Source organism: Candidatus Defluviilinea proxima (assembly GCA_016721115.1).
Lineage (GTDB): Bacteria > Chloroflexota > Anaerolineae > Anaerolineales > Villigracilaceae > Defluviilinea > Defluviilinea proxima.
Window position 1 is genome coordinate 4,286,364 of record JADKIW010000001.1, and the last position, 114,608, is coordinate 4,400,971.

The 114,608-nt window shown below is 48.5% G+C and carries 124 protein-coding genes and 2 tRNA genes (2 of these 126 cut by a window edge); 72 read left to right on the forward strand and 54 right to left on the reverse strand.

The genetic code is table 11. The features are described 5' to 3' along the window. From IPP66_19775 to IPP66_19795, 5 genes are all read left to right on the forward strand, one after another. Positions 1-647, forward strand: partial view of a glycosyltransferase gene (locus IPP66_19775; GenBank protein ID MBK9927515.1) — the 3' portion only. The gene continues 517 nt to the left of window position 1, outside the view; 647 of the gene's 1,164 nt are visible here — the last part of the coding sequence; its start codon lies beyond the left edge, outside the window; its stop codon occupies positions 645-647. 156 nt (positions 648-803) lie between these two features. After that, the gene (gene nrfH / locus IPP66_19780; GenBank protein ID MBK9927516.1) at positions 804-1,292 is read left to right on the forward strand and encodes a cytochrome c nitrite reductase small subunit; all 489 of its coding nucleotides are present in this window, start codon (positions 804-806) and stop codon (positions 1,290-1,292) included. Positions 1,293-1,388: 96 nt separating this feature from the next. Further along, positions 1,389-2,741, forward strand: coding sequence for an ammonia-forming cytochrome c nitrite reductase subunit c552 (locus IPP66_19785; protein ID MBK9927517.1), 1,353 nt, complete (start codon positions 1,389-1,391; stop codon positions 2,739-2,741). Between the two features lie 119 nt (positions 2,742-2,860). Continuing rightward, positions 2,861-3,310, forward strand: a complete 450-nt coding sequence (locus IPP66_19790; protein ID MBK9927518.1) for a copper chaperone PCu(A)C — start codon at positions 2,861-2,863, stop codon at positions 3,308-3,310. Between the two features lie 49 nt (positions 3,311-3,359). Further along, a complete protein-coding gene (locus IPP66_19795) occupies positions 3,360-3,806 on the forward strand; it encodes a hypothetical protein (GenBank protein ID MBK9927519.1) in 447 nt (148 codons plus the stop codon). Between the two features lie 128 nt (positions 3,807-3,934). Here IPP66_19795 and IPP66_19800 read toward each other — a convergent pair whose 3' ends face one another. From IPP66_19800 to priA, 4 genes are all read right to left on the reverse strand, one after another. Next, a complete protein-coding gene (locus IPP66_19800) occupies positions 3,935-4,621 on the reverse strand; it encodes a Crp/Fnr family transcriptional regulator (protein ID MBK9927520.1) in 687 nt (228 codons plus the stop codon). Position 4,622: 1 nt separating this feature from the next. After that, on the reverse strand, positions 4,623-5,138 hold the full coding sequence (locus IPP66_19805) for a phosphoribosyltransferase (protein ID MBK9927521.1): 516 nt from the start codon (positions 5,136-5,138) through the stop codon (positions 4,623-4,625). Positions 5,139-5,204: 66 nt separating this feature from the next. Then, positions 5,205-6,101: a hypothetical protein gene (locus IPP66_19810; GenBank protein MBK9927522.1), complete on the reverse strand. Its 897-nt coding sequence runs from the start codon at positions 6,099-6,101 to the stop codon at positions 5,205-5,207. An 86-nt stretch (positions 6,102-6,187) separates the two neighbouring features. Further along, on the reverse strand, positions 6,188-8,662 hold the full coding sequence (priA, locus tag IPP66_19815; GenBank protein MBK9927523.1) for a primosomal protein N': 2,475 nt from the start codon (positions 8,660-8,662) through the stop codon (positions 6,188-6,190). 107 nt (positions 8,663-8,769) lie between these two features. Here priA and IPP66_19820 point away from each other — a divergent pair, with 107 nt between their 5' ends. Beyond that, positions 8,770-9,198, forward strand: a complete 429-nt coding sequence (locus IPP66_19820) for a hypothetical protein (GenBank protein MBK9927524.1) — start codon at positions 8,770-8,772, stop codon at positions 9,196-9,198. Between the two features lie 52 nt (positions 9,199-9,250). Continuing rightward, positions 9,251-9,613 (forward strand): hypothetical protein, encoded by a 363-nt coding sequence (locus IPP66_19825; protein ID MBK9927525.1) that lies wholly within the window; start codon positions 9,251-9,253, stop codon positions 9,611-9,613. On the opposite strand, the gene IPP66_19830 is transcribed toward IPP66_19825, so the two are convergent. The 12 genes from IPP66_19830 to IPP66_19885 all read right to left on the reverse strand — a co-directional run bounded on the left by IPP66_19830 (position 9,601) and on the right by IPP66_19885 (position 18,554). Further along, positions 9,601-10,272, reverse strand: a complete 672-nt coding sequence (locus IPP66_19830; protein ID MBK9927526.1) for a DUF3592 domain-containing protein — start codon at positions 10,270-10,272, stop codon at positions 9,601-9,603. The two genes, IPP66_19825 and IPP66_19830, sit on opposite strands and share 13 nt — an antisense overlap. Before the next feature lie 69 nt (positions 10,273-10,341). After that, positions 10,342-11,184 (reverse strand): AmmeMemoRadiSam system protein B, encoded by an 843-nt coding sequence (amrB, locus tag IPP66_19835; protein MBK9927527.1) that lies wholly within the window; start codon positions 11,182-11,184, stop codon positions 10,342-10,344. Between the two features lie 4 nt (positions 11,185-11,188). Beyond that, positions 11,189-11,881 (reverse strand): hypothetical protein, encoded by a 693-nt coding sequence (locus IPP66_19840; protein MBK9927528.1) that lies wholly within the window; start codon positions 11,879-11,881, stop codon positions 11,189-11,191. Further along, complete coding sequence (locus tag IPP66_19845; protein ID MBK9927529.1) at positions 11,878-12,555, reverse strand: hypothetical protein; 678 nt, start codon at positions 12,553-12,555, stop codon at positions 11,878-11,880. Before IPP66_19845 ends, IPP66_19840 begins: the two co-directional genes overlap by 4 nt. Positions 12,556-12,617: 62 nt before the next feature. After that, the gene (locus tag IPP66_19850; protein ID MBK9927530.1) at positions 12,618-13,148 is read right to left on the reverse strand and encodes an NUDIX hydrolase; all 531 of its coding nucleotides are present in this window, start codon (positions 13,146-13,148) and stop codon (positions 12,618-12,620) included. Positions 13,149-13,154: 6 nt separating this feature from the next. Then, positions 13,155-13,910, reverse strand: a complete 756-nt coding sequence (locus IPP66_19855) for a hypothetical protein (GenBank protein ID MBK9927531.1) — start codon at positions 13,908-13,910, stop codon at positions 13,155-13,157. Next, positions 13,907-14,518: a sigma-70 family RNA polymerase sigma factor gene (locus IPP66_19860; protein MBK9927532.1), complete on the reverse strand. Its 612-nt coding sequence runs from the start codon at positions 14,516-14,518 to the stop codon at positions 13,907-13,909. The genes IPP66_19855 and IPP66_19860 overlap by 4 nt, the downstream gene beginning before the upstream one ends. Before the next feature lie 146 nt (positions 14,519-14,664). Next, positions 14,665-15,042: a DUF3054 domain-containing protein gene (locus tag IPP66_19865; GenBank protein MBK9927533.1), complete on the reverse strand. Its 378-nt coding sequence runs from the start codon at positions 15,040-15,042 to the stop codon at positions 14,665-14,667. Positions 15,043-15,044: 2 nt separating this feature from the next. Further along, positions 15,045-15,539 (reverse strand): ribosomal protein L7/L12, encoded by a 495-nt coding sequence (locus IPP66_19870; protein ID MBK9927534.1) that lies wholly within the window; start codon positions 15,537-15,539, stop codon positions 15,045-15,047. Between the two features lie 52 nt (positions 15,540-15,591). Then, on the reverse strand, positions 15,592-17,109 hold the full coding sequence (lysS, locus tag IPP66_19875) for a lysine--tRNA ligase (protein ID MBK9927535.1): 1,518 nt from the start codon (positions 17,107-17,109) through the stop codon (positions 15,592-15,594). Between the two features lie 112 nt (positions 17,110-17,221). Next, positions 17,222-17,692, reverse strand: coding sequence for a transcription elongation factor GreA (gene greA / locus IPP66_19880; protein MBK9927536.1), 471 nt, complete (start codon positions 17,690-17,692; stop codon positions 17,222-17,224). 127 nt (positions 17,693-17,819) lie between these two features. Continuing rightward, positions 17,820-18,554 (reverse strand): PIG-L family deacetylase, encoded by a 735-nt coding sequence (locus IPP66_19885; protein MBK9927537.1) that lies wholly within the window; start codon positions 18,552-18,554, stop codon positions 17,820-17,822. A 137-nt stretch (positions 18,555-18,691) separates the two neighbouring features. Between IPP66_19885 and IPP66_19890 the strand changes: the two genes are divergently transcribed. Both IPP66_19890 and IPP66_19895 read left to right on the forward strand, forming a co-directional pair. Continuing rightward, positions 18,692-19,087, forward strand: coding sequence for a PilZ domain-containing protein (locus IPP66_19890; protein ID MBK9927538.1), 396 nt, complete (start codon positions 18,692-18,694; stop codon positions 19,085-19,087). A gap of 122 nt (positions 19,088-19,209) precedes the next feature. Beyond that, entirely contained in the window at positions 19,210-20,700 is a 1,491-nt protein-coding gene (locus IPP66_19895) for a TIR domain-containing protein (GenBank protein MBK9927539.1), read from the forward strand. On the opposite strand, the gene IPP66_19900 is transcribed toward IPP66_19895, so the two are convergent. From IPP66_19900 to IPP66_19915, 4 genes are all read right to left on the reverse strand, one after another. Further along, on the reverse strand, positions 20,701-21,492 hold the full coding sequence (locus IPP66_19900) for a transglutaminase family protein (protein MBK9927540.1): 792 nt from the start codon (positions 21,490-21,492) through the stop codon (positions 20,701-20,703). Between the two features lie 17 nt (positions 21,493-21,509). Next, entirely contained in the window at positions 21,510-22,502 is a 993-nt protein-coding gene (locus tag IPP66_19905; protein ID MBK9927541.1) for an alpha-E domain-containing protein, read from the reverse strand. Continuing rightward, complete coding sequence (locus tag IPP66_19910) at positions 22,503-23,894, reverse strand: circularly permuted type 2 ATP-grasp protein (protein ID MBK9927542.1); 1,392 nt, start codon at positions 23,892-23,894, stop codon at positions 22,503-22,505. A 197-nt stretch (positions 23,895-24,091) separates the two neighbouring features. After that, positions 24,092-26,827: an alpha-amylase gene (locus IPP66_19915; protein MBK9927543.1), complete on the reverse strand. Its 2,736-nt coding sequence runs from the start codon at positions 26,825-26,827 to the stop codon at positions 24,092-24,094. Between the two features lie 185 nt (positions 26,828-27,012). Here IPP66_19915 and IPP66_19920 point away from each other — a divergent pair, with 185 nt between their 5' ends. Further along, entirely contained in the window at positions 27,013-29,250 is a 2,238-nt protein-coding gene (locus tag IPP66_19920) for a GAF domain-containing protein (protein ID MBK9927544.1), read from the forward strand. A 17-nt stretch (positions 29,251-29,267) separates the two neighbouring features. Here the strand turns inward: IPP66_19920 and IPP66_19925 are convergent, their stop codons facing one another. Then, positions 29,268-29,795, reverse strand: a complete 528-nt coding sequence (locus tag IPP66_19925) for a hypothetical protein (GenBank protein MBK9927545.1) — start codon at positions 29,793-29,795, stop codon at positions 29,268-29,270. A gap of 1 nt (position 29,796) precedes the next feature. Beyond that, positions 29,797-30,927 carry a hypothetical protein gene (locus IPP66_19930; GenBank protein MBK9927546.1) on the reverse strand — a complete coding sequence of 377 codons (1,131 nt, stop codon included), beginning with the start codon at positions 30,925-30,927 and terminating at the stop codon, positions 29,797-29,799. A gap of 97 nt (positions 30,928-31,024) precedes the next feature. On the opposite strand from IPP66_19930, the gene IPP66_19935 reads away from it, so the two are divergent. From IPP66_19935 to IPP66_19980, 10 genes are all read left to right on the forward strand, one after another. Further along, the gene (locus tag IPP66_19935) at positions 31,025-32,290 is read left to right on the forward strand and encodes an aminopeptidase (protein MBK9927547.1); all 1,266 of its coding nucleotides are present in this window, start codon (positions 31,025-31,027) and stop codon (positions 32,288-32,290) included. Between the two features lie 64 nt (positions 32,291-32,354). Continuing rightward, entirely contained in the window at positions 32,355-33,596 is a 1,242-nt protein-coding gene (locus IPP66_19940) for an aminopeptidase (GenBank protein ID MBK9927548.1), read from the forward strand. 92 nt (positions 33,597-33,688) lie between these two features. Further along, positions 33,689-34,282 carry a hypothetical protein gene (locus IPP66_19945; protein MBK9927549.1) on the forward strand — a complete coding sequence of 198 codons (594 nt, stop codon included), beginning with the start codon at positions 33,689-33,691 and terminating at the stop codon, positions 34,280-34,282. Next, positions 34,272-34,847, forward strand: a complete 576-nt coding sequence (locus IPP66_19950; GenBank protein MBK9927550.1) for a pyridoxamine 5'-phosphate oxidase family protein — start codon at positions 34,272-34,274, stop codon at positions 34,845-34,847. The genes IPP66_19945 and IPP66_19950 overlap by 11 nt, the downstream gene beginning before the upstream one ends. 58 nt (positions 34,848-34,905) lie before the next feature. After that, positions 34,906-35,160: a DUF4342 domain-containing protein gene (locus IPP66_19955; protein MBK9927551.1), complete on the forward strand. Its 255-nt coding sequence runs from the start codon at positions 34,906-34,908 to the stop codon at positions 35,158-35,160. Position 35,161: 1 nt separating this feature from the next. Next, a complete protein-coding gene (locus tag IPP66_19960) occupies positions 35,162-35,743 on the forward strand; it encodes an isoprenylcysteine carboxylmethyltransferase family protein (protein MBK9927552.1) in 582 nt (193 codons plus the stop codon). 80 nt (positions 35,744-35,823) lie between these two features. Continuing rightward, positions 35,824-36,234: a hypothetical protein gene (locus IPP66_19965; protein MBK9927553.1), complete on the forward strand. Its 411-nt coding sequence runs from the start codon at positions 35,824-35,826 to the stop codon at positions 36,232-36,234. Between the two features lie 118 nt (positions 36,235-36,352). Then, positions 36,353-36,772 (forward strand): YjbQ family protein, encoded by a 420-nt coding sequence (locus IPP66_19970; protein ID MBK9927554.1) that lies wholly within the window; start codon positions 36,353-36,355, stop codon positions 36,770-36,772. A gap of 1 nt (position 36,773) precedes the next feature. Beyond that, positions 36,774-37,004 carry a hypothetical protein gene (locus tag IPP66_19975; protein MBK9927555.1) on the forward strand — a complete coding sequence of 77 codons (231 nt, stop codon included), beginning with the start codon at positions 36,774-36,776 and terminating at the stop codon, positions 37,002-37,004. Positions 37,005-37,017: 13 nt separating this feature from the next. Beyond that, positions 37,018-37,872 (forward strand): aldo/keto reductase, encoded by an 855-nt coding sequence (locus tag IPP66_19980; protein MBK9927556.1) that lies wholly within the window; start codon positions 37,018-37,020, stop codon positions 37,870-37,872. 55 nt (positions 37,873-37,927) lie between these two features. Here IPP66_19980 and IPP66_19985 read toward each other — a convergent pair whose 3' ends face one another. Then, positions 37,928-38,581, reverse strand: a complete 654-nt coding sequence (locus IPP66_19985) for a hypothetical protein (protein ID MBK9927557.1) — start codon at positions 38,579-38,581, stop codon at positions 37,928-37,930. Between the two features lie 161 nt (positions 38,582-38,742). Here IPP66_19985 and IPP66_19990 point away from each other — a divergent pair, with 161 nt between their 5' ends. The 16 genes from IPP66_19990 (at position 38,743) to IPP66_20065 (ending at position 53,143) form a co-directional block, all read left to right on the forward strand. Beyond that, positions 38,743-40,686: a TIGR03960 family B12-binding radical SAM protein gene (locus tag IPP66_19990; GenBank protein ID MBK9927558.1), complete on the forward strand. Its 1,944-nt coding sequence runs from the start codon at positions 38,743-38,745 to the stop codon at positions 40,684-40,686. A gap of 108 nt (positions 40,687-40,794) precedes the next feature. Continuing rightward, positions 40,795-41,319: a DinB family protein gene (locus IPP66_19995; GenBank protein ID MBK9927559.1), complete on the forward strand. Its 525-nt coding sequence runs from the start codon at positions 40,795-40,797 to the stop codon at positions 41,317-41,319. After that, on the forward strand, positions 41,320-41,937 hold the full coding sequence (locus IPP66_20000; protein MBK9927560.1) for a DUF2344 domain-containing protein: 618 nt from the start codon (positions 41,320-41,322) through the stop codon (positions 41,935-41,937). 13 nt (positions 41,938-41,950) lie between these two features. Next, positions 41,951-42,937: a PrsW family intramembrane metalloprotease gene (locus IPP66_20005; GenBank protein MBK9927561.1), complete on the forward strand. Its 987-nt coding sequence runs from the start codon at positions 41,951-41,953 to the stop codon at positions 42,935-42,937. Positions 42,938-43,035: 98 nt separating this feature from the next. Continuing rightward, positions 43,036-43,110, forward strand: a tRNA-Arg gene (locus tag IPP66_20010). 38 nt (positions 43,111-43,148) lie between these two features. Continuing rightward, a complete protein-coding gene (locus IPP66_20015) occupies positions 43,149-44,702 on the forward strand; it encodes a glycosyltransferase family 39 protein (GenBank protein MBK9927562.1) in 1,554 nt (517 codons plus the stop codon). A gap of 43 nt (positions 44,703-44,745) precedes the next feature. Continuing rightward, a complete protein-coding gene (locus IPP66_20020; protein ID MBK9927563.1) occupies positions 44,746-45,840 on the forward strand; it encodes an SH3 domain-containing protein in 1,095 nt (364 codons plus the stop codon). Between the two features lie 3 nt (positions 45,841-45,843). Beyond that, entirely contained in the window at positions 45,844-46,698 is an 855-nt protein-coding gene (locus tag IPP66_20025) for a hypothetical protein (GenBank protein MBK9927564.1), read from the forward strand. A gap of 147 nt (positions 46,699-46,845) precedes the next feature. Further along, positions 46,846-47,463, forward strand: a complete 618-nt coding sequence (locus IPP66_20030; GenBank protein ID MBK9927565.1) for a redox-sensing transcriptional repressor Rex — start codon at positions 46,846-46,848, stop codon at positions 47,461-47,463. Positions 47,464-47,692: 229 nt separating this feature from the next. After that, the gene (locus IPP66_20035) at positions 47,693-48,334 is read left to right on the forward strand and encodes a dihydrofolate reductase family protein (GenBank protein ID MBK9927566.1); all 642 of its coding nucleotides are present in this window, start codon (positions 47,693-47,695) and stop codon (positions 48,332-48,334) included. A gap of 248 nt (positions 48,335-48,582) precedes the next feature. Further along, positions 48,583-49,356, forward strand: a complete 774-nt coding sequence (locus tag IPP66_20040; protein MBK9927567.1) for a radical SAM protein — start codon at positions 48,583-48,585, stop codon at positions 49,354-49,356. 12 nt (positions 49,357-49,368) lie between these two features. Next, positions 49,369-49,509, forward strand: coding sequence for a hypothetical protein (locus IPP66_20045; protein ID MBK9927568.1), 141 nt, complete (start codon positions 49,369-49,371; stop codon positions 49,507-49,509). 154 nt (positions 49,510-49,663) lie between these two features. Continuing rightward, a complete protein-coding gene (locus IPP66_20050; protein ID MBK9927569.1) occupies positions 49,664-50,872 on the forward strand; it encodes a cation:proton antiporter in 1,209 nt (402 codons plus the stop codon). 115 nt (positions 50,873-50,987) lie between these two features. Continuing rightward, entirely contained in the window at positions 50,988-51,587 is a 600-nt protein-coding gene (locus IPP66_20055) for a dihydrofolate reductase family protein (protein ID MBK9927570.1), read from the forward strand. 51 nt (positions 51,588-51,638) lie between these two features. Further along, positions 51,639-52,547 carry a nucleoside hydrolase gene (locus IPP66_20060; protein MBK9927571.1) on the forward strand — a complete coding sequence of 303 codons (909 nt, stop codon included), beginning with the start codon at positions 51,639-51,641 and terminating at the stop codon, positions 52,545-52,547. A 17-nt stretch (positions 52,548-52,564) separates the two neighbouring features. After that, positions 52,565-53,143: a DUF4367 domain-containing protein gene (locus IPP66_20065; GenBank protein ID MBK9927572.1), complete on the forward strand. Its 579-nt coding sequence runs from the start codon at positions 52,565-52,567 to the stop codon at positions 53,141-53,143. A 94-nt stretch (positions 53,144-53,237) separates the two neighbouring features. Here the strand turns inward: IPP66_20065 and IPP66_20070 are convergent, their stop codons facing one another. From IPP66_20070 to IPP66_20090, 5 genes are all read right to left on the reverse strand, one after another. After that, complete coding sequence (locus tag IPP66_20070; protein MBK9927573.1) at positions 53,238-54,239, reverse strand: rod shape-determining protein; 1,002 nt, start codon at positions 54,237-54,239, stop codon at positions 53,238-53,240. A 12-nt stretch (positions 54,240-54,251) separates the two neighbouring features. Beyond that, the gene (gene atpC, locus IPP66_20075) at positions 54,252-54,692 is read right to left on the reverse strand and encodes an ATP synthase F1 subunit epsilon (GenBank protein ID MBK9927574.1); all 441 of its coding nucleotides are present in this window, start codon (positions 54,690-54,692) and stop codon (positions 54,252-54,254) included. A 117-nt stretch (positions 54,693-54,809) separates the two neighbouring features. Next, positions 54,810-56,204, reverse strand: a complete 1,395-nt coding sequence (atpD, locus tag IPP66_20080; protein ID MBK9927575.1) for a F0F1 ATP synthase subunit beta — start codon at positions 56,202-56,204, stop codon at positions 54,810-54,812. Positions 56,205-56,216: 12 nt separating this feature from the next. Then, a complete protein-coding gene (atpG, locus tag IPP66_20085; protein MBK9927576.1) occupies positions 56,217-57,107 on the reverse strand; it encodes an ATP synthase F1 subunit gamma in 891 nt (296 codons plus the stop codon). Between the two features lie 3 nt (positions 57,108-57,110). After that, complete coding sequence (locus IPP66_20090; GenBank protein MBK9927577.1) at positions 57,111-58,775, reverse strand: F0F1 ATP synthase subunit alpha; 1,665 nt, start codon at positions 58,773-58,775, stop codon at positions 57,111-57,113. A 233-nt stretch (positions 58,776-59,008) separates the two neighbouring features. Between IPP66_20090 and IPP66_20095 the strand changes: the two genes are divergently transcribed. From IPP66_20095 to IPP66_20140, 10 genes are all read left to right on the forward strand, one after another. Beyond that, a complete protein-coding gene (locus IPP66_20095; protein MBK9927578.1) occupies positions 59,009-60,142 on the forward strand; it encodes a hypothetical protein in 1,134 nt (377 codons plus the stop codon). 211 nt (positions 60,143-60,353) lie between these two features. Continuing rightward, positions 60,354-61,814: an efflux RND transporter periplasmic adaptor subunit gene (locus IPP66_20100; GenBank protein ID MBK9927579.1), complete on the forward strand. Its 1,461-nt coding sequence runs from the start codon at positions 60,354-60,356 to the stop codon at positions 61,812-61,814. A gap of 5 nt (positions 61,815-61,819) precedes the next feature. Beyond that, positions 61,820-63,271, forward strand: coding sequence for an efflux RND transporter periplasmic adaptor subunit (locus IPP66_20105; protein ID MBK9927580.1), 1,452 nt, complete (start codon positions 61,820-61,822; stop codon positions 63,269-63,271). Positions 63,272-63,275: 4 nt separating this feature from the next. Continuing rightward, positions 63,276-64,790, forward strand: a complete 1,515-nt coding sequence (locus IPP66_20110) for an efflux RND transporter periplasmic adaptor subunit (protein MBK9927581.1) — start codon at positions 63,276-63,278, stop codon at positions 64,788-64,790. 28 nt (positions 64,791-64,818) lie between these two features. Next, complete coding sequence (locus tag IPP66_20115) at positions 64,819-66,276, forward strand: efflux RND transporter periplasmic adaptor subunit (protein MBK9927582.1); 1,458 nt, start codon at positions 64,819-64,821, stop codon at positions 66,274-66,276. Continuing rightward, positions 66,276-66,992, forward strand: a complete 717-nt coding sequence (locus IPP66_20120) for an ABC transporter ATP-binding protein (GenBank protein MBK9927583.1) — start codon at positions 66,276-66,278, stop codon at positions 66,990-66,992. Before IPP66_20115 ends, IPP66_20120 begins: the two co-directional genes overlap by 1 nt. Continuing rightward, positions 66,989-68,218, forward strand: a complete 1,230-nt coding sequence (locus tag IPP66_20125) for an ABC transporter permease (GenBank protein MBK9927584.1) — start codon at positions 66,989-66,991, stop codon at positions 68,216-68,218. The genes IPP66_20120 and IPP66_20125 overlap by 4 nt, the downstream gene beginning before the upstream one ends. Positions 68,219-68,272: 54 nt before the next feature. After that, positions 68,273-68,953 (forward strand): hypothetical protein, encoded by a 681-nt coding sequence (locus tag IPP66_20130; GenBank protein ID MBK9927585.1) that lies wholly within the window; start codon positions 68,273-68,275, stop codon positions 68,951-68,953. 39 nt (positions 68,954-68,992) lie between these two features. After that, the gene (locus tag IPP66_20135) at positions 68,993-69,676 is read left to right on the forward strand and encodes a response regulator transcription factor (GenBank protein ID MBK9927586.1); all 684 of its coding nucleotides are present in this window, start codon (positions 68,993-68,995) and stop codon (positions 69,674-69,676) included. Positions 69,677-69,681: 5 nt separating this feature from the next. Next, positions 69,682-71,058 (forward strand): HAMP domain-containing protein, encoded by a 1,377-nt coding sequence (locus tag IPP66_20140; protein ID MBK9927587.1) that lies wholly within the window; start codon positions 69,682-69,684, stop codon positions 71,056-71,058. A gap of 52 nt (positions 71,059-71,110) precedes the next feature. Here IPP66_20140 and IPP66_20145 read toward each other — a convergent pair whose 3' ends face one another. Continuing rightward, a complete protein-coding gene (locus IPP66_20145) occupies positions 71,111-71,416 on the reverse strand; it encodes a hypothetical protein (GenBank protein ID MBK9927588.1) in 306 nt (101 codons plus the stop codon). Then, complete coding sequence (locus tag IPP66_20150) at positions 71,413-71,922, reverse strand: DUF4405 domain-containing protein (GenBank protein ID MBK9927589.1); 510 nt, start codon at positions 71,920-71,922, stop codon at positions 71,413-71,415. The genes IPP66_20145 and IPP66_20150 overlap by 4 nt, the downstream gene beginning before the upstream one ends. 194 nt (positions 71,923-72,116) lie before the next feature. Here IPP66_20150 and IPP66_20155 point away from each other — a divergent pair, with 194 nt between their 5' ends. From IPP66_20155 to IPP66_20170, 4 genes are all read left to right on the forward strand, one after another. Then, positions 72,117-72,518, forward strand: a complete 402-nt coding sequence (locus IPP66_20155; protein MBK9927590.1) for a hypothetical protein — start codon at positions 72,117-72,119, stop codon at positions 72,516-72,518. Positions 72,519-72,602: 84 nt separating this feature from the next. Further along, complete coding sequence (locus IPP66_20160) at positions 72,603-73,040, forward strand: hypothetical protein (GenBank protein MBK9927591.1); 438 nt, start codon at positions 72,603-72,605, stop codon at positions 73,038-73,040. A gap of 12 nt (positions 73,041-73,052) precedes the next feature. Beyond that, positions 73,053-73,544: a hypothetical protein gene (locus IPP66_20165; GenBank protein MBK9927592.1), complete on the forward strand. Its 492-nt coding sequence runs from the start codon at positions 73,053-73,055 to the stop codon at positions 73,542-73,544. Between the two features lie 74 nt (positions 73,545-73,618). Then, positions 73,619-73,704, forward strand: a tRNA-Ser gene (locus tag IPP66_20170). Positions 73,705-73,834: 130 nt separating this feature from the next. Here IPP66_20170 and IPP66_20175 read toward each other — a convergent pair. The 7 genes from IPP66_20175 to IPP66_20205 are packed head-to-tail and all read right to left on the reverse strand — an operon-like array spanning position 73,835 to position 80,535. Continuing rightward, a complete protein-coding gene (locus tag IPP66_20175; protein ID MBK9927593.1) occupies positions 73,835-74,464 on the reverse strand; it encodes a hypothetical protein in 630 nt (209 codons plus the stop codon). A 15-nt stretch (positions 74,465-74,479) separates the two neighbouring features. After that, complete coding sequence (locus IPP66_20180; GenBank protein MBK9927594.1) at positions 74,480-74,989, reverse strand: c-type cytochrome; 510 nt, start codon at positions 74,987-74,989, stop codon at positions 74,480-74,482. After that, positions 74,986-75,507, reverse strand: coding sequence for a DUF3341 domain-containing protein (locus IPP66_20185; protein MBK9927595.1), 522 nt, complete (start codon positions 75,505-75,507; stop codon positions 74,986-74,988). Before IPP66_20185 ends, IPP66_20180 begins: the two co-directional genes overlap by 4 nt. Before the next feature lie 12 nt (positions 75,508-75,519). Continuing rightward, positions 75,520-76,968, reverse strand: coding sequence for a polysulfide reductase NrfD (gene nrfD / locus IPP66_20190; protein MBK9927596.1), 1,449 nt, complete (start codon positions 76,966-76,968; stop codon positions 75,520-75,522). A 6-nt stretch (positions 76,969-76,974) separates the two neighbouring features. Further along, a complete protein-coding gene (locus tag IPP66_20195) occupies positions 76,975-77,733 on the reverse strand; it encodes a 4Fe-4S dicluster domain-containing protein (GenBank protein MBK9927597.1) in 759 nt (252 codons plus the stop codon). Between the two features lie 11 nt (positions 77,734-77,744). Beyond that, a complete protein-coding gene (locus IPP66_20200; protein MBK9927598.1) occupies positions 77,745-79,910 on the reverse strand; it encodes a molybdopterin-dependent oxidoreductase in 2,166 nt (721 codons plus the stop codon). A gap of 22 nt (positions 79,911-79,932) precedes the next feature. Then, the gene (locus tag IPP66_20205) at positions 79,933-80,535 is read right to left on the reverse strand and encodes a cytochrome c3 family protein (protein MBK9927599.1); all 603 of its coding nucleotides are present in this window, start codon (positions 80,533-80,535) and stop codon (positions 79,933-79,935) included. Positions 80,536-80,950: 415 nt separating this feature from the next. On the opposite strand from IPP66_20205, the gene IPP66_20210 reads away from it, so the two are divergent. After that, a complete protein-coding gene (locus tag IPP66_20210) occupies positions 80,951-81,220 on the forward strand; it encodes a hypothetical protein (protein MBK9927600.1) in 270 nt (89 codons plus the stop codon). Positions 81,221-81,222: 2 nt separating this feature from the next. On the opposite strand, the gene IPP66_20215 is transcribed toward IPP66_20210, so the two are convergent. The 9 genes from IPP66_20215 to IPP66_20255 form a co-directional block, all read right to left on the reverse strand. Beyond that, entirely contained in the window at positions 81,223-82,356 is a 1,134-nt protein-coding gene (locus IPP66_20215; GenBank protein MBK9927601.1) for a M48 family metallopeptidase, read from the reverse strand. A gap of 76 nt (positions 82,357-82,432) precedes the next feature. Beyond that, a complete protein-coding gene (locus IPP66_20220) occupies positions 82,433-82,996 on the reverse strand; it encodes a cysteine hydrolase (GenBank protein MBK9927602.1) in 564 nt (187 codons plus the stop codon). 53 nt (positions 82,997-83,049) lie between these two features. Then, positions 83,050-84,612, reverse strand: a complete 1,563-nt coding sequence (locus IPP66_20225) for a M50 family metallopeptidase (GenBank protein ID MBK9927603.1) — start codon at positions 84,610-84,612, stop codon at positions 83,050-83,052. Between the two features lie 16 nt (positions 84,613-84,628). Further along, a complete protein-coding gene (locus tag IPP66_20230) occupies positions 84,629-85,252 on the reverse strand; it encodes a ribonuclease H family protein (GenBank protein MBK9927604.1) in 624 nt (207 codons plus the stop codon). Between the two features lie 6 nt (positions 85,253-85,258). Next, a complete protein-coding gene (locus tag IPP66_20235; GenBank protein ID MBK9927605.1) occupies positions 85,259-86,239 on the reverse strand; it encodes a hypothetical protein in 981 nt (326 codons plus the stop codon). Beyond that, entirely contained in the window at positions 86,218-87,405 is a 1,188-nt protein-coding gene (locus IPP66_20240) for a hypothetical protein (GenBank protein MBK9927606.1), read from the reverse strand. The genes IPP66_20235 and IPP66_20240 overlap by 22 nt, the downstream gene beginning before the upstream one ends. A 49-nt stretch (positions 87,406-87,454) precedes the next feature. Next, positions 87,455-88,516 (reverse strand): hypothetical protein, encoded by a 1,062-nt coding sequence (locus IPP66_20245; protein MBK9927607.1) that lies wholly within the window; start codon positions 88,514-88,516, stop codon positions 87,455-87,457. Between the two features lie 69 nt (positions 88,517-88,585). Next, positions 88,586-89,794 (reverse strand): acetyl-CoA C-acyltransferase, encoded by a 1,209-nt coding sequence (locus tag IPP66_20250; GenBank protein MBK9927608.1) that lies wholly within the window; start codon positions 89,792-89,794, stop codon positions 88,586-88,588. 17 nt (positions 89,795-89,811) lie between these two features. Then, complete coding sequence (locus tag IPP66_20255) at positions 89,812-90,021, reverse strand: hypothetical protein (GenBank protein ID MBK9927609.1); 210 nt, start codon at positions 90,019-90,021, stop codon at positions 89,812-89,814. A gap of 159 nt (positions 90,022-90,180) precedes the next feature. On the opposite strand from IPP66_20255, the gene IPP66_20260 reads away from it, so the two are divergent. From IPP66_20260 to IPP66_20295, 8 genes are all read left to right on the forward strand, one after another. Next, on the forward strand, positions 90,181-90,732 hold the full coding sequence (locus tag IPP66_20260) for a PadR family transcriptional regulator (GenBank protein MBK9927610.1): 552 nt from the start codon (positions 90,181-90,183) through the stop codon (positions 90,730-90,732). An 8-nt stretch (positions 90,733-90,740) separates the two neighbouring features. Further along, positions 90,741-91,592: a CPBP family intramembrane metalloprotease gene (locus IPP66_20265; protein ID MBK9927611.1), complete on the forward strand. Its 852-nt coding sequence runs from the start codon at positions 90,741-90,743 to the stop codon at positions 91,590-91,592. A 120-nt stretch (positions 91,593-91,712) separates the two neighbouring features. Continuing rightward, complete coding sequence (locus IPP66_20270) at positions 91,713-91,961, forward strand: 4Fe-4S dicluster domain-containing protein (protein MBK9927612.1); 249 nt, start codon at positions 91,713-91,715, stop codon at positions 91,959-91,961. 127 nt (positions 91,962-92,088) lie between these two features. Next, positions 92,089-93,204 (forward strand): 3-methyl-2-oxobutanoate dehydrogenase subunit VorB, encoded by a 1,116-nt coding sequence (gene vorB, locus IPP66_20275; protein MBK9927613.1) that lies wholly within the window; start codon positions 92,089-92,091, stop codon positions 93,202-93,204. 4 nt (positions 93,205-93,208) lie between these two features. Next, a complete protein-coding gene (locus IPP66_20280) occupies positions 93,209-93,985 on the forward strand; it encodes a 2-oxoglutarate oxidoreductase (protein ID MBK9927614.1) in 777 nt (258 codons plus the stop codon). Positions 93,986-94,075: 90 nt separating this feature from the next. Next, positions 94,076-94,624, forward strand: a complete 549-nt coding sequence (locus IPP66_20285) for a 2-oxoacid:acceptor oxidoreductase family protein (protein ID MBK9927615.1) — start codon at positions 94,076-94,078, stop codon at positions 94,622-94,624. A gap of 200 nt (positions 94,625-94,824) precedes the next feature. After that, positions 94,825-95,034, forward strand: a complete 210-nt coding sequence (locus tag IPP66_20290; protein MBK9927616.1) for a hypothetical protein — start codon at positions 94,825-94,827, stop codon at positions 95,032-95,034. An 87-nt stretch (positions 95,035-95,121) separates the two neighbouring features. After that, on the forward strand, positions 95,122-95,610 hold the full coding sequence (locus tag IPP66_20295) for an HIT family hydrolase (GenBank protein ID MBK9927617.1): 489 nt from the start codon (positions 95,122-95,124) through the stop codon (positions 95,608-95,610). Here the strand turns inward: IPP66_20295 and IPP66_20300 are convergent. Both IPP66_20300 and IPP66_20305 read right to left on the reverse strand, forming a co-directional pair. Beyond that, positions 95,607-97,280: an AarF/ABC1/UbiB kinase family protein gene (locus IPP66_20300; protein MBK9927618.1), complete on the reverse strand. Its 1,674-nt coding sequence runs from the start codon at positions 97,278-97,280 to the stop codon at positions 95,607-95,609. The genes IPP66_20295 and IPP66_20300 overlap by 4 nt on opposite strands. A 96-nt stretch (positions 97,281-97,376) precedes the next feature. Continuing rightward, complete coding sequence (locus IPP66_20305) at positions 97,377-97,637, reverse strand: DUF4404 family protein (protein ID MBK9927619.1); 261 nt, start codon at positions 97,635-97,637, stop codon at positions 97,377-97,379. A 163-nt stretch (positions 97,638-97,800) separates the two neighbouring features. Here IPP66_20305 and IPP66_20310 point away from each other — a divergent pair, with 163 nt between their 5' ends. Together IPP66_20310 and IPP66_20315 are read left to right on the forward strand one after the other, a co-directional pair. Further along, entirely contained in the window at positions 97,801-98,811 is a 1,011-nt protein-coding gene (locus tag IPP66_20310) for a LacI family DNA-binding transcriptional regulator (GenBank protein MBK9927620.1), read from the forward strand. Positions 98,812-98,890: 79 nt separating this feature from the next. After that, positions 98,891-99,412, forward strand: a complete 522-nt coding sequence (locus IPP66_20315) for a ParB-like nuclease domain-containing protein (protein ID MBK9927621.1) — start codon at positions 98,891-98,893, stop codon at positions 99,410-99,412. A 256-nt stretch (positions 99,413-99,668) separates the two neighbouring features. Here IPP66_20315 and IPP66_20320 read toward each other — a convergent pair whose 3' ends face one another. Further along, positions 99,669-99,929 (reverse strand): hypothetical protein, encoded by a 261-nt coding sequence (locus tag IPP66_20320; protein MBK9927622.1) that lies wholly within the window; start codon positions 99,927-99,929, stop codon positions 99,669-99,671. 280 nt (positions 99,930-100,209) lie between these two features. Here IPP66_20320 and IPP66_20325 point away from each other — a divergent pair, with 280 nt between their 5' ends. Beyond that, entirely contained in the window at positions 100,210-100,449 is a 240-nt protein-coding gene (locus IPP66_20325; protein ID MBK9927623.1) for a hypothetical protein, read from the forward strand. A 260-nt stretch (positions 100,450-100,709) separates the two neighbouring features. On the opposite strand, the gene IPP66_20330 is transcribed toward IPP66_20325, so the two are convergent. Next, positions 100,710-100,928, reverse strand: a complete 219-nt coding sequence (locus IPP66_20330; protein MBK9927624.1) for a hypothetical protein — start codon at positions 100,926-100,928, stop codon at positions 100,710-100,712. Between the two features lie 600 nt (positions 100,929-101,528). Here IPP66_20330 and IPP66_20335 point away from each other — a divergent pair. After that, positions 101,529-103,685, forward strand: a complete 2,157-nt coding sequence (locus IPP66_20335) for a PAS domain S-box protein (protein ID MBK9927625.1) — start codon at positions 101,529-101,531, stop codon at positions 103,683-103,685. A 17-nt stretch (positions 103,686-103,702) separates the two neighbouring features. Next, complete coding sequence (locus IPP66_20340) at positions 103,703-104,080, forward strand: response regulator (protein ID MBK9927626.1); 378 nt, start codon at positions 103,703-103,705, stop codon at positions 104,078-104,080. Between the two features lie 60 nt (positions 104,081-104,140). Here IPP66_20340 and IPP66_20345 read toward each other — a convergent pair whose 3' ends face one another. Further along, positions 104,141-104,818, reverse strand: a complete 678-nt coding sequence (locus tag IPP66_20345; GenBank protein ID MBK9927627.1) for a noncanonical pyrimidine nucleotidase, YjjG family — start codon at positions 104,816-104,818, stop codon at positions 104,141-104,143. A 192-nt stretch (positions 104,819-105,010) separates the two neighbouring features. Here IPP66_20345 and IPP66_20350 point away from each other — a divergent pair, with 192 nt between their 5' ends. From IPP66_20350 to IPP66_20370, 5 genes are all read left to right on the forward strand, one after another. Beyond that, positions 105,011-105,457, forward strand: a complete 447-nt coding sequence (locus IPP66_20350) for a C_GCAxxG_C_C family protein (GenBank protein MBK9927628.1) — start codon at positions 105,011-105,013, stop codon at positions 105,455-105,457. A 34-nt stretch (positions 105,458-105,491) separates the two neighbouring features. After that, positions 105,492-106,331, forward strand: a complete 840-nt coding sequence (locus IPP66_20355; GenBank protein MBK9927629.1) for a ChbG/HpnK family deacetylase — start codon at positions 105,492-105,494, stop codon at positions 106,329-106,331. Positions 106,332-106,403: 72 nt separating this feature from the next. Then, complete coding sequence (locus tag IPP66_20360; GenBank protein ID MBK9927630.1) at positions 106,404-107,096, forward strand: aspartate/glutamate racemase family protein; 693 nt, start codon at positions 106,404-106,406, stop codon at positions 107,094-107,096. Between the two features lie 142 nt (positions 107,097-107,238). Next, the gene (locus tag IPP66_20365) at positions 107,239-107,823 is read left to right on the forward strand and encodes a hypothetical protein (GenBank protein ID MBK9927631.1); all 585 of its coding nucleotides are present in this window, start codon (positions 107,239-107,241) and stop codon (positions 107,821-107,823) included. A 192-nt stretch (positions 107,824-108,015) separates the two neighbouring features. Next, on the forward strand, positions 108,016-108,489 hold the full coding sequence (locus IPP66_20370) for an effector binding domain-containing protein (GenBank protein MBK9927632.1): 474 nt from the start codon (positions 108,016-108,018) through the stop codon (positions 108,487-108,489). A gap of 52 nt (positions 108,490-108,541) precedes the next feature. Here the strand turns inward: IPP66_20370 and IPP66_20375 are convergent, their stop codons facing one another. Then, positions 108,542-108,910 carry a DUF1801 domain-containing protein gene (locus IPP66_20375; GenBank protein ID MBK9927633.1) on the reverse strand — a complete coding sequence of 123 codons (369 nt, stop codon included), beginning with the start codon at positions 108,908-108,910 and terminating at the stop codon, positions 108,542-108,544. Between the two features lie 1,128 nt (positions 108,911-110,038). Here IPP66_20375 and IPP66_20380 point away from each other — a divergent pair. The 3 genes from IPP66_20380 to IPP66_20390 all read left to right on the forward strand — a co-directional run bounded on the left by IPP66_20380 (position 110,039) and on the right by IPP66_20390 (position 111,353). Beyond that, positions 110,039-110,320, forward strand: a complete 282-nt coding sequence (locus IPP66_20380; protein ID MBK9927634.1) for a hypothetical protein — start codon at positions 110,039-110,041, stop codon at positions 110,318-110,320. 56 nt (positions 110,321-110,376) lie between these two features. Continuing rightward, positions 110,377-110,661: a hypothetical protein gene (locus IPP66_20385; GenBank protein ID MBK9927635.1), complete on the forward strand. Its 285-nt coding sequence runs from the start codon at positions 110,377-110,379 to the stop codon at positions 110,659-110,661. A 164-nt stretch (positions 110,662-110,825) separates the two neighbouring features. After that, complete coding sequence (locus tag IPP66_20390) at positions 110,826-111,353, forward strand: hypothetical protein (protein ID MBK9927636.1); 528 nt, start codon at positions 110,826-110,828, stop codon at positions 111,351-111,353. Between the two features lie 143 nt (positions 111,354-111,496). Here IPP66_20390 and IPP66_20395 read toward each other — a convergent pair whose 3' ends face one another. Together IPP66_20395 and nrdR are read right to left on the reverse strand one after the other, a co-directional pair. Further along, complete coding sequence (locus IPP66_20395; GenBank protein MBK9927637.1) at positions 111,497-114,127, reverse strand: adenosylcobalamin-dependent ribonucleoside-diphosphate reductase; 2,631 nt, start codon at positions 114,125-114,127, stop codon at positions 111,497-111,499. A 90-nt stretch (positions 114,128-114,217) separates the two neighbouring features. Next, on the reverse strand, positions 114,218-114,608 hold the 3' portion of the coding sequence (gene nrdR / locus IPP66_20400; GenBank protein ID MBK9927638.1) for a transcriptional regulator NrdR. 59 nt of this gene lie beyond the right edge of the window; only the last 391 of its 450 coding nucleotides appear in the window; the start codon falls outside the window, past its right edge — the gene reads right to left on this strand; the stop codon is at positions 114,218-114,220.

Here is a 114,608-nt window from a genome sequence, read left to right on the forward strand (position 1 = left end):
CGGTCATGCCACTGGTGATGACCGCACTCTCAGTGGGATTCTCGCCGCGCAAGGTCAATGACCCAACAACAAAAGACGCCATCGCCAACGGACAGTTCATTCTGATCAAGCATTCCGTCTATGATGCCATCGGCGGACACGAAAGCGTCAAAGACCAGATCGTGGAAGATAAAGCCATTTCTGAGAAGGTCAAATGGAATGGCTATCGCTTGATCGTTGCGGACGGAATGAAAGTGGCAAAGACGCGCATGTACACGTCCCTGCCTGAAATGTGGGAAGGCTGGACAAAGAATATCTACCTCGGCTTACGAGATCAGGTTGGATTGCTGTGGCTGGGTGTGTTCGGGGCGTTCCTTGCGGTATTGGCTTCGTTGTTTCTCCCTGTTTGGCCTCTGCTTGGGGTTTTCTGGTTTTCAAATGGCGGCGGATGGATGGCAATTACGGTTATTGTTGAGTCCATGTTGCTTTGGGGGTATTTGCTCTTCATACGGGCAAACGTGGCAAAGAACATGAATATTTCGCCCTGGTATGCGTTGACAACTCCGTTGGGTGCGGGGGTGTTCGGGGCGATGATGTTCACTTCGGCGTGGAAGGTGGTGTCGCGCACGGGGGTCACGTGGAAGGGTCGAGTGTACGGGGCAAAATAGCAGGCTTTACTTGATGGGTGGAAAAAGATAAAGGCGCTGAATCAGTTTTCAGTTAAAAAAAGAAGCGGGGTTTTATCCGATTATGTGACTAAAGTCACAACAAATCAGACAAACTCAGTATAAAATGAGAATTAGATTAATCACAAAGGTGAACTGATGTTGAAAAACCCACTTTTTATTGCAATTGCGGCGGCGGTCATTGCGCTGGGGACGTTTGTGTTTGTGACCGATGCGCCCTCATATGGAGGCAGTGCGCCTGAGACTTGCGCAAACTGTCACGTGATGGATTCGCAGTACGAGAACTGGTACCACGCGCCACACGAAAAATGGACAGAGTGCGTGGACTGTCACCTGCCCCATGAAAATGTCGTTGCATATTATCTCGAAAAGGGACGACAGGGCGCGAAGGATGTGTATGCTTTTACAACGGGGAATATTCCTGTTGCGATCCGCGCGAGCGAAAAGACCAAGGGCATTATTCAGACGAACTGCATCCGTTGCCACGAAAGTCAGGTGGAAAGCATTGTAATGGGTGCCCAACCTTTTGACCGCTATTGCTGGGAATGTCATCGCAATGTATCGCACGGCGTGCGAGGGGCTTCAGGTGCTCCGTTTCAAGATTCGAGTTTATATCCCGTAAAGTAGGGGCGACCCTTCCTTATCATCAAGGCGCTTTGCTCCCGCTTGGCGGGTCGCCCCTACAGAATAACGAATGAAAACATTATCAAGGAGAATGTATCCATGAAAAAATATACTACTGTAATTCTGGCTGGCATCGTTGTGGTGTTAGCCGCTGTGCTGGTGGGTGTTCTGGTCTTTATGAAGAACCAGCCGACTCAGGAACGCGCTTTTCAGCCGCTGGTTGAGATCAAGGCGATGGAGCCCAATTCTGAGTTATGGGGTCGGAACTTCCCCAATCAATATTCAACGCTTCTAAAGACGAAGACGAACAATATTGATACGACCTATGGAGGTTCATCACAATTCTCGTGGTTGGAACGTGACCCGCGTCAGGTGATCTTGTTCACGGGTTATCCCTTCAGCAAGGATTACAACGATGATCGCGGTCATGCCAATATGCTGGAGGATGTACGCGCAACCAAACGCTTGAATTTGGATGATACCAACCCCAAGCACACACCCGCCACCTGCTATTCCTGCAAGTCAGCTGATAACCCCGGCCTGTGGGATGAGTTGGGCATGGAAGCCTACGACAAGATGTCGTTCAATGAAATGACCCCCAACATCAAAGAATCGATCGGTTGCGCCAACTGCCACGAAGCAGGGACGATGCGACTCATCGTCACCAACCCCGCTTTGAAGGAAGGTCTTGAAGCGCAAGGCAAAGATTGGACCACATTCACACGACAGGAAATGCGTACGGTCGTTTGCGCCAACTGCCATGTGGAATATTACTTCCAGGGCGACGGCAAATATCTGACCTTCCCGTGGGCGAACGGAACCGAGATCAACCAGATCATCGAATACTACGAAGAGTCTGGTTTCAAGGATTGGGAATACCCCGATGCAAAGACTCCCATGTTGAAGGCGCAACACCCCGAATATGAGTTCTTCACGGCTGGCTCCACGCACTATAATGCGGGCGTCTCCTGCGCCGACTGTCACATGCCGTACGTGAGCGACGGTGCGGCGAAATTTTCGACACATGATGTCCACAGTCCATTGCTCAACCCCGAACAGGCTTGCGGACAATGTCACAGCGATAGTGAATATGTTATTCGCCGCGTGAATGCGATTCAGGATCAGGTCGCCACGACCAAGATCGCTACCGAAGATGCCATCGTGGATGCGATCAACGCCATCAAGCTTGCCACCGCCAACCCGAATGCGGATGCCGCCCTGCTCGATCAGGCACGCAACCTGCACCGCAAGTCGCAATATATGTGGGACTTTGTCTCTGCCGAGAACAGCACGGGTTTCCACAACCCCGAATATGCCTTGAAGATCCTGGCAGACTCCACCAACCTTGCACGTCAGGCACAAATGCTGGCCGCACAGTCGGTGAATGACATGTCGCTGTTGGAGACGGGCGTTTACGATAAAATGGATCCCAAACCCGTACCAGCCAAGTAATCAAGTATGTTCCATAAAAAGAGACGTTGCCTAAATAGGCAACGTCTCTTTTTTGTTGATGGTATATTTAGGCGCGCAAGAAATTGAGCAACTCCAAAACATACAAGGAACAAAAAACAATGAAGCATTTTTTTATATTACTCCTCACAGGAGTTCTTCTACTCACCGCCTGTAGTGCCCCCAAAGATATTGAAGTCCATAGTGCATGGGTGCGGCCAACAGCAAAAGGCGAGAACGCGGGAGTCTATTTCACGCTCCATAACCATTCCGATCAAGATGATGAATTGATCGGCGCTTCTTCAACTGCGGCCGATGTGGTTGAGATCCACGAAAGCAAGATGGAAAACGATGTAATGACGATGAACATGATCGAATCCCTGCCGCTGAAAGCAGGAGAGGAAGTGACCTTTGAATCGGGCGGGTTACACATGATGTTGATCAACATCAAACAGGAACTTGTTCTGGGCGAGCATATTGGCATCACCCTGCACTTCAAAAATCATGAAGATATCATAGTCAATGTCCATATTGAGGATTCAATGCCAGGAGAAGATCACGGTCACGAATAACCCGGGAACATTTGCATGATGTTTGTCGTCAAGCCAGCAAGGAGACAAAATGAAGAAAATAATCTTATTGTTACTTGCCCTGGTTTTAAGTGCCTGCTCTGTCAGCGGGACTGAACTCAGCCGCAACCAAAGCAAATGGCAGGATGCCAACATCACCAATTACCGCTTCCAATTGAGCGTGGGCTGTTTCTGCGCATTCAGAAGCCAAATGCCAGTTACCGTGGAAGTGAAAAATGGCGAGGTTGTTTCGATCACCGACGTCAACGGAGCAGTCATTTCAGAGACGGACCCCAACAGAGAGTTCATCGCAAAGTACGCGACGATAGACCGCCTCTTTTCTGAACTCGAGTCTGATTCCGTCCAAAAAGCCGATCACCTCACCGTGACGTATGACTCAACCTACGGCTTCCCATCTGAGATCAACATTGATTTCATCGAACAAGCCGCAGACGATGAGTTGTATCTTTCGGCATCAGCGTTCGAAGCGCTCCCCTAGAGCAGAAGCCAGCCGTCCGTTAAGGGCGAGGCGAGGATAAATCAAATAAGGGACAATATCGTCCAAAGAAAAACACGAGCAGTGGAAAAATCCATTGCTCGTGTTTTGTTTATAGAAACGTATCAAGTTTAATTATATGGTTGCGTCCATTGACGAAGGACATCGCCATCGGCAATTTGGATGCGGCGGTCTTCCATACGGATGGCTCCGCTTTTCTCCAACTCTTTCAACGAACGTGCCACCACCTCACGGACAGTTCCAAGACGTGCGGCAAGTTGTTCCTGCGTCCAGTGTGGGCGTACATCTTCAGTGGGCATCTCAGTGATGAGTCGCGCCAACCGATGCGTGACCTGATAGAACGCCATCTCGCTGACCTTGCCCACAAGCTGACGGAGGTTCTGCCCAAATTTACTTAAAACCTTCAACGCAAATTCTGGATTCGATTTAACGAGTCCGCGTAACACCTGAGGCTCAACCAGCCACACACGGGATGTCTCCAACGCTTCCACATTGACGGGGTTTGTCCCACCGTCGAACGCAGGCACCTCGTTGCATGTAGCGCCTTCGGATATCACCGAAATAATATACTGCCGTCCTTGTGGAGAAACGCGAAAGAGCTTGACACTGCCGCTCTCGATGATATGCAACCCCGCACACGGGTCGCCTTCCCAAAACAATACATCACCACGCTCGTATTCACGCAGTTGAGTGTTAGCCGCAATATCTTTTAATTCTTTTTCGGGAAGCTCATCAAAATACAAATTGTTTCGCAGTATTTTCAGCTTCTCGGTTTTAGGCACTTCTACAAGTTTCACACTAGATCTCACCCAACAAAACCTGATCGGTACCGCGGTCTATTTCCCAGGGATAGGCAATGAAGGCATCGGTGGTCGCGGCAAAATAATCGGGGCGCACATGACCAAAGAGATTGCGGTACGGGTTGAAGTGCAACACACACGTTTCAGGAAAACCACCCGCCGCAGAGACGCGATTCTTGACGGCCGTAATGGTTCGCCCTGAACCCCACACATCATCCACGATCAGCGTCGGCCTGCCGCGCAGTTTATCCTCCGCAGGGAATTGGATAAACTCCGGCCATGCCATCAGTTTCGATTTTTCGCTTTGTGATTGCGCAGGAAAATCCACGGCCGCCGTGAGAACATGGGTAATATCCATCGCTTCGGCGAGCATGCCACCCGGCACAATGCCGCCGCGCGTGATGATAACCATCGCAGTGAACTCGCGCTTGAACTGCGGGATAAGGTGGTCGATAAGACGGTCGATCTCTTGCCATGAAACCAATTCACGGCGGGGTTCATTTTGTGGTTGCATTGTATTCAGTCAGATATCTTTCCTCTATCGTTTTATCTATGAAAATGAAAACGATAGATTTTCACATTATCCCAACACAGCCGCGAGCGGAGCAGGTGCGGCAACACGAATGGGCTCGCCAGCCAATTGCGCCTTCTCTACATCGCGCGCCCAAATATATAGGCAGGTATGATACGCAATGGATGTGTAGGAATTCACCACACTGGCAACCATCACAAACGCAAAGAAAATAAAAGCGGCGATGGCAATTCCCAGAATCGACACAACATTGATTCCACCTGACAAATATGCCGCCCCACCGCCAATCGCAAGCGCGATCAAAAATCCGCCGAAGCCCAACACAAAACCGATCAGCCCCGTCACCCAACGCACACCGACAGTGCTGATACCGATCAAAAGCAAGTTCTCTTTCGTGATCTTCAGAACACGCGCCATACCTTCTTTGAGATTCAGGTCATCAATAACCATCGCAGGCAAAATGAGATAGGACGCCTCAGTCCACAGTGCTTCCAGTAGGTTGGCCGCGCCGCGGATCAACCCTGAGGCCAAACCGCCACGTCGATTTCTATTTGCCGCATTCTTGATCATGTTGACAACTGTCGAAGCCGCAGCAAGCATAATAATATCGAAGAAATCACGCTTCACAACATCCCAAGCTTTATCCATGCGGCCATCACCGGTGGAGAGATAACCAAAGATCAGGTAAGCGGTCATCCCAGAAAACACATAAGTAACCACAAACTGAATAAAGACCATGATCGCCCCCATCCCACCCATGACAATATTCCCGACCTGTGAGCCCTGGAACAAAAATGCCGCCCCAACGATCGGGATAATGCCGATCACAGAAACGATCATCCCCACCACTAATGCATAAATGGACGGTTTGAGTAAATCTTTATCCTTAAACGCCATCCCCCAAGCTTGTTGTAAGAATGACCAACCACGAGAAAAAGACTGCATGTTGTTCTCCTATAAATTTTGCTGGCGAGCAACCAAACGCATCAAAACCAACAGACAACTAAAATTATTTAACCAACTTGGTTTGATTATAGCAAACTTAAAGGATTCACTTCAACCCGCCAACCATCCAGTTTCAGCCCGCGCAATAGCTCTGTGGGGTTTGCTCCACGTAAAACGATCTGCCACCGATAATAACCACCAACCTTTGCGAAGAAACATGGGACGGGTCCAATTAATGTGATCTGTTTCCAACGATCAGCCTTCAACACATCTTTGAACTTTTCAGCCACCCGCCCCGCTTCTTTCTCCGCTGAGGCCTGATCCTGCTCTCTATATTCGAGTCGTACCAAATGGCTGAATGGCGGATACCCCAATCGCTTGCGTTGTTCCAATTCGTATTCATAAAATCCATTCACATCATGCTTAGATGCAAATTGGATCACTTGCTGTTCGGGATCAAAGGTTTGCAAAACAACTTTTCCTCCGCGCTCACTACGCCCAGCGCGGCCTGCCACCTGCGTCAACGTTTGAAAAACACGCTCGCCTGAGAACGGATCGGGCAGATTCAAACCCACATCGGCCAACACAATACCAACCAGCGTGACCATCGGCAGATCGAGCCCTTTGGCGAGCATTTGCGTACCGATCAACACGTCCGCTTTGTGATTGGCAAAGTGCGTGAGAATCATCTCATGCGCGTCCTTGGTACGGGTGGTATCCCAATCCCAGCGCAGGGTCTTTGCTTTGGGGAACAACGCATTGACTTCCGCTTCGACCTTTTCGCTTCCCAATCCATATTCACGGATTTGTTTTCCACCACACGAAGGACAAGTCTTCGGCTTGCCGCGTTCATATCCACATGTATGGCAGAGTAACCGTTCCTTGTCATCTGTGTGAAGAGTGAGTGGTGATTCGCAATTGGGACACTTCACTACATATCCACAATCACGACAGAAGATATAAGTAGCTGTTCCTCGACGGTTAAGGAAGAGAATTGCTTGCTCGCCCCGTTTCAGCGTGGACTCAAGTTCCTTGAGTAGTAACCTGCCAAAGATCCCGCGATGACCGGCTTTGAGCTCCTCCCGCATATCCACAACGTGGACGGGAGGCAACCCGGCTTCGACGATGCGCTTGGGCAAATCCAATTTCTGGATTTGTTTTGTCTCCGCTTGATAGCGTTGCTCAACGGTCGGCGTGGCAGAGCCTAGCACGCACACTGCCCCACACAGGCGCGCATAGATCTGTGCCGCGCTGACTGCATGATAGAACGGCGGCTCGGCTTGGTGATACGATGAGTCGTGACATTCATCAGCAACGATCAGGCCGATGTTCGGCAAAGGCGAGAACAAGGCACTACGCGCACCGATGATGACCTTGAGTTTGCCCGAGCGTGCGCGCCGCCAAGTATCGTATCGTTCTCCCTCCGAAAGTTTGGAATGGACAATGCCAACCTGCCCGGGGAAGCGGCTCAAAAAGCGGCGCACTGTTTGTGGCGTAAGCGCAATTTCAGGGACGAGGATAATTGCCTGTTTACCACGCCTAACAACTTCCTCTGCCGCACGAATATAAATTTCTGTCTTTCCCGAACCCGTCACACCTTGAAGCAAGAACGGGAGACGCGCATCAGAAGTTGTGATGGCATTCGTGATCTCCTTCAACGCAAAAGATTGCTCCGGAGTTAACTCAAGAATTTTTTCATATTTCAGTTTTCCGCTTTCCATCTTTTGAAGTGGATCGCGGAATATCTCGCTTTCAAACAAACGGATCAGGCCACGTTCTTCGAGTTCTTCCAAGTCGCTTAGGTTGCATCCACTTTCGGCATAAACCCACGAAAGGTTGACCGCGTCTGGTTGCCCAATCAAAAACTTTAATGCGGACTGTCTACGCAAGAGCGTTTGTTTCATCCCAAGCGAGCCCATCGCCGCTTCCGCTTCTTCTGGCGGGACTGCGAGCTGGGCAACACGAATGAATTTTGATCTCACCCTTGGCGGGGGCAAAATACTCTTTGCGGAAAGTATGCCTTTCTTCACAAGGAACTGCGCTGTCTTACGCCAATCCACTTTGGCGAAATGCGAGTCGATCTGTCGTCCGCGCAATGCGCCACGTAAACGCAAAAGGCTCAAGAGACGATCTTCAATGGTTTGTCGTTTTGTGTTGGGACTGATGCTCTTTTCGCTGGCAGTATTCGCAAATCGCGCATCTTCATTTGTGAATTGCAATTCGTAAAGCGTATCCGCTTGTTGATTCAAGCCTGCTGGCAGAAACAACCCGACAATGGATGCTAAAGGCTGGAGAGTAGAATCCGCTATTTCTTTAGCGAGAGCAAGCTGAGGCTGAGTCAGAACCGGCTCTTCATCCAAAATTTCAAGAATATCTTTGACCTCCGGCACGGAAGGCGAATCCACAAATTGCAAAACGACGCCTTGAACTGTCTGTTTTCCAAAGGGGACGATGACGAGGTGTCCAAGGCCTATTTTTCCCGCAAGCGATTTGGGGACGGCGTAATCAAACACACCGGCGATGGCAGGGACGTTGACGATCACTTGAACATAAGGGGTCATTGGAGTGATTATACCTAGTATGCTATAAGCGCAATGAAATTATCTTTGTTGCGCATGGAAGTTGTCATATAATCGCAATAAGTAGTCACTTTGAAACGGAGGCTGTTATGATGATGGGTATCGTGGGGTTGTTCGGCGTTGCGCTGGTTGTGGTCATTCTGGTGTTCTTTTTCCTTTTCCGAAAGTCGAACACCGTCAATTTGACAGGGAACACGGAGGACAAGCCCGCATGGATGCGGGAAACTCCGCCTTCTGAAACGCTTGGTGCTTTATTACGGGAGGGCAAGAAGGTGACAGTCTTTGACCAGGACGAGGGAGAAAAACTGGCCGCCCCATTTTCAGAGCAAATTGAGGATATCTTCCGTGCCAAGATCGAAGCTGACCCAGACCTGAATCATTATCAAGTGGATCTCAGCTCTGCGCCTGATGGCACACTCGAGATCTGGGTTAACGATAAGAAATATACCAACGTCAATGACCTGCCAGATGGTTTGAAGAAGGCGTTTCGAGAATCAGTAACGAAGTGGAACAAGTAACGAATCAAAAGAGACGACTTATGCAAGTCGTCTCTTTGTTTGTTTTCTAGCAATGGACACGACTAACCCGATTATCCAACTCTGCATGCAGGGCTCACTTGCCGAATTCGAACATCGAATGGACGATGCACGAGCTTTGTATCAACAGGCTTGGGACTCGCACTCAGACAATTATGAAGCCTGCATTGCCGCTCATTACGTTGCGCGGTTTCAGGACAATCCACAAGAGACATTGCGCTGGAATTTGATCGCACTTCAACATGCAAGGGCAGTCAACGATGAGAGAGTTGCGGATTTTTACCCATCACTGTATCTGAACATCGGGCATTCTTACGAGCTTTTAGGGAATCAAGAGGAAGCACAAAAGTATTATGGTCTTGCCGCTGAGTTGGGAGTTGTTCATTACTCAGACTGAGCATTACCACTAGGCGTCATCACCCTCTGCACAGCGATCACAGCGACAAGAAAGCCGATTCCCAAGACACCTGTGATACTAGGCAATATCCACATCAGGGCTGAACTGCCAAAGGACTTGATGCGTGCGTCCATGGGATTCTCGGGTTCGTACAATATGGTCACTTCATCCCCTACTTCATAAGCAGGCGGGAAACTTCCTTCGCTCAACTGGACGTTGCGACGTTTGCCATCGTTCGCAGTGAATTCCACCACGGGGTAATACGTCTCACCGACTACACGATTGAAATCTTGCTCATCATATTCGAGGCGTTTGGTCATATCGGTCACAACACCGGACGCGCTTTCTTCTCGATTGACTTTACGAATGTTGTTAAATGACGCGACCCCTGCGACCAATAACATAATCACAGCAATACCAGTGAAAACCGAAAGCACAACTTTCTCCACAGGGAAGTTGCTGATCGGCTCTAATTCTTTTTGGATCTTTTCGAACTCCGCGTCAAACTCTGCATCTTCTGCAGAGTTGAGCATGGCTTCCAGTTTGAGTCTGTCCTTCTCCTCAGGGACATCCTCCAGGCTTTCGTAGGTCACGCCATCTACTTCAAACGAAACAGCGATATCGTCATCCCAATTGATCGAGTATTTTTTCTTTGCCATAGGTTTCTCCATCAACAAAACAGTCCCCATGTAAGTGACTGTTACTTAATATTTCTTTTTTGAGCTTTTTTAACTCTTCAACATCACCGCTGCGCCATATCCCACCACGGACGAGTAATCCCCTGTCACATCACCAGAAGTGGCATGATGCAACACCTTCACTTTATCCGCACCCAACTCGCGGGCGGCCCATAACACAGCCGTGAAGGCGCCAAGTCCGCAGGCAAACCCTTTGCCAGTGCGCTCTGCCTCGAACGCAGCGGATGGGTCAAAGGCTTCGATCTGGTCGAGCATGAAACGGTCGTATTTCAAGGCGGTCTGTTGATTGTTAAAATGTGACAAGTCCGTACTGGCAACGAGAATGGCATTCTTATCGCGCAGCACTTTTGCAAGCGCTTTGCCCAATTCTTCAGAAACACGTGGTTCCTGCGCACGGACCATAACAGGCAACAACTTCCACTCGGATTTCAAAACACGTTGGAGAAAAGGCAACTCGATCTCTAACGAATGTTCGGGGTCACGTGAAACGGGCGATAGACCAAATCCCAATTCTGATTTCAAAGCCACATCAAGTTCGTTCAGCGCGATTTTATCTACTGGAATATCACCAAGCGGCGTTCGATAGGCATCGTGCGAGGTTGTGATCAGCGACTCGTAATAGGCTTGATGCATCGGCGAGATCACAGCGACCAAACTCGGGGTTAATGATCGAAGCGCCGCGAAGGCGTATCCTGCCACTGTGCCTGAATACATGTGCCCCGCATGTGGCGCAATAACAGCAAGCACTTCCCCGTTCAATTCAGGGAGCTTTGCAGTATCCAAAAATGTATCCACATTTTGGGCAAGTTTTTTCGCATTTCCCTTATACCATCTACCGGCGATCGGTGAAGGACGCACATCAAGAGTTGTCATTTTGTCACTTTATCAAGATTAGAAAAGTCCACGCGCTGGCGATCAACATGATGACCGATGCAGAGATAGCAAAGAATGGCCGCATTCGCTGAGCGGATTGCGCCACACCAAGAAGAAAGAAGATAATGGCAAGCAATGTCAACACAGCCGCATATGCATCTGCCTTTTTATTCCACACTTGATATAAGTCCGATGCCGCATTCTGCTTGATCAGCAGATCGTTGGCAACCTTGGTCATATCGATGAGATACGCATCGGCTTGAGGCATGTCATCGGGCTGAGCAGGAGCATAGCGCGGATCGGTATACAGAACAGAAAACTTTCTGGCTGTATCAGCCTGTGCCTTTGCAATGGCAGATTGAGTGCGGAAGTTCTCTGCGCTTTTTTGATCACCCTTCTGCTCCAAACCAAATGCGGTGAACTCAGCGATCAACGACTCTTGTGAAGCTTTCAGTGAAACTGCAAATGTTTGAAAATCATACGAACTCTGATATCCCTGATGGACAAGTTCACTGGACACTAGCGTAACATAATATTGTGAATCGCGATTGGCTGTATCCGCACGGATACCTGCATCTACTTGCAGGCCAGAGAGAAGTGTCGCAAATACTGTATTGATCAACGTCAAGACCAACACCACACTTTTCCAGCGGTCAGTCTTCGGTGCAACTTCATTTTTAGATATCATCTCACTCATAAAACACCTCCCCGTGCGATCACCGCAACAATCTCTACGACCACCAGAAATGCGATGCCGAACAAATAGACACCTAATCCCACCGCTAAGTTCAACATCCGTGCGCGTTCTTTTGTCAACTCGGCCACACCAAGCCAAAACAAACTGATCACCAGAAGTACAGTTCCTATCGTTAGCCAACGTTGTTCAGAAGAATATTGATCAGAAAGATGAAACGAGGTTAATGGATCGAGCGCCATCATCTTTGGATCTTCCGCCTCCAGGTTGGCGAAACGTTTCTCAAGGTCAAAGGTACCATCGCTTTTACGATATTGTTTCTCTGTTCCCAATGGGTCAGAAAGCGTCTGCATGCTTGGCAACAAATATTGGCGTTGTGTAGCCGCGGCCGCTTGCAAGCTCTCATCATTGCTCGCATCCATTGCTTCTACTGCGGCTGACGCAACAACAAAGTCACGTGCAAACCCAGCTTCTTGATATACAACGCGCCAATTCTCGTTCTGGGTTGCACTTTTTCTCACTGCATCGATCAACCCCTGACGATTTGCGTCTGAAGCATTCGAGCCCACCACATTTGTCCGCCAGGCGGCCAGCGACGTAGTCAGCGACACAAGTGCGATCAAGATCGCGATCACAATATCAAGACGTTCAGGTTCCAACCATTTTTTCAGGCCCATGACACCTCTCCAAAAATAAAGCTTAATTTATTTTACACCTGCCAATAAGAAAACAAAATCGCTTATTCCACCCCAAGTACTTTACGTGTTGCTAGAAAAGCCAATGGTGGAAGATTGCTTCGATCAAACCATTCAACTGCATCCGCATCATCGGCCGCTTCCATTTCTCCGCCAAGGACTTCAGCCTCGTACACAATGACAAAATCTGCACCGCGCGGATGCTCACGACCTGAGACAATATCATACACACGCGTCACTCTTACGCTCAAGCCTGTTTCTTCCAAACATTCTCTTGCGGCCGCCTCGGCCGGGTCCTCACCCCCATTGACAAAACCCGCAGGCAAAGTCCACAAACCACGGAACGGTTCGTTCACACGTCGCACAAGTAGAACACGCCCACCCTGAGTCACCAACACAGCGGCAGCAACTTTCGGGTCCACAAAATGGATCCAACCACATTGTGGGCACACTGGGCGCAACTTTCCAAATCGTTCTTCATGATTAACAGGTGTCCCACAACGGGGGCAGAAATTGAATTCGGTATGTGCCATCTTCAAAACAAATCGGATGGCGTTGTCATGCCATCCGATCATAAAATTTTATTTCCAACGACGCGCAGATAGTTGCCTGAGCAACCCCATCAACAGTGCACCTGCCACTGCGACAATCGCCAGCCCGATCTGCCACACAGAAGAGATCAGTGGCTGGGGACGTGGCGTTTCATTCGGGACTTGAGGTTGGTCTGGCTGTCCTGCGGCATTATCCTCGGCCATATTCTTCATCGTGGGCAATGGAGTTTCCGCAATACGAGAGCCATCTTGTGTTGGTGCTGGCATTTCGGTGCCCATAGGTGCAAGGGCAACGGGAGGCTGTTCTGCAGTTGAATTTGCGGCATCGGCTGGAGCTTCCGTCGCGGCAGGTGCTTCGGTCATGGCAGGCGCTGACTCAAGCATCGGTGCGGCGGCAGGCGCCTCTTGCATGGAATAGGCTTCCATGTCACTGCCTCCTCCACCGCCCATTCCATAAGGTGCCTGGGATGCAAATTGAACGCCTACGAAATTAACACCAAAGGTGAAGAACAACAATAATGTTGCGATCGTCGTTGCAAGACGGAATACGGGGTACGCCCGCGGCAATGGCGGATTTTGTCCCACCATTCTGCGAGTCAATGTGAAGTTACGCGGTGCTTTGCGTGAAGGTAGTTTGCGGAGTAAGGTTCGGGTGGAGCGAAGATCGCTTAAAACAGAGGCAAGTTCGGGGTCCGATTTGAGGCGCGTTTCCAGTTTGACAGAATCCGCCGCCTTAAGTTCACCGTCCAGATATGCCGAAAGAAGTTCAAGGTCTCGTCTATTCATTGCACATTCATTCCTTCTTCCAGACGAAATGATGCGGGTAAAAGTTCCGCGAAGCCTTGCAAACATTCTTGTAATCTTAAGCGTGCACGCGCGAGGCGACTCTTGACTGTGCCTAACGGTACACGGACAGCGCTTGCGACTTCTGTGTAATCCATGCCTTGAATATCGGCCATGACAACGACTGTTTTAAATTCGAGTGGGAGATTGTTGAGACAGTGCTGGATGGCATGTTCGAGTTCGTCGGCTTCGGCTTGCTGGTCTGGCGTCATGTTGGGGTCGGCAAGCCAGCGAGGGGAATCCATCTCTTCGCCATCGTCAGTATCGGGCTCAAGCGGCGTGGTGGGACGCCTCTTTTTGCGGCGCAGTTCGTCATAACAGGCATTGGTCACGGTTCGCATGATCCACGCTTTGAACGACCCACCGCGAAAGGCTTTGATACTTTTGAACGCGGAGATGAAAGCTTCCTGCGAAGCATCGGCGGCCTGATCTTCATCGCCAAGGATGCGAAGTGCAGTATTAAACACGCTGTCCTGATAATGCAGGATGAGCGTGTTGAAGGCGTCGAGATTTCCGCCTTGGGCGTCAGTGATGAGTGCTTGTTCGTCCATTGGGAGTATTTTATCACTTTGTGATTTATCACAAAGGATACGAAGGTCACAAAGGTTTAAGGGTGCGTAGGACAGGGTCTCCCTGCCCATTGAATTTCAATTTTATATTTTATCTTGGGTGGTGACAGGGCGAGAGGACCTCGCCCCTACCTGCGGTTTACAAAAAGATAAATTCCCCGCCAGATCATCATCCCAAATGCGGATGTGGCACTTAACACCACAGCGAAAATTGGAATGATCGGAGCGTTGAGGAGTAGTCCACGCAAGACGGCGGCGAACGGTGCGGCAAAGAGCATGGCAAACACAGGCCGCCAGAGTTGTTTTGGATTAGTAACGATCTCTGATTGAAAGAGTCCAAACCAAGGAGAAATCAGAAACCACGCAACGGTCAATGGGATGAATGCGGCAAGCATCCGTGGAAGAAAGGACAGGCCAGTTTCACCATGAGTAGCAAATCCAATAAGCGTGACAACGAGAATGGCAATGGCGTCAAGAACAGCCAGTAACAAAGTTGATTTTTGCACGATTAGGAACCGCCTACTGCTAATAAAAAGAGAGCGACCCCACAAGCCATAAGCGCAACAACGCCCACAACGATGACTGCAATACGGCGGCCATTTTCACCAGCGTTCTCAAACGGGTCACTGCCAATGGCTGATTCGTATGGAACATTCATGGGTGGCACGCCTCTGCTTCGCATGGATGCTTCGATCCTTTCCACTGCATCCTTGGCTTCCTTCAACCCAACCCCATATTCTTCGCGATAGATCTTAATCGCCTCAAGTTTTTGTTTCTTGGAAAGCAAGGATTCGATCTTTGCCTCCATGACAGGGTTATCGTAATCGATCCTGTCTAAGGGAGTTTGGACAACTTCACCACGCTCCATCGCTTCCACGGCAGCCTTTGCTTCAGCCAAGCCAACTCCAGTCACTTCACGATACAACTTGATGGCATAGAGCAATTGTTGGTTATGAATGTACTCGCGGATCTGTTTCTCTTGGTCTGGAGTAAGGACTGGCATCGGGACTCCTTTATAAAAAATCAGGGGCAAGTTTGAGGCTTGCCCCTATGGGTCATTCTTCTTTGCGCAATGCTGGGAACAGCAACACTTCACGAATGGAGTGTTTATCGAGCAATAACATGGCGAGACGGTCCACGCCCATGCCGAAACCGCCATTCGGAGGCATACCGTAACGCATAGCGCGCAGATAATCCTCGTCGAGCGGATGTTTCTCCTCTTCGTCATCGGTGTAATCACGTCCCATTTCGAGGAAGCGTTGTTCTTGGTCGAGCGGATCGTTCAATTCAGTAAAGGCGTTGCACAACTCAAAGCCAGCCACGTATCCTTCAAAACGTTCCACTGTCAACGGATCTCCGGGCATGGATTTCGCCAACGGAGAAATATCACGCGGATAGTTATACAGGAACGTCGGCTGGATAAGCGTCGGCTCGAGAAACTCAGAAAGCAGGAAGTCGATCAACTTGCCGCGAGTCGCATGCGGATCGGGCGTCTTATTCGGGTGCTTCGCTCTAATGGCCTTGAATAATTCTTCGCCGGTCTTGTGTTCGGCAATATCAATACCAGAAGATTCGAGAATACCTTGTCGCATTTCGAGCCGCTTCCACGGAGGAGTGAGGTTGATCTCGTGTTCTTTGTACTTGATTACCTGAGTCCCTAAGACCTTTTGCGCGGTATAAGCGATCATTTGCTCGGTCAATTCCATCACTTGCAAATAGTCCGCGTAAGCCCAATAGAACTCAAGTTGTGTGAACTCAGGGTTATGTTTGAATGAGACACCCTCGTTGCGGAAGTCACGCCCGATTTCGTAGACTCGTTCCAAGTTGCCTACAAGCAAACGCTTGAGGTACAACTCAAATGAGATGCGCAGGTACATATCCTGTTCGAGCTCGTTGTGATGTGTCGTAAACGGACGTGCCGCTGCACCACCGTATAACGGTTGCAAGATGGGGGTTTCTACTTCGAGAAAGTCCTTAGCATCCAAAAATTCGCGTATAGCTTTGATAATACCTGCCCGTTTGCGGAAGGTATCGCGGACATCGGGGTTGACCGCAAGGTCAGCGTAGCGCTGCCGGGCACGCAGTTCAGGGTTATCCAACGCGGCATGGCGGACCACTGTCCCATCTTCGAGAGTCTCATCTTTTGCGGCGGGCAGAGGGCTCACAGACTTGGCAAGCAGGCTAAAGTCATGGACATGAAGCGTAACCTCGCCTGATTTCGTGCGGAACATGATTCCTTCCGCTTGGATGAAATCGCCGATGTCAAGCGTCTTGTTGAAAAAATCCACGCGTTCTTTGCCAAGTTCGTTGGCGCGCACGAACAATTGGATCTTCCCCGCACCATCTTCAATGTGAGCAAACGAAACCTTGCCCATTGCACGGCTGGCACGGATGCGCCCCGCAAGAGTCGCTTTTACTTCGACACCATCTTTTTCCTTCGCTTCGAATTCAGCGATCGCCTCGGCGCTCAAATGCGTACGCTTTGCACGAGTTGGATACGCTTCGATCCCCTCCGCGCGAAGTTCGTCCAATTTTTGTAAACGGATTTTTTCAAGTGAATTGTATTCAGCCATGTGAATTCCTTATTTCAACGCGATATGGATCGCGAAAGTGTATAAGAACAAAATAGTCCCGCGCTCCTTCACAGGTACGCGGGACTACCAGGTCGCTCCTGTGATTTGTATATCAGCCTATCTTCAAGATTTTAACATTATATGTGCCGCCTGGGGTTTCCACTTTCACCGTATCACCCACTTTGCGGCCCAAAATAGCCTTGCCAATCGGGGACTCATTCGAGATCTTGCCTTCACGTGGGTTGGCCTCGGCCATGCCCACGATAATAAAGGTCTCGGACTCAAAGTTCCCTTCTTTGATAGTCACCTTGGAACCCAACTGAACGCCATCGCTCTTCTTCTTGGAACCATTCTCTTCGATCAGCTTTGCGCTTGCGAGCAACGCGTCCAACTCCTGAATGCGTCCCTCCACAAAAGCCTGCTCGTTCTTGGCGGCTTCATATTCGGCATTCTCAATCAGCTCTCCACCTTCCATGGCCTCATGCAGACGATTAGCAACTTCCTGGCGTTTGACCGTGCGCAGGTATTCCAATTCATCCTGAAGCTTTTGAAAACCGTCCTTGGTTAAGAAATTGTTGGGCATGTTATTTTCCTGCTTATAAGAATTTTGTCCCGCAAAGCGGGACAAAGATAGGGACGTACGATTTCTTGCTAAAAGCGGGCATACTATATCATGGTTTACGAGTCAGTTCAAGTGGAATGTAACAATTTCAGCCCATTTCAAAGAGACGAATGCCCCCCCATTCCTCCCAATAAGATCGGATGGACTCGCTGGCCAGTTCTGGGGTTTCCATGGCATCTCCCAGCGCCGGTAACTGGGATTTGTAAAGCAAAACCGCGTCTTGCCAGCACTTTAGGCCTGCTTCGGTTATGCTGTGAGTTGTTTCTTTCATCCCAACCGATTTCGGCTCGAATTCTTCGGGCTTGGTAAAGATATACGGAACATCAATATCATAGATCAACGGACGGCCCAGCAATTCGGCGGCTTGCCGCACGAGGACATGGTCCACGTGTGAACCAACTGACAGTTGGCAGACCAGCAAATCGTCTGGTTTGAGGCGAGGGGAAACAAAGTCCGCGATCTGCTGGGGAAGTCCAGCGTCCTCTTCGCGAGGCGCAAAGGAGATTCCCTGATAGAGCCATTCACCTTCTTTACCACGGCGATAGATGCAATCCAAAAAGTCGAAATGCTGAATCTTTGCCCCTACAACAGCCGCAGCTTGACGATCCTCTTCGCGCCGCAAGCGGACAGATTCTTCTGCATCGGCAAAACCCCACTGCGCATGAAGCATCTGAGCAAACGAGGAGAACTCGGTATCAACAGGCGTACCAGCCATGAACGTCCATATCTCTACTGGGGTGCCAGACATGGTTTGTTCGTAGATCAATCCGCCGGCAGAAAGCACGGCATCGTCAAGGTGAGGGGAAAGGTAAATCCATCGCATAAGATGATTTAACCACAGTTACTTCAAAAGAGATGAAGATTTTAAGAGTTACGCCGCCAAACAAACGCATTGTAATTTCGTTGTGGCGATTGATTTTGGCTTGTAATTCATGTAAACTTGTACATACGGAGGTAGACATGCAGGAAAGACGAAAAGAACCACGCAAAAATTTAATGTCCTATTCTCAGGTGTTCGATGTTCATGATGGGTCCTTGCTTGGTTATCTCGGAGACCTGACAAGTTTCGGCGCAATGGTCATTAGCGATATGAAACTCGATACCGGTAGGCTTACCACAATATCAATCCAATTACCGGAACTTGAAGGAGTTTCTGAGACATCGATCAATCTGCCTGTGCGGATCGTATGGTGCAAACAAGACCTCAGCCCGGAGTATTTCAACGTTGGCCTCGAATTTCAGACAATGACTGACAAACAAAGAAAAATCGTGGAAGCCGTGGTGGAGAACTATGAATTTCGCAGACAAAACCCCAGCTACCCGCCACATCCCAATGAATTAAGCGCAAACGAGTAATATACACAGCTATTTAAAGAGCAAAACGACATGACAAGTAAGTCCTGCCATGTCGTTTTTTTGTTTACCGCTTTTGATTTTTAACCTATAATGGCATGAACATTATAGGAGAGAGATCGCCCATGAGTTCTTCAGCTACCCCGTTCTTCTTTATTAGTTATAGCCGCGAAGACAAAGCCATGCAAGAAAGGATCGTCCGCGAGTTGCGTGAACGCGGCGTCAATGTATGGGTGGATATTGAAAACCTCATCCCCGGCACCCCTGCTTGGGAACGCGAGATCGAGCGTTCGATACGAAATTCTTCTGGCATAGTAGTGCTCCTCTCGCCGGGCTCGGCCAGCTCAGAGTGGGTGCGGCGTGAGATCAGTTTTGCGGAAGAGAACAATAAACGTATCTTTCCTGTCCATATCCGCGGTGATGAAAATGACTCGATCCCATTACGGCTTTCCTCCCATCAACGCGTAGATCTACGAAAGAACTTCGAAAATGGCTTGGACTATCTGGCCGATACGCTCAAAAATTATCTGGGCATTACTTCCGTCGGACGGGCAATTCAGAATCAAAAACCCGCCTCCTTCGATATCTCCAAAATAGACATAAAAAAATATATCATCCCCGGTTTGATCGCGTTGGTAGCAATCACATGTATCAGCGGATTGTTCTTCGTGGCTAGCAGACTTATCAATCTGGGAAATATCACAAACAAACCGTCCACCGAAACTCAAGCCAATATAAACACAACACCCAATGAAGAAACGGTCACTGAAACTCCCACCCAGCCATCAACAACCAATGAGCCGACCGGCAAGATTATTTTCACCTGTGAAATAAAGGGAAGCGAAATCTGCATCATCAACCCTGATGGATCGGGTTGGAGGCAGTTAACCAACTCAGAATATGCATCCTTTAATGCGAACCTGTCTCCCAATGGTCAAGAAGCCGTTTATGTCATCAGCAATGGAAAATATACAGAAATCCACGAATTGGATGTGAACACCGGTGATTCCATTCAATTGACCAATTTCGGCAAGAATATTGGTTCACCCGAAATATCACCCGACAATAACTATATTATCTTCCACTATAAACCCGATGACAGCAGCACCCTTGAACTATGGCTCATGAACAAGGACGGTAGTGATCCTCACAAGTTTTACAGCAAATCGGGCAAGGATGTTCATGATGGCACCTGGTCATCGAATGGAGAGCAAATCCTGTTCGCGATGGGGAAAGGCGAAAACAATCAACTCTATACCATTGACATCAATGGAGGCGAGCCGCAATTGTTGAACGATAAAATTGATACCCGTGGAAGAAGCGATTGGTCTGCTAATGGCCTGATCTCGCTCGATCAGGGAGGCCCCTTTGCGCATGAGGTCTATCTTATGAACGAAGATGGGACCAATCTACATCAGATATCTCCCAAAGGCATGAATTCACAAGGAGCTAGTATTTCCCCAGATGGCAATTGGATCGCCTTCACTGCATACACCAATGTCGCAGAGAAAGACTTAAGCTCTTGTGAAATCTTCATCATGCGCGTGGATGGCACTGATGTACGTCAGCTTACGAGCAATACCTATTGTGATTATCAACCGCGATGGGGAAACTAACTACAGCGCCTTCACTGAAACAGCAACTTCCATTTTCTCTTTGGCATTGCCTTTGAAGATGCCGCGCGTCGGGGGGACATCTGCATAGTCGCGACCAACGGCCACACGGACGTATTGACCCGTCTGTTCGGTGTCGTGTGTAGGGTCGAGGGAGACCCATCCGCGCTCTGGGGTAAACACATCCACCCAAGCGTGTGAAGCCGCTATGTGTTCATTGTTATACAAATACCCGCTGACATACCGTGCAGGGATATTCTCCATACGGCAAGCCGCCAACATGATATGTGAAAAATCCTGACACACGCCACGTCCAAGAGCCAGAGCTTTATCGGCTGTGGTCTTTACATCAGTCGCGCCTTTTTCATATACAAGGTTCTTGAAGATAAGGTGCATGAAATTCAGAGCGGTATCCAGCGGGGTATCCGCTTTATGCGAAGCGAAGAAAACAGCCAGATCGGGAGTGTGAGGCGCGTACTCTGTCTGTGAAAGATAATTGAATTCATCCAACGGGGAAAAGTTCAGCGAGTTCGATATATATAAATCAGGGGTAAAGACCTCGCTCACAGCAGATACCATCAATCGTTGATGTGGTTGAATAAAATCAAAATGTCGCACATCATTACCAAACTGATCGGCATATCGCAAAACCATATCGTGCGGTTCGGTTATCAGACGAAATGAAATACAACGCTGTCCATCCACGTCAAGTGGCTTCAAACGCATTTCTGTATAAGCTTCACTAATAGGGTGATCGTAAGTGAAAGTGGTGGTGTGTTCGATCTTCAAATGCATAAATGGATTCAGCGAGATTATTGTTGCTGTTGTTGTTGCTGTCGCGGCCTTTCATCGGGAAGAATAACGCTGGTATTGAAATAGGTCCGGGCGATTTCATCGCCGATCGAATTGAGGCGGGTTAGAAATTTGCTCAGGAACGGATCCATATTTTCACCCAATACGTCGTGGATGTCGAGGTACTCCAGGTCTGCATTGAGGCGACCCAACACTCGACGAGGCGAATCGGGCCGTACAGGGACGGTTGGATCCTCGCCAATAGCATCTAACGTACGCTGACAACGATTCAAGCAAAACAAAACTCCACGCGGAAATTCATGATCGAGCAAGAGGTATTCCACTACCTTTTCAGCGCTCAACTGTCCGCCAGAGGCGCGGCGATATGGCTCAAAGGCGGCACACGAACGCAATAATGCGATCAACTGTAAAGAAGTCTCTGCTGGGCTTTTGGAAAAGAGATTAAGGTAATGATATTTGCCCTCTAAAATACGGGCTGTTTTATCCGCACGTTCAAGGTGCAACCCCAAACGAATAAACTGATACGGTTCACCGTGCGTCATGGTGGCGGATGTGATCCCCTGATATGCCTGTGCCCGGTCACGCACCAATTCGAAGAAATCAATTGGATTGGAAAACTCATTGGCCCGTTTGGTATCACGGACAAGAAAGTACAAACGATTGACGGCCTCCCACATCTCACTACTGATTTGTTCACGTACACCGCGCGCATTCTCTCGCGCACGTGTGATGCAGGAGACAACACTGTTCGAGTTGAGAGGTTCCCAGAATACGAAACGGCTTACCGATTGTGCATTGGCTTCGGTATGAAGCTCAGTGAATAGCGGGTCATCTCCATTAATCCCTACAACAGCTTCCCAGCCACGTTTCGCATCAGCAGGCTTGGAATCAAGCAAGGCGTTAAAATTGACCGCCAATAGGCGGGTCAGGTCTTCGGCACGTTCAATGTAACGCGCCATCCAATAGAGAGATTCAGCGACTCGTGAAAGCATTCAATCCCTCAATACCCAAGTATCTTTACTTCCGCCACCCTGTGAGGAATTTACTACCAACGAACCTTTACGGAGTGCCACACGGGTGAGTCCGCCCGGCACGACCACCACATCATCCCCATAAAGGATGTAAGGCCGCAGGTCCACATGACAGCCAGACAAACCATCTTCCAGCAGAGTTGGATGACGGCTCAATGCCAGAGTGGGCTGGGCAATATAATTTCGTGGGCTTGCACGAACTTGTTCTTTGAACTTCTCTCGATCATCCCTACTGGCATGAGGCCCCACTAACATACCATATCCACCGCTTTCATTAACCGCCTTGACCACCAACTTGTCAAGATTATTCAAGATATGGTCGCATTCCTTTTCACGCCAGCCAAGATACGTGGGGACATTATTCAGGATAGGTTCTTGCCCCAAATAGAATTTGATCATCTGGGGCGTGAAGGCATATACCGCTTTATCATCCGCAACGCCAGTACCAATCGCATTCGCGATCGTGACGTTCCCAGCGCGATAGGCATTGAGCAAACCTGCTACACCAAGTGCACTGTCCTGCCGAAAGTTCAATGGATCAAGATAGTCATCATCGACGCGGCGATAGATCACATCTACAAGTTTTAGTCCGCGCGTAGTGCGCATGTATATCTTATTTTGGTGTGCCACCAAGTCACGCCCCTCCACGATCTCAATGCCCATCTGGCGGGCAAGGAAGGTGTGCTCGAAATAAGCAGAGTTGAAGATGCCGGGGGTAAGCAAAACAACAGTTGCGTCCGAATATTCATGCGGTGCGACAGACCGAAGTGTATTCAACAATTCCTGCGGATAATGCTCGATAGGTTGTACATCATAACGCCCAAACAAATCGGCAAATGTCCGCTTCATGACCTGCCGGTTCTCCAACATATAACTCACCCCAGATGGCGAACGCAGGTTATCCTCCAGAACGTAGTACTGACCATCGTCACTACGCACAATGTCTGTGCCTACTACATGGACATAACGATCCTTCGGCACATTGAGTCCCATCATCTCGCGGCGGAAATGGCGTGAACTAAATACAAGTTCAGGAGGAATCAATTTTTCGCGCAAGATGCGTTGATCGTGATAAATATCGTGAAGGAAAAGATTGAGCGCCTGTACGCGCTGGGCAACCCCCTGCTCAATATGGCTCCACTCTGCACGAGGAATGATGCGCGGAACTAAGTCAAAAGGAAAAATCCGCTCGATACCTTGTTCCTGGCCATAGACCGTGAATGTGATGCCTTGATACAAAAACGCCGCGTCAGCGACACGGCGGCGCTCGGCAAACATCTCTGCCGTCATAGTTTGTAGATGGTCACGTAAAACCCTGTAATGCGGGCGCGGTTTGCCTGGCGATGAAAACATCTCATCATAGAACGGCGAAGGATCATATGGCCGAGACAAAACAGAGTTAGACGTATGGGGGATCACAATGTCTCATTTTTACCATTCGGGGCATTAATCACCCATTATCCGTATGGGTGATATTGTTTATGAAAGATAACATTTAAAAGAATATTCTATCTATTACAGAGAAACATTTACCCTACAAAACATCTGAGTCATTTTCCTGCTTTCTTCTTTACATCCTTCTTCGCAACTACTTTAGGTTTTGCCTTGGCTTTTACGGTCGTTGACTTCTTAAAAGTGGTTTTTGCTACAGCCTTACCAGCCTTCGCCATAGGTTTCTTTTTCGTTGGCGTTTTCTTCACTGCTGGCTTCGCAACAGGTTTAGCCTTTGTAGCTACTTTTTTCTTTCCTTTTTCTTCCTTATTCCCCACCGCATTCTTCCTAGGCTTCTTGACCTTCGCTTCTTCCAGAACTACTTCTTCCTTCACCCCAAACATCTCATTCCACTTCGCGGACATAGACTCCACGCCTAAGCCATTCAACTTATTATTTACCAATCCCCAATTACTATCATCCACAAACTGCCAATCCATGAAGACATGGTGCCGATAAGCGTGCAGTTCAACGTAGAGTCCCTTTTGCCAGAGTTCTTCACACGAGCGGATATACTCCAATCGTGTGACGTAATCTTTGAAGATGACGTACCCTTCGAACGGCAAGCTCAATGCTTCGGCAAGGGATTTCTGGCGGAGATCGCCTGTGGCTTTATCGAGATAGGCGGCAGAGGTTTTAATCCAGCCTTTGGTGTCGGCAAAGCGGTTGTGATAGAGGACGAGTCCGCGTTCGTCGTTGTGAACATTGGAATAGGCAAAAACGTTTTCGTCCACATGGCCGTTAGGAGCGTAAAGATCGTAGAGGAAGAACTGTTCGACATCAGCGAACAGATGTCGGCGGTGAAGAAGCGGGAAGATTTTCCAATCGTGTCCCGCAATTAATCCATCATTAGGTTGCTCGTCCATTTTCGGCTTACGGAATTCCATCCCGTATTTTTCACGGAAGCCTTCAACTTGTCCGTGACCGAACATGGGCAGGCCGGGCAATGTCGCGAGCACAGTTGCCACACCAAAATATTTATCGCCATCACCATATTGCTCGATGGCAGTCTTTTCATCGGGGTTGTTCATAAAGTTGACGTAACGCTTCAGGATTTGGGGATCAAACTCGAGCGTGTTCTTGATCGCCATGCGATATTTGGCATTGTCTTCATCGCGCAACATATGCATGAACGCGGAGTTGTACACGCGATGCATTCCCAACGTGCGGACAAAATATCCCTCGAGGAGCCAGAACGCCTCAGCGAGAAGCAATGTATCAGGGACTTCCTTCGCGACGCGGTCCACAACCTCGCGCCAGAACTCTTCGGGAATTGCCGCGTCAAACTCGGACCTGGTCATGCCGTGCTCAGACCGCGACGGAATCGCTCCGCCCGCACCGGGCTCGGGGAACCACAAGCGCTGGATGTGTTTCTTCGCCAGCGTCATCGCCGCGTCAAAGCGGATGACAGGGAAGTTACGTGCCACATGCAAAATGGTTTGAATGACCGCTTCACGCACCTGCGCTTGAGAATAATCAAGTTGCGCAGTGTCGTTCCATGGGAAGGATGTGCCGTCGTTGCCGTGATAGACGTAACGGATATCGCCTGTGTGATGATCGCGTCGCTGAAAGACTACGGATGCATCAGTCTTATCGTAGTAATGATCTTCGAGATAAATGCCCACACGAATATCATCGGAAAGATTCTCAGAACGGAAAGAATAAGAGGGATAGGGTGTATAAGGCAGGGACAGGAACCAATCGGGATGTTCAACCACCCATTGCGAGTCGATCCCCATGTGATTCGGCACCATATCTGCAGACAGTCGAATACCGCGTTGCCATGCACGTGTACGCAAATTCTCCAAAGCAGACCAACCGCCAAGGTCATCAGCGATATCGTATGAATGAAGCGAATATGCTGAAGCGACCGCATCCGCATCGCCCATGCGTTGTTTGATCTTTTGCGAAGCGCGCGAACGTTCCCAAAGACCAATCAACCATAGACCTGTGAAGCCACGGTCACGCAATAGATCAAGTTCTTCATCGGGGATTTGGTTAAGGGTCTTGATCCAACTTCCATATTTGCGAGAAAGCTGTTCAAGCCAGACATAAGAATTCTTCGCGATCAAAACCAGTCGTGGCATCCATTCTTTATCAGGGCTGTAGCGTTCATACTCAGCGTATTCGCCGCCGCTGAAAGACTGTAAAGGAATATCAGGTTTAAAATCGCCATGGGCCAAATGCTGATGGATGACTTCTTCACGCAGAAAGTCAATGCCACGAATGATGCGAGCAACAAATGCATCGCCAAGTAAACTACCCCATTTAGCAAGAATGAATTGCAGTTGTCCCTCAAGCGAGTTGGGAGATGCTTCAGCAGGTGCGCGCAAAATATCAAACAAAGAAGCTCCCCCACTTTCAGCATTTGGGGTCTCTTTTGCGGCTTGTGCAAAGAAGGAATTTAAAGAGGCGATCAGGTTTTTATATGCCGTCGGCTCCAAAGGTTCATCATCAACAAGGTCAAGCAAAGGGCTGATCGCTGGATTCACGTTATGAGTGAACACATAGATCAACTCTTCGATTGTTTTCACACGACTATCGGTCAATTTTGCAAGATATTCTTCAACCTTTGCTTCCCCGTGATACACATCCTCAGGCGGATACTCAGCAACGAACTTCTTTTCGGTTACATTTACTTGCTCGGCCCCAATATTTTGGTCTGCGGCCGTTACCGCATTTGCAAACACAGCGGATGGAGCAAAACGTTTCACCAGTACGCGCATGGCTTCGTCAATTAAGGATAAGGCATATAGGTCAGAAGCAGGTACCGGCTGGGTCCGATGCGCGGACATTTGGGACGCGAATTTCCGGGCGACGGAAAAATTATCGAAAGAGACACGTCCATCCGGGTGGAAGAAGTCCGAAGAAAATTGATAGGTATCGCGTGAGGTTCTTGTAATGTGCATATCGCAATGATAATACAATATTTAAAGGATTTGGGTTATACTTTGCGCCGATGTCCCAGCAAGTTTTGATCATGATTTTGCTTTTTATATTGACGACGGTCTATCTGCCCGTGGCAATTACCGTGCTTCGAAGGCACGAAGGGCAGGAAGCGGCCGCCGCTATGTTAAGCGCGTATTCGGGGGTTTCTCTGTTTTTAGGCGTTGGCGAAGCGTTGTTACAGGGCGGACAATGGCACATCCAGGAGCAACTTGCGAACGATCTCCAAATCTATGGCGCAGTATTGCTGGCTGTGATCTTATTGATGACGACACTGGAATTCACCCGTCGCGAAATATGGACGTGGTTAATCATCGGTGTGGTGTGGGGATTGCTCGTCACATCCATAGCATCGAATATTTTCAATCTTGGCGATGTGGTTTGGACCAATGGAGTATCAAAGCTAACACGCGATCGCCTTGCGCCAGCTATTGCGGCCCTAGGTTGGTTTGTGTTCACCGTTGGCGGATTGGTAACGATCCGTGCGGCGTATGCACGATCTCGTCAGCCACTCTTACGTAATCGCCTCAATTATTGGACTCCCGTCTTTCTTCTTATATTCATCAACGATGTTCTTTTGATCGCAGGTCGGCACATTCCGGGCAATCCGCTCCGTGTGGCGGCTGCGGTCATGGCCGCATACGTCATCATCACGCATAATCCGCCCGATCTGCGTGTGATCGCCCGTCGCTTATTGACCTATGTCATTACCACAGTCGTGATCGTGGCATTTTATGTTGCAGGGTATTCAGCATCACAAACCATATTCAAGGCGTTGCCCAAGTTCAGTCCTTTGGTATTGGGCGCCGGTATCGCGCTTGTTCTTTCGATCATATTTACTCCCCTGCTCTCTGTTATCCGCCGTGTGGTGGATAAGTGGTTCAAGCTTGAACAGATCCAGGCTACAAAAACACTGCACGCATACAGCCAACAGATCAGTAACATTCTCGATATGCAAAAGCTCGCCAACGTGGCGGTGGGCCTCATCATCGAGGCCATGGATATCACGCGCGGGTTCCTTTTCCTTGTAGATACTGAACATGGCGGCGATGGCACCAAATCCTATAACATTCGCGCGGTGCGTAATCCCGGAGAACGACAGATCAAAGTGTTGGCGCTGAACGAAGAAAGCCCGGTCGTCAAACACTTTCTGCAGGATCAACGCCCGCTTCTTCAATATGACCTTGACCTGCTCCCGGCATATCGGCCTGTTCCCACCATGGACCGTGACTGGTTCCAACGCCTTGAAGCCGAAGTGTACCTGCCCATCTTCTCCAAACGTGAGTGGATCGGTATGTTGGCCCTCGGTGCCAAGATCAATGGCAACCGTTACACCGAAGATGACCTTGTCACACTCGCCACACTCGCCAACCAAACCGCTGTTGCGCTCGAAAATGCGCGTCTCGTTGAAAACCTCATTCAATTGAACACAGAACTGCGTCAAGCCTATCGTGACCTCGATAAAGCCAATCGCGATCTCGAACGCCTCGACCAGACCAAATCTGACTTTATCAGCATCGCATCACATGAACTTCGTACGCCGCTCACCACCATGATCGGCTACACCGAAATGCTGATCGAAGACACGTCCCTGCCCGAGATGGCCCATGAAATGTTGAAGGGTATCTCCAAAGGAACAAGACGCCTGCACGAGATCGTCGACTCGATGTTCGACATCGCTCAAATTGACGCACGCGCACTGCAACTTCACTTGACCGCGGTCGATACAAGCCTTGTTATCAAAGATGTAGCCATGAGAATGGAAAAGACCGTCAAGGAACGCCAGCAATCGTTGACCGTCGAAATTTCATCTCTGCCCAGAGTAAAAGCAGACCCGAATCTTTTGGAAAAGTTATTCCAACATTTATTGAACAACGCCGTCAAGTTCACGCCCGATAAAGGGATGATCCGTATCACGGCCAAATCAAACATAAATAACGGCGACACAATTCCCAACGGCGCCATCGAGATCATCGTCAGCGATACCGGCGTGGGCGTTGACCCATCGGCACGCGATGTCATCTTCAGCAAGTTCTATCAGCCGGGTGAACTCTCCAAACACTCCACCAGCAAAACACGCTTCAAAGGGAGTGGCGCAGGTCTCGGTTTGGCACTCTCAAAAGGTATCGTTGAAGCGCACGGCGGGCGCATCTGGGTGGAAAGCGATGGCTACGACGAAACGAAATTTCCCGGTAGCCAGTTCCATGTCCTTCTACCGCTCGCAAAAGAAGAAACCATGGCGGGGACGGAAGTCAATTTTCAGATCAGATAACGCAGGCAAGCCCTGCGTTATTTTTTTGGTATAGCCCAACCGACCAGCCCATACAACAATCCCAACAAGATCAAAGAAAATTTGATCGTAGCGCAAATTGCAGCGACCGATGGATACGCTGAATCAAATGCGCCGCTCAGGACTTGGAACAACGCGAAATTCTCCACTGCATCGAACACCGCCGCCGCAAACGCCCCGTAGCCTGCCACAGCCCCGAGCGACCTGAGCCAACCCGTATATTTTCCTGCCGCAAGCAAAGTTCCGAATGCCAAAGCGAATGCATATACAGGCATAAAGAGATAATCAATGCCAAGGCCAAAGGATGCATTCAGCCAAGCCTCAGGTGACCATGAATAAACCATGTGCGCCGCACTTTGAGCATTACCCGCCAACTCAAATGAGACGATCCCACTCGGTGCATAAGAAGTTTGCAAGGGTTTATCCAGCACTCTGAAAACAGCAAGTAAGACCACAGTCAGAAAAAGAAACGTGAAGAAAAACCGTTTTCGCGAGTCCTGCGGTACAGATTCCAGTGGATGTCGCATTTTATATATTCTTCCTGTATACGCGATGATTTTTATACTCTACACCATTTAGGTTTTTCAGATCGGCGCGCATTTGCTCGGTGGATTCAGCAACCTGAGTCATTTCGACGTGGGCGAATTGCTTGAAACCCAAAAGGGTGTGTCCCATTTCAGAATAAAGGATGGCGTTTCCACCATGGCCATGAAACTCTGGCAAGATTCCCATGCCATTGACTGCAACCGTGTTGGTGCGCTTCAGTTCCAGGAGGATGTCGATCAATCCAAACGGGAACAGCCGTCCTTTAGAGCGTTGAATCGCGGCGGAGACGTCGTGAAAAGCAAAGAGGAAGCCAACCACTTCATCGCCATGGACAATAATCTTGATCAGGCGATGGTCCGCAACAGTCATAATATTGGAAACAACGAAATCGATCTCACGCGGTGTGAACGGATAATATTCCCAGTTGTGAATAAAGGCCTTGTTATATGCTTCGCCAATACGTGATGACCAGTCAACAAGCTCTTTTTTGTTCTTGAATTGTTTGATCCGCAAACCACCCCGTTGCATCGCTCGCTGTGTAATACGTTCCACACGTTCAGGGATCTGAAATTTATCGGCAGGCAAATAACATGAAACGAAATCCACCTCTTTTTCAAAGCCCTGCGCCTCGACAAGTTGTTGATAATAGGCATGGTTGTAATTCAACATGGTCATCGTATTGCGGTGTTCATGCCCGAAAACTAAAACGCCATATCCATCGAGCGGCCCCATGCCTTTCGGCCCGATCACATGATCCAACCCACGTTGCTTTGCCCAATCGAACACCGTATTGAACAAGGCGGTTGCGGCTTCTACATCGTTCTCGCATTCAAAGAAGTAAAAATCAGCCGTTTTGGTCTTATGATATTCATTGAACGGCCTGTTCTCAATGGCGGCAATACGACCGATATCCCTGCCATCGCGCACAGCCAGGAAAAACTCCACATCCGAATGTTCGTGAAAAGGATGCTTTTTTCGGTTGAGATAGGTATATGCGTCAACATTGAGCAACGGTACCCACTGTGGGCAGTCCTTATAAATCCGATGGGGTAATTCTACAAACCGCCTAACCTGTGTCTTGTTATCCGTATCCACTTTTTCGATGGTAAGCATAAAAACTCCTGAAAAAAAAATGACTTCCCTGCCGCCGAATATAACACCGCTCGCCCGCATAGGGTTCATGCTATACTACGGAAAAAGGAGCCTTATGATGTTAACAAACGAGCAATACCAGGAACTGCTCCATAAATACGCTGAAGCCATCGTCAAAGTCGGCTTGAACTTGCGCAAAGGACAGCGCCTCATTATCACCAACGCCACTTCACGTGGCGTACCACCTGCAGGGCGGGATCTTGTTCATGAGGTAACCAAATCCGCCTACGGGGCAGGCGCAAAGTATGTGGAAGTGATCTGGGGCGACGAAGAAATGAACCGAATTCGCCTACAGAGCGCTTCAGCAGACACACTCGGTGAATATCCGATATTCCATGTAAATGCGATTACGGATATTATCAAAAATGGGGATGCTCTCCTATCCATTTATGCCAATGACCCAGATATTTATTCAGGTTTGGATTCCGAACGCGTTGCCGCCATGCAGAAAAGCCATTTGCAACACTACTCCCCTGTTGTTGCAGAGGTCAGTCGCAATGCCATCAACTGGTGTGTAGTCGCATCTGCCGCGCCAGCATGGGCCATGAAAATATTCCCTGATCTTGATCCCGCAGAAGCAAATGACAAGTTATGGCGAGCCATCTTTGAGACAACGCGCGCCACCCAACCCGATCCTGTTGCCGCATGGGTGGAACATATCCAGAACCTCGTCAAGCGCGGGAAGTACATGCAAGGCAAAAAATATTCAGCACTACACTACAAGGCCCCCGGTACAGACTTCACCCTCGGCCTACCGCAAGGACATCGCTGGGTTGCGGCGCGTATGCCCGCCGAAAACGGCGTGGACTTCACAGCCAATATGCCCACCGAAGAAATATTCACATTGCCTGATCGCTATCGTGCCGAAGGCACCGTGGCCGCAACCTTCCCGCTCAGCTATGGTGGTAGCCTCATCGAAGATTTCAGCGTCACCTTTGAAAAAGGACGCATCGTAAAAGTCAACGCCAAAAAGAACGAAGCCATTCTGCAGAAGCTTATAGATACCGACGAAGGTTCCACACATCTTGGCGAGGTGGCACTTGTCCCTGCATCTTCCCCCATCGCCACACGCGGACATCTCTTCTACAACACGCTTTTTGACGAGAATGCATCCTGTCATCTCGCCATCGGACGCGCTTACCGATTCACACTTACGGGTGGAGAGGAATTGAACGACGAAGAGTTTATCGCCGCTGGAGGCAACGTCAGCCTTAACCACGTCGATTTCATGATCGGCTCTCCACAAATGGATATCGACGGCATCAAAGAAGATGGCTCCCGTGAACCTGTAATGCGCCAGGGCGAATGGGCGTTCGACGTATAAAGAAAATGCTTATGTCCTTCAAATTCACTTTGAAGGACATAATTTTTATGGGAATAAATAAACGATGAATCAACAAGAGTTTGATGTAATGCTTGCTAAATATGCAGATGTGATTGTAAGGGTGGGGCTAAGTCTGCGAAGTGACCAAAGACTTCTTATAAGAGGAATTCTCGAAGACGCCGCTCTCATTCGCAAAGTGGCAGAAAGTGCCTATAAATCAGGCGTGAGATATGTAGATATTTTGTGGATGGATGAACTATCTGATCGTATTCGCATGGAACATGCGGACGAGGAAACATTGACAGAGGTCCCTGAATGGATTCTTCAACGCTTTGAAGAATACTACAAACGAGGCGATGCAGAACTCGCCATCAGTTCAACCAACCCAGACTTGTATGAAGGGATCGACCCAGAGCGTGTTGCAAAGAATCGAAAAGCTGTTATGGAAAAGGTCGTTGGTCAGATAAGAAAATATGAAAACGTGTCCAACTGGTGTGTGGTCGCAACCGCCACTCCATCATGGGCTCAAAAGGTGTTCCCAGGAATACCTGTCGAAAAAGCGCAGGAAAAGCTTTGGGATGCAATTTTCAAAGTCTGCCGAATCGACCTGCCCGACCCCGTAGCCGCCTGGCAGGAACACACGAAAAAACTTAACCGCTACAAGGATTACTTGAATAACAAAAGATATACCGCCCTACAATATAAATCTCCAGACACTGATCTCACCATTGGCCTGACCGAAAAACAATATTGGCAGGGTGCTCAAGAGACATTTAAGAACGGTGTCACCTGCACGCCCAACATCCCAACGGAAGAAGTCTTTACTGCACCCCACAAAAACAAAGTGAATGGGCATGTCCGCGCTACACGCCCATTGAATCTCTATGGAAGTTTGATCGAAGATTTCTCGGTCACATTTGAAAATGGAAGTGTTACAAAGATAACCGCTAAAAAGGGAGAAAACAATCTGCGCAAGTTGATCGAAACAGACGAAAACGCCTCTCGTCTCGGGGAGGTTGCCCTCGTTGCAAACAGTTCCCCCATCAACCAAAGCGGGATACTCTTCTACAACACGCTTTTCGACGAGAATGCATCCTGTCATATCGCTCTTGGTAATGCATATCGCAGCTCCATGATAGGTGGCCCCGACATGACCGATGAAGAGTTTGCAGCCGCAGGCGGCAATAAGAGCCTTGTCCACACGGACTTCATGATCGGGTCTGCTGAAATGGATATTGATGGTGTCAAAGAAGATGGTTCCCGTGAACCTGTTATGCGCCAAGGCGAATGGGCGTTTGAAGTTTAGTCTCCACATCGAAAGTAGATAAAAAGTCCACAAGAGCCTCTCACGAGGCTCTTTCATTTACCATTTATGGCCGCACTAGGTATAATCACAACATGTCAGAAAAGAAACTACCTGTTGAACTTGACGAACTGCTTGCGGCGGAATTTGATTACATTGCACAAACTGCCATACAAGCAAATGACGACCGCGCACGTGTTTCATCGTTCTATATGATCGCAGTAGGTTCACTGATCGCCGCATTATTAAGCACACAACTTTTCGACCCCGATAAATTTACCCAAACCATAAAACTCGGGTTCAGTGGAACGTTCATCATACTCACCCTGCTTGGCACATCTACGATCATGCAATTAGGACGATTGCGTTCTGCATGGCACGAATCCATGCTGGCGATGAATCAGCTCAAAGATTTTGCCATGAAGCAAAGCCCCGAGCTCACTCAAGCCTTCCGCTGGAAAACAAGCACCCTGCCAAAGAAATATAAAAAAAGTAGCGTCTCGTATTATCAGGCAGTTGAAGTTTCACTCATCAGTGGCTTTATGTTTGGTGCGGCAGTGCTTTTTTCCCTGATAGCCTTCTTTGACATTCAGATCACACACTGGATTATCTCTATCCTCGCAGGCATAGGGATGCTCTTCCTTCAACTTCGCGTTTACAAACGGATCGTAGAACAACATGCCTCGTGATTACATCTCCCAACCACCGACAGCTTATCAACGCCGCCCGCATCTCACCCGTGACGATGGCTGGATTCGGGCATTCTTGAACATTGCCCAAGTCGGACACATTGCTACTTCCATCGACGGTCAGCCATTCATCAATCCCACCACATTTTGGTACGATGAGGCAAATCACCAGATCATTTTTCACTCCAATATCGCAGGCAGGATCAGGTCAAATATTGAGAGCAACCCAAAGGTAAGTCTTGAGGCGAGCGAATTGGGCAGACTCCTTCCATCGAATGTTGCGATCGAGTTTTCACTTCAATATCGTAGTGTCATGGTCTTTGGCACAGCAAAACTTATCACTGACGCAGAAGAAGCACGTCGCTTGCTGTATGGCTTGATCGGGAAATATTTTCCAGCAATGACGGTAGGCAAAGAGTATCGCGAGATCACTGATAAGGAACTGCGCGCCACATCCATATATGCGATCCAGATCGAATCGTGGAGCGGAAAAGAGAACTGGGCCGAACGTGCCGATCAAAGCGATGAATGGCCTCCACTCGACGAAAAGCGGTTCGAAGAATAAAGAAACTTCGGGGGCAAAGAAACGTAAGTGAAGTAAAGTCTCTTCACTGGAGGAAGATATGTCTCAAGAAAAATTTCGTACTGAAGAATTTAGTGTGAACGGCGAGGAATTGATCGCCAAGATCAAGAACCTTGTCAACGAGGGCAACATACGCCGCATCAGTATCAAGAACAAGGAAGGCAAGGTGGTGTTTGAGATTCCGCTGACCTTTGGCGTGGTTGGAGCGTTGATCGCTCCACAGCTCGCGGCCATTGGCGCCATCGCCGCATTGTTGACCGAAGCAACTGTTGTTGTAGAAAAGGTCGAAAGTTAATATGACCATCTTTGCCTGGATCTATTTCGGCGCTATCGTCGTTGAAATGGTTATTCGTGCACCGATCAGCCGTAAGCAAAGAAAAGAACCGAAGACGAATCGTCAGGTAACAACTCAAGAGATCATTTCCCTTGGTCTGTTATTTGTGGCGATGTTGTTTATCCCGATCATTTACGTTTCCACCCATTGGCTGGATTTTGCAAACTACACCCTTCCAGTTTGGGCCAATTGGCTTGGCGTGATCATCATCATATTAGCGCTCTTTGTATTTTGGCGCTCCCATGCAGACCTGGGACTTAACTGGTCCCCTTCTCTTGAGATCCGCGAAAAGCACGAGTTGATCACACGCGGCGTTTACAGCATTATCCGCCATCCGATGTATGCTTCGCAGTGGCTTTGGGTCATTGCTCAACCACTGCTTTTGCCAAACTGGATCGCAGGGTTTCTGAACATCGTTGTTTTTATCTTTTTCTACACGATGCGCGTCAAAGCAGAGGAAAAATTGATGCTGGAACAATTCGGCGACCAGTACCGTTCCTACATGCAGACGGTTGGCGCGGTGTTTCCCAAATTCAAGGTTTGATTTCTGCCCTTGAAAGTGCTATAACTAATTTAGGGGAACCGTGCTGAACGTTAACAGTCTAACCCAGAGAAGGAGGTCGTATGGTTCGAAACGTTGGTTTATGGATTGATCACAAGCAGGCGTATCTGATCTGGCATAAGGAAGGCAAAGTTGATGTGATCCCATCCAACATTGAACCGCCTGTCCACTTTTCAGGCGGAACCCAGCTTGGAGGCAAGCTCAACCAAAAAGGAGATATGGAACTCCGCCATAATGCACGGTATAAACTGCAACTTCTCAAGTTCTATCGGCAGGTGATCGCCGCACTCAAAGACATCGATTCTGTTTTCGTGATGGGACCTGGTAAAGCTAAGTTAGAATTTGAAAAAGTGGTCAGAACGTACAAGTCCATGAAACAGCGACTGCTCAAAGTAGAGACAGCCGACAAGATGACGAAAAATCAAATGATCGCGCGTGTTCGCAAGTTTTACAAAAGTACAGCAACCGCGTAGTCAACACAGTCGAATATAAACAAAGAGCCAGAGGCATTCCCTTTGGCTCTTTGCCTTTTACAATGGAATATAATCATGGCACACACATTCATTTCAACGTAGGCAAAAAGAGAATATTATGAAATCGTATCGTAAAGAACTCTGGTTCAATGTCCCCTCCCGCCGAGGCTTTATCAACATCACAGCTGATGTGGAGCTTGCTTTGCGGGAAAGCGGTATCAAAGAAGGCTTACTTCTTGTAAACGCCATGCATATAACGGCTTCTGTTTTCATTAACGACGATGAAGGCGGACTTCACCAGGATTACGAAAAATGGCTGGAAAAGCTTGCTCCGCATGAGCCAGTCATTCAATATCGCCACAACGACACCGGTGAAGACAATGCTGATGCGCACATGAAACGGCAAATTATGGGACGTGAGGTGGTGGTGGCGGTCACAGAAGGTCAACTCGATTTTGGTCCGTGGGAACAGATCTTCTATGGCGAATTCGACGGACGACGTAGGAAACGCGTGTTGGTCAAGATCATTGGAGAATAAAATGCCTGAAGCAAAAGGTGAAATGCACGGATGCATCGTATGCGGAAAACTGTATCAACTTTACGTTGCGTATGACGCGAAGGGAAGTTTTATAGGAAGTAAAGTCATGAGTGCTGGAGGAAAGGCAGTGACGAGTGCAAACCGTCCGCTTGTGGCTTGTGAAAAGCACACGCAAGAAGAGATCGAAAAAGCGATCAGCCGAGTATATGGGACAAAAGACCAAGAAGATTAAAACGGAGACAAACATGGAAACACGTCGGTTCGGAAGAACGGGGCATATGAGCACACTTGCTATTTTTGGAGGTGCGGCTTTCTGGGAAATTTCGCAGGCAGATGCAGATAAAGTGATGGAGCAAGTGATCGAAGCGGGAGTCAACCATATTGATATCGCGCCATCGTATGGACAGGCCGAAGAACGTGTCGGTCCGTGGATGCCGCGTGAACGGGGTCGTTTCTTCCTGGGGTGCAAAACGACAGAACGTACTAAACAAGGAGCGTGGGACGAAATGCAAAGGTCGTTCAAGCGCCTTCAAACCGAGACCTTCGACCTGTATCAATGTCATGCCATTACAACCATGGAAGAGTTGGATGCCGTCACAATGAAGGGCGGCGCACTCGAGGCGTTCGTGGAGGCCCGTCAGCGTGGACTCATTCAATATATCGGCATCACAGGCCATGGGGCGGATGCACCGAAGATCTATCTCGAAGCGTTAAGGCGTTTCGATTTTGATTCAATTCTTTTCCCGTTAAATTTCGTCCAGATGGGAAATCCAGAATATAGAACATATGCTGAAAAGTTGATTGCCGAATGCAAAGCAAAAGATGTCGGCACGATGATCATCAAAACGATCACCAAAGCGCCGTGGGGTGAGAGAAAACACACAGCCACCACTTGGTATGAACCATTCGATCAAGCGGAGGATATCCAACGCGCCGTGAATTTTGCGCTTTCGTATGATGTGACCGGGTTATGTACTGTAGGCGATACACGCATCCTGCCATTGGTATTACAAGCCTGCAAGAATTTCAAACCCATGAACGAGGCAGAACAGCAAAAAATGATCAAAACAAGCGGACAGTACGAGCCACTGTTTGCATAAAGAATCAAAAAAGGACAGGCAAACGTACGCCTGTCCTTTTTTGGCGCAAAGTAAATTACTCGCAGTCGAAGGTGTACTTCAACAACGACTCGAATTTATCGGAACGATCAACTACATCGCCGGACTTGGCAAGACCTACAAATTGGAAGTCTAACCAAGCACCATCCAAGCGCAGGTCGGGATGAACATCTTCACCCTTGAAGGTAAGTGTGAAATTGCCACCACCGTTGTTATTCATCTCGCCGAAAGCCTTCCACTCACTGGGGTACAGACGGTCAAGATCGGCAATACGATAGTAGAACATCACATCCTTGATGGAGCCGTTAGGTGTAGTGATATTGAAGGTAACATCGCGCGGGTTACAACGTAAGGTCACATTACTGCTGGACATGGTCATATTCGTGAACACGCCTCTACCGAGGTCAGGGTCCAACGACACAACGCCATCAGCCACAGGCAGCGCCGGTGCTTGGGTAGCAACAGGTTGAGCGGCAGGGGCCTGGGTGGGTTCCACAACAACTGTCACAACAACAGGTTCAGCAGGGGCAGCCGTGGGCTGAACGGGAGCCTGGGTGGGTTCCACAACAACGGTTACAACAACAGGTTGAACAGCAGTAGGGGCAACAGGGGCAACGGCTTCAGTAGGGGCCGCCGGTGTACCACAAGCGGTAAGAGCAACTGCAAGCAACAGAATAAAAAACTTCTTCATGATTTATCTCTCCTTTTTGAATTTATTAAATTCTATAACACCATCGGCTATTCATCCATATCAAAGCACTTAACAGGAATGAAAAGCGGACATTTATACTACTACCTACGGCCAGACACGCTCAATCATTTATTGCGACAAACCTTGTTATAATTCCTGCCATGCTTACACCGGAACAGATCGAAAACAAACTTGACCGTATCCTTTTAAAGGTACAAAAACCCGGCCGCTACGTTGGCGGGGAACTCAACAGCATTTACAAAGATTGGGATACAGTAAAGACCAAAGTCGCTTTCGTTTTCCCCGATATTTATGATATTGGCGTCTCGAATGTTGGTCTAAAGATCCTGCTGGATCAAGTCAATCAGCGGGATGACGCGCTGGCCGAACGCGCCTACGCGCCCTGGCTCGATATGGAAGCCCTCATGCGCGAAAACGGGATTCCTCTCTACGCGCTCGAATCAAAACAACCTTTAGCCTGCTTCGACCTAATAGGCTTTACCCTCCCCTACGAAACACTCTACACCAATGCACTCAACGTGCTTGACCTTGCAGGGATTCCTGTCCGCTCGGCAGAACGAGATGCGACTCATCCCTTCATCATTGCAGGCGGACATTCCACGATGAACCCTGAGCCGATGTATGCATTTATTGATGCATTCGTCATTGGCGAAGGTGAAGAGGTCATTCACGATATCATCAATACAATTCAAAAGTTCAAAAACGGAGAGGGACAGAACTTCAAACGTGAAGATGTATTGCATGAACTCGCCAAAATTCAAGGCGTATATGTTCCAAGTCTATATGAAACAAGCTACCTTGAAGATGGTACCGTCTCACATATTGAACCTATCGTCGCTGATATTCCCAAGATCGTGACCAAACGCCTCGTAGCGGTCCTACCTCCCCCACCGACAAAATTCATCGTCCCGAATGTAGATATTGTTCACAATCGTATCTCGGTTGAAATTATGCGGGGATGTACGCGTGGATGTAGATTCTGTCACGCGGGCATGATCACCCGTCCTGTTAGAGAAAGAAGCGTGGACGAAGTCATCAAGGCGGCAGAAGAGTCGTTGAAGCACAGTGGTTTTGAGGAGTTGGCGTTGTTATCGCTTTCTTCATCCGATTATACAAATGTGCTTGAATTGGTCACAAAGGTCGGTGAAAAGTTTGGCGGCACGCATTTAAAAGTCTCGTTGCCATCTTTACGTATTGAGTCAGTATCGATTGACTTGATGGAAAAATTAAAAGACAAACGTTCCGGTGGGTTCACACTCGCCCCCGAAGCCGCAACAGAACGCATGCGCCGCATTATCAATAAATTCGTTCCCGATGAGGAAGTGATCAACACCACACGCGAGATCTATCGCCGCGGTTGGACGACGATCAAACTGTATTTCATGATCGGCCATCCGAGCGAGACCCTGGAAGATGTGCAGGCGATTGCCGACCTGTGTAAACGTGTCCTTGCAGAGGGACGTAAAGTGATCGGCATGAGAGCCAAACTCAATGCGGGTGTGAGCACCTTTGTACCGAAATCACAAACACCCTTCCAGTGGGTTTCCTGTGATACACCCGAACAGATCAAAGCCAAACAATCCTTGCTCAGACGTGAATTAATGCGCGATAGAAACATTAAGCTCAGCCTGACCGATGCAGAAGATTCTTTCCTTGAAGCCTGGCTCTCACGCGGAGATCGCCATATGGCTGAAGTAGTGTATTCAGCATGGAAAAAAGGCTCTAAGTTCGATGCATGGCAGGAAGGCAAGAAATACAGCGCTTGGATGGAAGCATTCACTGAGCAAGGTCTTGATCCGCTCTTTTACACACACCGCCAACGCCGCACCGACGAGGTTTTCCCGTGGGAACATATTACTGCCGCCGTACGCAAGAATTTCCTGTTCCAAGATTTCCGCATGTCTCTTGAAGGCGAGATCCGCGTGGATTGCCGTTTGAATTGTTTTGCTTGTGGCATTCTGCCGACCTTTGCAGGCATGCGCCGCGAAAACCCCGGTGATGTATGGAAGTGCCCAGATGTGAAATCACCTGCTCCTAAAGTGACAAGCACATCGAGTCATGAATTACCAGTGGTAGGAGATTGATCACACCTGTCTGTATCAACATTTACAGAATGCCCAAAGTAAGTTTGAAAAACTCGCATCTATAAAAAGGTTTTTCAGGTGTGATATTATTCGGCATCTTATAACCCCATGATAAAAAAACAATTCATTTCCAAGCTAATGCAGGAACGCGATAAGTTTGAGTTATTGCTCAATCGCGTTGGCTACACGCGTCGCATGACATTGAAAGGCGTTGCTGGGAAGTGGTCCATCAAAGATATCCTCGCGCACATCTGGGCGTACGAGCAATACACCGCAGACCGTATGCATGAGATATTGCACGGTCAGCCCTATTCACCCTGCAAAACATACACTGCACTCGATGCCTTTCTCGATGAGTTTGGGTATCCCGATTTCGGTTCTCCCCTGCTTGAAGAGGATTCCCCCAACGACTGGATCGTTGACAGGCATGCAAACGTTTCGCTGGACGATGTCATCGCGCAGGAGATACAAGCTTTCTCGTCGATCATTTCCACACTTGAAAGAATGCCCGATGAAATGATCGCCCACCACAATCTATACAATCGCATTATCAAACATACATACGAACATTACCGCGAACACACACGCGAGATCAGACGCTGGTTAAATACGAACGGGATACAGATCAAATAAATGCGCATCCGAATCACATTTTCCAAACAAGGCGCATTGCGCTATACGGGTCACCTCGATTTGCACAAATTATGGGAGCGTGCCGCACGCCGCGCTGAACTTCCATTGGCCTATTCACAGGGATTTCATCCGCAACCGAAAATGAATATTGCCGCGGCCCTGCCGCTTGGTTTCTCTTCGCGTTGTGAAGTGATGGACATGCGCCTCGAAAAAGATATTCCGCTGGACACGCTTGCAGAGACGCTGAACAACACGATGCCCACTGGGATCCGTGTTTTGGGAATCGAGCAAGTGGATGAGCGCGCGCCCGCGTTGCAGACTCAAACGCTATCAGCGGAGTACGAGGTCACTCTGACGGAAGCAGTTGACGGGTCAGAACTGAAGCGGAAAGTTGATTCCGTTATGGAGTCCGAATCCATCCCTCGAACTCGTCGCGAGAAAAAGTATGATTTGCGTCCGTTGATCGAGGAGTTGAGGATATTGCCCGATGGCAAGATCTTCATGAAACTGACCGCCAAAGAGGGCGCAACGGGACGCCCCGAAGAGGTGTTGGATATGTTAGGTATCGCGTTCGAAGGGACGCGTATCGAAAGAACGAACTTAATTTTTCAATCATAAATTTGGAGGAGTTATGGCATTAATTGGAGCTTTCTTCTTTGGGTTCGTGCCGATGTTTTTATCGGCGGCCTTCGTCAACTGGCTGGATCGGTATGAGAAGGAACCGAAGTTGTTGCTTGGCGCGGCATTTATGTGGGGCGTGGTGATCGCCGGAGGCGGCGCGTACATTTTGAACACGGCAGTAGGCATCGGTGTTTATTCCATCACTGGTTCTGCCAATGCCGCAAATTTCAGCACAACATCTATTGCGGCACCGATTATCGAAGAGGCCTTGAAAGGACTGGCCGTCTTGGTGGTCTTTCTCTTGTTCCGCAAGGAATTTGATTCTGTGTTGGACGGCATCGTCTACGGCGCGATCACAGCCATGGGTTTTGCGGCCATTGAAAATGTTTTGTACATCTACCGTGAGGGTTTCCAAAGCGCGGGATGGGAAGGCTTCTGGACATTGGTCTTCATCCGCGTGCTTTTGGTCGGCTGGATGCATCCTTTCTTCACTGCGTTCACGGGCATTGGTCTGGCAGTATCGCGCATCAGTCGCAACACGTTTGTAAAGATCATTGCTGTACCAGTGGGATATGCAGTAGCCGTGTCGACACATGCTTTCCATAACACCTTCGGCAGTCTGGTCGGCGGCGGAGGCGGTTTCATTCTCGGGTTGATCGCCGATTACTTCGGCTACGCCTTTATGATCGTGTTCATCATCTGGATGATCGTCCACGAGAGAAATATTCTCAAGAAGCAACTGGTCGAAGAAGTGAACAGCGGAGCGATCTCACGTGGTCAATACAATGCAGCCATCTCGTTCTTCCAGACCGGGGTACATCTTGCGGCGCTTACATCTGGCACATTCCGCGCTACTACGCGGTTTTACCAAGTGCTAGGAGAACTGGCACATAAGAAAGAACAGCTCACAAAGTTGGGCGATGAAAAAGGGAACCTGCGCATCATCGAGCAATTACGCGCAGAGATGGTACAGCTGGCTCCGTCAGCAAAAGCCTAAACGAGCTCTGTTTTTGTAATCGATAAAATCACCCCGAAGGTTTCAATCGAGCCTTCGGGGTGTTCTTTCACCAGCCATGTGATAAAATTTCGTCGCCCGCCCCCGTAGCTCAGTGGACAGAGTGTCGGCCTCCGGAGCCGAAGAGCGCAGTTCGAGTCTGCGCGGGGGCGCCAGTTTTTTCATAATTTCACTTTCCCAAAAGGCCCATGCATTGAAACAGGAACTCAACAACTCGCGAAACACTCCCGCAGGGTTTCGTGAAGTTTTTATCCATTTATTCGTACCTGACGATACCCCTCCATATATTTCCATCTTTCTCGGGATCATCACACTCATCGCGCTGGTCCTAAGGCTGTATATCATCAATAACCCCATCGGTTACGATGAGGCGTATACCTTCATTAATTTTTCAGCCAAATCTATCAAGTTCGTCCTTGCTGATTATCACGCCCCTAACAACCACATTCTCAACTCGTTGATGATCTGGGTCGCGTATCGAATACTCGGCGACCATACATGGGTTGTACGTGTGCCAGCTTTCATCGCCAGTGTGCTCAGTGTACCTGTAGCGTATGTTACTGCGCGAAGATTTTTCAATCCTGCCTTAGCCTTGACCGCATCTGCTGTTTTGGCAATCACATCAGACCTTGTAAATGAAGCCGCCAACGGACGCGGTTACCCAATGGTTATTTTGTTTTCCCTGTTGCTGGCAAATTTCGCAGGGATTCTTGTGAAAAAACAAGACCGTTGGACGCTTGCCGCCTATGCTGTGACCGGTGCGCTCGGCTTTTACAGCATTCCGATCTTCCTCTACCCCATGGCAGGGATTTCGCTTTGGGTAGCCGCAACGTACCTAATCAACGACGAACCATGGAAAGATCGTTGGAGTAAACTGCAAACCTTTCTGCTTACATGTCTCGCTTCTGGCATATTGACCTTCGTCCTGTACTCCCCCGTCATCTTTTTCGGCACTGGGCTTGAGTCTTTGATAGCCAACAAATTCGTAGCATCAAAGACATGGGTCGAGTTCACAGACAATTTCGCCACACGCAGTAAACTCACCTGGAACAGTTGGATCACATATACATCTCCACTCATCAAACAGACTCTGATCGGCGGATTCGTTTTGTCGCTGTTGTTTTACCGAAAGGTCTCGAATCAAAAACTCCCTATGCAAGTCAGTCTTGTTCTGGGAGCAGGCATCATGCTGGTCTTACAACGAGTTGCCCCGCTGGAAAGGATGTGGAGCTACCTCGAAGCGCTCTATCTCATCTTTGCAGTGGTGGGACTGGCATGGCTTATATTCATCTCTGCGAAAGCGTTAGCCAATGAGAAAACGGCGATGAAGATCGTTTCGAGCCTTGTACTTCTGTTTGTCATTACATCGTTTATACGCACAACCGTCACAACGCAAAATAGACAGGCCGTCCTTGACCGCACCATTGCACCCGAGCAATTTGCAGGAGAATATATTGCAAAGCACATCACAGCGAAGGACACTGTGATTGCCGTATCTCCAGTGGATTTGCAAACAGCCTACTACATGAAGATCAACGGCGTCTCGTATGATGTCTTCTATCAAAGAGACCATCCAGTTCAGATCCAGAATGCGTTGGTCGTTGTGCGCACGAGGGGCGATGCGAAGCATAAATCACTGCAAAGCATTCTTGAGTTCTACAAGTTGACTTCTGCCTTGAATATAGAGGCCGCAGAGATGGTGTTCGAATACGGGCCCGTGCAAATTTATTCCGTTCCATCGAAATAACACTAATTTTCTACTACCGCTAAACAAGCGGTAGAATCATCGTGTGACATCGAAACCTACAACCATCCTTCTTTGTTCCCTTTTTTTACTGACCAGTTGCAGTGTTCAAGTACAGATGGGCAATACAGGAACACCCACACCCTACATCATCACTGCCACACTGCCTGCATCTCTTACGCCACCTCCTTCTGAGACGCCACTTCCCCCTACTCCTCAACCGATAGCGCCGAGCATTACACCTGCGCAAGGGACTACGTCCACGCAGGTGAATGTACGCGCCGAACCTTCCACTGCAAGCACAACCCTTGGTGTCATCGCCGCCAACACGACCGTGCAGATCGTGGGTAAAGACCCCGGTGGCAATTGGTGGCAGATCCTTTACGAAAAAGGTGAGGGTGGTAAAGGCTGGGTCACGGCTCAATATGTCACAACGGCAACCAAGCCCGAGGTCCCAGTGATCGGAGGCGGCGAAGCAAATCCTAATGCGGCAAACAGTGTGGTCGTCATCCAACAGTTGAACATTCGAAGCGGGCCCGGCACGAGTTTCGATTCGCTTGGCATCCTCAACCCGAACGATGTGGTCAGCCTAAGTGGCAAGAACCGCGATGGCTCGTGGCTTCAGATCGAATTTGCGGCTGGGCCCGAGGGTAAGGGTTGGGTCAATGCCAGTTTTATGAAAACGGATTCAGTGGATGGGTTGCCCATTGTTGCGGACTCTGGCGAGGTGGTGGGTACCGGCACGCCAGTGGACACCCCGCCTCCTCCCACGCCGACAATTGTTCCGGCCGCAATGGATTTTGACTCCTCTGAAGCCCCGTTAAAAACAGTCGTGCTGGAGGATGCGGGGACACATACAGTGCTATACAATGGGGATGTCTCTGCACCCGATGGAGATACGGAAGACTGGATCGCAGTCTCTTCGTTTGCCAGCCCTGTATTCATAAGCATCCAATGCTCGGGGAGCACTTCGGTTCAGGCCGAGGTGGTTGGAACAGGGACAACTATCTTGTGCAACGAACCGATCAAGGCAGTGGCAGTGCAAGGTGGCACTGGTTTTGTTATCCATATTCGGGCCATCCCGCAAACGGGACCGTTGCAACACATAAACTATACATTGATGATAAAGGCGAATCCGTAACAAATGAAATTAAAAAGAATTGATCCAAATACAGCACGTTCAGATATTTTCCGAGCAAAGCGTCAGTATGGATTTTGGTTTGGGGTTGCTTTGGGATTGGGTTTTTCCATTTTTACCTGGGGTATGGATGCCATTGCCTTGAGTAGATATCACGGGTTGTATCCGTGGGTTAAATTTATGGCAGGGAGTGTAACAAGCGCATTGGCAGGAGGCATTGCAGGCTGGCTGACAGCACGAGTTAATAAATCATTGCCGGGGTTGGTGATCTGGCTGGTTACCGCCTTGGTTTTTGCATGGTTGACGATCAACCTGCCTTTGAAGTTCGCGCCACAAGCCATTGAGGTGATTGAACCTGATGTACGCGGGTTACTCCATTATGAATATTTCGCCGAGTTCGGCACACGCGTGGGTGTTGCCTATACGTGGATCGCGATATGTATTGCGATCGCTGGTTTGTTGCAATTGCCATTGAGCGATTCGGCCGTATTTTCCACATCGATCATGACAAAATTGTGGCCAATGCTGATCGCGGTGGTATTGATGAGCATTTGCGGTGCAATCGTGGATAACAGCATGATCAACGAGCCTTTGCGTTCAGCGGTAATGGCGGCTGATAACACCATCCAGTTCCTTGTGGATAATCAAGGCAAGGAAATGGATAAAGCAGAAGCGAGAAAAATGCACGTTGGGGCGTTCCGCACAACGATGGATCTGGTCAGCGATCAGCGTAGGCTGGTGGTGAGCGGATTCGACGAGGCTTTGGGCGAGATTAAAGTGTTGGTGCGGTTCGAGAAGGGGTGGGTGGAGTGTTTGGTCTTGTACAATCAACCACTTGCGTGTGAAAAGGTAAAAGGATAAGCTCGAGGGGAGATCAGATTTGTGAGGCAGAAACAGGCTGGGGTTAGAAGAAGAGGCGGTTTTCACATCCGCTTGTGCTTGTTTGTGCAAAAAATCCTTTTATGGTAGAGTTAATACGAAATTTCACACTTGTGAGGGTATTCGTGCATGAACGCTGACAAAATTCCAGACATCATCATTGGTAGATTGCCCATTTATCTGCGTGCGCTTCAGCGCCTTTCGGATCAGGGCATTCATAATACGTCTTCGCAAGAATTAGGGGAGATGATCGGTATTTCGGCGGCGCAGATCCGTAAAGATATTTCTCAGTTTGGCGAATTTGGTAAACAAGGGACGGGGTATTCGATCCCGTTTTTGATCGAGCGTTTGCAGAACATTTTGAAGGTGAACCGTGTGTGGGATGTGATCATCGTGGGCATGGGCGATATGGGGCACGCGTTGGCACGCTATAACGGGTTCGTGAACCGTGGCTTTCATGTGACAATGTTGTTCGATAACGACCCGAAAAAGGTGGGGGCCAAATTGGGCGACCTCGAAATTCTCAGTACCAGCACGCTTGCGGAGAGAGTCAAGCAGAATAAGATCAAGGTGGCGATGTTGACGGTTCCCGCGTCGGTGGCGCAGGATGTAACCGACCAGCTCGTGAAGGCAGGAGTGAAGGCGATCTTGAACTATGCGCCGATCCATTTGAATGTGCCGAATGATGTACACGTTCAGCACATTGACCCCGCCACACATTTGCAGAGGATGACATTTTATTTGTAATTAACGGGAAGTGCTGATATTCTGACAGGCTTTAGGAGTAATCCTCAAGCCTGTTTTTGTTTTCGAGCAAGATCTTGATAATTAGGTCATGGCCTACCCCTGATCTTGAGCCTAGGTTTATAATGCTGTTATGGAATATATAAGGGATTATATGGAAAAATTGCTGTATAAACACTAGTTGGGCGTTTGAGAGTTATCCATATCCATGATTTGATAGGAGACTTTATATATGAAACTGACAACTACCACACAACTTTCGCTTGACGGTGTCATGCAGAGTCCTGGAGGTCCAGACGAGGACGACAGAGGCTTCACCCGCGGTGGGTGGGCTCACTTTGACAGTGAATCAGGTGAGTTTGTAGACCAAGTCTTTCAACGTGCAGATGCTTTCCTGTTCGGGCGCAAGACATACGACGTCTTTGCCTATTCGTGGGGAGCAGCGCCAAAAACAAGTAAAAGTCCAATTGCCTCAGCACTGCACACAAAACCGAAATACGTGGTTTCAAGCACCTTGCGCGATCCAGAATGGGACAACACAAAAGTCTTAACAGCGGATTTTGCAGTTGCGATTGCCAATCTGAAAGCACAGCCAGGGCGCGAGCTACAAGTTCACGGAAGTGGTCAGCTCATCCGTTGGTTGTTCCAAAATCGTTTGATTGATGAGATGAACCTGATTATCTTCCCTGTAATTTTGGGTCAAGGAATCCGATTGTTCCCTGATGTCGGCAATGATTTTGCGCTCCAACTTGTCGAATCAAGCGTCAAACCGAACGGAACGATAATACAAGTCTATCGACCTAAAGGAAACCCTGAGTATTCAACGGTCACTAAGGAAGAAACCCACAATATGTTCAAACAAAACTTCGGATAGTACAAAAGAACTGGTGTTTAGTCCGATTTTGATGTAATCTGATATCTAGCATGAGTGCTTGCAGACGAACGCCCAACACCGCGTGCACTGGACAGGTGGGAGTCGTCGCCATTTTCAAGCATTTTACTAGCTTCGAGTTTATACTGCTCCCAAGCAGAGTCCACGCCCCACCCACCTGCCAGTAACGCCAGCCGTTCGGCGGCTTCGCAACAAAATATAAATAGGAAGTCATTATGCTCAAAAAAATTATGGAAAAGAAATTTGCAAATGGAATTGTATACGCTATGGAAACCGAAGATGGTTATCCAATAGAAGTGACTGACACATTTCTCCCATATTACACAAAAGACGCAATAGGGCGAAAGCAAAACGCGCTACATAGTGGAGAATTTGGAAGTCGGTTAGAGCGTTGGATGATTGGTGTATCAGTTATGAGTGGATGTCCAGTAGGATGTAAATTTTGCGCTACCGCCAGCCTGCCTAAATGTCGCTATTTACGCTCTGATGAAATAATCAGCCAAGTCAAATTTATACTTGGCCAACATCCCGAAATTGACCCCAACGATTGCATGGAATTCAAAATTAACTATACTCGTATGGGCGAACCGTTCTTAAACATTCTGGCAGTTCAGGAAACCGTCAATCAAATTAATTCCACTTTCCCCAACGCCCATCATTATGTAAGCACAATTGGCATAAAAGACTCTGACTTTTCTTGGATTCGTGACAATATTACACTTCAATTTAGCGTACATTCTTTTGATGAACAATACCGAGATTGGCTTATTCCATTCCCACGAAAAATGTCGCTTGAGGAAATTGGAAAGATTAGAACTGAAAGCAATCTAAAAACAACTATTAATCTTACTCTTGTTCGGGAAGATGACTTCTCTATTCAGGAATTGAAACGTTTATTTGACCCCAAAATTCACTTTATTAAACTAAGCCCTATTAACCAGAACTGTGTTAGCGACGCAAATAATATGGGAGCAGGGATAATTACTCAAACTAACCTTATATGAAAGGAGATAACAATGGAACAAATTCAGCAGCAACTTGAAGAAGCAGGTTTTGACTACGCAATTGCTATAGCAACTGAAGCAGAAGTTGAAGCAGGCGCAGCATGTGGGCAACTTAGTATCATTACTTCTGAACAACCAGAACCCGCCGCCTAACAAAGCGTGCACTGGACGCTGGGGATTTTGCGGCGTTTTCAAGCATTTTTCTGGCTTCGAGTTTTCTCTGCTCCCAAACAGAGTCCACGCCCACCCCAATGCCACACCCTGCAGACACAAATTTACCAGTATCTTTATCAATGGAAAATAAGTAATGCCACATGAAACACCCCTTATTGCAACAATTGCTGTCAGCCTAGCGTTTGCTTTTATAGGCGGACTCATAGCGGTCCGTTTTCATTTACCGCCACTAGTTGGTTATCTGCTTGCAGGGATTGCGGTGGGTCCATTTACACCTGGTTTCGTAGCCGATGTCCATATCGCGCCACAATTAGCCGAAATAGGCGTTATTTTCTTGATGTTTGGGGTTGGCATGCATTTCTCCGTGCGGGATCTTTGGGAGGTGAGAAATATTGCGCTACCAGGGTCATTAGTCCAAATCGCTGTGGCAACCATACTTGGCATGGGAGTAGCGTCGCTGTGGGGATGGTCATTGGGAGCAGGGCTGGTATTAGGCTTGGCATTATCAGTTGCAAGCACAGTGGTATTGTTGCGGGCCTTGGAGTCCCACGGGCTTGTCAACACAAACAATGGGAAAATTGCAATCGGTTGGCTCATCGTTGAGGACCTGATCATGGTGCTGGTCCTGGTCATACTCCCACCATTTGCTGAAACATTAGGCGGGCATGCCGGTGAAGGTCATGCCAGCCCATATGGCATACTTGCAACTCTCGGTTTAACGCTTGGCAAGGTTGGCTTGTTTGTTGTATTTATGCTTTTAGGTGGAACACGTTTCTTTCCATGGTTACTCAAGAAAGTAGAGAAAACAGGGATTCGGGAACTTTTTACACTAGCAGTTGTTGCCATTGGTCTTGGAGTAGCATTTGGCTCAGCTAAACTTTTCGGGGTCTCTTTCGCACTTGGCGCTTTCTTTGCGGGTATCGTAATAAAAGAATCCGATTTTAGTCATCGTGCAGTTACGGACACACAACCTTTGCAAGATGCCTTCGCTGTCCTCTTTTTTGTATCAGTAGGCATGCTGTTCGACCCCTCTATTCTTGTAAAGCAATTCGTCCAAGTTTTAATCGTATTGGCAATTATTGTCCTGGGGAAATCTCTAGCCGCTTTTACGATTGTGCGAATTTTACGTTTTTCATCTTCAACTGCGTTGATTGTTTCAGGAGCATTAGCCCAAATCGGAGAATTCTCATTTATTCTCGCTGGGCTGGGAGTTAGCTTAGGCCTTCTTTCGCAAGAAGGACAAAGTCTAATTTTGGCGGGAGCACTGTTGTCAATCATTTTAAATCCATTGATCTTTAATCTTGCCAAAGGAATTAGCGCGAAACACATCCCCACAACTTGACACGCACATGGTCTAGGGGCTCATACAACAAAGCTATGATAAGTTCGAAATTCAGTCTATTTCCGCCTTGACCAAACAGAACACACGTTCTACAATCTCTCCAAGGAGATTTACCATGAGAAAAATTGTTGTGCTTGAACATCTTTCCCTTGACGGTGTCATACAGGCCCCAGGCGGACCCGAAGAAGATCCCAGTGGCGGCTTCGCATACGGAGGGTGGATCAGCTCATATTCTGATGAGATTCTTGGAACAGCCCTAAGAAAGCAGATGAATTTGCCGTTCGACTTATTGTTAGGTCGCAAAACCTTTGATATTTGGGCGCCGTATTGGCCGCAACATGCAGACGTGTGGCCGGGCGTCAACATAGCGACCAAGTACATCGCATCAAACACCGTGACGTCTAGCACATGGCAACCGTCCGTGTTTTTGGATGGAGACATTGCGGAAAAGGTCGCCAAGATCAAGGAACAGCAAGGGCCAGATTTGCACGTTTGGGGAAGTGGCAATCTCATTCAGACACTGATCAAGCATGATTTGGTCGACGTCTTCTGGCTGATGATCTATCCGATCACGTTAGGCAGTGGAAAACGGTTGTTTGCTGATGGCACGATTCCGATGGCATTCAAAGTGACGGCAAGTAAGGTCACATCGAACGGCGTCATTATCGTGAATTATGAGCGTGCAGGCGCAGTTACTAACAGTCCAACTGACTGAACAAAAGCAAGTAAAATCTGTAAGACAAAAACCTGCCAAAAGACAAACAGCATGCAAACAAAATACAACTTCTCAGTTCCTAACTTCAAAAAAATACGACTGATCATTGATACCGATGCGAAGAATGAAGCAGACGATCAGTTTGCAATTGTGCATGCGTTATTGACCAACAAATTTATTGTCAAAGGAATAATTGCCGCGCATTTTGGGACCCGAAGAACAGACCAATCCATGCTCGAGAGTTATTCTGAAATAGAAAAAGTATTGAATCTCATGGGCGTGCGGACCTCCTATGAAGTCAAGCATGGCTCTGCGACTTCTCTAGTTTCTGAAGATGACGTAACCACTTCTGAAGGAAGTGAGTTGATCATAAAAGAAGCGCTCGCCAATGATGACCAGAAATTGTTCTGTATTTTTCTTGGTCCATTAACGGATATGGCAATCGCCCTGAAACAACGCCCAGAAATAGAAGATAGGGTAACCGTCATATGGATCGGTGGAGGGGTATGGCCTGTAGGCGGTGATGAATTCAACTTAAGCAATGACATTCTAGCCGCAAACATTGTCTACAGATCAAACGTGGAATTATGGCAGGTTCCACGGAATGTATATAGCATGATGCGGGTAAGTCTGGCAGAGTTACAAAAGAAGGTGAAACCCTGCGGAGAGATAGGGAACTACCTTTTTCAACAAATGGTTGAGTTTAACGACACATTGGGGAATAATCCCGTGTGGCCATTGGGAGAATCCTGGGTGCTGGGCGATTCTGCCGCCATCGGCTTATTAATGGATGACCAGAATTTTGACTACAAGCTGGTTCCTGCTCCCCACGTGTTGGACGATATGAGTTACCGCCACGAAACTAGTGATCGTTTTATCAGGATGTATAACTCCATCGACTCTCGTTTTATTTTGGAAGATTTCTTTAGCAAAATGGAGATCACATTTAAGAAAGGATAAAAAAGGAAACTCAAATCATGAAAAGGTCGTCTCTTTCTGATCTCCTTGCCGTAAGCATATTCATGGCGTGGTTATTAAGCGGATGCACATCGCCATCAACACCTATTCCCATTGAGCCCACTCAAACAAATGTCTCATCTCAACCCACGAATGAATCAGACGCACCTCCGCAATCTGACGAGCACTATTCAATCACTGAAGTTGAAGAGCTGGCTGGTTTTGATGTCAAAGAACCCGTATACCTGCCAGACGGTGTATCGTTTGAATATGCCACCTATCAAAAGTCGCCTTATCCTAATGTGACTTTGCACTTTAAACTCGTCCACAAGACATATGGTGATATGGGCGTTTTCTTCCAGATCGTGCAAGAGCCACAAGCAGAAGCAATGCCCAATCCAAATGCATGCGGCACGTCCGGTACCGACTGTGAAGCAATTCAAATTGGCGACATGACTGTGAAATACCGCTTGAGCGCCCCAACAGAATCCCTGATGTGGGATGCAGATGGCTTTTCATTTCAACTCTTGAGAACCGCGGGAGAACCAAACAAAACCTATAAAGATGAACTATTGAAAGTCGTTGGCAGTATAAAGTAAACAAGCGTTTACAGCTGTTTTAACTCAATAACAAAAGATGTATCATGAATCAAAAAGCGGTCACGCAATTGCGTGACCGCTTCATTTTTACATTTTATACCTGCGGGAGGTTGCGCCGTAAAATATTATACAAGGGCAACGCTTTCACCGCACCTTCAACCACACAGGTCAACGGGTTATCCACGAGGTAGGCAGGGATACCCAATGACTTGGTCAGTAGTTTATCGATGCCGCGCAATAATGCACCACCGCCACACAACGCCACACCACGGTCAATGATATCGGCCACAAGCTCAGGCGGTGTCTTCTCGAGCACACGGCGGCCAGTTTCTATCACAGCCTTGAGCGGCTCCTGCAAGGCTTCGACAATCTCACCCGTTGTCAATGTAACAGGACGCGGCAAGCCGGTCACCTGATCTTGTCCTTGCACTTCCATGCTGTTCTCAGTATCCTGCGGAACAGCGGCTCCGATCTTGACTTTGAGATGCTCGGCCGTCACTTGCCCGATCACAACTCCATACTTTCTACGTACATAATTGACAATGGCGTCGTCGAGGTCCATGCCACCAGCACGCAAAGTTTCAGCTGAAACAATGCCATACATCGCCATGACGGCCGCTTCCGTACATCCACCGCCCAAAGTGATGACCATATTTCCAGATGGCGAATTAATCGGCAGGTCCACACCGAGAGCCGCCGCAAGAGGCTGTTGGATAAGGGACGCATCGCGGCTTCCCGCCTCCAAAACTGCTTCATAGACCGCGCGTCTCTCTACACTGGTAACGCCATACGGCACCGAGATCATCACACGTGGACGAAAGATGCGCATCGATCCGCTAACGCGTTGCAACAGATATGAGAGAAGTGTTTCAGTGATCTCGTAATCAGCGATGACCCCATTCTTCAATGGGCGCGCAACTTCAATACTTTCAGGGACGCGTCCATACATATCCAACGCCTCCCGTCCCACCGCGACCATCTTTTGGTCATCTACTTCGATGGCAACGATGGTCGGTTCCTCCAACAGCACTTGTGTGCTGTCAGCAAGGCGGGTGAACATGGTACCCAGGTCTATACCCAGGTCTTTTGAGAACATTGCCACGAGGGTTTAAGACTCCGATTTCGGTATGCGTGTCCCGCTGAGACCATAACGGCGCGCCGCATCAAGACGTAGATTGGAACGACGTAAGGCCGCTTCAACAGAAAGGTATGTATCTGGATCAGTAGGTACACCCCTGGAAAGAACTTCTTCAGCACGTTTACGTGCTACTTCAGCGCGAGCGACATCGATCTCACCAACATTCTCAGCCGCATCTGCAAGAATAGTGACGATATCCGGTTGCACTTCTGCCACACCACCTGCAACGGTAAACAGTTCTTCTTTACCAGATTTACGGACTTTGATGATGCCGTATTTCAGTGTGGTAAGAACAGGCGCATGTTTGGGAAGGATACCCATCTCCCCACCTGCACCGGGAAGCACAACCATATCCACATCACCTTCGAATACGGTTCGGTCCTGGGAGACAATTTCACAACGAATGGTCATAGTCAATCCATTTCGTCATTGCGAGTGACACTTTAGCGATACGAAGCAATCTCCATTTGATAAGGGGATTGCTTCGTCGAGAGGAATACCATTCTCGCAACGACCGATATTATCTTTCTATCCCATCTTTGCTGCGCGTGCGCGCACATCTTCGATCGTGCCTGCCATCATAAAGGCTTGCTCGGGCAGATCGTCGCATTTGCCATCCAGAATTTCACGGAAGCCACGCACCGTATCCTGAAGAGGAACATATGCCCCAGGGATGCCGGTGAAGCGTTCCGCCACATAGAACGGTTGGGAGAAGAAACGTTCGATCTTACGAGCGCGAGACACGATAAGTTTATCGTCTTCTGAAAGTTCATCGATACCGAGAATGGCGATGATATCCTGCAAGTCCTTATAGCGCTGAAGAACACGCTGGACTTCGCGTGCAGTTCGATAGTGTTCATCGCCCACGATGTTGGGATCAAGAATTCGGGATGTGGAAACGAGCGGATCCACTGCGGGGTAAATACCTTTTTCTACGATGGAACGTTCGAGAGCAATGGTCGCATCGAGGTGGGTAAAGGTCGCCACAGGAGCAGGATCGGAGTAATCGTCAGCGGGCACATACACAGCCTGCATGGACGTGATCGAGCCGGTGCGAGTGGAGGTAATACGTTCCTGCAACTCACCCATTTCAGTGGCGAGCGTGGGCTGGTATCCCACCGCAGAAGGCATACGTCCAAGCAACGCCGACACTTCAGAACCAGACATCGAGAAACGGAAGATGTTATCTACGAAGAGCAACACGTCCTTGCCTTGGTCACGGAAGTATTCAGCCATCGAGAGTGCAGAAAGCGCAACGCGCAGACGCACACCAGAGGGCTCGTTCATCTGACCGTAGACCATGACGGTGTCTTTCATAACACCGGACTCGAGCATTTCACGATAGAGTTGTGTTCCTTCGCGGGTACGCTCACCCACGCCAGCAAACACGGAGTTGCCTTCGTGCTCTGTCGCAACAGAGCGAATGAGTTCCATGATGATAACTGTCTTGCCTGTGCCTGCGCCACCGAAGATACCGGTCTTACCACCTTTGGTGAACGGAGCGATCAAGTCAACGACTTTGATACCAGTCTCGAACACTTCCACACGGGTGGATTGTTCAGAGAACAGAGGTGCGCGGCGGTGAATAGGATAACGCGCACTTGCCGCAATATCCCCTTTCTTATCGATCGGTTTACCCAACACATTGAAGATACGTCCCAATGTAGCCGGGCCAACAGGGACCGAAATGGGAGCGCCCGTTGCTACTGCAGGAACGCCACGCTGTAGACCATCCGTCGAGTCCATGGATACCGTGCGGACCCAACCGTTGCCAAGATGTTTCTGTACTTCAAGGACAAGCGGCTCTTTATCTTTGCGAGCCACCTCGATCGCTTCATAAAGTTCGGGGACGTTCCCTTCGGAAAATTCAACGTCCACCACACCACCAAGAATTTGTACGACACGGCCATTTGCATTTGCCATGAGTTCCTCCAGTTATTTCGCGGCCAGCGCTTCTGCGCCGCCGACAATGTCCAAAATATCGTTCGTGATCGTTTGTTGTCTTACCTTGTTATAAGCCAGTTGCAAAGCACCGATCAATTCCTTTGCGTTATCGGTCGCATTACGCATGGCCACCATACGCGCGGCATGTTCGCTCGCTTGCGATTCAAGAATAGCCTGATAGACCTGCAACGCAGTAAAACGCGGGATGATCTCATCGAGGATCTCGCGCATATCTGGTTCATATTCATACGCGGCATGCGGACCCGTATGCTGTTGCTCAAAATCCTTTACCAATCCTTCCCCGGCAAGTTCCAGCGGCAGAAGGCGTTTGACTGTGGTGACCTGACGGGCCATGTTGATGAAGTCGGTATACACCAAAAAGACTTCATCCACGTCGCCGTTCATAAACTCATTCACAGCCAACCGTCCAATCGCAGAGACATCTGCAAAAGAAGGTGCGGCAGGGATATTGCTAAAATCCGCGATCACATTCTTGCGACGGCGGAAAAGCAGGTCACGGCCTTTACGGCCGACAGCTATATATTTAACGGGAACAGGATTCTTGTCGAAGCGTGAAGCGACGAAACGGATCACGTTCGAGTTATACGCGCCAGCCAACCCACGGTCACCTGTCACAACAACAACCAATGTGTTGTTTACAGACTTTCGATCAGCCAGCAACGGATGCAGGGTATCGCGGCCGGGTTGTTCGGCAACATGCTTCAAAACCTGCCAGGCTTTGGTCGCATAAGAACGCGTTGCAGAGACCGCAGCAATCGCTTTGCGGACCTTACTCGCGCTGACAGTTTCCAAGGCACGCGTAACCTGCGAAATGTTTTTGACGCTCCGAATTCGGAGCCGCATTTCACGAGCAGATGCCATGGGTTATGCCTGCCATCCAGCGCGGAAGCCATCCAGCGCTTTGATTAACTTTTCCTTGTTTTCGTCGGTAATTCTATTTTTCTCGAGAATATCTTTGCCAACTTCGGGGTAGGATGTTTCCATGTAACGAACCAAGTCCACTTGCCACTGGGCCATCTTCTCAACAGGCACACTGCTGGCAAATCCATTTGTGCCAGCGAAAATAATAATGACCTGATTGTAAAGTTCCACAGGCGAGTATTGTGGTTGCTTGAGGATCTCTTGCATCCGTTGACCCTGATTCAGTTGGTTCTGAGTGTTCTTATCAAGATCAGACGCCATGAGCGCGAACGCAGCCAACTCACGATAAGCGGCCATGTCGAGGCGCAAGCGACCTGCCACCTGCTTCATGGCTTTGGTTTGAGCATCACCACCTACGCGAGAGACCGAGATACCTACGTTCACTGCAGGGCGAATACCAGCGTTGAACAGGTTACCTTCGAGGTAGATCTGCCCATCTGTAATGGAAATAACGTTCGTGGGAATGTAAGCCGAAACATCGCCAAGCAATGTTTCGATGATCGGTAAAGCTGTCAAAGAACCACCGGTTCCTGCAACTTTCACAACCTTGTGATTGTCGGCATCACTCATTGCCTTGAGCGCTTCACCCGCCTCATGCCCAGACATCGGACCTCGATAAACCGTACCGTTCACTGCATCGCTCTCAGATGCAAGTTCACCGCCGAAACTTTTCTTTGTGATCACATAGCTATTGGCGAGACGAGCCGCGCGTTCGAGCAAGCGAGAGTGCAGATAGAACACATCACCAGGGTACGCCTCACGACCGGGAGGGCGACGAAGCAACAAAGAGACCTGACGATACGCCCAAGCATGCTTGGAAAGATCATCATAAATGATCAATGCATCGCGTCCGCTTTCCATGAATTCTTCACCCATCGCGCAGGCCGCGTATGGAGCAATATATTGCAAAGCAGCAGATTCTTCTGCAGAAGCGATCATCACAATCGTGTGAGCCATCGCGCCGTATTTTTCAAGAATACCAACTGTACGAGCGACAGCCGCTTTCTTTTGACCAATCGCCACATAGATACAAACCAGATCTTTGCCTTTTTGATTGATGATCGTATCGATGGCAACAGCCGTCTTACCGGTTTGGCGGTCACCGATGATCAATTGACGTTGTCCGCGACCAACAGGGATCATGGAGTCAATGGACTTGATACCGGTCTGCACCGGGGTATCCACATCCTGACGTTCCACCACACCCGGAGCAATGCGCTCAATTGGGCGGAAACCCGTTGTTGCAATGGGTCCCTTTGCGTCAATCGGTTCTCCCAAAGCGTTGACAACACGTCCGATCAAGGCATCACCAACAGGTACAGAAGCGATGCGTCCCGTAGCACTTACAGACATTCCTTCGGTGATCCCCTCGTACTCACCCATCACGATCACACCAACAGTATCCTCTTCAAGATTAAAGGCCGTCCCCATAACACCATTGGAAAACTGCACGAGTTCCTGGGCACTGACATTGGCCAGACCCTTCACACGCGCAATACCGTCGCCAGCTTCAACGACCGTACCAACATCGCTGACGCCGACTTTCGGCTCAAATAGATCAATTTGTTTCTGCAAATCACCTGCTATTTGCTTGACCAGGTCTGTCATTATTCCTCCACGACAAAATATCGTATTATGTACAAGAACCCGGATAACTTCTTATCCGGGCATATGGGCATTTTGTGTGCAATCCCTTCGTGAGGAGGCGCACAATCGCGTCAATGATACCTGAAAGGCTCATCATTGTCTAGTTACAATTGCAGTAGCGCATCATAACCCTTGCAAACGTGATGGGTTGTAATATACTCGAAGCGCATTATAGATAACTTTAAGGAGAAAAAATGTTACCTCGCGGAGAAGACAAGCCACCATCGCGTCGTTTAAAGAGATACTGGAAGATCGCTGTACTCGCAAACATCAAGGATGACACCAAACCCAAGCCGGAGGGTGTTCCACCAGATGCTTTCGCTGATTTTGATCATATTGAGACGATAGATTCGATTCGGGCCGCCCTTGAAACTGATGGCCACCAAACCATCTTTATCCAAGCGGACACCGATCTGCCCTACGCACTTAAAGAAGAAAAGCCCGATATCTGCTTCAACATTGCCGAAGGCCTAGGCGGTGACGCCCGTGAGGCACAGGTCCCTGCCCTGCTCGAAATGCTCCAAATTCCTTATACCGGCTCACGCGTACTCACCAACGGCATCTCCCTCGATAAAACACTGACCAAACGCATCTGGCGTGATCGCCGTCTCCCAGTAGCACCTTTTCAAGAGTTCAACATCGGGGACGAACCCCTGCGCTCTGAACTAAAGTTTCCGCTCTTTGTCAAACCCGCTCGCGAAGGCACAGGTATGGGCGTGGACACAAAAGCCATCGTCAACAACGAAAAGGAACTGCGCGAACGCGCCCAATACATTATCAATACCTATCAACAACCCGCCCTTGTTGAAACATTCTTGCCAGGAAGAGAATTTACTGTCGGCATCATGGGGCGTGCAGATGCAAAACTCTACTCACGCCACCCCGAATGGTATGAAAAGGATGGTTTTCACCGTTTCCCAGTGCTCGAATTGGAAATGAGTCGTTCCGTCACACCAAATATATACAGTCAGGAATCAAAATCCAAAGAAGTGGGAGAAGAAGGCGCGCCTGACTACGTCTGCCCTGCAAATTTGGACCCTGAACTCGAGAAGAAACTCAAACACTTCGCCTTACGCGCACATCAGCTCCTTTACGCCCTCGATATCTCCCGCACAGACATTCGCCTCGATGAGGAAGGCAATCCCCGTTTACTGGAGATCAATACGCTGCCCGGCTTAACACCCGATTACAGCGATCTCTGCCTGCAAAGCAAAGCGGAAGGCATTCGATACGAAGATCTGATCCTCGAGATCCTATACCTCGGAGCTTCTCGCTGGGGAATGGTGGAACCCCGAGACATCATGCTTGGGAATTCAAAGAGCCGATAACGCAACACCTTCTAACAAGATATAACTCACCCCGAAATTGTTCTTTCGAGGGTGAGTTTATTTTTTAACCCATAATTCAAAATAAATCAAGGGGAATACATTTCAGGCAACCCACACAAAGTCTCCACAATTCAATAACCGTATCTCTACAATTGGTTCATATACTGTAGTGACTTACAGAAATATAACTAGCAACAGAAAGGTCTCTAATTTGACAACCACGTCGGGAAGAACAAAACAGCGCATATGGATCATCGTCATCGTCGCGGCGCTCGCAGTGACAGGATGGTACGCATTTCGGTTGAAAGGTAGAGCAACTTCGCAGACCGCCGACAATTCAACTACGCAAACGGCTATCGCAAGGCAAGGCAACTTGACCCTTTCAGCAACTGGATCTGGCACATTGATCGCACAAACAGATGCAAGTTTCGGCTTCGAAACCAGCGGGCAGGTCACACAAGTCAATGTGAAGGTAGGAGATCAAGTAGAAGCTGGAGAAGTGCTGGCTCAATTAGACGATACGCTCGCACAGATGGAATATGCAGAAGCTCAACAGGCGTTACAGGAACTGCGCTCCCCCGCCTCCATAGCCGTTGTGCAACAAGAAATTGCAACAGCAAAGGATGCAAAAGTTGCGGCAAGGGATTGGCTGGTGTATCTATTCAGCGCAGAAGTAATAGATGCAGAAGATAATCTCAACGCCGCCAAGGAAAGGCTGGCTGAAGCACAAGCGAATGCGAAGGCCAATCCATCAGATGCGACCGCTGCAGAAGTGAAAAAGCAGGAAAAGTCAGTTGATTATCTCAATGACAAACTATCACAAGCGTGGACGTATTACGAAGATTACTATCTGCCTGAAACCTTTACACAATACGAACAACAAGGTCGAAATCGTGTAGTAAAGACAGAAACAGATCCACTTACTGGCAAAGAAATACCGGTGATCAGGGGAGCATCCACGGCCGATACTGCCAAGGCACGCAACGACTATGCTCAAGCAATTGAGACGATCAAAGACGGAGAACTTTATCTTGAGGCGTTGGATACAGGCACGATCCCTGAAGGTGCCACCGGCGAAAAATTAAACACGCTTTATCAGGCACAGCAAGCCGTAAAAGACGCTCAATCTGCAATTAATAAAACGAAGTTGATCGCCCCTATCAGCGGGATAGTTACATCCTTTGGTGTAAATGTCGGCGAACAAGCCAGTACATCTTCGACGATCACCATCTCGCAATTGGACCAACCATATATGGTAGATGCCTATCTCGACCAAGCGGATTGGGACGCCACCAAAATTGGCAACAAAGTCAACGTGATCTTCGAATTGATTTCCGAGCAGACCTTCCCCGGGACGATAACAACCGTTTACCCTGAGTTAGTTGCATCAGGCAATTCGTCGCTGGTACATATCGTTGTGCAGTTAGATAGAAGTCTCAGCCAGAATTTGCCCGTTGGAACAGGAGCAACCGTAAGCGTAGTAGGAGGCGAAGCTAAGGATGTGGTGCTGGTGCCAGTGGAAGCGATCCACAAAACAAAGGGTGAGTACGCAGTTACAGTCATCCAAAATGGAGATCAAGTGGAGCGGAGCGTTGAAATTGGCATTCAGGATGATACCTACGTTGAGATCAAATCTGGACTCGATGCGGGTGAAACCGTGGTGACGGAATAAACAATATGGCAACGACAAAATTTTTGAAACGCTCGAACAAAAGTGGATGGATCATTTCATCTGTAGTTGTTTTGGCAATTGTATTGAGCATGACAGGGTATTACTACAGCAAATCAAAATCTACTAACGCTATTCAAGCAACGCTTGAGACTTCAACCATTGGCACCGGAGATATTATTCTCTCGGCATCAGGGCTTGGCACACTAATTCCCAGTGAGGAAGTTTCTTTTGGCTTCGACAATAGTGGCAAGGTCGAAGAAGTGCTCGTGAAGTTGGGAGATACAGTGGAAGCTGGGCAGGTGCTAGCCACACAGGAAAACTCAACCATCGCATTGGAATACAAACGCGCCGAAGCGAACCTTGCGGCATTGTCATCCCCTTCTGCAATTGCATCGGCAGAACAGGCCATGTTCGATGCAAAAGAGACGCTTGTCTCTGCCAAAGATACCTATCAACATATGATCGGACCTGATCTACTGATCGCGCAAGAGAATGAACAACAGGCGCAATTAAAAGTGCAAGCCGCAAAAGATGCGGTGGGACAAGACGCATCCGATGAAAATAAACAATTACTCACCATTGCCGAAACAGCTCTTGAAAATACCGAAAAGATCCTCGCGCAGGCAAAACGCGATTACGAAGGCAAGTATCTTTTTCAAGAATACTATTTCCCTGTGAGAAACGATAACGGTATCACCATCGACAGGCAGGTCTTCGCCCCCACAGAAGCCGAGATCGCAACAGCCCAAGCCGCATACGAACTTGCAAAGGCCAACTTAAGTGATGCACAAAATTATCTTGACATTCTGAATGGCACCAAGACAACAAGCGATGTGCCTGTCAGCAGTTTTACATCCATTACAGAAGCAAAGATCGCGTTCGATCAAGCAAAAGCAGATCTTGATGCTACAGAACTGATTGCACCCATCAGCGGGACGATCACATCCGTCAGCATAAATCCCGGTGAGAATGTGGGCACTTCGGCAATCATCACTATATCGAACATGTCCCAGCCGTATGTGGTGGACGCGTATCTCGACGAAACCGATTGGGATAAAGCCAAAGTCGGGTACACAGCAAATGTAACCTTCGACCTGCTTCCAGATAGCACCTATCCCGGGAAGATCATTCGGGTATATCCAGCTCTTGATGATTCATCGGGCACATCCCTCGTCCATATCCTTGTGCAATTAGATAACAAGATCAATGTCAACATTCCTGCTGGTGCAACGGTCAGCGTAGATGTGACCGGCGGCGAGGCATTGGATGTCGTCGTCGTGCCAACCTCCGCTTTGAAAGAAGTGGATGGCAAATACACCGTGTACTTGATGAAGAACGGCCAGCCTGTAGAACAGAAAGTTGAAATCGGTATTCAAGATATTCTCAACGCCGAAGTTCAATCGGGCCTGCAAACAGGGGACGTTGTGTTGACGAACGCAACAGACATAAGTGAATGATGCTATGAACACAACACAAAAAGCCAAACACACATCCAAAATACGCATAAGCCGAGTCGCCATAATTCTTTTATTGGCAATTCTTCTCGGCGGCGGTGGATATCTTTACTTACGACTCTCTACCCCAACAGCGGATTCAACAACTGAAACCCCGCTTCAAACATCCAAGGCAACAACTGGGGACTTGGTTCTATTTGCCAGCGGCACAGGGACAGTGAGTCCCGCCGCCGAATCCAGTTTCGGCTTCAACACTAGCGGGCAGGTCAGCGAGATCAAGGTCAATGTTGGAGATGCAGTGGAAGCGGGTCAGGTGCTTGCACAATTAGACGATACTCAGGCAAAGATAGAACTCGCACAAGCTCAAGAGGCCATGGATAAACTGACATCGGCCGCCGCGATCGCCACAGTGAAAGGCTCGCTCGCAGAAGCGTTGACCGATTACGACAGTACAAAAAAGACACTCCAATATCTCATCAGCCCACAGGTTTTATATTGGGAAGAGAATATCGCAGAACGTGAAAAACTTCTCGCCGCCGCGCAAGCCGCCGCCGAAACTGACACATCCGAAACCGCCAAACAAAAAGTGGCCCAGATCGAAGCGTCATTGAAATATGCACAAAACTCGTTAGTCTATTACCAACAGGATTACAACGACACCTACGTCAAGACTAACTTTACACAATATCACGATGTATTTTATCTATCGAGAGGCCTAGTCACCGAGCCGATCAAGGTCGAAGACGAAAATGGGAAAGAGATCAACCTGGTCTACGCCCCCACCGAAGGCGAGATTGGCATGGCACGCGCCGCCTATAACCTGGCAAAGGCTCAGATCGCTGAATTGCAAACCTATTTGGATGTATTGAACGGCGCAGAGATTCCAGAAGACGCCACCGGAGAAAATCTGGCCACTTACATAGAAACCAAACATGCGCTTGAAACAGCTCAATACAACTTGAATGCTACAAAACTCATCGCTCCTATCAGTGGAACAATCACCACGCTCGATATCAACGTTGGCGATCTCGTGTCTAGTGGCAGTGCCGTGGTTACCGTATCAAATATCGATCAGCCCTACACCTTGGATGCATATTTAGATGCAGACAACTGGGGGCAGATCGAAAACGGCTACGAGGTGGAGGTTACTTTCGATATTCTTCCCGACCAAACTTTCAAAGGAAGTGTCACAAACATCTATCCCACGCTCGACACATCATCAGCAAGTTCAACACTTGTGCATTTCACAGCGCAATTGGATGAAACTATTCCTTACGAACTTCCCTCCGGGGCGGCACTATCCATCGAGGTCATCGGCGGGCGGGCAGAGAACACCGTACTGATACCCGTAGAAGCTTTGCATGAATTTGGTGACGAGCAATATGCGGTATTTGTTATGGAAAATGGACAACCACGTTTACACATTGTGGAAGTCGGGTTGAAAAATCTCACGAAAGCAGAAATTATTTCCGGTCTGAACGCTGGTGACACTGTCACTACAGGCGTGGTCAAGACCAGGTAATTTATCAAAGGAACATAAAGGACGACACATGAAGAATAAAATTTTCGCTTCAAAAAAAGCTCGCTGGATACTCCTAGGGATCGTAGCACTGGCAATTGTTGGAGGAAGTGCGGCATATTATTTCACTAACACCGCCCAAGCCAGTGTAGCAACTGAAACGCCGCTGCAAACCGCATCCGCTTACCGAGGGAGCATCGTATTGCAGTCCAATGGCACCGGCACACTTGCACCGGCCAACACGGTCAGTTTTGGGTTCGGAACCAGCGGACAGATCACTGAGTTGACCATCAAAATTGGCGATCAAGTAGAAGCCGGTCAAGTGATCGGCAAAATGGATGACACAGAAGCCAAGGCTGCTTACGAACAGGCAAAACGCAACCTTGCAGATATCACCACTCCTGCCGCTGTTGCCGAGGCAGAACAAGCAGTAGCTGATGCGGAGGTAGAGATCACCAATGCACTGAAAACCATAAAATTTCTCGTCAGCCCCGATGTCTTTTATTGGGAAGGGCAATTAGCTACAGCGCAGGAAACGCTCAAAGAGGCGCAAGCAGACGCAGGGTCCAGCCCGACCGCTGAACAGAAGAAGAAAGTTGATGAAGCCACAGCGACCCTAGATCGAGCACAGAAAAATCTTGAAGCCGCGAAGTTGACATACATCAATGAGTATGCACCAGAGAACTTCACCTTCACCTACACATATACAAATGATGAAGACAAGGAAACAACAACCAAGGAAGTCATCCCGCCGTCTGATGCAGAGATCGCAGCCGCACGTGCAACCTATCAATTAGCAGTTGAGAACCAAAAAGAAGCGCAAGCCTTCCTCGACTTTTTAAACGGGGGTCCACTTCCCGATGCTGTGACCGGCAGTACGATCACATCGCTTGTGGACGCACAAACAGCGCTTCAAACCGCAGAAGATAATCTGGTCGCTACACAATTGACATCTCCCATCACTGGAACAGTGACCGCCCTAACAGCCAGCGTCGGAGATTATGTCTCCGCGTCGTCCATTGTCACCGTTTCAGACCTGAGCCAACCATACACAATAGATGCGTATTTCGATGCAGAAGACTGGACCAGCATTCAAGCAGGGTACGAGGCTGATGTAGTGTTCGACATTTTGCCTGATGATACATACACAGGTGAAGTGACAGCGGTCTACCCTGAACTCGACAGCTCATCCAGTTCGTCGCTCGTTCATGCCATTGTCAAGTTGAATGAGAATATCAAAACAGATCTACCGGCTGGCGCCTCTGCCGCAGTAGATGTGACCAGCGGACGCGCTGAGAACGTAACACTTATTCCGATAGAAGCCTTGCACGAAACCAGCCCCGGCAAATATGCGGTCTTTGTCATGCAAAACGGTAAACCCCGTTTACGCGTGATCGAGATCGGGCTCAAAGACTTGTTACATGCAGAGGTCAAATCAGGAGTTGAGGCAGGCGACGTCGTCACAACAGGGATTACGGCGGTGCAATAATGGATAAGAAAAAGATTATCGAAACGATTGACATCACAAAGGTCTTCGGCATGGGAGACATCAGTGTAACGGCATTGAAAGGTATCAACATCGAGATCAACGCCGGTGAGTTCGTCGCCATCATGGGGCCTTCTGGCTCAGGCAAGAGCACACTCATGCACATCCTCGGTTGTCTCTCACAACCCACCAGCGGACAATACATGCTCGACGGTGAAGATGTGAGCTCACTTGATAAAGTGGAATTGGCCCACATCCGCAATAAAAAACTTGGTTTTATTTTCCAAGCATACAACCTGCTTGCACGTACAACAGCGCTTAGAAATGTCACTCTGCCGTTTCTTTATAGACATGAAAACAAGATAGGGAACGAAGAAGGCGAAGAAAAAGCAAAGGCCATGCTGGAACTCGTTGGTCTGGCACAGCGCATTCATCACCAGCCACATGAACTCTCCGGCGGTCAGCAACAACGCGTTGCCATTGCACGTGCGCTCATCAATGATCCTGTGCTTATCATTGCAGATGAGCCAACAGGCAACCTTGATAGCCGCTCTGGTGTAGAGATCATGAATCTTCTGCACACACTTCATGAACAAGGAACGACCATCGTCATGGTTACACACGATCCCAAAATTGCCGAGCACACACAACGAACCATTCAATTAACGGATGGCCTCGTAGACAATATTATTCACAACGGAAAGAAGGTGCACGCATGAAACTTACTGAAGCCATGCGTATTGCATGGGAAGCAATACTCAAAAATAAGATACGGTCCGTGTTGACCATGCTGGGCATCATCATCGGCGTGGCGGCGGTCATCATCATGGTCGCCATCAGCGCAGGGACAGAAGCCACCATTCAGGAACAGATCACAAGCCTTGGCTCGAACCTTCTGTTCGTACAAAGCAGTTTCGGCAGAATGGGACCCGGAGGTGGCGGGCAAGGTGGTGGCCTCGTCTATGACGATGCAACCGCTATTCAAGATCAGGTATCTGGTGTGGAGGCAGTGGTCGTCGAACAAAGTACCACGCAAACGATCAAATCGGAATCTGCGCAACTGGATGATGTTTCCATCGTGGGTTCATCACCCGGCCTCCCCTCCGTGCGTGATCTTGAAATCTCCCAAGGTCGATATTTCAATGAGCAGGATGTACAACGCAAACAAAAGGTTGCCGTCCTTGGTTATACATTGGCACAAGAACTTTTCGGTGACGAAAACCCGGTCGGGCAATACGTGACAGTTGGTTCTACAAAACTGGCCGTGATCGGCGTGATGGCAGAAAAGGGATCAGTAGGCGGTGTTGACTTCGATGCGCGGTTGTATACGCCCATCACGGTCGTGTTCCAGAAATTCACGCCATCACAATTCGCCCGCATCGTCGGTGATAGCGTACGCCAGATCACAGTAGAAGTTGATCCTTCAGCAAATGTTGACGATGTCATCACACAGATCAATCTCCTGCTCGTCAAACGCCATGACCTCACACTTGATACGGCAGATTTTAGCGTCACCACACAAAGCGACATCATCAGCACCCGCGAATCCACCACATCGGCATTTCGTAATCTGTTAGCATGGGTGGCAGGCGTATCGCTCATTGTAGGCGGTATCGGCATCATGAACATCATGCTGGTCAGCGTCACCGAGCGGACACGTGAGATCGGTTTGCGTCAATCCATCGGCGCAACACCAAACGATATCCGCTTGCAATTCCTGATCGAGGCTTTGTTATTGAGCGTTATAGGCGGGTTGATCGGCATCCTCGTTGGCGTAGGCGGTTCCTACATATTCGGCACCTTCAGCGACATGCGGACGGTTGTGTCTGTAAGTTCCGTCCTGCTAGCGTTCAGTTCCGCCGCGATTGTCGGAGCATTCTTCGGATTCTATCCCGCCAACCAAGCCGCACAACTCGATCCCATTGAAGCACTACGATACGAATAAAACAGATGACAGTCACTTTAAAAGTGACTGTCATCTCCCCATCAAGGAGATAACATGAAAAAAATAACCATCGTGATTTTCACCATTCTTGTTCTTGCACTGACCGCTTGCGGTAGTAGCAACAGTGCTACCAATCGACCGGATCAATCTGGCAACGCCACGGCTATGGAATTGCCGCTTGCATCCAAATTAGTAATTGGATCGTTCAAGTTGGAAAATACTGCCAATGCCATTACAGCCGAACAGGCTACTGAACTACTTCCGCTTTGGCAGGTGTATCAACAATTGAGCACAAGCGATACATCTGCCGAGCAAGAGGTCTCAGCATTGGCTGAGCAAATTCAAGAAACCATGACAGCCGACCAGATAAAAGCTATTGAAGAAATGAATTTGACCCCGCAGGATATGTTCACCGTTATGCAAGAACAGGGAGTAACTGGTCAGAACGGGGCGGCATCTGCTCAAAACGGAACGAACAATGGCGGGAACGGAGAATTCCGCATGCCTGGTGGCGGTGGCGATATGGTTATTCCTCCAAGTGGAGGTGGAGTACCGGGAGGTGGACCAGGCGGAGGTCCAGGTGGAGGCGGGTCGGGGTTGAGTCCTGATCAGGTCGCCACAGCACAGGCCCGTCGCACAGAAAATGGAGGTGCGAACACCGTCCGCTTAAACAGGACACCCGCTCCACTTATCGAAGCTCTTGTAAAGCTTCTGCAAGAAAAAGCTGGCTCCTAAAACCAGAATATTGATATACTGAAATTGAAAGGATGAAGTATGGCTAAAACCATCATGGTCGTGGACGATGAAAAAAGGTTGGTCTCACTGGTCGAGAGTTACTTGACGCAGGAAGGGTACCGCGTGGTCACTGCGTACAACGGCAGGGAGGCTTTAAGTGTGGCTCAAAAAGAAAAGCCCGATTTGATCGTCCTCGACGTGATGATGCCTGAAATGGATGGGTACGAATTCATGCGCAAGCACCGCGCAGAAAACGATACCCCCATCATTCTTTTGACTGCACGTGTAGACGATGAAGAAAAAGTGATCGGCCTCGAAGTGGGCGCAGATGATTACATGACCAAGCCTTTCCGTCCGCGTGAGTTGGTGGCGCGCGTACGTGCTGTCATGCGCCGCGCTGGAGAGAAGGAACCCACTGCCAAGGTGTTGAAAGCCGCAGATATTATCGTTGATAGAGACAGTCGCACAGTAAAAGTTGCCGATGAATTTGTAGACCTGACCCCCTCTGAGTTCGATATCCTAACATCGCTTATGGGCTCCCCCGGACGTGTGTATTCACGTCTTGACCTGCTCGATGTTATTCAAGGTGTTCGCTATGAGGGGTATGAACGCACTATAGATACTCACATCAAGAACCTGCGTGGCAAGATCGAGAAATCCCCTCGCACGCCAAAATATATCGAAACGGTATATGGCGTAGGCTATCGTTTTAAAAGGGAATAAGGTCTATGCGTTCCATATCCACTAAATTGATCGTTGCCTTCTTGAGCATTGGTATCATCAGCGTGGCTATCATCTTTCTCACAGCACGCTGGAATACCCGGCAGGAATTCATAAAATTTCTCTCCGATCAATCTCAGAGCAATCTTGTCACGGGCCTTTCCACATACTATCAAGAAAACGGGTCATGGAACGGCGCGGACGTTGTCTTTTTTCAGAGTAACAACCATCAGCCCGGCGCAGGAGTGGGAGCGCCCAACCCTCGCCCAGATATACGTCAACCCTTCACACTAACAGACCCAAATGGCTATGTACTTATTTCTAACGGGAACTTAAAGACAGGGGAAAAGGTATCCGAAGACGAATTTGACTTGGGCATACCTATCAAGCAAAATGATGTTGTGATCGGAGTGCTGGTTCCGATACGTGCACCATTTCAGGGGAACCCTCGTGAACTTGAATTTATCGAACGCACCAACATCACGCTTCTTTATGGTGCGTTAGTCGGTGCAATCATCGCACTCATCCTTGGTGTTGTACTCTCACGCACCATCACCCGTCCCATTCGTGAGCTTACACAAGCCACACATGCCGTCTCTGAAGGCGATCTCGATCAAAAAGTACAGGTACGTTCAAGCGATGAGCTTGGTGAACTCGCCAAGGCCTTCAACAAAATGAGCGCAGAACTTATGCGCTCGGTCAATGCCCGCAAACAAATGACAGCAGATATTGCTCACGAACTCCGCACTCCGCTCAGCCTGATCCTTGGTCACGCAGAAGCAGTTCACGATGGTGTGCTCCCGCCAACCAAAGAAAATTTTGAGATCATCCGCGAGGAAGCGACCCGCCTCGAGCATTTGGTCAACGATCTGCGAACACTCTCGCTCGCAGATGCAGGCGAATTGGCCATGACCTTCCAACCTACAGAACCCGAGCGACTGCTCCAAGAAGTAGCTGCCCTCTATCAATATCAGACTCAAAAGAAAAACATCTTGCTTGAATTGGACATCGCTTCGCCTCTTCCTACGCTCGAGCTTGATCCTGGACGAATGACTCAGGTACTCACGAATATTTTAGACAACGCCACTCGTCACACTCCCGAAGGCGGGATAATCACCATCGCCGCAAAACAAATAGATAAAACTGTTGAGATCTCCATTCAAGATAGTGGCCCCGGGCTTTCACCTGAAGAAACAGAAAAGATCTTCGAACGCTTCTATCGCACCGATACATCCCGTCAGCGTGACGGTGCACTTCTGAGCGGTTCGGGTTTGGGATTGGCTATCGCCAAATCCATCGTGCAGGCACACAGCGGCCAGCTTTCAGCGAAGTCCGAGCCGGGCAAGGGGTTGAGAGTCATCGTCTCGCTACCGGCAAAGTCCTGAATGCAAACAGAATCAAAAATCGGAAGTGTCCATTAGAACACTTCCGATTTTTTTATTTCGCAATAACTTGTGGTGCTTGTTTTCTTTTTTGTCTGATATTCTTCGGTAGAACGATCAAAAGTACAACTACAGTGACAACCCCTATATTCTTGATCAAACCGAATATCCAACCGCCACCTTCGCCTTCTTCACGCTCCACAAACTGACCATCTGGAGGAGGTGCGTGACGTTCACCATTTTCAAATTGTGGCGGCGCACCGTTTGACGACGATCCGCTTGCATTGACCGCACTATACGTAATGCCCATGACAATGGCAAAAGCGGCCAGTATCACAATGACCTTTCCTAGAGTTTTCATACGGCTACATCCTTTTTCTTATTTGTTGAGAACAACCGGGCAATCGGCTGGAAAATATAACGCGTACATGCAGTCACGATCCAATTCCAGTGCAAGGCGGTGTGAATGCCAAGCAACAAAAGGAAGATATTCGCAGAGGCATCATGCAAGGCGCGCCAGGTGAAGTTTTGAGGAAGGGTAATACCTAAAAATGGCATAACGGATTTCGAGATCAGAAACCCCGAAAGCATAAGTATCGTCACATCGAAAAACAGCAACCAGTTGAGAATGTAGTTGAAGCGTGTCTGAGCGTTCATTGTGCTAACGATACGGCGTGTGGTTTGCACGATCCAATCCCAGCTCAACAGCAGGTGCGTAACAAGAGCCGCAAACGCAGCAGTGGACAGCCATTCATGCACAGCGATCCCACTGGAACGCGGATCCATGGCAATGATGAAGGCAACGAAGATGCTCACATCAAGTATGAGCTTCACTTTTGTATTGTTTTTTGTTTTGGTTTCGATCATTTTTATCTCCTAAGATTTTCGAGATTGTAGTCGCCAAGGGAAAAGGACAGGTGATGAAAATAAATGGAAAATGTGAAGATTCTGTAAAGAACTTTATATCGTAGATTAATAAGCATTTATAATTTCCACACAATTTCTACACGTGTCACTAGCACTTGCATGGTATTGTTGAAATAACATAAGGAGATTTAATAATGAAAAAAGTTCTTCTCACACTTCTCGCTGTGATCGTTATTCTCGGTGCATTAGGTGCGGCGGGTTTTGCAGGATACCGCATCGGATATATGCAAGGCGCGTCTACATCGGGCAAACTCCCAGCAACCGGCTTCTACCATATGAATCCAAGCCAAATGCCGATGCACAGATTTAACGATGACTTTGGCGGCTGGAATCAGCAATATCGCCCGCCCATGATGGGACGTGGCGGTTTCGGCATGGGTATGGGCTTCTTCTCCCCGTTTCACTTCATCTGGAATATCGCTGTACTGGGATTGGTGATCTGGTTTGTCTACTGGCTATTCACAAAAAGTGGCTGGCGTATTACGCGAACAACAACGAATACACAGACTTCTGATGTCAAAACAGAAGGTAATTAAAACCACTAACGGTACGTCCAAATAGTTACAAAAGGATATGAGACCCTGGCTAAACCAGGGTCTTGCCATAAAAAGGAGAGAAACATGGACTTTTTCAACCGTCTATTGACAGCGCTTACTGAGCTCCACCCAATCCATCCTATGATCGTGCACTTTCCTATTGCGCTCACAGGTGCAGCATTTTTGTTCATTCTACTTGCGTGGTGGAGGAACAATCCATCACTCGAAGTAGCCGCATTTGCCAACATCGTGCTTGCCGCCATAAGCACAATTGTTGCGGGCGCCACCGGCATGATGGATAACATGAAAAATTATGAAGGCGCAGCGCCTAATGCAGGTACAAAAGTATTACTTGCGCTTTTACTTTTCCTTCTCACAACAGGCATCAGCATTATCCGCTTTCGTAACCCTGAATTGTTTCAAAAAGGCAACCGACTTCTTTACGTCGGTGCATACGGCCTTTGTTTTGTCATCGCGATCGTCCTTGCATTTCTGGGCGGCGTCATACTTTATGGTTTTTAGGAGAACACACACATGAAAACAAAATTACTCACCCTCATCTTGATCGCTGGACTCATATCCGCTTGCGGAAGCCAGCCCACTGCTACACAAGCCCCCGCCTCACAACCGACCGAGGCGCCTGTTGTTGCTTCCGAGATGCCTGCCAGCCCCACCGAAACAGTAGCTACGCCAGCCCCAACCGAAGAACCCACACAGGCACCAACCGAGCCCGCTTCTGATGCAGCAACCGTCAGCTTTGCCAATGACATCGCGCCAATTCTTACCGGTCGATGTGTGAACTGTCATGGTGGCGACAGAGTTGAAGAAGGCTTAAACCTCAAATCCTACGCAGACTTAATGGCTGGTTCTGATAACGGCACTGTTGTCACACCCGGTGATGCAGACAATAGCCTTCTCGTCGAATTGTTAGCAACCAACAAAATGCCCAAACGCGGACCCAAGCTCACTCCCCCGCAGGTTCAACTTGTCATTGACTGGGTCAACCAAGGCGCATTGGATAACTAACCAAAACAAAAAGGCATGTCAGCACTATGGCTGACATGCCTATAAATTCTGGTATAATCCCCGTCGCTCAATTTGGAGAGGTCGCGTAGTTGGCTTAGCGCGCACGCTTGGAAAGCGTGTAACCCACAAAGGTTCGCGGGTTCGAATCCCGCCCTCTCCGCTAGACGCTCCTTTCATCGTAAAGGAGCGTTTTGCTTTCTTACGTTGTGAACATCGCCTGAAAAATCATTTAACCAAAAAGGGACTGGCTCTTTATAAACCAGTCCCTTCGACTTTAAGGAATATATTTTCTAAAACGTTGGAGTAGCTGTCGCTTCAGGCTCAGGGACAATTGTCCCAGCGAAAAGAAGCGGGTTACTCGCTGACACATCAGCAGAATGTCCTTCTGGAACCAAGCCCTGTGACAGAACTTCATAAAGCTTTGATTTTTCCCAATCACCATTGCTCACAATGCCACTTTTCGTGATCGCGGCATAAGTGGTCATATCCAAGCCAGCATTCTTATCAACTGCATCTGCGTTATGGCACGAGACACAACCGATCTCACCGACCTTCCAGAGACTATTCTCTACAAAGAGGGGTTGTACATCCTCTGCATACATCCCTGTGCAGGATTTTCCATTCACATCAGTGAACGTGAAAGCCTCTGTTTCAGGAGAGTTCGCAGACACCCATGCACCGATCAAATCGTTTGCCGATATCTCACACTTGTTGAACTCTGCCATTCCTGATTCCATTTGTGTATCCGAATGAGATACAGGGATCAACGTTGGGATCGGTGTGCGGTCCACTTTTGCTACTGCTTGATTACAAGTAAAAGTAAATCCGCAGGCTGAAAGATAGATGATGCTGAGCCATATTCCCAACATCACGAAGAAACCGATAATGGTTCCGTAGATCACTTTACGAACATCATTCATGTCCCAACTCCTCCCCTATTCCGTTGCCTTCAGCGTACGAAGGAAGTTGACCACATCCCAGCGTTCTGAAACGGTCAGATTTTCATTGAGCGAAGGCATACGCCCCTCAAGACCATTGCTGATGGTCAGGAACATCGAGCCATCACTTTTGGATTGCACTACAGCACTGGTGAGATTGGCTGGTTTGTAGTTGACAAGGAACGCGGCTACCGCGCCGTTTCCTTCACCAGTTGCACCATGACATTGAGAGCAATGGATCGAAAACAGTTCCGCACCACGTGCAATTGATCCTTCATCCGCTGGCGTTGGATTTTCTGGCGTTATGCCAGCAATATACGATGGTCCTTCTACAGGGATAGAACGTGCAGGCACAGGTAATGGATCTTCCATTGGGCGGTAGGAAGGTTGGATCTCCATGAAGGATGGCCATTCAACCTTAATCACGTCAAAGGTGAAGAGCATCAAAACGCCAAAGAGAACACCCAGCGTCAGGAACACCCAAAACAGTTGTTTCAATAATCTCATAATTGTTGCGCCTCCGCAGCCTTAATGGATTCTGCGCCCAATTTTTTCAACGTATCGGTCAGACTCTTTTGGTCACCGTCTGAGCATTTGAAGAAAATTGCGATCTTGCCATCGCTGACCTCAGGTACATACTCCATGGGGCGATAGTTGGGGAAATAACTATCCAGAAATACACCCAGAAAAGTAGCCAGCAACGAGAAGAGCATGGTCATTTCAAAAGTAATGATCAAGCCAGGGGGAACAGGCGTAATAAATTGGCCACCCACCATAACAGTGTACAAATGAGGCGTTCCAAAGTTCAGGAACAAGCCAACGAGGAAGCCAATAATCGCCCCACCTAACGACAAACGGGAGACATTAGTCCATGGATGCGGGCGTCCCAGCATTTTATGGGTCACAGGTACACCAGAGATGACATTGATGTTTTCGTCTTCAATTCCTGCTTCATGCAATTTTTCAATGGCATCTGCGGCAGGATCGATATCGTTGAAAACAGCCAACAAAGTTACTTCAGACATATTCTGCTCCATTTATTCGAACTCGCTGACGGTTGGAACATGGGTCTTACCGACCTTGCGGAGGGTATGTACCATCTGCCCTTCCTGAACTTCCCAGACCGGGATCAGTGGGATAAGTCTTGAAGCGATCATATAGAACAACAGGAACAAGGCAAAAGTCCCAACTGTCAGGAAGATTTCAATACGGGGCTGGTACAAGCGCCAGGTAAATGGCATCCGGTTCACGGCCAGCATCACAGGGACGATCAAATACCGTTCCCAATACATACCCACATTGATCAGGATACCGATAATGGCAAGCAACCAGGGAGTCGTACGGATCTTTTTGCTCCACAATGTCAGCCAGGGAATGATGATGTTAAACAAGATCAACTGGTAGAACATCCAGGACATTTTCCCTTCTTCCAACCAGTGCAAGAGATTATCAGTTGCCCGGTCGCCGCCATACCATTGAACGATATAGTCGTTGAAGAAGAAGTAAGCATAGGCAAAAGAAACGATCAACATCAATTTGCCAAGTGCGTCAAAATGTTCCTTGCGGATGAAATAATCCATGTGTTTCATCGTCGCGCGCATGATGACCAACACTACAGCCACCGCTCCCATGCCAGAGTGCAAAGCACCAAGCACGAAGTACGGACCGAAGACCGAGGAAGACCAACCCGGGCGCATGGCCATTGCAAAGTCCCATGAGACGATGGTGTGTACAGAGAACATGACGGGGATGATCGCAAAAGCAAAATAGTTCATGGCTGTCTGCAAGTGACGCCATTCACCTTCTGTTCCACGGAAACCAAGGGCCAACACTTTGAAGAAGGATTTACGCCAACCAGTAGAACGGTCACGAGCCATGGCAAGATCAGGGATAAGCGGCAGGAACAAGTACATGGTACTGCCGAGTACGTATGTTGTAATAGCTAACAAGTCCCACATCAACGGGGAATGGAAGTTAGGCCATAACATTCGTTCGTTGGGTATCGGGAACATCCAGTATGCCAACCACACACGTCCCATATGCATGAAGATACTTGCGCCAGCTTGAATAAGACCGAACGTGGTCATCAATTCTGCGGCACGCGTAAAGGGACGACGGAATTCAGCTTTGAACACACGTAAGATCGCCGAAATAAACGTCCCTGCATGGCTGATACCGATCCAAAACACGGTGTTGACCAGAAAGACACCCCAATACGAGGGGCGCATCACGCCAGCAGTTCCCAAGCCATTGGCGATCATATAGCCCCAGGCATACACAAAACAACTGGCAACCAAAACGACAAGGACCGCGATCACCGCCCAGAACTTCCACGAGGTGGTCATCATGGATTCCATCACCATGTCATTCATCTCACCGCGGGGTTTGGGGTCATACATCAAGAATTCACGTGGATCGTGTTCTTCTTCCTGATGATGCGCATGTGCCTTTTCTGCACCGGAATAATGTTTGCTAACAGCGGACATATCTTATTAACCTTCCTTGAGGTAAGTCACACGCGGCAATGTATTCAGTTCATCAAGGTGTTTGTAACCACGCTCGTTTTGCGCTAATTGACTGACCAAACTTTCCGGGTTGTCCAAGCGACCGAAGGTGATCGCATTGGCAGGGCAAGCCTGTGCACAAGCGGTTGTAAACTCACCGTCTTCGACCTCACGACCTTCAGACTTGGCCTTATCCTCTGCTTTGTGAATGCGTTGGATACAGAAGGAGCATTTTTCCATCACGCCACGGCGGCGAACCGTTACATCCGGGTTGAACTGGTTGGAAAGGATGGTGATCTCAGGGCGTAAGCGATTGTCCTGATAATCGCGCCAGTTAAAGGAACGCACCTGATACGGACAGTTGTTCGCGCAATACCGTGTACCGATACAACGGTTATAAACCTGCAAATTGATCTGTTCTGACATGCTATGCGGAGTAGCAAAGACTGGGCAAACGGGCTCGCAAGGCGCATGTCCGCATTGTTGGCAGAGCATCGGCTGATGAGTGGATTTCACCTCAGGGTATTCACCCTCCCAAAAGCGTTCAATGCGAATCCAATGCATGGTTCTACCGTAACCAGCATCCTCTTCACCGACATACGCAATATTATTTTCCATGGCACATGCGGCCACACAAGCCTGACAGCCCGTGCAAACATCACGGTCAATGACCATGCCCCATTTGCCTTCAGCCTCTTCTGCGATTGCGCCTTTGGCGCCTATACGATTCAAATCTATCGTTGTCATCATTTGCTCCTCTAATGCTCCTCGCCCATTCCTTCGCCATAGACGCCCATACGGCTTTCCAGACGGGAGATTTCCTTCTTCTTGCCGGTCTTCTTCACATCAACCTTCATACCAGCAAACGCCAAGTCACCTGCTTCATTCAAATGGACACCCAACACGTCAGCAGGATTCGCACCGCGACCGGCCGCGAACTGACCATATGCCTTGTGACCCTGCCCAAAGGGCATCGCGATCACATCTGGACGTATGGCTGGATACAAATAAACAGACACTTCCACACTGCCCGCTTCGCTAACGATCTGCACGACATCATCGTTCTCAATGCCAAGCTCATGCGCAGTTTCAGGATTGATCTCAACCCATGTATTCCACATAACTGTTGTTGTGGGGTCAGGTAATTCTTGCAACCAGGGCTTATTCGCGCCGGCATCGGCTAAAGTCGGGGAGACAAATGGAAGGAAGAAGAACTCACCTTCGCCGCCAAACTCAGCAGGTTTAGCGTTCACGCTCTTGCTCAGCACACTAGAGGCGGAAGGAACTGTGGATGCATCCGCAGTCTTCCACCAACCGCCATGTTGCTGGAAGTAAGCAGAGAATGTATTGATTTCAGCAGCGATGAAGGAGCCTTCCTGTCCAAGAAGCGAGTTCAATTTTGATTGAATGAATTCAACTTCATCAGCATAAGGCAAGGCATTGGGTGCGGCGGCGATCAACACATCTGCTGTGGAGCGCGTATTGAAATAAGGAGTCACAACAGGCTGGGCGCCAGACAGAACCGACTCGCTGGTACCGGTGACAGCACGTTGGTATCCCCAAGATTCAAGTCCGTGATGATCGGGGAAAACATAATCAGATGCGATGGCGGTTTCATCCGCGAAGGTGGCGAACGAGATCACCTGCGGGACAGATGCAAGCGCATCAGCAAAGCCGAGGGACACAGGCAATTCAAAAACAGGATTGACGCCATGAATAAACAGAGCCTTCACGCCACCACTCTTCATCTTGTTAATGAAGTCACCCATCTCCTGCGTGTTGGCAGGGCGATGATAGGCATCTTGATTCGGTGAAAGTGGTGAAAGGGATACGCCGCCGGGTTTACCAAAGTTATCAGCCTGCGCGTTCAATGCAAGAACTGCTTCAGCAGTGGAAAGCCCGTTGCTTTGACCGAGTGCCGCACCGCCGGGGATGGCAAGCGGGCTTTCGGACTCTACAATCAATTGAGCGATATGCTCAAGGGTTTCCAGTTTCACACCAGAAGCCGTAACAACATCATTCACATTGACTGATGCAAAGGCTTTCGGAGTTGCGCCACCTTTGGCTTCAGCCACGAGCCGGCCGATTGCAAGAGCGACCAAGCCTTCGGTCCCGGGAAGAAGCGGGATCCATTCATCGGCTTTGGAAGCGGTTTGAGACATCCGCGCTTCAAACTGGATGAAATGGCCGCGCCGTTTTGGATTGCCACGTCGCATCTTCGAGAAACCGCGCGTGAAAGCTACGGGAGAAATCCATGTTTCGAGGAAGTTCGCGCCAAACGAAAGGACAAGGTCTGCATTGGCAATATCGAAGAACGGCATGGCCGATTGACCGAGAAGGTTTTCAGCGGCCTTGCTCAAGGTGGCACGTGATTCGAACATGCCCAACGCACCAAAGCGGACCGGGGCCGGAGCACCGATGGCTTTCGCGAGGTCAGACACAAGATCAAAGAGATGATCGGGAGCCATGCCCATCAAGAAAGCGATCTCAGATGGATTGTTATTCTTGAGTGCATCGGAGACAACTTGAACGGCGGCGTCCCAATCCAAAGTGCTCTTGGATAGATTGGTAGCACGACCTTGTTTCGTAGGATTTTCGACACGATCAGGATTGTACAAACCTTGAAGTGTGGCCTGGCCACGCGCACAGGTCTTGCCGAGATTGACAGGATTGCTGGCGTTACCTTCCACTTTGATGGCGCGTCCTTGCATGGTGCGGACAACAAGCCCGCAGGCCGCCGCGCATTCGCGGCAGGTTGTGGCGTAATAGGTGCTCAAGCCATTGTAGGTATATTCGGGCATCTTCTTGTACGGTTCGCGATCAACATAACGCGAAGCCGGGCCACAACCTGTGAGAACAGCCGTGGTGGCCGCACCCGTTGTAGCCAACTTGAGAAAATCACGCCGGGAAATTTGTTTGCTCATGATATCTTCCTTTTCACCCGGATTAATAATGACATGTTCCACAATCGGTCAATTTGACACGTTTCTCTTCGAGAAGCGCGGAAACTTTTGGGTCGTTGTTAGGATTGTTCTGAATACTATCCGCTGTACGTGACTTATGACAATTGAGACACCAACCCATGTTCAACACTTGCGGGTTTTCGTAAATCTCCTGTTTGCTTAGGTCGCCGTGACAATCTTCACAGTTGACGCCTGCCGCAATATGGGGACGATGATTAAAGTGTACAAAGTCCGGTACTTGCGCCACTGGCACCCATTTGATGGGTTTATCGTTCTTTACATACTCTACCAACACCGCAAGCCTTTCACTCGTCAGAGTTTTGGCGATCTGTTGGTGACAACCCCAACACTTGTTTTGTGTCGGCAAACCGGGAGAAGGTCCGCGCAAAGCACCTGGGTGACAGTACAAACATTGAACCCCCATTTTGACATGGACATCATGTCGGAATGCAATGGGCTGTTCCCTAAGTGACTGTTGGGTCTGATAGATGCCGAATGCAAAAAGGCTGAATACAGACAATGCTGCGATCAGCACGCCGATCCGCCCCATTGGGCTCAGTACCCATTCAAATATCTTCTTGACCATGCAGGCTCCTGTAACTGATGATTTACTTGAAGTAAGTCCGCTATCTAATATAAATCACATCGAAAAAGTAGGTATTACAATTTGAAAAAACTGCACATCGGAAAATTCACAATAAATGATTCGAAGTGCAGAACAAACATAAGACTCGCCCCGGTCATTGCCAGCAAAGACCTGGACGAGCAATAATGGAGAATCAACACAAAAAGATGGACTTAACTCATCTCCTCGCATTGCTGAACCCCGCCAGCAACGGGGCGATTATACTGCAAAGGACAAACCATTACAATAATAAGTGTCGGTACATGTATGGTTGATACAAAGCCACCAAACCTGCAAAATTCGACATGTTCTTAGGTGCATCTGGCGGGTCACCTTGAAAAGACCTCGTCAGCGCATGTTATACTTTGCAAATCCTATGAAAAGATTTATCCGTCCAGCCATCATCCTAGGGGTCAGTTTGTTGATTGCGCTTTCAAGCGCCATGATCACCTACACTGCAAAGATCTCGGGGCAGGGATATTCAACCACCGCATCCATTCTTCTGCAAACCACCCCTACCCCAGTAGAAGAGGATCGCTCCGAAGTAGGCGATACAGATTTGATTGTCATTTTGGGAGGAGTGATCACAGCGATCATACTCATCCCGGTCCTTATCCAAAGAAAATCATGGATGCGAATGGAATAGCCTCAGGCCATTTTCCAATTTTGTGCTTTTGCAATGCGTTCACCCAACGGGGGATGTGAATAGAACAGGAATACCACCCATTTTTCAGGATCGACTTCTCCAAGGTTTTGATTCGCTAACCGTGTAAAAGCGGAAGCGAACGCTTCTTTCTTACCCGTAGTCTGTAACGCGTAATCGTCAGCCATATTCTCCCTCCAGCGGGATACGGCGTTATCCACCGGCATGGTGATCAGCTCGTAGGCACCGAGAATGAGACTAAACGCAGGGAATGCGGCCACATCTGCAACAGACTCAAAACCGAAGTAGCCAATCGCCCACTTCAAAGCCAGCGACGCAAGGAACAGACTCAAAGTAGTGCTGACCGCGCCGAATGTGATGAGCAACGGAATATCGCGATGAACATGATGTCCCAATTCATGCGCAAGGACAGTTTCGATCTCGTCGGTTGAAAATTCTTCGATCAGCGTATCACCCAATACAATGCGGCGTGTGTTGCCAATCCCTGTGAGCGCGGCGTTGGCAGACTTTGTCCGCTTGGACATATCAAACTTGAAGACACCTCGGACCTTTGTGTTGGCACGTTCAGCCAAAGCCAGCAAGCGGTCGGCCAGTTCTTTGTGTTCATCACCTAATGGAACATACTTATTAAATAGAGGGGCAATCAATACTGGTGCAAGGTTGGAAAGTAAAACGCTAAAGACCAACAGTCCGCCCGCCGCCCACAGCCACCATAGATCACCGGTGATGCGTAAGATGAGATACAGCATTTCGAGCAGGAACAACCCAATGGGCGCCCCGACCGCGAGTCCTTTGAGCTGGTCAATGATCCAGTCTTTGAACGTCTGATTCGATTGTCCGAAACGATGCGGTAGGACAAATCCGCTGTAATAGCTGAGAGGGAGATTGACAAGAGCGTATGCACCGCCGAATATAAAGACGAAGGCTGGGACAAGAAGCCACTGATTCGTAAACAGCGGCCAATGAGTCAGCCATGTGCGCAATGACACTGCCCACCCAAGAAATAGCCACACCAATGCATAGGCTGTGCTGAAAGTTGTATCCACCAACCACAGTCGTCGGCTGATGCGTGCATATTGTTTTGCTTGTTTTTGTTTTTCAGGGTCAAGTGTGGTCATATGATTTCGGATTTACGATTTCAGATTTATGATTTTCCGTCCTGAGCGGAGGGCGAAGCCCGAAGTCGAAGGACTTTTATTTCACCATCTCTCCTGCGAGCAATGCAATGACTTCTTCCGATTTCATCACCTTGCCATAGGACTTCAACGCCGCGAGAAAAGATTTGTGTACGAGGTCAGCGGGAATGACAGTGTCGCCATATTTCAGATCGCGAGTCGCACAGGCATCTTCTGCGATGATGACTTGAAAACCGAGGTCAGATGCGGCGCGGGCAGTTGCATCCACACACATGTGGGTCATCATACCTGTAATGACTACACGCTCAATTCCCCAACCTTTTAAAAGTTCGAGCAGGTCTGTTTTCAGGAACGAGTTAGGTTCGTGCTTATAAATGATCGGCTCACCCTCAAAGTGCGCGACCAGATCGTGAATGTCTGAACCGTTATCACCTTTTATAAAAAAGGTTGCATCAGGCTTGATCGAAATATGCTGTATGTGGACATGACGCCCGCCATGTTCGCGGAAACATTGAAGAAGCATATAGGCTTTCTTCGCGGCCTCTTCCGGGTTCACTAACGGAAATTTGCCGCCGGGGAAATAGTCTTTTTGAATGTCAATTACGAGTAGGGCTGTTTTCATTTCATCCTTTCATTTCGAATGAATAAACTAATAGAGTTTTACTATGTCAAATATTACTCGACATTGAGCGATCGCAACAAATCTTCAGCCTGATGTTTGAGGTGCAACTTTCTTGTTTTTGCCAAAACCTGACGAAAATCTTCGGCGGCACGCCTCTTATCACCTTTAGCGTCATATGATTTACCGCGTCCTAAATACAATAATGGTTCACGAGGGTTAATTTCCAACGCGCGAGTATAGTCTAAAATTGCCTTATCAAATTCATGGTTAACCCGGTATGCGTCAGCACGCCCCTGATATGCATAAGACGAAAGCAGCTGCAATGAAATGGCACGTGCATAATAATCTTCAGCCCAATCCAAATATCCTTCATATTCATATAAGGTTGACTCAGATTTTATTAGTGCGTCTTTTTGAGAAAGATGCAAAGCTAAATCTTGATCTTTATGAGCAGCATCAAGGTTTCCGAGCTTAAAATGTACCCTGGAACGATCAACATAAAATAATGGAACAGACGCAAAGGGCAAACTCGCTTTATTGAATTCTTCCAGTGCAGAGTGAAATTCCATTTTACGCATCATAACAAACCCACGACCTATGTATGGAAGCATTGAATTTGGATGAAGTTGACGAGCTTGCTCGTACCAATTTAATGCAGAGTCAATATCATTCTCTTTCAGACATGTATCGCCACGCGCTAACAAAGCCATTTCGTTATTTGGCGCAATCATTAAGACATGTTCTAAATCAACAAATGCTTTTTCATTTTGCAACATCCGAGAATAACAAATATAGCGCGCAATATAATGATTAGCCTGTTGTGGCTCCTTCTCTATATGCCGTGTGAAATATTGTACTGCGCGCTCATAATCTTCTCGTAAAAAATAATAACCACCACGTTTAAAGAGAAAACTCAAACCAAGATTGATCCAGCGAAGCGTATAGGAATTCAGTGTACCTATTGCCAGCGCTATCAACACGCAAAAAGCCAGCAATACATAATCCCGCATTTTGATTCCAAACCATATCATTCCGACCAAAACCGGAACGCTGACAATTATGGTAATAAGATTTGCGTTGTTTCTTCCAAAAAGAAACTCCATCAAGGCCCGTAAAACGTTCCCACCGTCAAGAGGGTATATCGGCAGGATATTGAAAACCAGGAGGATAAAATTTAAACCAGCCAATGAAAGAAACAGCTTTGTATAAATATACATCCAATAGAGTGACAAATTAGCCGGTGTGAAAAAATAGGCTGCAACACACAAAGCGCCGACAAGGAAAGTGGCGACGGGGCCAGCGGCATAGATAGCAAGGCGATGTAAAGGCTTTTCTGGTTCACGAGTAAGGTTAGTAAAACCACCGAGAAGCCAGATTACAATACTTTTCACATCTACATGTACCAGCTTTGCAACCATCGCATGCGCTAATTCGTGCAAAAAAACGGAAAGGATATATCCCGTCAACCACAACAACGCAAGCACACCCCGCACATCATCTATCGGACGAAATATCCGATAGACAATAAAGATACTGAATAAAATTGAAAAATGAAATCGGATCTCTACATCCCGTATACGTCCAACCCGCCATGATAATGATAACCATTTCATCATATCCACCTCTACAAAACTATTTTCTTCCAAAATCTGCAGGGTTTTCGCCCCATTCTTCCGTATTCCATTTCAAGACCGAATTATCATGCAGTTCATTTTCGGCCAGCCAATTCTCGGCACTGCGGATCATGGCAAAGATCAAGGCATTTTTACCCGTGTGTTTCAGGTTGGTTTTGCAAATCCCCGTATATACCCATGCAATGGCATTTTCAGAATCAGAGTATACGGGTATATCCTTTTCGTTCTTCATCAACCACGTCAACGCATGGACGATGGCAAGAAACTCACCCACATTATTCGTCCCATCGGGGAATGGACCGATGTGAAAGAACTCCTTCCCCGAGTCGAGAAACACACCGCGATACTCCAGTTTGCCTGGCGAACCACTGCAAGCCGCATCTACGCATATAGATGGAAGGATGGGCGGTGTATCGGATTCTTTCCACTTGCCAAGAGAGGATGACTTTCCCTTAAACGCCTCATACTTGGACTGAAAAGCTGACTCAGCCTCTTTGAGCGTGCCGAACGCCTTATACTCAGCGCCGGTAAAACCCTTCACCTGTTGTTCACATTCCGCCCACGAGGTGAAGATGCCGGTCTTGCGTCCCTTCCACACGACATAGTATTTTTGCTTTGGCATAGTAGCTTATTTAGATTTTACAACCAATTCAACTGAATCCATCGCAAGCCAGGAATTATCCTCAGCGCTAAGATCTTGTACCTCAAGTCGAACCTTCGCGCCAGATAAAACATTACCAAGTGATATGGTTTGGTCGAATGTACCGGGACCACCCAACTCCGTTGCATTGACAGTGATCGAGCCAATGGCAAGCACTAAGCCAGCAGAGTCCACGATCTGATACGTCAAATTATTTTCAAACGGAGCAATGGCCACACTGCCTTTGATTTCTACTTTGTTGAATACCTCCGTACCCTGTGCAGGAGCCTCGATATTGATCGTACGAGGTCTACCATCAGGTGTAAATGTTGTGTAATCGGTCATACTCAAGTTGCCAAGTGCATTAACCCGAAAATGACGCGTTGTATGCAAGGTAGGGCAACACATCGGGTCTTGCGAACCGTGGATCGTTGCATCTAAAAAGATCTCATTAGTATCTGAAAGCGAAAGTTCATTGATCTGCGGGCGGTCATCCACCATGCGAGAGGTCAAAAATTTCGGCGTCCCATTTTCGTCGGCAAATACAACCAGAAAAACAAAAGTACCGGAGCCGCCATAATTCTCTGCGACTAACGTGACATACTTATCGTTCCCAGCTCCATCAACGGATCCTTTGGTCGCGAAATCTAACATGGTCACGGCAACATAGTCCACGCCACCGGGCGCCCCTTCTTCATATTTTCCATCGGTCAGTTTTACAACACGCAACGACTCGGGAATGCCCAATTGATATTCCGCGTTGCGGAGTTGTGCAATGTGATCGGGCTCAGGCGTTGGGGTATCGGGGAGAGAAGTTGGTTCGGAAGCCGGAGCAGGCGTCGGTGAGAGAGGCGCGAGACTTCCACAGGAAGTCAAAACAATGGCGAACAAGATTACGATTCCCATCTGCCAACGCTTCGACTTCGTTACATTCCGCTCAGCGCGAGTTAAGGAACGACGGGAGACCATGTCATACCTCCATCACTTGTACGATACAACGAACGATGATCATTCGAGTCGAGTGTTACGACCCAGCCAGTGTTGAGATCAGCAAAATCCAGCCCGGCGAATATTTCACCGAATTTCACATCAGGCGGGATGATGCTCCACGTGCGCGCCGCGTCTTTCGTAACGTAGAATTGGTTGCCGTTATAAATGACCGCTTCACTCGCTGACAGGAAATCGGCCGAGCCACCATCAGGGATCAAGGTTGGTGTCAGCGTCCAGGTAGCGCCACCATCATGCGTAGTGTACACCGCGACCTGTGAAACATCACCGCTAAAACGTACGCTAATAAAGCCATCCTTCGGGGAAACAAATTTCATATGGTCGGGCTCAATGCCCAATTCATAATTTTCAGCACCGGGCGGCAAAGGCAATGTGACGAGACTCCAATTTGCACCGCCATCATCCGTACGGAATAAATAGACCGAACCGGTTGAATACGTGACGCCATAAATCCATGCCGTTTGCATATTGATCGGCGCGATACCAGATTTCAACCCGCCAAGAGGAAGCGTATCGCCCGCGTTCTGGTTGTTCGGGTCATTGATATACTTTTGTGTCCAAGTGGAACCGCCATCAGTTGTTTGATATATGGCCACTGCATTCGAACCTGCGCCTACACCCAAATTGGCAAGCGCCCAACCGTTGTTCACATCGAGAAATTGAATTTTGCCTTCACTGAATGGAGTCGTTAAGTTAGTCCATGTGAGCCCACCATCGGAGGTGCGATACAGGAAACCACTGTTGGGATAATTATCAAAGTCTGGTTTCTGGATCCAGACATGAGAGTTATCGAAGGGAAACACGCTTGTGGCATAGCCCGTCTCTGTGACATTAGGTGGTGTGACGTTGTACCATGTGACCCCACCATCGTTCGTACGGATGATTTGAGTCTCGGTCACAGCCCAGCCATCCACTGCATTAAGAAATTGGATGGAGACGATCGCTGGCCCATCGACAAGCGGTGCATTGATCTGTGCTGGAACAGGTATGTCGGTTGCAGGGATATTCGTGTCTGCTTGTTGCGCGGGAGCAGACTCCGTCGATGACGTGGATGAAGAAGCAGGCGCATTACACGCGGATACAACGAACAAGATGCCTGCCAATGCCATTAAGAGTTTAAATTTCATTAAGCGCTTCCTTTCCTTATCGGATGCGCTTAATTCTATCCTCAAATCATTATTTGATGACAATCGTGGAAAGGATGCTTTCAAATCTTTTCAGAAGCGCTGGGCGGTCGAATTCCGTTACTTTCAATTCGGGGGAATAAGCACCCATATTGCCATAGTGCGTTAAGAATGTGATCTCATAACAAACACCATCAACCGCCACACGATGAAAAACCTGTTCGTAGATATTGCCAGTTGCAATCCCGACAGCTTCACTGCGTGTGAATTTGATACCGGTGATGGTCACATCACCCCAGATGGTTTCGGGTCCACCGAGTGAAGCAGGTTGAGTACAAGTCTCTACGGTTTTTGCGTCACTTGATGAACCGAACATAAAATAGGCCCCGAACAGATTGGTACCAGTATAGGCCTGCGTATCAATATACTTGAGAACTTGTTCAGGCTGGGTCTTATAAACAGGCAATCCTGAAACACGGACCGGCGCAAAGTCATCTGGATACGAGAAAGAGGCGGTCCCGTCCGCGCTCACAAACTGAAAGGACTGTGTAGCCACCCCAATAGGGTTGATCGCCACACGCATCGTAAAGTTCCGAATATTTTGGAGTGGGAACAAAGTGATGTAGTACGTAGTGGTTGAAGGCAAAACACCTCGCCAGAATGTACAGTCACCGGGACATAACACCAAGTCATCTTCACCGACGATCCGCATGGGGATATGAGCCCACTGTTCGTCGGCTATGTTCTGTAGAACAGAAATGGACATGACCTGTCTCTTGAGGGCGCTCACCGAATATGTTTTGCTCGTCCCAGCGGACAGGGTGTCCACAACATCACGATACGTTCCATTGGCATCAAAAGTGATCGGCGCAACACCAAGGTTTATTGGAGGGGATTGAACAGTTGTCGTAGGAGTGAAGGTTGGGAATGGAGGCGGGGTCTCAGTGGGCAACTCCATCACAGACATGGGTGTAGATGTCGCCGTAGCAAGAATACTATTAGGTGTACTCGTAGAAGACAATGTAGGAAGTGGAGGCGGTGTCACCAACTCGGCATTGAAAGAACACGCTGAAAGAGACAAAGTCAAAAGGATAAACAAAAACCTGTATCGCATAGTTTTTCTCCTTGGCATCTATGACGGTACAGGTTGAATGGATGTTCCAAATGTATAGTTATGAATTCATCACATCGTTTCAAGGATAGTCGCTTCGCCCTGGCCAACACCAACGCATAAAGTGGCAAGTCCGTATTTTACGTTGCCACGCAACCGCATCTCATGGACAAGAGTTGTCACCAAGCGCGCACCCGAACATCCCAACGGATGCCCAATCGCAATCGCCCCGCCATTGACATTGACGATCTCAGGGTCAACGCTCAAATCTTCAATGACAGCCAGGGACTGCACCGCGAAGGCTTCATTCAACTCAACAAGACCGATATCTTTCATTTGCAAGCCAGCGCGTTCAAGCGCTTTCTTTGTCGCAGGGACGGGGCCATATCCCATCACACGTGGCGGGACGCCTGCCGTAGCGGATGCAACGATACGAGCTAAAGGTTTGTAACTAAGTTGATTCGCCTTCTCTTCGCTCATCACAAGTAATGCAGACGCGCCGTCATTCAGGCCTGATGAATTCCCCGCTGTGACCGTACCGCCTTCTTTGGCAAAAGCGGGTTTGAGCTTGGCAAGCGATTCCATCGTTGTATCACGCCGCGGACGTTCGTCCGTGTTCACGATCTTTGGATCGCCCTTTTTCTGTGGAATAACAACAGGGATTATCTCTTGCTTGAAGCGTCCCGAGTCGATGGCGGCAATGGCACGTTGATGACTCCGCACTGCGAATGCATCCTGTTTCTCGCGCGTGATATGCGGACGTTCTTTTGCGATGTTCTCGGCAGTCTCACCCATCGAGTCCGTGCCATGCATTTCTTTCATAATTGGGTTTGGGTAACGCCAACCCAACGCTGTATCATAAGCGGTTAAGTTTCCGAAGGAATAACCAGTTTCCGCTTTGGGTAAGGAATATGGTGCGCGGCTCATGGATTCAACTCCGCCTGCGATGTATATATCCCCTTCACCGGCTTTGATCGCACGTGCGGCTTGATTGATGGCGTTTAAGCCTGAAGCGCAGAGACGATTCACGGTCACGCCTGCCACTTCCACGGGCAGACCCGCCAACAATGCCGCCATGCGCGCCACGTTGCGATTATCTTCGCCAGCTTGGTTTGCACAACCGAAGAAAACTTCTTCGATGAGGGCAGGGTCAAGCTTATTGCGTTGGACAATTTCTTTTATAACGGAACCAGCCATATCGTCCGGGCGAACCGAAGCAAGAGTCCCACCCAAGGCACCAATCGGCGTGCGAATCGCATCTATGATTACTACATTCGTCATTTTGTCATCCTTATGTTTTATCCTACAGTGAACATACCCAATTGATACAAAACCAGCACAACCCAGATCACCAATTGTATGCCGATATTCAGCCAAAATTTGGCTGGTGATATTTTACGATTTATAGGATGTGTTCTTTCCCGCCTGTTCGATATGATCTCGCCTGAATAAATTTCATACAAGATAACAAAAAAAGCAATTCCCAAAAGTATCAAGATCAAATCCATGTTTTGTTTCCTTTTTTTTAAATTATACCTTTCATACAGGAACGATTTGCAAGCACTACGCCGCTCCCAATCTCTTTGCCAATCCTAACCTTGACAAGTCAGGGGTGGCAAAGTATAGTACTTGTACTATATGACTAGTACCATAAAAAGAGAAAAACCATGTCTCTAAAACATGCCATCCTTGGCTTTCTATCTTACAAATCCCTCAACGGCTATGACCTCAAAAAAGCCTTCGATAATTCCGTGCGTCACTTCTGGCCCGCCAACCAAAGCCAGATATATCGGACGCTCGCGCAAATGACCGATGAAGGGTTAATCGAAAAAGAAGTCATCGAACGTGAAGAACGGCTTGATATGAAGATCTATTCGATCACCAAAGCAGGGCGCACCGAACTTCATAACTGGCTCGCCACCCCACTACCGGAGAGAGACGTACGTGAACCTCTCCTTATTCAGATCTTTTTCGGCGGCAAACTATCAGACGAGGAATTGCTCAACCTTTTGCAACACGAAAAAAAGATCGCCGAAGAAGGGCTGCTCGCTTACCAAGCCATTCATCAGGCAACCATATCGCAACCCGCCCCTCCTGATCCACGCGCCTTCTATCTCAGCATGCTTACCCTTGAATATGGGCTCAAAAGCAATTACGCATTAATCGAATGGCTCAACTCAGCCATCGAACACATAGAAACAAAAAATTATTCGTTATAAGGAATCAAATGAACAAAACTATTCGTAACATCATTATTGTCGCACTTTTCACTGCGGGCGGCGGCTGGCTCGGCATCTGGCTCAACAACATCACAGGCAACACTCAGCCACCCATGCAAAGTTTGGGAGTGCTGGTCTGGCTCACCTCCCCTGCCCTTGCTGGATTTCTCCTCCGCACTTTTGGAGGAGATGGCTGGAAGGATTCTGGCTTCGGGCTGAATCTCCCCTCAGGCTGGAAGTGGTATCTGGTAGCGATTCTGGTTTATCCGCTCGCTTGTCTCTTAACCTTTGGCCTGGCTCTCCCCCTCAAAGCGATCAATGCCGACGGATTTTTCACCCAGGGTTTCGGCGCATACCTGTCCGCTGTCGGCGTTGTATTTATTGGTTCTTTGATGAAGAACTTCTTCGAAGAATTTGCCTGGAGAAGTTATCTCACACCACGGCTTGACGCGGCAAAGATCCACCCGATGTTGAACCACTTAATTGTCGGTGTTCTATGGTGGTCATGGCATGTACCCTACTATTATTACTTTCTTGATAAAGCCGTGCTCGAAGGTTTTCTAACCACAAGCCTGCCCGTTTTTCTTTTCATCGCCCTGATCGTCATGTTTCCCACTGCCATACTCTTCGGCGAATTGCGACTGTTGAGCAAATCCACATGGACAGTATTTCTCCTGCACAACGTCATCAATGCTGTAAGCATGCCGCTCGTCATCAACGGCTTCATCAAACTCAACAGCATAACAGGAACCATCTTTACACCCACCAACGAAGGGATTATCACATCCATTTTACTGGGCGCGGCAGGTCTGATTCTCTATCAATATCGAATGAAAAATAAAATCACCACACAAAGGTGATGATTTTTGTAAGCATCCGGCTATGACGCTTGTTACTATACAATGTCAGACAAATTTGACATAATGAGGGTGGCGGTAATTCCGCCATTTACTGTCTAACATCTCGAATAAGGAGTATCAATGCCTGCAAACGGTTGGATCGAAGTCAGCGATGCCTACTGCAAAGGTTGCGAATTATGCCTGAGTGTATGTCCACAGGAGGTGATGGAACTGGACACAACGAGGCTTACCTCAAAGGGATACCACCCCGCGCACACGTTCAAGGACGGGTGCACGGGGTGTGCTATTTGCGCACTGGTCTGTCCCGATGCGGCAATTACCGTATATCGTGAAATAACCAAATCAGTTCCCACAACTGTAAGGGCGTAGCACAATGCTACGCCCTTACTTATTAACTCATCGCATATTGTAAGGGACGACCCTTCAAAACCTACCAAGGCGTTTTGCTTTTGCTGTGCGGGTCGTCTCTACAACAAAATTTTTCATGGAGAAACGAATGACACGTGAACTATGGAAAGGCAATGAAGCAATAGCCGAAGCCGCCGTCCGCGCCGGGCTGGAAGCGTACTTTGGCTACCCCATCACACCCCAAACAGAAATACTTGAATATCTCTCAAGGCGAATGCCCGAATTGGGTCGCGCATTTGTGCAGGCAGAAAGTGAACTCGGCGCGATCAACATGGTCTATGGCGCGGCATGCACGGGCGTGCGGGTCATGTCTTCCTCATCAAGCCCGGGCATGAGTTTGATGATGGAGGGCATGTCATACATTGCTGGCACAGAGATCCCAGCCGTGTTGGTCAACGTGATGCGCGGCGGACCGGGCCTCGGCAATATCGCTCCCGCACAAGGCGATTACAACCAGGCTGTGCATGGCGGCGGTCACGGTGATTACCACAACATCGTGCTTGCACCCGCATCTATTCAAGAGGCTATTGATCTCACTGCCCTTTCGTTCGATCTCGCTGAAAAATATCGGATGATCTGTATGATCATTCTCGATGGTTCCATCGGGCAAATGATGGAGCCCGCGCAGATGCTCGATATGCGACCCATCCAACGCAAGGATTGGGACTGGGCAACCAACGGCAAAATGGGAAAGCGCGAGCGCCGCGTCCTTTCTTCCATTTATCTGGATCCTGCTCAAGAAGAGAAGATGAACCTGAGGCTTTTATCCCGCTGGAAAACCATTCAGCGAGAGGAAGTTCGTTACAAGGAATATTTCCTCGATGACGCAGAATTTGTCATCGTTGGCTTTGGCACGGCGGGACGTGTGGCACTCTCCGCAGTGAGGCAGGCGCGAGAAAAAGGGATCAAGGTGGGTTTGTTGAGGCCGATCACTGTCAGCCCGTTCCCGGCCGAAGCGATTGAGCAACTGGTCGGTAGAGTGAGCGGGTTCTTAGTCACAGAGATGAATTCAGGACAAATGCTTGAAGATGTTCGTCTCGCAGTGAAGGGACGAGTCCCTGTTGAGTTTTATGGGCGCATGGGAGGCGTGGTCCCGTTCACAGAAGAGATCATGCATGAGATCGAGCGCATCACAACGAGCAAGTTAAGTGCAACAAGCAACCCGCGTGAAGAATGGTATGAACGCATGGTTGGGATGAGGTAACGCAATGGCAACAGCGATTTCAAACAATCTGGTTTACGAACGCCCAAAAGGTTTTACCGAAACACCTACCCATTATTGCCCGGGTTGTACACACGGTGTAGCACATCATTTGATCGCAGAAGTCTTGCAAGAGATGGATCTGATCGAAAAGACGATCGGCGTTGCGCCGGTGGGATGCTCCGTCTTTGCATACAACTACTTCGACACAGATTTCGTTGAAGCCCCACATGGACGCGCACCCGCAATGGCAACAGGTATCAAACATGTATTGCCCGACCGCATCGTGTTCACATATCAAGGCGACGGTGACCTGGCTTCAATTGGCATGGGTGAGATCGTCCACGCGGCGGGACGCGGCGAGAACCTGACCGTGATCTTCATCAACAATGCCAACTTCGGCATGACCGGCGGACAGATGGCACCAACTACATTGCCCGGTATGAAAACCACTTCATCGGTCAAAGGCCGTGACGTGGAGACACAAGGCTTCCCCATCCGCATGGCAGAGATGCTCGCAACTCTCGATGGCGTGAGCTATTGCGTGCGCAGATCATTGCACGACCCGAAGAATATTCGTCTCGCGAAGAAAGCCATCCGTATGGCATTCGAAACACAAGCTCGCGGACTCGGCTTCTCGATGGTCGAATTGCTTTCCACATGCCCAACCAACTGGGGCATGACCCCGGTCGATGCGTTGAAATTCGTGGAAGAGCAAATGGTCCCGGCGTATCCGCTTGGCGATTACAAGGTCGCGGCAAGTGTGGCAGAGATCAAGATTTAGAGAGTAGAGAATAGATAAGTAGATGAGTAGTAAAGTAGTCACAACTACAACTAGTCTCTAATATCTGCTCTCTGCTCACGGAGTGAGCAAATGCAAAAAGAAATTATCATCGCAGGGTTTGGTGGGCAGGGCGTTCTATTTAGCGGGCAAGTATTGGCCTATGCCGCCATGGACTCAGGCAAAGAGGTGACATGGATCCCCTCGTATGGCCCCGAGATGCGTGGCGGAACAGCTAACTGTACGGTTGTCATCGCAGATCATGAGATCGGCTCGCCTTTTGTGAAGAATCCACCGTTAGTCATCGCATTGAACTTACCCGCCTTCGACAAATACGAACCCATCGTCGCCCCCGGCGGGACATTGATCGTGAACCAATCCATGATAGACCGGGAAGCAAAGCGCGACGATATCAATGTCATCTTTGTGCCATGCAATGAGATCGCTGAAGAGATCGCTGACAGAAAATTACTCAACATGGTTGCCATAGGTGCGTTGTTATCGGCGTTGCCCGAGATCACAATCGAAGATGTGGGAAAGGCACTGGAAGGTCACTTGCCTGCAAGACACAAACACTTATTGCCCAAAAATTATGAGGCTCTGAAAAAAGGCTTTGAAGCAGCGCAGAGGGTGCTGGCGTAGTTTGGCAGATAGAAAGAATATCTAAAATTCGCCACAGAGACCACAGAGTTCTCTGAGAAAAAACTCAAAATCTCTGTGCGCTGCCCTGGCACCACCCGCCAGGGCAGGTGTGTGGCAAGACTGCGAAATTAGACACTTCCACATGGGCTCATCAGAACATGACCAAAGTGCTATAATAAAAATGCAGAAAGGAGCACCCCATGACCGAATATGAAAAGAAATGGAAAGAGCATATCCCTGAAGAAACTCGCGAACATTACAAAAAAGCACGCGAGGAATTCAAGAAATCGGTGGAAGGATTAATGCCTGAAGGGTTTGTGGAACATCACCGCAATGCCCGCCGCGAAATGATGCTCGCCATGAGAAGCATGCTCGACCACGCCATCAAAAAGATGGACGAAAAAGCCTAACGCTTCGTTCCCAAAGTACAACCAGAGATAAGCAGATAAGAGGGGTGCCTGTTTATCTCTTTTTATTTCAACACGAGAACACAAACTATGAAAACTAAGGATTTTCTTGGTAATGAATGGGACGGTGATTGTATGGGGTGCGCCATCAGTGAAGGGTCAGCTTCCGTCCCTGGAGGGCTGATCAAAAGAACACAATTTTTCTTGGTAAATCAAGATCCGCTTATCCCACTGCCAGGTTTTCTAGTGGTCGCATCCACACGACATATCCGATCCATTTCTGAAATGGACGACTTCGAATATGACGAATTCTCCAAACTCATCAGAGATACTCACCGCGCCATCAAAGATGTGACAAGGATAGAAAGCTTGACAATCGTCCAAGAGGAACGTTCCAATCATTTTCACTTATGGTTCTTTCCATGGACGCAAAACGTTATCGAACGATATGGACAGCCATCGCTTGCAAAAATCCGCGAGATCATGGCGGACTATAAAACTCGAACCATTGATGAATCAGAATGGAAGGAACTGGAAAGTTCCATCACAAAAATAAAAGACCGCCTGACAGGATCTTAATTTCTACGGGGGAACAAGATCCAAAGCAAGGAAATGAGAGCGCCCGCCAACAACCCTTGCGCGTAGAGCATATTCCCTGCGTTGTACAACAACACCCCGCCCAATAACAATCCCAGAAAAATAATTCCGCCTGTCAATCTATCCACAGAGCGGGATAACGTGCGCACCTCACGCGCCACCTGCGGAGATTGCACAACCAGTCCGCCGCTTTCGGCCTGAGATAGTACACGGCTGGCTTGCGACGGCAATGCGATCAGGTTCTGCAACAAACTTCCTAATTCTTCGAGCCACTCATTGAGTCCCTTTGTGGCTTCCTTTTCGATCAGTTTTTTCGCGTACGGTGAGATTTGATTCCACAAATTGAAGTTCGGCTCGAGGCCCGTACACATGCCCGAAAGAATCGCAACCGTGCGTCCCAACATGATGAGATCATTTGGCACCTGGAACGGCATGCTGAAGATCAGGTCACGATATTGATGCGCAAACTTTTTCAACTCAGCGGGGTCTGTCTTACGCAACTCACTCATCGACATGCCCCAGAAGCGGTCAAAGACCTGCGCCTCGGCTTGCTCGATCAACTTCACATCTGCACCAGGCAATAACATTCCCAATTTTTGATACGATTTCACCACCCGCGCCGAATCCTTTGTGCCAACACCGATCAACATCTCGCGCAAGCCATCACGCACACCTTCAGGCACACGCGCCACCATGCCGAAATCCACAAAGGTCAACTGCCAGCGACGAGGTGAATCGCTATCAGCGCCGAGAGGAGTCACGAACAGGTTGCCAGGATGCGGGTCGGCATGAACGAAGCCATCCTCAAAGATCTGCTTGAGATACACATCCAATAATTTATTCGCCACATCGCCGCGTTCGATGCCCGCCTTCGTGATCGCATCGTAATCGGTGATCTTGATCGCGAACACATCTTCCAACGTCAACACACGCAACGCCGAAAGACTTTTCACAACGCGCGGCACATGCACATCGGGATCATCCTTGAAGTTCTCGAAAAACGTCTCCGCATTGCCAGCTTCACGCACGTAATCGATCTCTTCGCGTACTGTTTCTGAAAACTCGCGTAACAACGCAGGCACATCCGCATGCTCACGCACAGGACGATACCGCATCAACCATCCGCCCACACGCTTTAAAGCGGATAGGTCCACTTCGACGATCAACGCAATATTGGGACGCTGGACTTTTACGACTACATTTCGGAATCCATCCGCTTCATCCTCAAGCCTCAGCCTGGCTCGATGCACCTGACCTAATGAGGCGGCCGCAAGCGGACTCTCGTCAAACCACTCGAACTTCTCCTTAAGCGATGCACCTAATTCTTTTTCAGCCAGGGCCTTTATCGTTTCATACTCCACCGCAGGGACTTCATCCTGCAGGTTGGCAAGCTCATCCGTTACTTCGGGAGGCAACACATCCAACCGCGAAGAAAGGAATTGCCCCACCTTGATCATCACGCCACCCATGTGAAGCGCCAACACACGAAAGCGGACCGCCTCACGGCGAAAACGTTCAGCACGAGTGCGGCGCGTCCATGCACGCAGGCCAATCTTGGCAATGATTAATTCCCAGAGAATGAAACGTGCAATGACCCCCGCAAAAAAATATAAGATCCGAAAATAACGTCCACGAAACTGCGATGCCTTCATTGGTACTCCTGTAACATTCGTTTTTATTGTATCACCCGTAATACAGGAATAAAAAAGCGGACGAATTTCTTCGTCCGCTGGTAATTAGCAATGTGGCTAAATGCCTGCGTTATTCAAGGCGTTCAACACTTGAGAGAGCGCCGCTGTGATGGCAGGGTGCTCCACTTCGAAATGGTCTATCGCTTCCTGCAACCGCTCCAGAAGAGAGTCGTTCGAGTCTTCTGAAGGGCCGATAAATTTTTGAATATCCGTTTCAAGGTGACGTAATAATTCACGCCCCTTTTCATCCACAGATTCGGTGCGTTCAAGTTCAGTGTGGAGTTGTTCAAGAAGCTGGCTAAGTTTTTGGTCTGTCATGGAACACGCTCCTAGACATTGGGATGTAAGATGGTGTTACTTCTTATTTCTATTGTACACGAATTGAATAGGCGCAACAAAACATGAAAATGATCTCTTCCCTCTTGACAAAGCTACAAAGGGATTTTACAATGCAATCGGTTGCATAACTCAAGGAAAAACGATGAGCAAAGACAGTGTCAAAACAATCGCGGACATCGCCAGGTTGGCTGGAGTATCCAAGTCAACAGTCTCTAGGGCGTTAAATGACAGCCCGCTCATCGGAGAAGAGACCAAGGCAAAGATCCGCTCCATCGCCCGGGAACACAACTTTCAGATCAACGTCCCGGCCCGCCAGCTGAGCATGAAGCAAAGCCGCACGATCGCTTTTGTGACCCATGCCTACCACCAGGATTTTTCGGTGGCAGACCTGTTTGGGCTGGAGATCATGGGCGGCGTATCTCATGGCCTGGCTACACAGGGATACGATATGCTTGTCATCCACGTGGACCCGCACGATAATAAATGGGCCCGCCAATATTTCGATACAGGCCGCGTAGATGGGTTCATCCTGATGACTTCCACACGCAAGCAATCGCATGTGAAAGTCCTTGTAGAAGTCGGTGCCCCATTCATCATCTGGGGCGTTCCCCTGCCCAACCAGAAGTATTGCTCTGTAAATGGAGACAATTTCAACGGTGGCAAGCTGGCAACAGGTCACCTGACCAGCCTCGGGCGAAGAAAGATCGGCTTTATCGGCGGTCCAGATTACGAGTTGGAAGTCCAACAGCGGTTCAGTGGATATAAGTCAGCCTTACAGGAAGCGGGCATGGAAGTTGATGAATCGTTGATCGAATATGGCGATTACTCTGATACATCGGGAGCAGAAGCCATGAAGCGTCTGCTTGAGAAATCAAAGGATATTGACGCAGTCTTTGTCAACAGTGACCTGATGGCCATTGCCGCAATGGACGTGATCCGCGAACACGGCAGGCGTGTGCCCGAAGATATCGCAGTGGTCGGTTACGATGACCTCTCCATTGCCGAGCATAGCAACCCGCCCCTGACGACGATACGGCAGAACATTCCGTTGGCAGGAAAAGTGCTCGCACAAAACCTGATCCAATTCATTCAATCAGGCATGCCGACCAATGTATCTGTCCCGGTGCAATTGATCGTTAGAAAATCAGCTTAAGTTTTCGTCTCTTTTTTTAGGCAGTTGTGCAACCGATTGCATAAAATACAGTTTTCATAAGACATGAAAGGAAAATAAAATGAACATGTACATCACCTTCTCCACACTCCGCAGTTCTCTGGCTTACAAGTTCTTCAAATTGCGGACACGTGCCATGAATGACGCCTTCCAAGCGAAACTAACCGGTTCGAAATCAACTCTGGAAGTTTTTCCCGGGACCGGGCAACGCATCTCTCCAAGCCGGAAGCTGGTCAACACTACGAACATTTCCGTGGCTGACATCGTTGGCACATTCGAACGGAGTGCCGATTTTGACAGGCGCTTCCGCCCACTCAAGAAACATTCGTTAGACCGCTGGGTCAATGCCTACATGCTACACGAGCAGAACAGTTGGAGTCCAATACTTGTACATAAAGTAGATGGAAAATATTTCGTCGAAGATGGACATCATCGCGTCTCTGTAGCGCGCTCCATCGGCATGGACTTCATCGAGGCAAAGGTCTGGGAATACACCACCGCACAATCTAAATCAGCCAACGCATGTGAACCCGCAACTTCCTGCACGGAGAAACGTCCGTCCAAGGCATATGCGGCTGGCTAATATCAAGTAGTTCTCCTCATAAAGACTGCTCCGAATCTGGTGAGTTCGGGGCAGTCTGTTTCATTCTCAGTATTAATTTTATTGTGGGGTTTTCAGAAATGTCGTGTCCTTACATTAATCAGAACCTTATTCCCCACATTCTGGTATTAAATTTCAAACTTTCAAGTCGGCCACAGAGCACACGGAGATATTTGAGAAAGTTTTTTAAAATCTCATTTTCTCGGTGGTCTCTGTGGCAGTTTTTTTTGTAAAAGTACTAATATAAAATTTCGCGGTCCGCTTGCTCAACTTCCTCATACACTTTTTTCACTTCTTCTTTCATCTCAACAGAGACGCCAGCCGTCTGTGGGATGAACTTGACCATATCTTTGGCCTGACGCAACAGGTCTTTGACATTGGCAATGTATGAGAAATCCGATTTGCCGAGACCCGTTGTCGGGACGGGAAGGTCGCGGGCTTGCTGAATCAGCTTTCGGGCACGTGCGAGGCGTTCTGTCGCGGGGATGAGTTTAGGCATGTTGTCTCCTTTAATTTCATGATGATTATAACTTTCGGTTGTGGTACTTTTCAAAAGCACCCAAAAGTGTACTTTTATCTCTCGGGCATTCAAGATAAACTTTATACACATTAACAGTAGTTCGTTTTCTAGGCGGCGTTAACGTTTTCAACACAAAAAATTTAAGTAGGTTTCACGAAAGAATTCCCTTTCGGGTGTATATATCAGCCATGGCAGTTCGAGATTCGCGGACGAGCCATGAGCCCATTTTTTATTTGAACAGGAAAGGAGTGCAGTCAGCATGTTACCAAGTCAAGAGGTCGCCGTCGGAAAATTCTATGTAAATCAAACCAGGAATGTTGCTCGCCAGGTTGTGGAGATCAGGAACAACGCTATTATTTTCATCAATTATCACTTGAACACTGGAGCATCGACCGGCACTCCCAGTGAATGCATGAAACAGCATTTCACTCTGTGGGCGGACCGCGAGGCTTCGCAATCGGAATTGACCAGACTCAAGAAGAAGACACAAATGATCTAGGGACGTTGTTAGCCAAGCCCAATGAGGAGAGAGAGACGCTTTACAGCGCAGGGCTTGTTCAGGGCCTTCCCTTAAGTCCACGAATAAAATGAAATGACGGTGCATTTACCTTTTGTAATGGACTTGAGGGAAGCGCCCGTTGACACCTTGTGAGGTGGAGAGAGAGTTCGCTTACCAAAGCGAGCAAAAAGCGGACGAGATTACTCGTCCGCTTTTTATTATTTTGATCAGGTTCGATCTTTTAGTATGTTTTGAAAGAGTTACTGTGCCAGTGCCTGACGGATGGACAATGAAATGAAAAACCATAATACAGCCGCGGTAACACCGATGATGATGTTCAGTACGATCTTCACCACGCTCGGAAGGCTGGATTTGTAAATCGACAAGTTGATAGCATACGCCACCCCGCCCAATGCCCCGCCGATCGCACCACCTACAAGAGCCAACAGGAGAGGCCAACCAGACAGAACATGCCCCATGGTAGTAACAGTATTCTTCTGCGCGACAGAACTGCCGCCTATTTTCTGTAAAGATTTCAATGCCAATTGGTTATTGGGGTTGTATCTCAATGCTTCTTCGAGATATCCTTTACGTTCTTCGCGGTCCCGAGTAATGGATGCCAACCAAACCCACGCCTCATCATCTCCCGCGTTGACTTTCAACATTTGCTCCAATAGTTTGCGGGCTTCTTCTTCCTTGTGTTCATTTATCAATTTTTCTACTGGTTTTAGATCATTACGCATCGATTGCCTCCTATGTTAGATATGCTCATTTTATAATAAAAGCTTAGAATCTTCCATTACATTTCGATTTCCAGACCCGCCAAAAGCGATTTCACTACATCATCTTGCGTAATTTTATTCATTCAACTACAACAACTCCCCCAAACTGTGAATCGCATAGGTAACCGCCAACCCACCAGGCAGGGGCTCGCCGTGCGGATTGAAGTTTGGCCACGTCGACCACTTCTGATCGGCATAAAAGCTCTTTGATAATGAACTGCCAATTTTACATAGGGTGCGACAGGCTATAATTAGCTGGACCTATAAATTTCAAATCCCTCAAAAACAGGCTAAGCCATGTCCTTTCAAACAATCTTGTATCTGACAATACTCACAGTTGCAACAGTAATATCGATGATATTGGCTTTGTATACATTGCAACGCCGGCAGACCGCAGGCGCCAAGCCTTTTTCCTTGATGATGTTGGCTCTATTTGAGTGGAGTCTGGCCTATCTTTTACAGATCAGTTCGCCTGACCTCGCGGCACAGGCGTTCTGGAATAAAGCAACGTATTTCGGTATTGTAACAACTCCCATTTTATGGTTCTTATTCTCTCTGGAATATACTGAACGCAAAAGCTGGATCACTCGCGCCCGCCTGATCGGACTTTTCATTTTCCCCGTTATTACCCTTTTTGTTATTTGGACCAATGATGCCCATTATTGGTTCTGGATGTCTGACGGAAAGCTTGTTCAAGAGGGCGATGTATTGCTTAGAAGCGCTGAAAATGGATTATGGTTCTGGGCACTCGCTTTATATTCCTACCTATTTATCCTAGCGGGGACGGTCATGGTTGTTCGCGCCTTGTTACACTGGCCATCACAGTATCGTGGTCAGATGTTTTGGATATTACTCGCCGTTTTCGCCCCTTGGATATTCAATATTATCCAAATCTTCAAACTGCTTCCCATCGTAATTGACTTAACTCCTTTTGCGTTCACGCTGACCGGGGTCGGCATGGCTTTTGCCTTGTTTATGCACCACCTTCTGGACCTGGCGCCTATTGCCCGTGAAGTTATTATTGAAGGGATGCAGGATGGCGTCATCGTGCTTGATTCAAGCAGCCGTATTGTTGAGACGAACAAAGCCATATATAGCATCCTGAATATCCCAGAGAGCCAAACTCTGGTCGGTAAAAAATTTGCAGATGCGATCATCCAATGGCCCAAACTGGTCAACTACGCCGAAAACGCATCAAAAACAGAAGCTGAGATCTCGCTTGGCACAGGCGTGGACCAAAGCTGGGTTGGACTTTCCAGCCTGCCATTGCAAGATAAAGAGAATAATAATGTTGGGCGCCTGATCATAATCCGCGATATCACTTCCCGCAAAAAGGCCGAGGAACAGGTACGGAAACTTTCTCGTGCTATTGAGTCTAGCCCAACATCCATTGTAATTACGGGGGTGGATGGAAATATCCAGTATGTGAATCCAAAATTTACGCAGGTGACAGGCTACAGCTTCGATGAAGCGCTTGGTAAAAAACCAAATATTCTAAAAACAGACCAAACCCCCGTCAGCACCTACAACGATCTATGGAAAACGATTTCTGAAGGTCGCGAATGGAGCGGCGAATTCTGCAATCGCAAAAAAAATGGCGAGCTTTATTGGGAGCTGGCATCCATCTCCCCAATTTATGATGATGACGGGGTCATCACACATTATGTTGCAGTTAAAGAAGACATCACAGAACGGAAACATGCTCAGGATGCCTTATCTATTGCTTACGATCAAGCGCTGGAAGCCAGTCGCGTGAAAAGCCAGCTCCTCGCCAAGGTTAGCCACGAATTACGAACTCCGCTGGGAGGCATTCTCGGATATGCCGAACTTCTCCGAGACGGCGCACTGGGGGAAATCAAAGAAGAGCAAAAAGATGCAGCCAAAAGCATATTGCAAAGTACTGAGCACTTAACCACAATGGTCAACGAATTACTCGATGAAGCCCAGATTCAAGCCAACACCGTCATCTTGAAGGAAAAGACCTATTCACCAGCCACGCTTCTGGAACAGGCGACTTCAGGTTTTGCAATCATGGCTGAAAAAAAGGGACTGGGATTTTCCACATTCATTGACCCAAGCCTGCCCAGAGATCTATATGGTGATGAACAGCGCTTACGTCAAATTTTGATCAACTTAATTGGAAATGCCATCAAGTTCACTCAAAAAGGCGAAGTGCGGGTCAGGCTGGAACGTCACGCTCCAGAACATTGGACACTCCAGGTAACAGATACTGGTATGGGTATCTCAAATGAATCGCAAGCTTATATTTTTGAGCCGTTCCGCCAAGTCCATAACGACATTACGCATGAGAACCGCGGCATTGGATTGGGGTTATCCATTACCAAACAACTGGTAGAATTAATGGGAGGGCGCATCATACTCGAAAGCAAAATAGGGCAAGGAAGCAGTTTTAGTGTATTACTTCCGCTCAAATTGCCCTCACAAAAAATGTAAATGGAGAGGGTTATTGTATGGAAAAACCGCTTGTTCTGATCATAGAAGACGACACTGCCCAGAATCAGATTTTCAAGATAGCGCTTAAAAATGATTTTGATGTGGAAACCTTCGTAGATGGGTATTCGGCCGCCACCAGGCTGGATGATGTAATCCCTGCACTGGTCTTGCTAGACCTCAATCTGCCCGGCAAACCGGGGCGTGAACTCCTTGCCAAAATCCGTAAGGACAAACGCATCGCACATATACACGTCATATTGGTCACGGCAGATGAACATCAAGCAGAAATGCTTGATAAAGATGCAGATCTCGTTCTGCTCAAACCCATCAGCCCAGGGCAATTAAAGGAACTCGCGCTACGACTTATTCAGAGGTCGTCTGTGAGCAGTGCATAGTTCACATAGCGGCTAAGACCACAAAGCGGACGAGACATCTCGTCCGCTTTGTTTTTCAATCTATAGCAACTCCCTCAAGTTGCGAATCTCATAGGTAACCGCCAACCCATCGGGCCGTGACTCGCCGTGCGGATTGAACCAACAGGTGTCCACGCCGAAATCTACGCCGCCGCGAATATCGGAGGAGAGACTATCGCCGATCACCAAGATGTCGCTTTTGGCTGGGAAGCCTGAGCGTTCGTGGGCCACTTCGAAGAAAGCGGAGTGCGGTTTGGCCGCGCCGATCTCCTCAGAGATGACCACGACCTCGAAGAACTTTTTGAGCGGTGACAGGGAGAGTCGGCCTCGTTGTACAGTGGTCAGGCCGTTCGTTATGAGTGCGAAGCGATGGGTCTCCTTGAGTCCCTGAAGGACCTCCAACGTGCCGTCGATCAGTTCTGTGCGTTGGGCAAGTTGTTCGATGTACGAGTTGCTCATGGAGTCGGGCGAAGCGTCCCGCCCTACGGCATGGAGAAATTGTTCGAAGCGCTTCACGCGCAATACATCGGGTTTGATCTCGCCTTTTTCGAGCGCGTGCCACAGCTTTTGGTTGATCTCGCGATAGGTCGCCATTGAGGCGTCATCAACGGGCAGGTTGTATAGTTGGAAGGTATTACGCAAGGCCGTGGACTCGGCGAGGTTGTAATCGAAGAGGGTGTTATCGGCGTCAAACCACAGCCAGGGATAGTGTTTCATCATTTTGTTTCACCTTGGATTTTAAAATTTTAGACTGGCGAATTATGCCATAGACATACTCGCAACAAGCTCATGAATTACTTGATCTGTTTTGGGCTGGTGCCTTTGAGATGGCGAATAAAACTGATGATTTACAGTAAAATATCAATCGCACGTAGCTTTGCAATGAGTTGTGGATAAAATAAAAGGAATCATATGAAAAATCGAATAGAAACTGCATTCTCGCAATTTGACAATGGATTTAATTGCGCACAATCAGTCGTGACATCATTTTGTGACGACCTCGGTATTGATAAAGACACGGCGCTAAGACTGTCATGCGGTTTTGGGGGCGGAATAGGAAGAAAAGGAGAAGTTTGTGGAACGGTAACGGGAGGGATCATCATCATCGGCGCAAAGCATGGTAAAGATACACAGGGCAACAAAGAAAACATGGATGTGACGTATTCAAAGACCCGGGAACTCATGGATTTTGTCGCTGAAAAACACGGTTCATATCTTTGCAGAACATTAATAAAAGATTGTGACTTAACAACAGAAGAGGGACAAAATAGGTTCAAAGAATTAGACTTAAAGAACAAAGTCTGCAAACAATGCATGTCTGATGTTATAGAAAAAGTTGAAGACATGCTGGAAATATAAAATACTTGGCAAAACGTGCACTGAGGCAGAAACAATGACAACATCCACAAAAGAAAAACAACGTACACAATCGGCTTCAAGAGAAGACAACGTCACACAATTGAACATCAACGTTGATGACGTCGGAATATCCCATGATGTTGCAGATGGCGTTTTACAGTTATGGGAAGCAGGGGCGATCTCTTCTGTGAGCGTCATGGCCTTTGGCTCAGATGTCGAACATACAGCCAAATTGCTTATTGAAAACAAGATCCCAACGGGTGTGCATCTTGCGCTCAATCATGGACGTGGTATGTTACCTGCAAGTGATGTGCCAAGTTTGCACGCACCAAATGGGGATTTATGGAACTCTGCCGAGGAAACCATGGCTCGGATGGTGATCTCAGAAGTAAGGTTGGAATTTGAGGCGCAGATCGAAAGGTTGCTGAGACTTGGAATCGCCGTGCGGCATTTAGATTCGCACATGGGACTGGTGTTCATATCCCCTGAACTCCTCTTGCTCTATCAGGAGCTTGCTCAAAAATATCGTCTCGCGGTTGCACTGCCCGATGATCCATATTTTGACTCGGCTCGGAGCAAACTGGTGCAAAATTCCCTGACGGCCAGTATCTCTATCAACGGCATCTATGAGCTTTCCGGAGGCGCTGAAGAGACCCTTGCCAACCGTGCCGCCCACTACCGATCTCTCCTGCGTTCAATGAAGCCGGGATTGAATTACATCTTTTCCCACCCTGCCCCACCGACAGCAAAGATCAAAGCGGAATTCGGGGATCATAAGATCCGGAATCATGACTTTGAACTCTTTATGTCTTCGGAGTGGAAAAAGATGCTGGCAGAGGAAAAGATCACGATCGCCAGTTTTCCAGAGCATTGATACAAGCAGGCGATATGGGATGCCCCACACAACGACTGGCATAACAGCATCACTTATTCTCAAGGAATAACAATGAAAACGATCGGCCTAATTGGTGGAATGAGTTGGGAATCTTCTGTGGAGTATTACCGCATCATCAATGAACTAGTCAAAGCAAAACGCGGCGGATTGCATTCTGCAAAAAGCATCATGTATTCCGTTGACTTTGCAGAGGTGGAAATCCTGCAACGTCAAGGAAGATGGGCGGAAGCCTCTCAAATGTTGGTCGGTGCGGCAAAAAACCTGGAGAACGGCGGGGCAGACTTCATTGTTCTTTGCACGAACACAATGCACAAAGTAGCAGAGGATATACAAGCCAATGTCAAAATCCCATTTCTGCACATTGCGGATGCAACAGCACAGCGGGTGAAAGATTCAGGTATCCAAAAGATAGGATTATTAGGCACGCGCTTCACAATGGAAGAGGAGTTCTACAAAGGCAGGCTTTCTCAGAAGTACGGCTTGAATGTAAGCATTCCAAATGCGGAAGAACGAGAGATCGTCCATCGAGTTATTTATGATGAACTGGTGATCGGGAAAATAATGCAAGACTCGAAAGAACAGTATATGAATATTATCGAACAAATGGTGAAACAAGGTGCGGAAGGGATTATTTTGGGCTGTACCGAGATCGGATTGCTCATCCATCAAGAAGACAGTCAAGTCCCGCTATTTGACACAACAAGGATTCATGCGGAAGCAGCGGTTGAATACGCACTAGAATAGCAATAACGGCTCATGCACCCCATTGGGCTGTTTGAAAGACTTCGTAATGGGAACATATAACACCCTCCAAACAGAAATTGCCTGCCCACATTGCAGTACGCTCGTGGATGTGGAGATAGAGCTGTTTTTCGGAGACACGCGCATGATGGACAAGTTTCAAGTCGGGGATATATATAAGTGGATTTCAGGTGCGGCCGTTCAACATGGCGGGAGACCGGACATGGGCAATATTGATGGAGAAGGATATACCGAGTGTCCACAATGCCGAAGAGATTTTTTTGTAAAAGTAATGATCCGTGAAGATAGAATTGAAGGTGTTGAACCCAATACGGAAAAAGCCGCCTATATTCAGGCATCGGATGTATCTACGCCTTCGTCGGAGATTACTCGTCCAGCCGATGGAAGCCCGGTGTGGAAACCCAAGCCAAGAGTTCGTGAAATCGGACAGATCACCTATAATGAAAAATGGGATCTTACACCCCAAATTGAAGATTTACTACAACAGCTTATCAAATTAGGTGCGGACATTTTTTCAACCAGAGGAGGGAGCGATTACACGGTATTAGTTCCACTTACCCTTTCTCGCGAACAACAAGATGAAGTGGAACGCCTAATGAAAATGTTAGGGAAAGAAGTAAAGGGGAACGTGGAGTATGTCGATTGGTATCCTCATGGATGGAAATTTCGTATTGACCCACATAAAGATGGCACGCGCCGCGCTTTTTAGCATTTTTCGTGACTTTGGGTTTTCCCGTTTCAACAGGGAATCCACCCTCCCACCTGCAGGTATCCCCACTCTCTTCACTTGGGGAACAGGCCGCAAACCGTCAGCCACCTCCTTTGAAGTCAGTGTGCGAATGTATGTTAAACTTATAGCACAGAACGCAATATTATTTCAGATTGCAAAACAGGGTGTACTATGTCTGATTATCAAATTGTTCTCAAAGAAGCTCCAGCAACAAAGGTTATTTCGTTACGTCGGGTGCTTGTAAAACCGCCAGATCAACGGCTTTTATGGGCAGAGTTACTGGAATATTGTGAGAAAAATAATGTTCAAATTGCCGGGACAGCGTTGGCAATCTACCATACTGTAGGCACACCGAAGGGAGGGTGGGACATTGAGGTGTGTATCCCCGTTGACGTAGATCACACCCCAAGCGGAGATGTGAAATTAAGCATTTTGCCCGCTGTTGAGAAGATGGCTTGCACAATTCATACGGGACCGTTCCGTACTGTTCAGAAAGCGTATATCGCGATAAACGAGTGGATAGAGACAAATGGTTATCACATCACTGGCCCCACTCGCGAGTTAAACGTGCGCTTACCGAACATCCCAAGCAACCCAGAAGACTCCGATGCGGTCAATGAGATCCAGTTCCCAATAGGCAAATAAGGGATTTGCTTGTTTCCACAGCCGGGGATCGTGTTTCACCATCGTGGACACATCAACACACATCCCCCGTTGACTCGACCGTCGCTTTCAACAGCTTCTCGACCACTTCAAAATTGATCTTCTCGGCCTTCGAATAACGGATGCAACCCTTGCCGAGGGTCACGCCAGGGACGTTGAGCAGGTAACGATGCGAACGCATCACATCCGTGCGCAAGATGTACAGGGCGATGAAATTCTTTTGGCTGGCAAAACCCACTTCCACTACACCGTTGCGCGCATAGCCCGGCATGCCATAGAACATCGCTTCTTTGAATCCCGTCAATGTGACACGACACAGGTCACGCAATTGTTTCAACGCGACCTTCCGCGCAACTGGGACTTCTTTGAGGTACGCAGGTATGGTTTTGGCAGATGATTGCATATACTAGCTATTATAAGTGAAGCTTTCATATCAAGCGGACAGGCATATCCCCTTTGAAATTGAAATAACTCTGTTTAGCCCTAAGATACACTCTTCAAAAAATTGGCAAACTTCTCTTCGTTGACCAGTGCTTTTTAGGAGGCTATAATCCGCTCATTCTATTTTAACCTTTGACCATCTAAAATCCTAATTGAATTAGGCGTCTAGTTGGAAACGTCCGTATATAAGCCGTTAGTTGGAACTGACTGTCTAAACACTAGTTGGGCGCTAAATGAAATAGTCAGGCAACGAACGTTATTGTGTGTGAGTAATTCGATAATTTACTTGAATTTATTATGAAATTGCTTAATAAAAAAATACTTGAAATGCTTGATAAGCTGAAAAAGCACTTGGTAATCATTATCTCATCTATAGCCCTAATAATAGGTTTAATTAGCGATACTATGAGTTTGAGTGAAAGGATTACCTTCAAGACATTTGGCATTCCTATTAGCCTACCTGTTATTACTGTAGAGTTTCAAGAATTAGCTTCATTTAGGATTGTACTCCCGCCAGTGTGGCTAATATGTATTGCACTTTCGATTTTAATATACAAGTCAATTCGATTTGATTATGACATTTCAATTTTTACCGCTAATAATCTCTATAAAAACGACCCTTTGATGTTGGATTATCATTACTTTTATCCATCGGATCTACGCAATTTAAAAGGGTATGGATTTCCTTTATTGTCCCTTTTTTCAATTATTTTCTCGTTGTTGTTTGTAAAGTTACTATTCTCGATTAACATATTGTGGTTGTTTCTAGCGTTTGTATTGCTAATACTTGTTCTCAATTTGTGGTTGACAAGAGTTTTTCGAAATCGATTTTGGAATCGTGTGGAAAAACACCATGCTAATATGGAATACTTAAGGGAAGTCGCGAACGATTGAATCTAAAAGCAATAAAATCAAAATCGTCTTGCAAACCCCGCCCAACAAAGCGTGCACCTGACGTGTGGGATTCTGCGGCATTTTCAAGCATTTTTCTGACTTTGTTTTTTTCTACATCTCAAACCTTGTCCACGCCCGCCCACACGCGGATAACGCAAACCGTTGGTCGAGTCGTGATGGATGAAAGCATGCACAAATGAATAATGATTTAAATGATCTGAGTGAAGCAGTCAATAAAATGCCCGAAGATTGGTGGAAAACTATAGAGTGGTGTGCATCTTGTTCTAATCTTTTTAAGGGATATATTCTTGGGTTGATGCTTTCAGGAAAATTTTATGGGACACAACAAACATATTTATATTCTGGGTTTCTGTTTGAGCTTAAAAACACCTTGATTTGGTTTACAGCTGGCCATATAACTAAAAACATAAACAAAGCTTTATCTGATAATCCTCACGAAAATTTATTGAGAACCTAAGAGAAAAAACAAGAATCAACCAAACCCAAGAATTATTCAAGTCAACGCTTGTTTGTTTGCCAATCGAAAAAATACCATTTTCCGTTGACCTCCCTTTTCAAACGCCTAATCCGAATGCCTTCCACGGAAAGATAATTGATTTTCCTGATTCTCCTGATACTCAATTTGCAGTTCCTGGTATGAGTGGCGGCCCGATTATCGGCATTAGACGTGATCCACTGAACGGAATCGATTATCGTCTTTATGCAATTCAAAGTGATTGGCTTTCAGAAAGCAGGCTTATCAGAGCTGAGCCAATCTTAGAACCGATTGAATGGATTGTGAAAAATAGTGATGAATAAAATCACACAAACAAAAGCATCTTGCAAAACCGCCCAACAACACATGCAGTGGGCGCGAAAGGCTGGTTCCGTTTCGGCGGTTGGTTCTCGGTGAAGCGCCGCTAATGCAAACCGTTGAGCAACTCCTTGCAACGAAATAAAATCTCCTGTAAAAAGAGGGATGCATGTTTAACAATGCACCAGATGAAAAAAACTTACTCGACAAACTTATTGAAGCCAGTACTTTTGGCTTAGATGATCTAGAACTAAATCGTCATGGCGAAATGTCTGGCTTACAGAAATCACGGCTAGGGTTGATGGCGATTGTCTATTTTGGCATCTGCGTAATATTATTTACGATTGCTATCGGCTCAACGTGGTTGCTTTTTACTCAATTACAAGTTGTTCCCTTTCTTCCCATGCTGATTTGGGTTATTCTCGTTGTATTTGGAGGTGTTCACTGGCTACGTCAAGCACTCCCAATGTGGGAAGATGTAAAGTCAGGTACAGTCTTATGTATTACAGGCCCATTACGTGAAATCTATACTCGGGTCAGTGCCGGACGTGTAACAGCATACGTAATTCACTATAGAATTGCCAAGAAATTCTTTGATATCGCTTTCTTTGCGCCTAAATTTGTTCCGCCAAACCAAAAGTGCCATGTATATTACACACCAAAAAGCGAGATCATTATTGGTATTGAGCCAATTTGAGGTTACCAACAAAACGTGCAGTGGGTTTCGGTGAACCCCTTACCCTGTGATGTACGCAATTCAAATCCTGTTTTCACAATAAAAAGCGGGCGACGCAAAGCGCCTCGCCCGCTAACGTTTAAACTTTCCAACTTGCTAACGTACTAGCACTCACTAAATCCGCACGCATAACACTTGCGGCAACCTTCTTCGTTCACCACGGCGGCTTCACCGCATTCGGGGCACAGGTCACCGATCTTCATCATCGAGGCGGGCGGCATGGCCGCTTCCAGTTCCTCTTCGATGGTATGGGAATGTCCGTTGCCGTTGCCACCGTTACTGCCGCCGTTCATCTTTTCTTCTATGACAGGCAGAGCATTGGCTTTATCGCGCAGGTACATATCGAGTACCTGACCGATGCCATCGGGCAACGAGCGCACGCGGTTCGGGCCAAGTCCCAGTGAACGGCCACCGCCGATGCCCATCAACTGACGGACCACTTCACGCATACGGTCGGTCGGTTTGGTCGGTGAGGACATACGCAAAATGTACGAGATGAGACGTCCGATCGCCTCAGAGACCGCGGCGGTTTCAGATCCAGCCTTGGCCGTATTGATAAAGGCCTCGAACGGCTGATCGCCTCCGTTTTCGTTGATGGTGATGAACGCCTTACCAGCGGGAGTCTCCACGCTCAACGTTTTCCCGGTCAATGCACGGGGACGAGGTTTCTTTAGGTCCGGAGTAAATGTCGGCGCGAGTTCAGGCTTGGGAGTGGAAGCAACTGTCGGCTGAGCTTGAGGCGCCTCTTTTTTCTCCGCAGTGGCTTTCGTCTCCAACACAACCTTATCGCGTGAGCCGGTCACGTACACGGTGATGCCCTTACAACCGAGTTCCCATGCCAGCATGTAAGCTGTGGCAACATCTTCCACGGTGGCATTCTCAAAGAAGTTGACGGTCTTCGAAAGCGAGTTATCCACGAAGGCCTGCAGAGCGCCTTGCATGCGCACATGTTCTTCAGCGGTCACATCGCCCGAGACAACGAACGTATCGCGCACAGCCTGCGGGATCTCTTTGATGTGCTGGCATGTGCCTTCACGCATCACCTGCTCCACGATCTCCTGGCGCTTCTCTTCACCGAGGCCGAGCTTCTTCAACGCTTCATCGAAGCGCGGGCTGGCATACGTGAGCTTGAGGTCTTTGCCATTGTCATTGACGTGGCGGATATAAGCCAGCGCGAAAACGGGTTCACAACCATAACCTTCACAACCTGCGACTGTGGCGATCGTGCCGGTCGGTGCGACTGTGGTCTGGGCGGCGTTGCGGATGCCATGCTTTTTGATGCCATCCACCACCGCGTCCCAATCGACGTTCGGCCTGCCCCAGTGATTCTCAAACTTGACCAGCGTCTGCGGCGGGGTCCACGTCATGTTGTCCATATCGTAGATCGAGCCTTCGATGGCCGGGAACGCGCCGCGCTCTTCAGCCAATTGAACACTCGTCACCATCGCGTGATAACGGACGAACTCCATCACCTGCGCGCCGAATTCCTGTCCTTCTTTCGAACCGTAACGCACACCGGCGTGGTACATCAAGTCTGCGAGGCCCATGATGCCGAGACCGATGCGGCGTGCGCGATGCGCGGCTTCCTTCAATTGAGGAACGGCCGGCACATACGCATTCGCTTCCACAACATCATCGAGGAAACGTGTGGCGGTCACAACGCTCTTGCGGAGCAGTTCCCAATCCACGGTGCCGTCCGGTCCGCAGTGCTCGTTGAGGTTCACCGAACCGAGACAGCAGTTCTCATACGGTCCAAGCCATTGCTCACCGCACGGGTTCGTGGCCTCCAGCGGATACAAATGCGGAACAGGGTTCGAACGATTGGCCGCATCGAGGAACAACACGCCGGGCTCGCCGTTGTGGTGCGCCTGCTTGACGATCTTGTTGAAAATATCGCGTGCCTTCACCTTGCCGTAGGTATTGATCTTCACGCCAGCGGCTTCGGCCTGTTCGAGCGTGCCGCTCACGCCTTTTTGTTTCATATCCTTCATATCGGGGAAGCGCAGTTCCCAGTCCGCATCATCTTTCACTGCGCGCATAAACGCATCGGTGATACCAACAGAGATATTGAAGTTCGTGATGTGATTTTCGTTGATCTTGCTGGTGATGAAGTCTTCCACATCCGGGTGGTCCACGCGCAGAACGGCCATGTTCGCGCCGCGACGAGTTCCGCCTTGAGCGATCTCACCGAAGGCGTGGTCATACACCCGCAAGAATCCAACTGGCCCCGTGGCCTGACCGGCCGAGGTCAACACCATCGAACCTTTCGGGCGCAAGCGTGAGAACGAGAATCCGTTCCCACCACCCGTCTGCTGGATCAAGGCCGCATCGCGCAAGGTCTGGAAGATGCCTGCGCTGTCACGTCCCATATCATCGGTGATCGGTAAAACGAAACATGCCGCGAGTTGTCCCAACGGCGTGCCGGCACCGGTAAATGTTGGGGAATTCGGGAAAAACTTCTTGCTCGATAACAAGTGGTAATACTCAACAGTGCGCTTGTCGACATCTGCGCCCCATTGCTCTTCCACTTTGGCAACGTGATAGGCTACACGCCAGAACATTTCTTCCACGTTCTCAGCGGGCTTACCATCGTCGCCACGACGTACATATCGTTTCATCAACACCTGCCGGGCGTTATCCGTTAATTGCGCCTGTGGCAACCCCTTCGGCATGGGAGGTGTTGGAAGTAACCCATTCTTAATTTGTTCGGTCTTGGTGACTGCTTTGCCTGCCATATTGCACTCTCCTCTGTATGATTTTTGAGACAAAAAACCGACAGCAAACACCACCCCGCCAAAAGAACGGAATGGGCCGCTGTCGGTAAATTAACTTTCGAGCAATTGATTGATTTCGTCGCGAATTGAGTGAAGGTCATCCAATCCGAGATACACAATGGCATACCGGATGAACGCAACCTGGTCTACTTCTTTCAACACCTGCATCACGAGGTCTCCAACAATGCGGGAAGAAACCTCAGATTTACCTGCTTTTTGTAATTGTGCTTCCACTTGCCCGATCATCCGCTCGATGTCCGCCGCAGAGACAGGTCGCTTCGCACAGGATATGCGAATGCCACGCGCCATCTTCTCGCGGTCAAACTCTTCGCGAGTGCCATCCTGCTTGATGATGAGCGGCGTCGCCAGGATGGGTCGTTCGTAGGTGCTAAAGCGCTGTCCACAGTTAAAACACTCACGACGACGGCGAATTCCACCGTGA

What these genes read in the sequence shown, in the direction of transcription:
- nrfH (MBK9927516.1), top strand. Translation starts at nt 804, where the DNA reads ATGTTGAAAAACCCACTTTTTATTGCAATTGCGGCGGCGGTCATTGCG.
- IPP66_19785 (MBK9927517.1), top strand. Translation starts at nt 1,389, where the DNA reads ATGAAAAAATATACTACTGTAATTCTGGCTGGCATCGTTGTGGTGTTA.
- IPP66_19790 (MBK9927518.1), top strand. Translation starts at nt 2,861, where the DNA reads ATGAAGCATTTTTTTATATTACTCCTCACAGGAGTTCTTCTACTCACC.
- IPP66_19795 (MBK9927519.1), top strand. Translation starts at nt 3,360, where the DNA reads ATGAAGAAAATAATCTTATTGTTACTTGCCCTGGTTTTAAGTGCCTGC.
- IPP66_19805 (MBK9927521.1), bottom strand. Translation starts at nt 5,138, where the DNA reads ATGCAACCACAAAATGAACCCCGCCGTGAATTGGTTTCATGGCAAGAG.
- IPP66_19810 (MBK9927522.1), bottom strand. Translation starts at nt 6,101, where the DNA reads ATGCAGTCTTTTTCTCGTGGTTGGTCATTCTTACAACAAGCTTGGGGG.
- priA (MBK9927523.1), bottom strand. Translation starts at nt 8,662, where the DNA reads ATGACCCCTTATGTTCAAGTGATCGTCAACGTCCCTGCCATCGCCGGT.
- IPP66_19820 (MBK9927524.1), top strand. Translation starts at nt 8,770, where the DNA reads ATGATGATGGGTATCGTGGGGTTGTTCGGCGTTGCGCTGGTTGTGGTC.
- IPP66_19825 (MBK9927525.1), top strand. Translation starts at nt 9,251, where the DNA reads ATGGACACGACTAACCCGATTATCCAACTCTGCATGCAGGGCTCACTT.
- IPP66_19830 (MBK9927526.1), bottom strand. Translation starts at nt 10,272, where the DNA reads ATGGCAAAGAAAAAATACTCGATCAATTGGGATGACGATATCGCTGTT.
- amrB (MBK9927527.1), bottom strand. Translation starts at nt 11,184, where the DNA reads ATGACAACTCTTGATGTGCGTCCTTCACCGATCGCCGGTAGATGGTAT.
- IPP66_19840 (MBK9927528.1), bottom strand. Translation starts at nt 11,881, where the DNA reads ATGAGTGAGATGATATCTAAAAATGAAGTTGCACCGAAGACTGACCGC.
- IPP66_19845 (MBK9927529.1), bottom strand. Translation starts at nt 12,555, where the DNA reads ATGGGCCTGAAAAAATGGTTGGAACCTGAACGTCTTGATATTGTGATC.
- IPP66_19850 (MBK9927530.1), bottom strand. Translation starts at nt 13,148, where the DNA reads ATGATCGGATGGCATGACAACGCCATCCGATTTGTTTTGAAGATGGCA.
- IPP66_19855 (MBK9927531.1), bottom strand. Translation starts at nt 13,910, where the DNA reads ATGAATAGACGAGACCTTGAACTTCTTTCGGCATATCTGGACGGTGAA.
- IPP66_19860 (MBK9927532.1), bottom strand. Translation starts at nt 14,518, where the DNA reads ATGGACGAACAAGCACTCATCACTGACGCCCAAGGCGGAAATCTCGAC.
- IPP66_19870 (MBK9927534.1), bottom strand. Translation starts at nt 15,539, where the DNA reads ATGCCAGTCCTTACTCCAGACCAAGAGAAACAGATCCGCGAGTACATT.
- lysS (MBK9927535.1), bottom strand. Translation starts at nt 17,109, where the DNA reads ATGGCTGAATACAATTCACTTGAAAAAATCCGTTTACAAAAATTGGAC.
- greA (MBK9927536.1), bottom strand. Translation starts at nt 17,692, where the DNA reads ATGCCCAACAATTTCTTAACCAAGGACGGTTTTCAAAAGCTTCAGGAT.
- IPP66_19885 (MBK9927537.1), bottom strand. Translation starts at nt 18,554, where the DNA reads ATGCGATGGATTTACCTTTCCCCTCACCTTGACGATGCCGTGCTTTCT.
- IPP66_19890 (MBK9927538.1), top strand. Translation starts at nt 18,692, where the DNA reads ATGCAGGAAAGACGAAAAGAACCACGCAAAAATTTAATGTCCTATTCT.
- IPP66_19895 (MBK9927539.1), top strand. Translation starts at nt 19,210, where the DNA reads ATGAGTTCTTCAGCTACCCCGTTCTTCTTTATTAGTTATAGCCGCGAA.
- IPP66_19900 (MBK9927540.1), bottom strand. Translation starts at nt 21,492, where the DNA reads ATGCATTTGAAGATCGAACACACCACCACTTTCACTTACGATCACCCT.
- IPP66_19905 (MBK9927541.1), bottom strand. Translation starts at nt 22,502, where the DNA reads ATGCTTTCACGAGTCGCTGAATCTCTCTATTGGATGGCGCGTTACATT.
- IPP66_19910 (MBK9927542.1), bottom strand. Translation starts at nt 23,894, where the DNA reads ATGTTTTCATCGCCAGGCAAACCGCGCCCGCATTACAGGGTTTTACGT.
- IPP66_19915 (MBK9927543.1), bottom strand. Translation starts at nt 26,827, where the DNA reads ATGTCCGCGCATCGGACCCAGCCGGTACCTGCTTCTGACCTATATGCC.
- IPP66_19920 (MBK9927544.1), top strand. Translation starts at nt 27,013, where the DNA reads ATGATTTTGCTTTTTATATTGACGACGGTCTATCTGCCCGTGGCAATT.
- IPP66_19925 (MBK9927545.1), bottom strand. Translation starts at nt 29,795, where the DNA reads ATGCGACATCCACTGGAATCTGTACCGCAGGACTCGCGAAAACGGTTT.
- IPP66_19930 (MBK9927546.1), bottom strand. Translation starts at nt 30,927, where the DNA reads ATGCTTACCATCGAAAAAGTGGATACGGATAACAAGACACAGGTTAGG.
- IPP66_19935 (MBK9927547.1), top strand. Translation starts at nt 31,025, where the DNA reads ATGTTAACAAACGAGCAATACCAGGAACTGCTCCATAAATACGCTGAA.
- IPP66_19940 (MBK9927548.1), top strand. Translation starts at nt 32,355, where the DNA reads ATGAATCAACAAGAGTTTGATGTAATGCTTGCTAAATATGCAGATGTG.
- IPP66_19945 (MBK9927549.1), top strand. Translation starts at nt 33,689, where the DNA reads ATGTCAGAAAAGAAACTACCTGTTGAACTTGACGAACTGCTTGCGGCG.
- IPP66_19950 (MBK9927550.1), top strand. Translation starts at nt 34,272, where the DNA reads ATGCCTCGTGATTACATCTCCCAACCACCGACAGCTTATCAACGCCGC.
- IPP66_19955 (MBK9927551.1), top strand. Translation starts at nt 34,906, where the DNA reads ATGTCTCAAGAAAAATTTCGTACTGAAGAATTTAGTGTGAACGGCGAG.
- IPP66_19960 (MBK9927552.1), top strand. Translation starts at nt 35,162, where the DNA reads ATGACCATCTTTGCCTGGATCTATTTCGGCGCTATCGTCGTTGAAATG.
- IPP66_19965 (MBK9927553.1), top strand. Translation starts at nt 35,824, where the DNA reads ATGGTTCGAAACGTTGGTTTATGGATTGATCACAAGCAGGCGTATCTG.
- IPP66_19970 (MBK9927554.1), top strand. Translation starts at nt 36,353, where the DNA reads ATGAAATCGTATCGTAAAGAACTCTGGTTCAATGTCCCCTCCCGCCGA.
- IPP66_19975 (MBK9927555.1), top strand. Translation starts at nt 36,774, where the DNA reads ATGCCTGAAGCAAAAGGTGAAATGCACGGATGCATCGTATGCGGAAAA.
- IPP66_19980 (MBK9927556.1), top strand. Translation starts at nt 37,018, where the DNA reads ATGGAAACACGTCGGTTCGGAAGAACGGGGCATATGAGCACACTTGCT.
- IPP66_19985 (MBK9927557.1), bottom strand. Translation starts at nt 38,581, where the DNA reads ATGAAGAAGTTTTTTATTCTGTTGCTTGCAGTTGCTCTTACCGCTTGT.
- IPP66_19990 (MBK9927558.1), top strand. Translation starts at nt 38,743, where the DNA reads ATGCTTACACCGGAACAGATCGAAAACAAACTTGACCGTATCCTTTTA.
- IPP66_19995 (MBK9927559.1), top strand. Translation starts at nt 40,795, where the DNA reads ATGATAAAAAAACAATTCATTTCCAAGCTAATGCAGGAACGCGATAAG.
- IPP66_20000 (MBK9927560.1), top strand. Translation starts at nt 41,320, where the DNA reads ATGCGCATCCGAATCACATTTTCCAAACAAGGCGCATTGCGCTATACG.
- IPP66_20005 (MBK9927561.1), top strand. Translation starts at nt 41,951, where the DNA reads ATGGCATTAATTGGAGCTTTCTTCTTTGGGTTCGTGCCGATGTTTTTA.
- IPP66_20025 (MBK9927564.1), top strand. Translation starts at nt 45,844, where the DNA reads ATGAAATTAAAAAGAATTGATCCAAATACAGCACGTTCAGATATTTTC.
- IPP66_20030 (MBK9927565.1), top strand. Translation starts at nt 46,846, where the DNA reads ATGAACGCTGACAAAATTCCAGACATCATCATTGGTAGATTGCCCATT.
- IPP66_20035 (MBK9927566.1), top strand. Translation starts at nt 47,693, where the DNA reads ATGAAACTGACAACTACCACACAACTTTCGCTTGACGGTGTCATGCAG.
- IPP66_20040 (MBK9927567.1), top strand. Translation starts at nt 48,583, where the DNA reads ATGGAAAAGAAATTTGCAAATGGAATTGTATACGCTATGGAAACCGAA.
- IPP66_20045 (MBK9927568.1), top strand. Translation starts at nt 49,369, where the DNA reads ATGGAACAAATTCAGCAGCAACTTGAAGAAGCAGGTTTTGACTACGCA.
- IPP66_20050 (MBK9927569.1), top strand. Translation starts at nt 49,664, where the DNA reads ATGCCACATGAAACACCCCTTATTGCAACAATTGCTGTCAGCCTAGCG.
- IPP66_20055 (MBK9927570.1), top strand. Translation starts at nt 50,988, where the DNA reads ATGAGAAAAATTGTTGTGCTTGAACATCTTTCCCTTGACGGTGTCATA.
- IPP66_20060 (MBK9927571.1), top strand. Translation starts at nt 51,639, where the DNA reads ATGCAAACAAAATACAACTTCTCAGTTCCTAACTTCAAAAAAATACGA.
- IPP66_20065 (MBK9927572.1), top strand. Translation starts at nt 52,565, where the DNA reads ATGAAAAGGTCGTCTCTTTCTGATCTCCTTGCCGTAAGCATATTCATG.
- IPP66_20070 (MBK9927573.1), bottom strand. Translation starts at nt 54,239, where the DNA reads ATGTTCTCAAAAGACCTGGGTATAGACCTGGGTACCATGTTCACCCGC.
- atpC (MBK9927574.1), bottom strand. Translation starts at nt 54,692, where the DNA reads ATGACCATTCGTTGTGAAATTGTCTCCCAGGACCGAACCGTATTCGAA.
- atpD (MBK9927575.1), bottom strand. Translation starts at nt 56,204, where the DNA reads ATGGCAAATGCAAATGGCCGTGTCGTACAAATTCTTGGTGGTGTGGTG.
- atpG (MBK9927576.1), bottom strand. Translation starts at nt 57,107, where the DNA reads ATGGCATCTGCTCGTGAAATGCGGCTCCGAATTCGGAGCGTCAAAAAC.
- IPP66_20090 (MBK9927577.1), bottom strand. Translation starts at nt 58,775, where the DNA reads ATGACAGACCTGGTCAAGCAAATAGCAGGTGATTTGCAGAAACAAATT.
- IPP66_20095 (MBK9927578.1), top strand. Translation starts at nt 59,009, where the DNA reads ATGTTACCTCGCGGAGAAGACAAGCCACCATCGCGTCGTTTAAAGAGA.
- IPP66_20105 (MBK9927580.1), top strand. Translation starts at nt 61,820, where the DNA reads ATGGCAACGACAAAATTTTTGAAACGCTCGAACAAAAGTGGATGGATC.
- IPP66_20110 (MBK9927581.1), top strand. Translation starts at nt 63,276, where the DNA reads ATGAACACAACACAAAAAGCCAAACACACATCCAAAATACGCATAAGC.
- IPP66_20115 (MBK9927582.1), top strand. Translation starts at nt 64,819, where the DNA reads ATGAAGAATAAAATTTTCGCTTCAAAAAAAGCTCGCTGGATACTCCTA.
- IPP66_20120 (MBK9927583.1), top strand. Translation starts at nt 66,276, where the DNA reads ATGGATAAGAAAAAGATTATCGAAACGATTGACATCACAAAGGTCTTC.
- IPP66_20125 (MBK9927584.1), top strand. Translation starts at nt 66,989, where the DNA reads ATGAAACTTACTGAAGCCATGCGTATTGCATGGGAAGCAATACTCAAA.
- IPP66_20130 (MBK9927585.1), top strand. Translation starts at nt 68,273, where the DNA reads ATGAAAAAAATAACCATCGTGATTTTCACCATTCTTGTTCTTGCACTG.
- IPP66_20135 (MBK9927586.1), top strand. Translation starts at nt 68,993, where the DNA reads ATGGCTAAAACCATCATGGTCGTGGACGATGAAAAAAGGTTGGTCTCA.
- IPP66_20140 (MBK9927587.1), top strand. Translation starts at nt 69,682, where the DNA reads ATGCGTTCCATATCCACTAAATTGATCGTTGCCTTCTTGAGCATTGGT.
- IPP66_20145 (MBK9927588.1), bottom strand. Translation starts at nt 71,416, where the DNA reads ATGAAAACTCTAGGAAAGGTCATTGTGATACTGGCCGCTTTTGCCATT.
- IPP66_20150 (MBK9927589.1), bottom strand. Translation starts at nt 71,922, where the DNA reads ATGATCGAAACCAAAACAAAAAACAATACAAAAGTGAAGCTCATACTT.
- IPP66_20155 (MBK9927590.1), top strand. Translation starts at nt 72,117, where the DNA reads ATGAAAAAAGTTCTTCTCACACTTCTCGCTGTGATCGTTATTCTCGGT.
- IPP66_20160 (MBK9927591.1), top strand. Translation starts at nt 72,603, where the DNA reads ATGGACTTTTTCAACCGTCTATTGACAGCGCTTACTGAGCTCCACCCA.
- IPP66_20165 (MBK9927592.1), top strand. Translation starts at nt 73,053, where the DNA reads ATGAAAACAAAATTACTCACCCTCATCTTGATCGCTGGACTCATATCC.
- IPP66_20175 (MBK9927593.1), bottom strand. Translation starts at nt 74,464, where the DNA reads ATGAATGATGTTCGTAAAGTGATCTACGGAACCATTATCGGTTTCTTC.
- IPP66_20180 (MBK9927594.1), bottom strand. Translation starts at nt 74,989, where the DNA reads ATGAGATTATTGAAACAACTGTTTTGGGTGTTCCTGACGCTGGGTGTT.
- IPP66_20185 (MBK9927595.1), bottom strand. Translation starts at nt 75,507, where the DNA reads ATGTCTGAAGTAACTTTGTTGGCTGTTTTCAACGATATCGATCCTGCC.
- nrfD (MBK9927596.1), bottom strand. Translation starts at nt 76,968, where the DNA reads ATGTCCGCTGTTAGCAAACATTATTCCGGTGCAGAAAAGGCACATGCG.
- IPP66_20195 (MBK9927597.1), bottom strand. Translation starts at nt 77,733, where the DNA reads ATGACAACGATAGATTTGAATCGTATAGGCGCCAAAGGCGCAATCGCA.
- IPP66_20200 (MBK9927598.1), bottom strand. Translation starts at nt 79,910, where the DNA reads ATGAGCAAACAAATTTCCCGGCGTGATTTTCTCAAGTTGGCTACAACG.
- IPP66_20205 (MBK9927599.1), bottom strand. Translation starts at nt 80,535, where the DNA reads ATGGTCAAGAAGATATTTGAATGGGTACTGAGCCCAATGGGGCGGATC.
- IPP66_20210 (MBK9927600.1), top strand. Translation starts at nt 80,951, where the DNA reads ATGAAAAGATTTATCCGTCCAGCCATCATCCTAGGGGTCAGTTTGTTG.
- IPP66_20215 (MBK9927601.1), bottom strand. Translation starts at nt 82,356, where the DNA reads ATGACCACACTTGACCCTGAAAAACAAAAACAAGCAAAACAATATGCA.
- IPP66_20220 (MBK9927602.1), bottom strand. Translation starts at nt 82,996, where the DNA reads ATGAAAACAGCCCTACTCGTAATTGACATTCAAAAAGACTATTTCCCC.
- IPP66_20225 (MBK9927603.1), bottom strand. Translation starts at nt 84,612, where the DNA reads ATGATGAAATGGTTATCATTATCATGGCGGGTTGGACGTATACGGGAT.
- IPP66_20230 (MBK9927604.1), bottom strand. Translation starts at nt 85,252, where the DNA reads ATGCCAAAGCAAAAATACTATGTCGTGTGGAAGGGACGCAAGACCGGC.
- IPP66_20235 (MBK9927605.1), bottom strand. Translation starts at nt 86,239, where the DNA reads ATGGTCTCCCGTCGTTCCTTAACTCGCGCTGAGCGGAATGTAACGAAG.
- IPP66_20240 (MBK9927606.1), bottom strand. Translation starts at nt 87,405, where the DNA reads ATGAAATTTAAACTCTTAATGGCATTGGCAGGCATCTTGTTCGTTGTA.
- IPP66_20245 (MBK9927607.1), bottom strand. Translation starts at nt 88,516, where the DNA reads ATGCGATACAGGTTTTTGTTTATCCTTTTGACTTTGTCTCTTTCAGCG.
- IPP66_20250 (MBK9927608.1), bottom strand. Translation starts at nt 89,794, where the DNA reads ATGACGAATGTAGTAATCATAGATGCGATTCGCACGCCGATTGGTGCC.
- IPP66_20255 (MBK9927609.1), bottom strand. Translation starts at nt 90,021, where the DNA reads ATGGATTTGATCTTGATACTTTTGGGAATTGCTTTTTTTGTTATCTTG.
- IPP66_20260 (MBK9927610.1), top strand. Translation starts at nt 90,181, where the DNA reads ATGTCTCTAAAACATGCCATCCTTGGCTTTCTATCTTACAAATCCCTC.
- IPP66_20265 (MBK9927611.1), top strand. Translation starts at nt 90,741, where the DNA reads ATGAACAAAACTATTCGTAACATCATTATTGTCGCACTTTTCACTGCG.
- IPP66_20270 (MBK9927612.1), top strand. Translation starts at nt 91,713, where the DNA reads ATGCCTGCAAACGGTTGGATCGAAGTCAGCGATGCCTACTGCAAAGGT.
- vorB (MBK9927613.1), top strand. Translation starts at nt 92,089, where the DNA reads ATGACACGTGAACTATGGAAAGGCAATGAAGCAATAGCCGAAGCCGCC.
- IPP66_20280 (MBK9927614.1), top strand. Translation starts at nt 93,209, where the DNA reads ATGGCAACAGCGATTTCAAACAATCTGGTTTACGAACGCCCAAAAGGT.
- IPP66_20285 (MBK9927615.1), top strand. Translation starts at nt 94,076, where the DNA reads ATGCAAAAAGAAATTATCATCGCAGGGTTTGGTGGGCAGGGCGTTCTA.
- IPP66_20290 (MBK9927616.1), top strand. Translation starts at nt 94,825, where the DNA reads ATGACCGAATATGAAAAGAAATGGAAAGAGCATATCCCTGAAGAAACT.
- IPP66_20295 (MBK9927617.1), top strand. Translation starts at nt 95,122, where the DNA reads ATGAAAACTAAGGATTTTCTTGGTAATGAATGGGACGGTGATTGTATG.
- IPP66_20300 (MBK9927618.1), bottom strand. Translation starts at nt 97,280, where the DNA reads ATGAAGGCATCGCAGTTTCGTGGACGTTATTTTCGGATCTTATATTTT.
- IPP66_20305 (MBK9927619.1), bottom strand. Translation starts at nt 97,637, where the DNA reads ATGACAGACCAAAAACTTAGCCAGCTTCTTGAACAACTCCACACTGAA.
- IPP66_20310 (MBK9927620.1), top strand. Translation starts at nt 97,801, where the DNA reads ATGAGCAAAGACAGTGTCAAAACAATCGCGGACATCGCCAGGTTGGCT.
- IPP66_20315 (MBK9927621.1), top strand. Translation starts at nt 98,891, where the DNA reads ATGAACATGTACATCACCTTCTCCACACTCCGCAGTTCTCTGGCTTAC.
- IPP66_20320 (MBK9927622.1), bottom strand. Translation starts at nt 99,929, where the DNA reads ATGCCTAAACTCATCCCCGCGACAGAACGCCTCGCACGTGCCCGAAAG.
- IPP66_20325 (MBK9927623.1), top strand. Translation starts at nt 100,210, where the DNA reads ATGTTACCAAGTCAAGAGGTCGCCGTCGGAAAATTCTATGTAAATCAA.
- IPP66_20330 (MBK9927624.1), bottom strand. Translation starts at nt 100,928, where the DNA reads ATGGGGCATGTTCTGTCTGGTTGGCCTCTCCTGTTGGCTCTTGTAGGT.
- IPP66_20335 (MBK9927625.1), top strand. Translation starts at nt 101,529, where the DNA reads ATGTCCTTTCAAACAATCTTGTATCTGACAATACTCACAGTTGCAACA.
- IPP66_20340 (MBK9927626.1), top strand. Translation starts at nt 103,703, where the DNA reads ATGGAAAAACCGCTTGTTCTGATCATAGAAGACGACACTGCCCAGAAT.
- IPP66_20345 (MBK9927627.1), bottom strand. Translation starts at nt 104,818, where the DNA reads ATGATGAAACACTATCCCTGGCTGTGGTTTGACGCCGATAACACCCTC.
- IPP66_20350 (MBK9927628.1), top strand. Translation starts at nt 105,011, where the DNA reads ATGAAAAATCGAATAGAAACTGCATTCTCGCAATTTGACAATGGATTT.
- IPP66_20355 (MBK9927629.1), top strand. Translation starts at nt 105,492, where the DNA reads ATGACAACATCCACAAAAGAAAAACAACGTACACAATCGGCTTCAAGA.
- IPP66_20360 (MBK9927630.1), top strand. Translation starts at nt 106,404, where the DNA reads ATGAAAACGATCGGCCTAATTGGTGGAATGAGTTGGGAATCTTCTGTG.
- IPP66_20365 (MBK9927631.1), top strand. Translation starts at nt 107,239, where the DNA reads ATGATGGACAAGTTTCAAGTCGGGGATATATATAAGTGGATTTCAGGT.
- IPP66_20370 (MBK9927632.1), top strand. Translation starts at nt 108,016, where the DNA reads ATGTCTGATTATCAAATTGTTCTCAAAGAAGCTCCAGCAACAAAGGTT.
- IPP66_20375 (MBK9927633.1), bottom strand. Translation starts at nt 108,910, where the DNA reads ATGCAATCATCTGCCAAAACCATACCTGCGTACCTCAAAGAAGTCCCA.
- IPP66_20380 (MBK9927634.1), top strand. Translation starts at nt 110,039, where the DNA reads ATGAATAATGATTTAAATGATCTGAGTGAAGCAGTCAATAAAATGCCC.
- IPP66_20390 (MBK9927636.1), top strand. Translation starts at nt 110,826, where the DNA reads ATGTTTAACAATGCACCAGATGAAAAAAACTTACTCGACAAACTTATT.
- IPP66_20395 (MBK9927637.1), bottom strand. Translation starts at nt 114,127, where the DNA reads ATGGCAGGCAAAGCAGTCACCAAGACCGAACAAATTAAGAATGGGTTA.